Origin of the sequence: Aquibaculum arenosum, from assembly GCF_029222965.1 — a bacterium.
GTDB lineage: Bacteria > Pseudomonadota > Alphaproteobacteria > Kiloniellales > DSM-21159 > Aquibaculum > Aquibaculum arenosum.
In genome coordinates, this window is the sequence record NZ_JARHUD010000008.1 from 1 (window position 1) to 111,835 (window position 111,835).

Below are 111,835 nucleotides of genomic sequence, written 5' to 3' on the forward strand. Positions count from 1 at the left end.
GCTCTTACGTTCAATTCTGGTCATGGCATGCACCCCTCCTGAGGGTCCGGTGAGTTTCACATCACCAGCGTGCCATGACCGCTGAAACCGTCACCGCTTTTGCTGAAAATTCAGTACACGATCTGCGCCAGGCTATCGTAGACTTCGCGATACAGCCGGCGCTTGCCAGAGAGCGGGGTGAAGACCCCTTTCCTCAGCAGTGATTTGCGATGGCGCCGTAAGAAGTGCTGGAGCGTAGTGCTGCCGGCCTTCGGCATGCCCACGTGAATGATGCAGCGGCGCATGAACTCCCGAAATCCCGATGATCCACAGCACCTGTTGCCTGCCGACAGAGGTGACTCTTGTGGCGAAGAACAGACCGCTTGCTAGCGCTTCAAACGGGCGCTTGTCACAGGCGCTTTCGGGGCACCCCCCAAGGTTCCGCCGCGACCTCGAACAAATCCCCCCAGCACTCAGATGGCGATGGCCATTTCCTGGGCCCGCTGCAGATTGCGGAGGTATTGCGCGCGGCCGGTCTCATACTGCGGCGGCCACTGCTGCCCCTCGTGGCCAAGTTGGGCGGCGGCGTGCAGTGTCCAGAAGGGATCGGCCAGATGCGGCCGCGCCAGGGCGCAGAGATCGGCCCGCCCCGCGGCCAGAATCGAGTTGACGTGGTCGGTCTCGTAGATGTTGCCCACCGCCATGGTGGCGATGTCCACCTCGTTGCGGATGCGGTCGGAGAAGGGGGTCTGGAACATGCGGCCATAGATGGGCTTCGCCTCAGTCGAGGTCTGGCCGGCGGAAACGTCGATCAGGTCGGCACCGGCTGCCTTGAAGGCCCGGGCGATCTCCACGGCCTCATCGGCCCCGATTCCCCCCTCGACCCAGTCGCTGGCGGAAACGCGCACCGCCATCGGCCGCTCCTGCGGCCAGACGGCCCGGATCGCCTCGAAGACCTCGATGGGAAAACGCAGCCGTGCGTTCAGGTCGCCGCCATAGGCATCCTGCCGCCGGTTCTTCAGCGGCGTGATGAAGCTCGACAGCAGGTAGCCATGCGCGGCGTGGAGCTCCAGCATGTCGAATCCGGCCTCCAGCCCTCGTTCCGCGGCCACCACGAAGTCGGCGATCACCTGGTCCATGTCGGCGCGCGTCATCTCCCGCGGCGTCTGGTTGGCCGGGCTCCAGGGAATGGGAGACGGCGCCAACAGCGGCCAGTTGCCCTCGTCGAGCGGGAGGTCAGCCCCCTCCCAGGGCACTTTGGTCGAGCCCTTCGGCCCGGCGTGGCCGAGCTGCAGGCAGACCTTGGCTGGCGAATGACCGTGGATGAAATCGACGAGGCGCTTATAGGCGCGGCTGTGTTCCGGGTCATAGAGGCCGCAGCAGCCCGGCGTGATGCGCCCCTCGGCCGAGACGCAGGTCATCTCGGTGTAGATCAGCCCGGCCCCGCCCAAAGCGCGTGAACCTAGGTGCACCAGGTGGAAGTCATTGGGTGTCCCCTCCTTGGCCGAGTACATCGCCATGGGGGACAGCACCACGCGATTGGGCAGCGCCATGTTGCGCAGGCGGAAGGGCGTGAACATGGGTGGAATGGCGGCAGGCGTTTCCTTTTCGGGCGCTGCCTGCCTACTCACGCGCTTGTCCTCGACCTGCGCGGCGGCGCGGCCGGCGAACCAACGCTCGACACCCTCGAGATAACCTCGGTCGCGCAGTCGCAGGTTCTCGTGGCTTACGCGCTGGGAGCGGGTGAGCAGGGCATAGGCAAACTGCTCGGGCTCCAGGCTGGCATAGCGCGCCACGTTCTCGAACCATTCGGTGGAGTTGCGCGCGGCCGATTGCAGCCGCAGCACCTCGACCCGCCGTTCCGCCTCGTAGGCCGCCAGCCTGTCCGTGAGCGAACCCTCGCCAGTGTCGAGATGACGCGCCAGGGCGATGGCATCCTCCAGCGCCAGCTTGGTGCCGGAGCCGATGGAAAAATGCGCCGAATGGGCCGCATCGCCCATCAGCACGATGTTGTCCTTCACCCAGGTATTGTTTGAAATGCGCGGGAAGGAGATCCAGTCGGAGCCGCGCAGGTGTCGGCTGTTGGCCATCAGGCCATGGCCGTCGAGGTAGGGGGCGAAGAGCCGCTCGCAGAAGTCGATGGTCGCCGCCGTGTCTGCCTGGTCCAGCCCGGCGGCACGCCAGGTCTCCTCGCGGGTCTCGACGATGAAGGTCGAATGCTCGCGGTCGAAGCGGTAGGCATGGGCCTGGAACCAGCCCCACTGGGTTTGCTCGAAGATGAAGGTGAAGGCCTCGAAGAGCTTGCGGGTGCCCAGCCAGACAAACTTGCACTTGCGCAATTCGATGTCCGGCCGAAAGTGCTGCTCATGGGCCTGACGTACCCGGCTGTTGATGCCGTCGGCCGCCACGATCAGGTCGGCGTCCGGGAAGGCCGCCTGCACCTCGCCTTCGATCTCGGTTTCGAAGCGGAGTTCCACGCCCAGTTCCTCGGCCCGCGCCTGCAGGATCGCCAGCAGGCGCTGCCGGGCGATGCCGCAGAAGCCGTGCCCGCCTGAGGTGATCAGCCGGCCCTTGAAGTGGATGTCAATGTCGTCCCAGTGGGCGAAGGCGTCGAGTATGCGGCGCTGGCTGGGCTCGTCCGCGCCCTCCAGGTTCTCCAGCGTCTTGTCGGAGAAGACCACGCCCCAGCCGAAGGTGTCGCCGGCGCGATTGCGCTCATGGACCGTCACCTCATAGGCCGGATGGCGCTTCTTCATCAGAATGGCGAAATAGAGTCCGGCCGGCCCGCCGCCGACGATGGCAATACGCATGGCGCTCTCCGCTGTTCGCTGCCCCAATGTGAGAGACAGAGCGGAGATAGTTTAAGCTTAAACTATGTCGCACGTCGACCGGAAGTCCTGCAGACTCACGCAACCCTACCCTTGGGGTGGGTTGTCCAACCGGACAGGTTTCACGGTCTAATGCGCGGCATCGCCATCGTGCCAGTTGGCTGCAACCCGTGGCAAACAGCCCGCAATGCGACAGCGGGATTCATGCTCATGGTTCTCCACCACGAGCAGGTGGCTAATCCGTTCCCCCGACGCATCGCTGAGCGGCAGGATAAGGCGCAGGTACCGGCCGAGCTGGCTGTGGGAACTAACGAAAAGGCTGTGCGCCAGCGGCTGCCAGCTTTCACTGCACGCGCGATAATGCTGCTGAATCAGTTCGCCAAATGCCCGCGGCCTGAGATCCGTGGGGGCAAGGCCCTTGAGGCTGTGCCCATGAACGTAGCGCACCCCTTCGCCGACGATGGCATAGCGAAAAGTTTCCGCCCTGTCCTCTTCGATCTTGCCCTCACCAACCTCGCCCCGTTCGACCTCCACCAGGAGCGTAAAAGCCAGGGCCCAAGAGAAATCCGCCGGGTCCATCTCGATCTTGGTGGGCGCCCGACGCGCGCCGCGGCGCAATTGCCAGTAATCGAGAAGTTTGCGCAAGCGCGGCGGCAATTCGCCGCGAAGATCGAGCGCGGCCGCTTTGACGTCATTTGCCATGGGTTCCGCCCCTTCCCCAAGACGCAGAGTGCGTGAGAGCTCAGGAGCAAGGCATGAAACCTTTTGATACTTTGCAATTTCAATGGGTATTGTGCGGGCGTTCAAGATCGAGGTCATGCCTCCACCTCCGTGGCTACCCCTGCCCCCAATGTATGGAGTGTCCGCGCGTCCTACCTATTCCGTCTGCGCCCCCTGTCTACTTTGGGACCAGAAACGCGTGCCTTATCACAGATCGCTCGCGAGCAGCAGGAAGCCGAGCACCGCGACCAGAAGGAACAAGGTCTCGCTCACCACCAGGATGAAGGGCTTCCAGCCGAGCTGCGTCATCTCCTTCAGGCTGGTCTTCATGCCGAGTGCGGCTACGGCCAGCACGAGGCACCAGCGCGAGGTATCGATCATCGGCTGCGCCAGGCTGGCCGGCAGGAAGCCCAGTGAGTTGATCCCCACCAAGACCACGAATGCGACCAGGAAGAGTGGCAGGCCGATCAGACGCCCCTGCGCCGCCTCCCCCAGGGCCAAACGCCGCGGCTTGAAATAGAGCGAGAGCAGGAAGACGACGGGAACCAGCATGGCGACGCGCATCATCTTGGTGAAGGTCGCGGTGTCGCCGGCCGTATCGGAGATCGTGTAGCCGGCCGCCACCACCTGGGCCACGTCATGAATCGTCGCGCCGATCAGAACGCCCCCGGTGGTCTCGTCGAAGCCGACGAGCGCCACCAATGCCGGATAGAGCACCATGGCGCAGGTCGAGAGCGTGGTCACCGCCACCACGGCATAGACGGTGTTGCGCTCCAGCTCAGCGCGTTTGGGCATGACCGAGGAGATGGCGAGCGCCGCCGAAGCGCCGCAGATCGCCGTCGCCCCGCCGGTCAGGATCCCCTGCTCCTCCCCCAGCCCCAGCCGACGGGCGAGAAAGCGCCCGAACAACAGGGTGCCCACAACCGCCAGCACCACGGCAAGACTGGGCACGACGCCGAGCGACAGGATCTGCTCGAGCGTGATCCGCGCCCCCAGCAGGGCCACGCCCAGGCGCAGCACCGTGCGCGATGTGAAGGCGATGCCCGCGCGAAAGCGCGCATCGTCTGAGAGAAAGTTGAACGCCATGCCAATCAGCAGGGCGAAAAGCAGCACCGGCCCGCCGTGATGATCCCCGATCCAGGCAGCCGCAAGCCCGACGACCAGCGCCAGCCCGAAACCGGGACCAAGCTGACGCCCCCGCTGCGCGATCGTGGGGGGAAGTGCGGCAAGCGAGCCGCCGCCTGGTAACGGGAACATGATGCAGACTACCCTGGTAGAAGCGGAAAACGTGATCGGGGAAGGACGCCCTCGGATGCGGCCGGAGCCGGAACTCAGGCGGGGCCCGAGCCACCAGCCGGCCGCGCACCCGGCTTGAGCCGCGGCGGCAGCAGCCTGGAGAGCAGCGGCCAGAGCAGAAGTAGCAGGGCGATTCCCATGAGAAAAGCCGGCAGCGGCTGCGTGACCAGCGGCGAGGGATCGCCGGCCGTGATCATCAGCCCGGTGCGCAGCTTGGCCTCGGCCAGCGGCCCCAGGATGAAGCCGATCACCAGCGGCGCCAGGGGAACCCGCGCCTTTTCCAGCAAGAAGCCGAGCACCCCAAAGGCCAGCATGACCCAGACGTCGAAGAAGCGATTGGTGGCGGCATAGCTGCCGACGATGCAGAAGACCAGGATGCCGGGCAGCAGCAGGCTGCGATCGACCCTAGCCAGCTTGGGCAGGTGACGGACCAGGCCGGTCATCAGCACGAACATCATCAAGGTGGCCACCAGGCAGGAAATCATGATGGCGTAGACCACATCGGGGTTCGTGCTGAACAGCATGGGTCCGGGGACGATGCCGTGCAGGTAGAGGCCCCCGATCAGGATGGCATCGATCACACTGCCCGGAATGCCGATCGCCACCAGCGGCACCAGCGCGCCCCCGACGGTCGCGCTGTTTCCTGCCTCCGACGCGATCACGGCCTCTTCCGAGCCGGTGCCGAAGCGCTCCGGCTCCTTCGAGAAGCTGCGCGCCGTGGAGTAAGCCACCACCGAGCCAACATTGGCGCCGACACCGGGCAGAATGCCGATCAGCGTGCCCAGGGTGGAGGAGCGCAGCATGTTGCCGCCGTGGCGCCGCCAATCGGCGAGGCTCAGCGTCACCCGCTCTCGCCGGATCTCGATCCGCTCGGCCACGCCGAGATGCTCGGTCAGCCCGCGCATGATCTGGCTGACGGCGAAAAGACCGATCAGCACCGGCAGGACGTCAAAGCCGTTCTCCATGGCCCGATTGCCGAAAGCCAGCCGGGGCATGCCGGTGGAGGGGTCCGACCCCGGCATGGCGATGAGGATGCCCAGAAAGCCGGAGAGCAAACCCTTGACCATCGCCCCGCGACTGAGGCTGGCGATCAGCACCATGGCCACCATAATGAAGGCGAAGTAGTCCCAGGGGGTGAAGCGCAGTGCGAAATCGGCCAGCGGCCGGGACACCAGGATCAGTGCCACCCAGGAGACGAGCCCACCGACGAAGGAGGCCGTGATGCCGAGCGCCAAAGCGCGGCCGGGCCGCCCCGCCCGCGCCATGGGGTAACCGTCCAGGGTGGTGAGCACCGAGGCCGGGGTCCCGGGCATGCGCAGCAGCGTGGCACTGATCAAGCCGCCGGCAACGGATCCCACATACATGCCCACCAGCATCATCAGCGCGAGCGCCGGCGACATGGTGAAGGTGAGCGGCAGGCTGAGCGCGATCAGCATTGTCCCGCTCAGCCCCGGAATGGAGCCGACCAGGATACCCAGCGTGGTGCCGATCAAGGTGAAGAGCAGACCTTCGAGGGACAGCGCGAGTGGCAGAGCTTGGAGAAGTCCGTCCATTGGGCCTCAGGGCAGGTCCACGATAAAGATCTGGGTGAAGAGGTAGTCGCAGCCGAAGCCGAGAATGACGCCGGCGGCCAAGGCCTTGGGCAGAGCGGCGATGCGCCTGTTTGATAGCAGCCAGACCGTGATGGTGACGAACACCAGGGTCGCGCCCCAATAGGGCAGACGCAGGAAGGCCAAGGCTGCTACGTAGAGCAGCGTCACGAGAGAAACCAGCAGCAGGGGGAGCGGCGATGGTGGCTGGCGCGCCGCGCTGCCGTCTGCGGTTTCCGCGAAGGAGCCCGATGGCTCGAAACGCTTGCGCCTCAGAGCCTGACCAATCATAGCCAGGCTAAGCAGAATGACGATCAGTGCCGCCGCCATGGGCAGTGCGCCCGGCCCCAGCGGGTCGAGGCCGGGCTGCGGCGCGGCCATTGCCGCCGCGACGCAGGCGCCCCCGATGACTGCCAGGATCAGGCCGGCGGCGATCTCTGCCCGCTCTTCAGACACAGTCTCGGCCCTTTCCCGCACCCACGTTTCGGCTCCCTACTGAGCCTGCGTGGCCCGCACGGCGACCGGCGCGATACGCTCGAACTCCTGCGCGATGAAGTCCTTGAACGCCTCGCCACGGCGGAAAACGTTGGTGTAGGCTCGCTCGCGGAAGGATTCCTGCACACGCTCGCTCTCCATGGCCGCTTCCAGAGCGTCTGCCATGGTGTCCACCGCGTCACTGGGCGTGCCTGCCGGTGCCAACCACCAGTAGTCATAGCAGAACTGCGCATTCACGTCCTGCTCCATCGCCGTGGGAACATCCGGCATTTCCGGATGACGCTCCTCGGCAAGCAGACCCAGAGCCTTGATGCCGCGTCCGCCCGAGGCCTTGTACTGCCCGGTGGAGATCACCGAAGCGTGGGTCGTGCCGCCCGCCACCGCGGTGTAGTTGTCAGCGTCCCCGCCGATCTGGACGAAACGGAAGCTGGCGCCCCCCTGCGCGTCCTGCAGCAGCAGACCGCCAAGATGGTTCATGGCACCGAGGTTGGCTCCGAACACGATCTCGCCCGGCCGCTCGGCAGCATCGTCGAGCAGATCCGCCAGAGTTTCATAGGGAGCCGATTCCGGCACGATCGCGACAAAGCAGACACCGCCCGTGGACGCCACCGGTTCGTAGTCTTCATGACCGAAATCGGCCAAGCCGGAAGCCTCGCTCGACAGCAGGGTGATATGGTTGCTGAGAATGGTGTAGCCGTCCGGCTCCGCTTCGACCACCCGGCGCGAGCCGGTGCGGCCGCCCGCGCCCGGGATGTTGATCACGGCCAAGGGCTGCGGCAGCAGTTTTTCTTCCTCGATCACGCGCTGGAACAGGCGCACCGTGGCGTCACTGCCGCCTCCGGCGCCATAGGGCACGACGATCTGGATCGGCCGCTCTGGCCATTCGGCGAATGCCGCGGTCGCGCCGCTCGCCAGAAGTGTTGCTGCAAGGGCGCAACCTAGCAATCTCTGCATGAACGTATCCTTCCCAGCTTTCAGGTTTGTGGGTCAGGTTTCCTGCTGCATAGCCGGCCCTGGCACCAATTTATCGTGTGGGCGATTGTTCATAGCAGCCATGTGAGTGTCAACCACTCAATGGACATTAGAATTGTTGACAATCGCTCTGTTGACTTGATGCTGCCGTTCTTGCTAGGCGTGAACCACAGCCGGTCGCTTCATCGAACCGGCGTTAACGGAGGAGACACTCAATGAACGCGACTCAGGAATGGAAAGAGGCCGGACTGAACTTTCGGCAGATCACCCCCGCCATTGGTGTGGAGGTAGGCGGCGCCGATTTATCCAAGCCCGTCGGCGAGGAGCAGTTACAGGCCATCCGCAAGGCACTGTGCGAACACTCGCTGCTGCTGTTCCGGGGCCAGGAGCTCCCGCCGGAGCCGCACATTGAGTTCAGCCGCCGCTTCGGCCCGCTGGAGAACCATGTGCTCAAGCAGTTCTGCCTGCCCGAGCATCCCGAGATCTTCATTGTTTCCAATATTGTCGAGAACGGCCGTCATATCGGCGCACATGGCGGCGCCAAGCTGTGGCACTCCGACCTCTCCTACATGGAGGAGCCCAGCCTCGGCTCCGCCTTCTACTGCCTCGAATGCCCGTCGGAGGGCGGCGAGACCGAGTTTGCCAGCATGTACGCGGCCTACGACGCCCTTCCTGAGGAACGCAGGCGCTGGCTGGACGGTCGCCGGGCCGTGCATGACTACAACTATCATTATGAGACCTTCCTGACCCATCGGCCACCGCTGACCGAGGAGCAGAAGGCCAAGGTGCCGCCGGTCTCCCAGCCCTGCGTGCGCACGCATCCCGAAACCGGGCGCCAGGCGCTCTATCTCTGTTACGCCCTGGTTTCGCACTTCGAAGGCATGAGCCCGGAGGAGAGCCGGCCGATTCTCAAGGAGCTCACCGAGTTCGCCACACAACCGGCCTTCACCTACCGCCATGCCTGGAAGCCGGGCGACCTGGTCTTCTGGGACAACCGCAGTGCCATGCATCGCGCCTGCCCCTTCGACGAGAAGGGCAGCCGCCGGCTGATGTACCGCACGACGATCAAGGGCGATCGCCCCTTCCATCGCCCGGCTGCCGCCGCGGCCTGAGGCACACCACAGAATACAAAGAGGCCGGGAGCAACGCTCCCGGCCTCTTTGTGTGTGAAGCTGCCCGCAGCACCCGGTGCGCTGCCGCTACTCGTCCGGTGACTGCAGGGCCAGCATGCGCATGGCATGCTCCTGAGAGTTGGTCACCATCTGCGCGGCGGTGCGTTCCGCCTTCTGTCCGTTGCGCACCGCAATGGCTTCGACCATGGTCTGCCAGGAACTCAAGGACTGACGGCGCCGCGTTTCGCTGGCCAGGCCCAACCGCGTGTAACGCAGGATCTGGCGCGCAAGCTGAGTGACCATGTCGCGCAGGCGGCGGTTGCCGCAGTGTTCCAGAATCAGGTCGGCCATGTCCCGCGAAAGCTGCACGTGGGTGCCGAGATCGCCACCGGCCTCCACCTCCCGCTTCATCTCGGCGAGAAGCCGTTCCAGCCTGTCCAGCGTCTCCGGCTTGTGGAACTGGGCGAAGAGCCGTGCCGCCAGCCCGAAGAGCGTGGCGCGGATCACGAAGACCTCGCTCACTTCGTCGACGGAAAGCTTGGTGACCTGCGCCCCGCGCCGGGGGTTGATGGTCACCACCCCTTCCTTCTCCAGAATCCGAAGCGCTTCCCGTACGGGGCCGCGGCTCACCTGGAAGTAGCTCGCCAGCCGAACCTCCGGGATGTTCTCCCCCGGTCGATACTCTTCCTTGAGCACCATCTCGGCCACATGATTGGCAATCTGCTCCGCCAAGGATAGCGGCCGGCGCATGTCGGAAGCATAGAGTGGCGAGTCGGTCATAATGGAACCGTTTATACCAGGGATTGTTGACAAGTCAAAATTCAACAACACATCCTGGCAGAACGGAAGGCCGCAGCGCGTAACAGTCCCACGGATTCGGGGCCGATCGGCGGGGACTGCACGCGCCCCGTCGGACGGCGCAACCCCTGCCCTATCGGCCTGTCAGGCCTACTTCATGGTCGGCATGACGAACTCGGCGCCGGCGCGGATGCCGGTGGGCCAGCGCGAGGTCACGGTCTTGAGGCGGGTGTAGAAGCGCACGCCTTCGGGACCGTGCATGTGGTGGTCGCCGAAGAGCGAGCGCTTCCAGCCGCCGAAGGAGTGGAAGGCCATCGGCACCGGGATCGGCACGTTGATGCCCACCATGCCGACGTTCACGCGGCTGGCGAAGGTGCGGGCAGCATCGCCGTCGCGGGTGAAGATCGCCGTGCCGTTGCCGTACTCGTGGGCGTTCACCAGCGCGGCGGCCTCGTCATAGCTCTCGGCCCGCACCACGGAGAGGACCGGACCAAAGATCTCCTCCTTGTAGATGCGCATGTCGGGCTTCACCTCGTCGAAGAGGCAGCCACCGATGAAGTAGCCGTTCTCGTAGCCCTGCATCTTGAAGTCGCGGCCGTCGACCACGAGCTTGGCGCCTTCCTCGACGCCGATGTCGACGTAGCCCTTCACCTTCTCGTAGTGCTGCTTGGTCACCAGCGGGCCCATCTCCGCCTCGGAATCGGAATAGGGGCCGATGCGCAGGTTCTGCACCTTCGGCGTCAGGCGTTCCATGAGGGCATCGCCGGCGGAACCGACGGCAACCGCCACGGAAACCGCCATGCAACGCTCCCCGGCCGAGCCATAGCCGGCGCCCATGAGCGCATCGGTGGCCTGATCCATGTCGGCGTCGGGCATGACGATCATGTGGTTCTTGGCGCCGCCCAGGGCCTGGACGCGCTTATTGTTTGCCGTGCCGCGGTGATAGACGTATTCGGCGATGGGGGTGGAGCCGACGAAGCTGACCGCCTGGATCTCCGGGTGATCCAGGATGGCGTCGACCGCTTCCTTGTCGCCATGCACCACGTTGAAGACACCAGCCGGCAGTCCGGCTTCCGCCAGCAGTTCGGCCAGGATCAGCGGGGCGCTGGGGTCGCGCTCGGAGGGCTTGAGGACGAAGGTGTTGCCGCAGGCGATCGCCACCGGGAACATCCACATCGGCACCATGGCCGGGAAGTTGAAGGGGGTGATGCCGGCGACCACGCCCAGCGGCTGGCGCACGGAATAGCTGTCGACGTTGGTGCCGACATTCTCGTTGAACTCGCCCTTGAGCAGATGCGGAATGCCGCAGGCAAACTCCACGACCTCCATGCCGCGGGTCACCTCGCCGGCGGCGTCGCTCAGCACCTTGCCGTGCTCACGGCTGATGGCTTCGGCTATGCGATCGCGGTTGCTCTCGATCAGCTCCTTGAACTTGAACATGACCCGGGCGCGGGTGAGCGGCGGGGTGGCGGCCCACTTGGGCAGGGCCTCGGCGGCGGCGCGCACCGCGGCATCGACCTCGGCGGTGCTGGCCAAGGGAACCTGTGCCGCCACCTCACCGGTCGCCGGATTGAAGACATCGGAGCGGCGGCCGCTCTTGCCCTCCTGTGGCTGTCCGGCAATGTAATGATTGAGCTGGGCCGTCATGGGTCATCCTCTCGTCTTGTTGTTCTGGAGCCCGCGCAGCACAGAAGGCGGCAGCGCAGGCGACTGCGGGTACCATAGAGCAAGCGCCCGGTCGGGTGAAAGTGTGGGAAGTGGTGAATTCGAACCCGATGCATCCTCTGACGAATGATGATCCGGAGCTGTGTCAGACTCTTCGCGCCATCGCCAAGGACCGCGGCCGCATCACCTATGCGGAACTGGCCGCAGCGCTTTCGCAGCCCGGTCCACAGCGCATCCGCCGGCTGGCGGAGCGCCTGGAGGCAAGCGTACGCGCAGACCACGCAGTCGGAAGGCCTCTCTTGGCTTCGGTGGTGGTGAGCCGGAGCAGCGCGCTTCCGCAGCGCGGCTTCTTCGACCTGCTGCAGGAGCTGGGGCGCTACGAGGGACCCACCACGGGCCCGCAGGCCGAGGCCGCTCATGCAGCGGAGCTGACCGCTGTCTACGACTGGTGGGATCAGAACAGGGACGACGCCTAGCTGACTGCTCAGCCGGCCACGATCTCCTCGCGCCGGTAGCCCTGGAGGAAGAGCAGGCCGGTCAGGTCGGCGTGATCCAGGCGGAAGCGAGCGCGCTCACGCACCAGCGGCTTGCCGCGGTAGGCAACGCCCAGCCCCGCGGCCTCCAGCATCGCCAGGTCGTTGGCGCCGTCTCCCACGGCAGCGGCCTCGGCCAGGGTGATGTCGCCTTCGCGGCAGAGCTCCTGCAGTGTTTCGAGCTTGGCTTCGCGGCCCAAAATGGGCTGCACCACGCGCCCGCTCAGCCGCCCATTCGACACTTCAAGGCAATTGGCGCGCACCACTTCGAAACCGAGCCGCTCCGCAATGGGCTCGGCAAAGCAGGTGAAGCCGCCCGAGACCAGGGCGCAGCGCACGCCCTGGCGGCGCAGCGTGGCCACCAGGCTCGCCGCGCCAGGATTGACGCTCATGCGCGCGGCCGTGTCCGAAAGCACCCGTTCCGGCAGGTCAGCCAGCAGTGCCACGCGCGCGTTCAAAGCCTCCTCGAAACCCAACTCGCCGCGCATGGAGCGCGCGGTCACCTCGGCGATCTCAGCGCGCTTGCCCACCAGTTCGCCCAGTTCATCCAACATTTCCTGGGCGATGATGGTGGACTCCAGATCAGCCACCAGCAGCGCCTTGCGCCGTCCGGCCGCCGGCTGAATGGCAAGGTCCAGCGGCGCATCGCCCAGCACGGCGCGCAGCTGTGCCTCCAGGCCGACGTGATCGGGGGCGGGCGTGAAAGGCAGGTCGCAGGCCACCCCCTCCCAGAGCCAATCGGCTTCACCGGGTATGGCCCCGGCCATGGCCAGTGCAGCGCGCAGGCTTTCCATGTGCGCCGCGTTCAGTTCCGCCCGTTGCGGGTCGTCGATGACGGTGAGAACCTGTGTCATGGCCTTGAGCTAAAGGGCTGCCGGCGGCAGATCAAGCACCCTGCTCAGCATGGGGCAGCTAAAACAGGACGGGCGAGTGACGAACGGAACAGAAGACTTGCCTTTGGCACTGGTGATCGCCGGCCCCACGGCCAGCGGCAAGTCGGCCCTGGCGGTGCGCCTGGCCGAAGCCCGCAAAGGCACCATCATCAACGCCGACGCCCTGCAGCTCTATCGCGAGCTGTCGATTATCAGCGCGCGCCCGGACACCGCCGACCTGGAGCGGGCGCCGCACCGGCTCTACGGCACCTTGCCGGCGGCGGAGGGCTGCTCTGCCGGGCGCTGGCGCGAACTGGCCCTGGCCGAGATGGAGGCGGCCCGGAACGCTGGGCGCCTGCCGATCCTCGTGGGTGGGACGGGGCTCTATCTCAAGGCGCTGGAGGAGGGCATTGCGGCGGTTCCGCCGGTGCCCCCCGAGGTGCGGGCGCGCGGCGAAGCGCGCCTGGCGGCAGGTGAGCGCGACGCATTGCGCCGGGAACTGGCCGCCGGCGACCCGGAGATGCACGACCGCCTGCATCCCAATGACAGTCAGCGTCTGCTGCGGGCCTGGGCCGTGCTGGAAGCCACCGGCCGACCCCTGTCGGCCTGGCAGGCCAGCACCGCTGCCCCTCCCGCGCCTTGGCGCTTTGCCTGGATCGTGCTGCTGCCGCCGCGCGAGGCCTTGAATCAGGCCATCGAGCAGCGCTTCCAGTCGATGATCGATGCAGGGGCGTTGGACGAGGTGAAGGCGCTGCTGGCCTTGGACCTTCCCGCCACCTCCACCGCCATGAAAGCCGTCGGTGTGCCGGAACTCGCGGCCTATCTTGCGGGCGACTGCAGCCGCGAGGACGCCATCGCAGCAGCACAGGCTGCAACCCGACGCTATGCCAAGCGACAGACCACCTGGCTGCGCGGGCAGGTGATCGGACGGAAACGATCACTTCTCCCGCTTAAGCAGCAATTTTCTGAAAGGAATAGCGATGATACCTTTAATAAAATTCTTCAATTTCTGTTGACCCTCCCCCCCTGAGTGGCTAGGGTGCGCTTGCCGCCGGGGGCCAGAGAGTGGCCGCCCCGGCGCTTTTCCTGTGAAACGGATCGCAGTTTTGCGGCCATAGATATTGGGACCTGATGGAGATGACGCGCGAACAGAGTACGGAGACCGAGCAACTGACCGGTGCACAGATGGTGATCAAGGCCCTCGTGGAGCAGGGCGTAGAGGTCATCTTCGGCTATCCCGGCGGCGCGGTACTTCCGATTTACGACGCGCTCTTCCAGCAGAACTCCATTCGCCACATCCTCGTGCGGCACGAGCAGGCAGCGGTCCACGCCGCCGAAGGCTATGCGCGCTCCACCGGCAAGGTGGGTGTGGTGCTGGTGACTTCGGGCCCCGGGGCCACCAATGCGGTGACCGGCCTGACCGACGCGCTGATGGATTCCATCCCGGTGGTCTGCCTGACCGGCCAGGTGCCCACACACCTGATCGGCAACGACGCCTTCCAGGAGGCCGACACCACCGGGATCACGCGCCCCTGCACCAAGCACAACTATCTGGTCAAGAGCGCCGACGACCTCAGCCGCACCCTGCATGAAGCCTTCTACGTGGCCCAGGCCGGGCGTCCGGGTCCGGTCGTGGTCGACCTGCCGAAGGATACGGTGCAGAACCGCGGCAACTACACGCCGAAGGAAGCCGTCACCCATCGCAGCTACCGTCCGCGGCGTGACGCAGAGAGCAACGAGGTGCGCGAGGCCATTGTCCTGCTCCGCCAAGCCAAGCGGCCGATCTTCTATACCGGCGGCGGGGTGATCAACTCCGGCCCCAAAGCCACCGCGGCCCTGCGCGAGCTGGTGCGGGCCAGCGGCGCGCCCATTACCTCGACCCTGATGGGTCTGGGCGCTTATCCCGCTTCCGACCGGCAGTTCCTGGGCATGCTGGGCATGCACGGCACCTACGAAGCCAACCTGGCCATGTACGAGTGCGACGTGATGATCTGCGTTGGCGCGCGCTTCGACGACCGCGTGACCGGCCGGCTCGACGCCTTCTCGCCCAATTCCCGCAAGGTGCACATCGACATCGACCCCAGCTCCATCAACAAGAACGTGCTGGTGGAGCTGCCCATCGTCGGCGATTGCGGCAACGTGCTGGAGGCCATGCTGGCAGAGTGGAAGACTCAGAAGGCCACGCTCGACCAGAAGGCCCTGTCATCCTGGTGGGAGCGCATCGAGGGCTGGCGCGACCGCAAGTGCCTTGCCTTCGAGCAGAAGGGCACGGCGATCAAGCCGCAGTATGCCATTCAGCGCCTCTACGAACTGACCCGCGAGCGCGACCACTACATCACCACGGAGGTGGGTCAGCACCAGATGTGGGCGGCCCAATACTATAAGTTCGAGGACCCCAATCGCTGGATGACGTCGGGCGGCCTGGGCACCATGGGCTACGGCCTGCCGGCGGCGCTTGGCGTGCAGGTGGCCCATCCCGACGCGCTGGTCATCGACATTGCTGGCGAAGCCTCGATCCTGATGAACATTCAGGAGATGTCGACCCTGGCACAGTACGGGCTGCCGGTGAAGATCTTCATCGTCAACAATCAGTGGATGGGCATGGTGCGCCAGTGGCAGGAGCTGCTGCACGGCGGCCGCTACTCGGAAAGCTACAGCGCCAGTCTGCCGGACTTCGTGAAGCTGGCGGACTCCTTCGGCGCCGTGGGCATTGTCTGCGACAAGGCTGAGGAACTGGACGACAAGATCCGCGAGATGATCGACACGCCGCGGCCGGTGATTTTCGACTGCCGGGTGGCGCAGGAGGAAAACTGCTTCCCCATGATCCCCTCCGGTGCCGCCCACTACGAGATGCTGCTGGGCCCCGACGATCAGGCCGCCAAGCCCATATCCGAGCAGGGTATGGTTCTGGTTTGAGCTCCAAGCACGGCAAGCGGCCCCCTTTCATTCGCGGCGGCTTCGGCCGTCGCTCCACGAGATGGCATACATGATCGACAACGACAGCAAGCCGCCGATCGAACGGCGCACCATCGCGGTCCTGGTGGACAATGAGCCCGGCGTGCTCGCCCGGGTGATCGGGCTTTTCTCCGGTCGAGGCTACAACATCGAATCGCTGACCGTGACCGAGGTGGACCCGGCGGTTCACCTCAGCCGCATCACCATCGTCACCAGCGGCACGCCCCAGGTGCTCGAGCAGATCAAGGCCCAGCTCGATCGTCTGGTGCCGGTGCACCGCGTGTCCGACCTCACCCGACAGGGCCCGCATGTACCGCGCGAGCTCGCCCTGGTGAAGGTGGTGGGAAGCGGCGAAAAGCGGGTGGAAGCGCTGCGGATCGCCGACATCTTTCGCGCCCGCGCCGTGGACAGCAGCCATGAGCACTTCACCTTCGAGATCGCCGGCGACAGCGGCAAGCTCAACGCCTTCGTTGAGCTGATGCGCCCGCTCGGCATGGTGGATGTCAGCCGCACCGGCGTTGTCGCCATCGCCCGCGGGCCGAAGGGACTTTGAGCAAGATTTGGAGATGAGCGGCCCTTCATGACTGCCATGCCGCGCTGTATCGTTGCGCGGCGGGGAAACTGGGGCTAGAAGGCCCGCGCAATAACTGCATCCGCCCGCGCCAGGGCTCGCACGATCGTTTCAGGAAAGAGGACCAAACCATGCGCGTTTATTACGACCGCGATGCCGACGTGAACCTGATCAAGGGGAAGAAGGTTGTCATCGTTGGCTACGGCAGCCAGGGCCATGCCCATGCCATGAACCTGCGTGACAGCGGCGTCGCCGACGTGCGCATCGCCCTGCGGGCCGGCTCGGCCACCGCCGCCAAGGCGGAAGGCGCCGGTTTCACCGTCATGACCCCGGCCGAAGCGGCCAAGTGGGCCGACGTGGTGATGGTGCTGACTCCCGACGAGCTGCAGGCCGACCTCTACAAGGACGACCTGGGCCCGAACATGAAGGAAGGCGCGGCCATTGCCTTCGCGCACGGCCTCAACATCCACTTCAACCTGATCGAGCCGCGCAAGGACCTGGACGTCTTCATGGTTGCGCCGAAGGGCCCGGGCCACACGGTGCGCAGCGAATACGTGCGCGGCGGCGGCGTGCCCTGCCTGCTCGCAGTCGAGCAGAACGCGTCCGGCAATGCCCATGAGATCGGCCTCTCCTATGCCGCAGCCATCGGCGGCGGGCGCGCCGGCGTTATCGAGACCAGCTTCCGCGAAGAGTGCGAGACCGACCTCTTCGGCGAGCAGGTGGTGCTCTGCGGCGGCCTCTGCGAGCTGATCACCGCCGGCTATGAGACCCTGACCGAGGCCGGTTATGCCCCGGAAATGGCCTACTTCGAGTGCCTGCACGAGGTGAAGCTGATCGTCGACCTCATGTACGAGGGCGGCCTCGCCAACATGCGCTACTCCATCTCCAACACCGCGGAGTTCGGCGACTACAAGACCGGCCCGCGCATCATCACCGAAGAGACCCGCGCCGAAATGAAGCGCGTGCTGGACGACATCCAGGCCGGCCGCTTCACCCGCGACTGGGTGCAGGAGTGCAAGGCGGGCCAGCCTTCCTTCAAGGCCATGCGCCGCCGCGCTGCCGAGAACAACATCGAGGAAGTCGGCGAGAAGCTGCGCGCCATGATGCCCTGGATCTCCGAGAACAAGCTGGTGGACAAGTCCAAGAACTGAGCGAGCTCTCCACCTGCTCGATGAGAAACGCCCCGGACCACCCCCGGGGCGTTTTTTTTCTGAGATCGAATAGGGAATCAGACACAAAGGTCGCAAAGAATAGCACGAAGTGCACAAAGATTATTTCCTCAACCACCTACCAACTGGATGAGACTTCGTGAACTTCGTGAAACCCTTGGTGTCCTTCGTGTCGAAACGCCCCGTCTCAACCGTTCACGTCAGTGCGACATAAGCAGGGGGACGGTCATGTTGCGGAGCAGGGTGTGGGTGACGCCGCCCATGATCAGTTCGCGCATACGCGAGTGGCCGTAGGCGCCCAACACCATCAGGTCGGTACCCTGATCCGCCGCGCGAGAGAGCATCAGATCGGCCACTTCGACCTCGCGGCTCACCACATGCTGAGCCTCGGCCTTGACGCCGTGGCGCGCGAGCGAGAGCGCAATGTCCGCACCCGGTTCTTCGCCGTGTCCGCCGATCCCCCGCTTGGGGTTGACGCAGAGCACCCGCACCGCATCGGCGCGCTTCAGGAAGGGCAGCGCGTCACTGGCGGCGCGCGCGGCTTCACGGCTGCCGTCCCAGCCCAGGGTGATCTGCCGGCCGAAGCCCTCCGGCGCGCCGATGTAGGGCACCATGAGCACCGGACGCCCCACGCTGAGCAACGTTTCCTCGGTGAGTGACGAGGGCAAGGACTCCTCATCATCCTCATCCTGCTGCCCCAGGATCACCAGGTCCGAGTAGCGCCCGTGCAGTGCAATGACATCGGGGATCTCATCCAGGAAGGCGGCCTGGCGGCGGCTTTCCACCGTCACGCCGGCCTTGCGCGCGGCCTCCTCGAAGGACCCGATGGCCTCCTCGGCGCGCTCGCGTCGCAGGTTAAGCTGCATGGTGCGCACCTCCTCGCCGAGCTGCGCCTCGATGAAACTGGGCACACTGAGCTCCGGGCTGACATAGAGGCCTACGAGATGGGCATCGAAGCGCTGTGCCAGCTCCAGGGCCGCAGCCACACGCTTTTGGCAGGCCCTGGTGGTGTCGAGTTGCACCAGCAGATTCTTGTAACCCATTGTTGCGCTCCTTGCGGTGAGATGCCCGACGCTTTCCGCGTCGCTGTCGATGATCACTGATCCTAGCTACTGCAGTTGCAGACTGCACCCCTTGACTCAAATCAAGGCGCGGACGCGCCGCGGCCCAGCGCCTGACGCACGGCTGCTTCGGTCAGCCGCCCCTCCTCCACGGCATGACAGCGCACCTCGCCGCCATGAGGCAAGGTGATCGAAAGCGGCACCTCCGCCCGGCAACGCTCGTTGGCGAAGGGACAGCGGGGATAAAAATGACAGCCGCTGGGCGGGTTCATGGGGCTCGGCACCTCCCCACGCACCGGGATGCGCCGCCGGCCGGTCATCTCCAGGTCGGGAATGGCGTCCAGCAACATGCGGGTGTAGGGGTGCTGCGGCTTGCGGAAGAGACTGCGCGCCTCACCCCATTCCACGAGACGGCCGAGGTACATCACGCCGACGTAGTCGGAGATGTGATAGACCACGGCGAGGTCGTGGCTGATGAAGAGATAGGTGAGTCCGAGCTCACGCTGCAGATCCTTCATCAGGTTGAGGATCTGTGCCTGAACGGAAACGTCGAGCGCCGAGGTCGGTTCGTCGCAGACCAGGAACTCGGGGTTGCTGGCCAGGGCACGGGCGATGGAAATGCGCTGGCGCTGCCCGCCCGAAAACTCATGCGGGTATTTCTGTCCATCCGCTGCGGTCAGGCGCACCAGCTCCAGCAATTCGCCCACCCGCCGATCGATCGCCCGGGTCTCGCTCAAGAGGCCATGGGCGCGGATCGGCTCAGCGACGATGTCACGCACGCGCCAGCGCGGATTGAGGCTGGCAAAGGGGTCCTGGAAGATCATCTGCAGCCGGCGGCGCACGGGCGCCATGGCGGCTCGGCTGTTCAGGCCGGCCAGGTCGGTGCCATCGAAGACCAAGCGGCCAGCGGTGGGAGTGTAGAGACCGACGGCCAGGCGGGCCACGGTCGATTTGCCGCAACCCGATTCTCCCACCAGACTGAAGGTCCTGCCCCGCGGAACTGCGAAGCTGACCCCGTCGACGGCCTTCAGCAGCGTGCGCGGCTGACGCTCCAGCACCCGAGTCAGCCAGGGCGGCGAAACGTCGAAATGCTTGGCAAGGTCGACCGCCTCCACCAGCGGACTGTCAGCGGAGGGCAAGGGGCGCACCTCAACCATGGCCACCTCCACCGCTGCGCTTGTCGTCATAGAGCCAGCAGGCCACCTCGGAGTTCTCGACGGGAATCGGGTCCGGTCGCTCCTGGTCGCAGGGTTCGAAGACGCGCGGACAGCGTGGATGGAAGGGGCAGCCCGGGGGAATTTCGCTCAGGCGTGGCATGGAGCCATCGATCTGGGTCAGACGGTCAAGGTCCTGCCCGACGATGGGAATGGAGCCCATCAGGCCGTGGGTGTAGGGGTGGCGGGCGTGCTTGACCACGTCCTTCACCGGACCGATCTCCGCCAGCCGGCCGGCATACATCACTGCCACCCGGTCCGCTGTCTCGGCAATCACGCCCATGTCGTGAGTGATCAGCATCACCGCGGCACCATGCTCGCTGCACAGGCGCTTGAGCAGGGAGATGATCTGCGCCTGGATCGAAACGTCCAGCGCCGTGGTCGGCTCATCGGCGATCACCAGGCGCGGATTGGCACAAAGCGCCAGAGCGATGACGACACGCTGGCGCATCCCGCCGGAGAATTGATGCGGATACTGGTTCACCCGTCGTTCAGGGGCCGGAATGCCGACCTCGGCCAGCAACTCGACGGCCCGGGCCTTGGCACGGCCCTCGCTGAGGTCGCTGTGGGTGCGGATCGTCTCCACAAGCTGGCGCCCCACGGTGTAGAGCGGATTCAGGCTGGTGAGAGGGTCCTGGAAGATCATGCCGATCTCCTTGCCCCGGATCCGGCGCAACTCCTCGTAAGGCAGATTGTCGATGCGCCGGCCGCGCAGCAGGACCTCACCCCCGGCAATACGTCCAGGCGGCTCCAGCAGGCCGATGACCGCCGTGCCGGTCATGGACTTGCCCGCCCCGGACTCGCCCACGACACCCAATACCTCGCCCTCATGGATATCGAAGGAGAGGTCGTCCACCGCGGTCAGGACGCCGCGGCGTGTCGGGAACTCGACCCGCAGGTTGCGCACCTGCAGCAGAGGGGTTTTCACTGCACTGCTCATCAGCGCAGCTTTGGATTCAGAGCATCACGCAGCCAGTCGCCCAGCAGGTTGACGGACAGCGCGAGCAGGATGAGGGCCAGACCGGGGAAGAGCGTGATCCACCACTCCCCGGAGAAGAGATAGTCATTGCCGATGCGGATCAGCGTGCCCAGCGAGGGCGTCGTCGGTGGTACGCCTACGCCCAGGAAGGACAAGGTCGCTTCGGCAATGATCGCCAGCGCCAGGCCGATGGTGGCGATCACCAGCACCGGGCCCATGACGTTGGGCAGCACGTGACGCAGCATGATCAGCATCGGATGCACGCCGATCACGCGGGCGGCCTGAACATACTCCTTGTTTTTCTCCACCATGGTGGTGCCGCGCACCGTGCGCGCATACTGCACCCAGTCGGACAGCCCGATGGCCACGATCAGGACATAGATCACCATGTCCTCCTGGAAGCTGCGCGGCAGAGTGGCGCGGGCCACGCCGAAGATCAGCAGCGCGACCAGGATCGCCGGAAAGGAAAGCTGCACATCGGCGATGCGCATGATGAGGCTGTCGATCCAACCGCCCTTGTAGCCGGCCAAGAGGCCAAGGCTGATACCAAGCACCATGGCAAAAAGCACCGCACAGAAGCCGACGAAGAGGCTGATGCGCGCGCCATAGAGAATGGCTGAAAGCACATCGCGACCCTGATCGTCAGTGCCGAGCAGGTAGCTGTTGCCGGAAAAGGCCTCGCCCATCGGCGGCGTGAAACCGTCCATGAGATTGAGCGAGGCGGGATCGAAGGGGTTATAGGGTGCGATCCAGGGGGCAAAGAGCGCCCCCAGGAAGAACAGCAGAACGATGAGAGCCGAAATCACTGTGATCGGCGAGCGGGTGAAGGAATACCAGAGGTCGCTGTCACGCAGGCGCGCCAGGGCCGAGGGCGGGCGACCGGCTCGCTCCGCAGGGTGGCGGGCGACGGAGGTGGGGCTATTGCGTCCGGGAACAGACATGCGTCAACCTCCTCAGTGCGCCCTGGCCGAACCGGCCTCGACGCGCAGACGTGGGTCCACGGCGTAATAAAGTAGGTCGACGATCAGGTTGATCACCACGAAGAAGAGCGCGATCAGCATCAGGTAGGCCGCCATGACCGGAATGTCGACGAACTGGATGGCGATGATGAAGAGCAGTCCCACACCGGGCCACTGAAACACGGTTTCGGTGATGATCGCAAAGGCGATGATCGAGCCCAGCTGCAGGCCGGTGATGGTGATGACCGGCACCAGGGTGTTCTTGAGCGCATGCCCGAAGTTAATTGCCCGGTTGGACAGGCCGCGGGCGCGGGCAAACTTGATGTAGTCGGTGCGCAGCACCTCCAGCATCTCGGCACGCACCAGTCGCATGATGAGCGTGAGCTGGAACAGGCCCAGGGTGATCGCCGGCAGAATGAGCGCGCGCAGGCCGCTTTCGGTCAGGAAGCCGGTGCGCCAGGCGCCAACCTGGACCACGTCGCCACGCCCGAACGACGGCAGCCACTGCAGCTGCACCGCAAAGATCCAGATCAGCAGGATGCCGATGAGAAAGGTCGGCAGAGATACGCCGATCAGCGAGATGGTCATCACCAGCCGGCTGGTCCAGCCGTAGCGGTTGAGCGCGGCGTAAACGCCGGCACTGACGCCGAGAAACAGGGCGAAGAAAGCGGAGACGAAAGCCAGCTCCAAAGTGGCCGGCAGGCGTTCGGCAATCACCACGTCGACCGGACGGGCCATGCGATAGGAGATGCCGAACTCCCCTTGCGCCGCATTGGCCACGAAGCGCGCGAACTGCAACGGGAAGGGATCGTTCAGTCCCAGTTGCTCACGCAGTTCCTCGCGCTGCTCGGTCGTCGCCTCCTGCCCCACCATGTTGTGGATGGGGTCGCCGACGAAGTTGAACAGGCTGAAGGCGACCAGCCCGACCACCAGCATCACCACGATCGACTGCAGCAGGCGTCGGACCAGAAAGGCGAACATCACAGACCGCTCCGCAGGGGGGACCGGATGACAAGGATGGGGGCGGCTCGGTCCGTTTCGACCGGCACCGCCCCCTCTGTCGGCCCTTGCCTACTTGAAGGTGACCGAGGCAAAGCGCGGCGAGTTGTCGGCGCGTATCGGGATGTCGACGTTGGACCGCATGGCCCAGTTCAGCACCTCGTGGTGCAGCGGGACATAGGTGAGATCGTCGAGCGCGATCTCCCAGGCCGCGTCGAGCAGCGCATTGCGCGCATCCAGGTCGGTCTCGCCGGCCATCCCCTCCACCAGTTCATCCATGCGCTCGCTGGAGAAGCCGGTGAAGTTCCAGGACCCGCGGTTACCGTCGCGCGTATGGTAAAGGAAGTTGAAGATGTACTCGCTGTCGAAGGTCGGCACGCCCCAGCCCAGCATGTAGAAATCCAGCTCGCCATTCTGGAGCTGCTGGAAATGCAAGGAGCGGGTCTGGGCATTCAGGTTGGCGTCGATGCCCACCTGACCCAGCATGCCGACGATGGCCTGACAGATCGCCTCATCGTTATTGTACCGATCATTGGGGCAGGCGAAGTCGATCTCGAAACCTTCCTCGTAGCCGGCCTCGGCAAGCAGCTCTTTCGCCCGCTCCTGGTCATGCGGCGGCCGCTCGTCGAAGGACTCTTTGTAGCCGGTGATGTAGGTGGGGGAGATCGAGCCCGCCGGCACGGACTGTCCGCGCATCACCACGCGCTGGATCGCATCCACGTCGATGGCCAGGTTGATTGCCTCGCGCACCCGCTTGTCGGCCAAGGGGTTCTCCCCCTCCACCGAGTCGCTCTCGAGGTCATCCGCGCCCTGGTTCAGGCCCAGGAAGATGGTGCGGTTCTCCGGGGTGTTCTTGACCGCAATGTCGGAGCTCTGCTCCAGCCGCCGCAAGTCCTGCACCGGGGGATAGAGAATGAGGTCCAGTTCGCCGGACAGAAGCGCCGCCACGCGGGTCGCCGAGGAGGAGACCGGTGTCGAAACCACGCGCTCGACTTCCATGGGAAGGTTTTCGCGATCCCAATAGTCGTCGTTACGCACCAGCACGGTGCGGACGTCGGGCTCGCGGGACTCCAGCCTGAAGGCACCGGTGCCATTGGCATTGCGGACAGCGTGGTTCTCCTCGCCTTCCGCATAGTTCTGGGTCTGCTCGACCCCGTGCTCCTCGGCCCAGGCCTTGGACATGATCACGATGTTGGTCAGCTGCTGCGGCAGGATCGGATTGGGCGCCTGGGTCGTGATACGCAGCGTATGCTCGTCGACCACGCTCACCTCCTCTATGGAGGAGACGTAGTTGCGATAATCGGACGGGGGAACGCGTGCACGGTCGAGGGAGAAGGCCGCATCCTCTGCAGTAAAGGCGCTGCCATCATGAAAGCTCACGCCCTCGCGCAGCTTGAACTCCCACACCGTGGGCTCCATCGCCTCCCAGGACACCGCCAGCCCGGGACGCACGGTCATATCGTCGGCGCGGATCACCAGCGGATCGTAGATCTGCTGCGCCATGGTGATGGTCGGCCCCTCGTTTTGCGCATGGGGATCGAGAGTCAGTGCGTCGCTCTGGCTTGCGAAGCGCAGCGTCTCCGCCGAAGCATCGAATTGCATGCCGGTCAGCGCGGTGCCGACGAGCAGGCCGAACATTACTGCTTTGACTTTCATGTGCTACCTCACCTGTGCGCGAAACGGTTGAGGCCCGATTCCGCTTGGTTGAACCCAGGGATCACTGTAACGCGAGTCCCACACGTCATGGAAGAATGCGATGCTCTCCTTCGTTCGGCATCAGCCTAGAGCAGCTTTGCAGCCGACGAAAGCCCGACCCGACACGCCGCGAAAGCAGACCCGGTGACCAGCGCGCCTCCTGACCGGCCTGTCCCACCCTGTCCCACGGTTGCTGCGCAGCCGCAGCGCCTGCTCATCATCCACAACCCCATCGCCGGTCAGCGCCGACGCCGACGCTACGCCGGGTTCCTCGCAGCCCTCCGCCGGCAGGGCGTGGAAATCGAGGATCAGCCCACTACGCGGCGCGGCGATGCGGAGCGTCTGGTCGCCAGCCTGCAGCCGTCGCCCGGCACGATTGTGGCGGCGGCCGGCGGCGATGGCACCATCAATGAGGTGATCAACGGCCTCATGGCCAACCCCTCGGCCCGGGAGCTGCCGCTGGCAATCCTGCCGCTGGGCACGGCGAACGTCCTGGCGGCGGAAATCGGCCTGCGCTGCGATGCGGAGAGTGTCGGGCGCTACATTTGCGGCGGGCATGCCCGGCCCATCACCCTCGGTCGGGTGAACGGCCGCTACTTCGTGATGATGGCGGGTGTCGGCTTCGATGCCCAGGTAGTCGCCGATGTAAACCTGCCCCTCAAGCGCCGTCTGGGCAAGCTGGCCTATGTGCTGAAGACGCTGCAGCTGCTGGGGCACTATTCTTTCCCCCGCTATGACCTGCGGTGCGACGGCCGACGCATCGCGGCGGCCTCTGCTGTGGTCGCCAATGGCCGCTATTACGGCGGCCGGCTGTTGATGGCGCCGGCTGCCGATTTGACGCAGCCCGATCTCGAAGTCGTGGTTTTGACGCGCAGTGGCCGCCTGCAGGTGCTGCGCTACGGTGCGGCGCTGCTGTTCGGTCTGCTACCGAAACTGCGCGACGTTCAGACCCTGACCGCCCGAGAGATCCACATTGACGGTCCAGCTGGCGAGCCACTGCAGGCAGACGGCGACATCGTTGCCCGCTTGCCGGCCAAGATTGAAACGGTGCCGCAGGCCCTGAGACTGTGGGTGCCCGGACCCGTGAGTCACTCCAGCGACGCCTCGTCGATATAGGCACCGTAGAAACCATCGCGCGGCAACCACCCTTGCAACCCGGCGAAGTCCAGGCGGCACCAGGTCCGCTCGCATCCGCGCAGCTGGCCGATCGCGCCCACCTCCAAGCGTGCCACCGGCGGCGCATCGTCGCCCGCGTCCCGGCGCAGCAGCAGGCCTTCCCTGGTCACCCGGGCGGTGCGCGTACCCTGCAGCATCGACTGGTGAACCCAGCCCTCGGTGCCTTCCCAGTCGCGAATCCGCCGCCAGGTCTCGTACTCGTCGATCACCTCGACCGGCTGACCACTGCGGCGGTAGACCCATTCGACGGGATAGCGGAAGCCCGGTCCCGCCCGCAGATTGACCTCGCTGGCGCGCAGCGAGACGAAACGTGGCAAAGGCAGGCCGGTGCGCCCCGGTCGCACGACCTCCTGGGGTTCACTGACAGCCGGCGGATCGCCGTCAGCCGCTTGGGCGAAGAGCGGCGCGGGCAGGAGAAGTGAGAAAAGGCACAAGGACAACAGCAGGCGCATGTGGGCTAGCTAGGCGCGCCGCCGCGTTCCGGTCAAGGGTCGAGAATGGACAAAAGCCGGCGGTGACTGCTACACGCCCGGCGAAGCCTCGGTTAGGATAGCTGTCCCGGTGCCGATTGCGGCGCTCGCCGGCACAGCCAAGGAACGCGGATCCTCCCTATGAACAAACCCCTCGTTATCGTCACTCGCCGCCTGCCGGACGTCATCGAGACTCGGATGATGGAGCTCTTTAACTGCCGGCTGAATCTCGACGATACACCGATGAGCCAGGCGGAGTTGATCGATGCGGTCAAGGTAGCCGACGTGCTGGTGCCAACGGTCACCGACCGGATCGATGCCGCTGTGCTGAGCCACGCCGGGCCGCAGCTGCGCCTGATCGCCTCCTTCGGCACCGGTGTCGATCACATCGACCTGAAGACCGCGCGCCAACGCGGCATCACCGTCACCAACACGCCGGGCGTCCTGACCGAGGACACCGCGGACATGACCATGGCCCTGATCCTGGCCGTCTCCCGCCGCCTGAGCGAGGGCGAGCGGCTGGTGCGCTCCGGCAAGTGGCACGGTTGGAGCCCGACTTCGATGCTGGGCCACCGCATCTGGGGCAAGCGCCTGGGCATCATCGGCATGGGCCGGATCGGCCAGGCCGTCGCCCGGCGCGCGCGCGGTTTTGGTTTGTCGGTACACTATCACAACCGGCGGCGGGTCCATGAAGCACTCGAGACCGAGTTGGAGGCCACCTACTGGGAAAGCCTCGACCAGATGCTGGCGCGCATGGACATCATCTCGGTCAACTGTCCACACACTCCCGCGACCTATCATCTTCTCTCGGCGCGGCGCTTGAAGCTGCTGCGGCCTGACGCCAGCATCGTCAACACCAGCCGCGGTGAGGTGATCGACGAGAACGCTTTGGCCCGCATGCTGGGCGCCGGTGATCTGGCCGGTGCCGGCCTCGACGTCTTCGAGCACGAGCCTGCGGTCAATCCCAAACTGATGAAGCTGCAGAATGTTGTCTTGCTGCCGCACATGGGATCGGCCACCATCGAGGGGCGCATTGCCATGGGCGAAAAGGTCCTGATCAACATCAAGACCTTCGTCGACGGTCACGCGCCGCCGGACCGGGTTCTGGAGGCGATGTACTAACAAAAAATCAATCGCGCAAAAATTAACCGGGGGGAACGGGCGATGGGCGAAGCGATGCAGTTCAAGTTCACACGACGCGGACTGCTGGCGACGGCCGGGGCGGCCGCGCTCTTGCCCGGCCTGCCGCACGCGCTCATGGCGGCCAGTGGCGTTCCCCCCACCAGCCTGAGCGCCGATGCGGCTCTGGAACGCCTGATGGAAGGCAATTCCCGTTATGCCGCGAACCTGCACCTGCACGGTCCGGCAGCCGACCGCGAAGCACTGGCCACGGGCCAGGCGCCCTTCGCCGTGGTCCTGGCCTGCGCCGATTCCCGGGTGGCGCCGGAACTGGTCTTCGACCAGGGACCCGGCGGGCTGTTCACCATCCGCCTGGCCGGCAACTTCGTCACTGACTACGGCTTGGCCAGCATCGAGTACGCAGTCGAATACCTCCAGGTTCCCTTGGTCATGGTCATGGGCCACAGCGGCTGCGGCGCCGTCAGCGCGGCGGTGGATGCGGTTGAAAGTGACGCTCGCTTTCCCGGAGAGCTCGACAAGCTGGTGGGCCGCATCACGCCGGTGGTCCGCGATCTGAACGGGCAACAGGATGAAGGCGCGAACGGCGAAAAACTGCTCGATCAAGCCATACGCGAGAACGCGCGGCGCAACGCCCGTCTCCTAGAAAGCGAGGGCGCGATCCTGCCGCAGCGCGTGCGCGAGGGTCGGCTTCGCGTGGTCGCCGCGCTGCACGATCTCGCCGGCGGCCACGTGTATTTGGTCTGACGCGCCTGTGATCTAAACAAAAGCTGGGGAAAGAGAGTGTTCGATCTCACGGAGTTGGAAGCAGCACGCGACCTGGTCCATGCGGCCATGAGTCCCACGCCCCAGATCGCCTGGCCACTGCTGGCCGAGCGCGCTGGCTGCAAGGTCTGGGTCAAGCACGAGAATCACAGCCCCATCGGCGCCTTCAAGGTGCGTGGCGGCCTCACCTGGATGGACTGGCGCATGCGCCAGGATCCGCCGCCGGCCGGAATCGTCAGCGCCACCCGAGGCAATCATGGACAGTCGCTGGCCTTCGCCGCGCGCCGGGTCGGCGTGCCGCTGGTCATCTGTGTGCCGGAAGGCAACTCCGTGGAGAAGAACGCAGCCATGCGTGCCTTCGGTGCCGAACTCGTGGAGGCTGGTCGCGATTTCGAGGCAGCCCGCCAGAAAGCCCAGGAAATTGCCACCGAACGCGGCTTGGAGATGGTGCCTTCCTTCCACCCCCAGCTGGTTCGCGGCGTCGCCACCTATGCCCTGGAGCTGTTTCGTGGCGCCGGCGAGCTCGACGCTGTCTACTGCCCCATTGGGCTGGGCTCGGGACTCTGCGGCATCATCCGCACGCGCGATCTGCTTGGCCTGAAGACGGAGGTCATCGGCGTGGTTGCGGAAGGTGCGCCGGCCTATGCGCTGTCCTATGGCGCCGGCGAAGTGGTGCCGACCGAGTCATCGAACACCCTTGCCGATGGCATGGCGACGCGCATCCCCGACCCGGATGCCTTTGCCATGATCCGTGACGGCGTGGCGCGCATCGTGACCGTGAGCGACACCGAGATCGTCGCCGCGATGCAGGCCTACTACAGCGACACCCACAACCTGGCCGAAGGCGCCGGCGCCGCCGCCCTCGCGGCTCTGTTGCAAGAGGGGGAGCAGCAAGCCGGGCGCAAGGTTGGCGTCATCCTCTCCGGCGGCAACATCGACCGCAGCCTCTATCTGAAGCTAATGGCTGCTTAGACCGGATTGCATTGGTAAAGACGTAGAGCGGACCACGCCCTCAGGAGGCGTGGTCCGTAACACTCAGTCCTCGGCTTCAGCCACGGCCTGGTCCACCAGGCCGCGCAGGGAAACCCTCTCCTGCGCTGGGCGTGCCAGATAGCAGTGAGCATAGAGCCGACCGTCGCGCTGCTCAGCACGCGCGTCGATGTCGTTCTCCTTCAAGCGCTGCAAGGTGCGCTCACGCTCGTTGTCGTCGGCAAAGCGACGCTGGGGAATCGGATTGTCCCAGGCCTCGGTTTCCAGCCCAAAGTCAGCAAAGGCTCGGTCGAATCGGGCAAGGTCCAGGCCGCGCAGCGGGAAGGACAGGATCCAGGGCCGCGCTTTTTCCGGCGTCACCTCAAGCAGTTTGCGGAAGGTCACGTCGGTGACGTAGCCCATGCCGCCGGTCACCGTGATGATGTCGACCTCGGCCAGTTCCTGCGCCAGGCGCTGCGGCAGGTCTTCGCGCTCCAGGTTGATGGCCGCGCCACGGTCGATCAGACCCGTTTCTTCGGCATAGCGCACCGCCTTGTCAGCAACATCGAGCCCGACGATGTCACCCACCAGCTCTGCGGAGCCGTTGCGACGGTTGCGGGCGAAGAAGCGGCGATCAGCCTCTGCCAACTCTTCACTGGGCAGACCATCCAGCTTCGGATCGCTGTAGTGATCGTAAAGGTCGGCCATGGTCACGCTGTGGCGCAGTACGCTGCCATTGATGCCATAGCCGCAGCAGAGATCGAGGATGGTCAGGCGCTGCTTGCCGCGTATCTGCGACAGCGCACGCAGGCAGCCCTCGACAATGGGGCGGGCATAGTCCGCCACCCGATAATCCAACGGCCCCAGTGTGCGGTAGTAGGAGCGTGGATCATCCTGATTGTAGATGTTGTTGAAGTTCTGCTTTCCGCCAACTTTCGACGAAGACTGATCTGAATCCGAACGTGACTTGAGGGTCTGCATGTCGCCTCCCCTAGTTTGCATGCACGCAATCGGCCCGGCGTGGATTTGGTGTCCGTGGGACCACCGGCGTCACGCAGGCCTTTCCGGCTCTCCCCTCGGAGAGGCCGCCTCCGCGCTACCACGCTGTGCGGTTTCGCCACTCGACCATCATTCACGGAGAAAAAAGGACGCTGCGCTCAACCACCAATCGCGGTGCATCGGCTGTGCGCAAGAGCCCCCTGACGGTCGTGGGCCGTTACGACGGCTGGATTGCCGTATGGCGCGACGCTAGGGATTCCTGTCGAACCTGTCAACATAGCGACCGAAACTTTCCTAAATGCGACCAGCCGGTGGGCCGCAAACACGCGCATTTCCCCACGCCGCAGCGCCCCAGCGGAAGCGGCCTGTCGCCTCTGCGACTGGAATGTCGCCGGCATCAGGATAGTAGAGAGGTGAGAATGTGCTGGCTTGCCGTTTGCGGTCAGGAGCCGGCCCGGGGTGTTCCCGACTCGTCGGAATCGAGAAAATCCAGGTCGATGGTGACCGCGTCCGGGGTATCTTCCGCTTGGGTGTGGAACAACACGCTGTCGCCGGCAGCCAAGCGCGAACGCTCCGCCTCGAAGGTCCAACTGCGGACCCGGTTGCCAGAGCGATCGAGGAGATGTGCACGCAGCGGCGGCAGCGCCACGTCACGATCGCCGTCATTGGACACGGTCCCCTCGACCACCACCATGTCACGCCCCTCCAGGCTGCGCCGCAGAAGGTTGATGTTCTGCAGGGAGAGCCCATCCAGCGGAGAGGCTACCTCCACACCCAAGGCGGCGTAGAGGCCGCTGGTGCCGGGAACGCTTCTAACGATTTGCTCGCGCCCAAGCCACGCCAGCAGGGGAATGAACAATAGCAACAGCAGGAAGAAGAGCTTGCGCCGCCGCGGTCGCTTGTGCTGCTCCCGCTCGGCCTGCTCTGCAACCTGCCATTCCGTCATGCCTTGGCCTTGAGGCGGCTCAGCCCCGGCAAGGCGCACACGGGCTTCGCTGCGCGATTGGCCGCGCTCGAAGTGGGGGCCTGGATAGTGAGGTGCGGACTGCCAATCCTGCGACTCGGACACCGGTTCGGCAGGACGCGGCGAAACCGGGACCGGCAGGCGTGTCGCCAACCAAACATGACCGCAGGCGCTGCAACGCACCTTGCGCCCCTTCGAGGTAACGGCGCTCTCGCGCACCTTGAAGGCGGTGTCGCAGGCGGGACAGGTCAGGATCATCGCTTGTGTCACGGCCACCCGGTTCGCGGTTTGCATTAGTTACAATGCCATATAATCGCGCCGCTCGCAGCGACGCAAGCCGAGTGGCACCGAGCCGCCCACGCTCTCGCAAACGACACGCCTCCTGTCTTGATCATTCATCCCTTTCACGCCTCGCGGAGATCGCGCTTGCCAAGAGGGTGACACGCGCCCGCATGGCGCGCCTTTACCTCTTTTCGGCCCCGTGCCATCTTGCGGCTTTCCGTCAACCAGCTGAGGATTCCGGCCCTTGGTTCGCTTCGAGGACGTCACCCTGCGCTATGGCCAGGGGCCTGAGATCCTCACGGGCCTGTCCCTGCATCTGGAGCCGGGATCATTCCACTGCCTCGTGGGACCCAGCGGCGCCGGGAAGTCTTCGCTGCTCAAGCTGCTCTACCTGGGCCAGAAACCCAGCGCCGGGCGCATCTCCCTCTTCGGCCGCGACGTTTCGCGTCTCTCGCGCGACGGACGGGCGCGGCTGCGCCGGCAGATCGGCGTGGTGTTCCAGGAGTTCCGCCTCATCAGCCACCTTTCCGTCTTTGACAATGTGGCCCTGCCGCTGCGTCTGGCCGGTGAGCGCGAATCAAGCCTGCGCACCAAAGTGGAGGAGCTGCTGTCCTGGGTCGGCCTGGCCGATCACCTGAGGGCCGCGCCGGAAACGCTGTCCGGCGGTCAACAGCAGCGCGTGGCCATCGCCCGCGCCTTGGTCGGCCGGCCCAATCTGCTGGTCGCCGACGAGCCCACCGGCAGCGTGGACGACCGCATCGGCCAGCGGCTGATGCACCTCTTTCAGGAGCTCCACCGCAACGGCACCACCATCGTGCTCGCCACCCACAACCTGGCCATGGTGGAGCGGCTGGGCCATCCGGTGCTGCGCCTAGAGGATGGCCAGATTGCCGGTCAGCCGGGCGAAGAACGCGAAGGGCTTGGGCCGCTTTCCCCTGGATCACGGGGCCATTGGCCGGCATGAGCGACACGGAACTGACCCAGCTCAGCCGGCGCGATCTGCCGCTTGCCGGCGACGCCTCCGCCCGCTTTCTGCCTTGGCTAATCGCCTTCATGGTCTTCCTCGCTGCCCTGGCTCTCGTCGGGGCCGACGCCTTGCGGCAGACGGCGGCGCGCTGGAACGGCGGGCTTTCGGGGCAGATCACCGTACAGCTTCCGCCGCTGGTGCGTGAGGATGCCCCGACAGCGGCAAGCCGGGCCGAGCAGGCCGCGGCGCTCCTGCGTGATCTGCCGGCCGTGCGCAGCGTGGAGACGCTGGAGCGCGCAGAGGCGGCCGCGCTGCTGGAACCCTGGTTGGGCGCAGCGGCAAATGATGCCGCCCTGCCGCTGCCGACCCTCATCACCGTTCGGCACAGCGGCGATCCCGCCCCGCTCGCAGCCGAAATGCGCCAACGGCTGCAGAACGAGTTTCCCGATGCCGAGGTGGACGATCATCAGGCCTGGATCGGCGGCCTGCTCAACCTGACACGCGGCCTCGAGATCCTGGCGCTTTTTCTGCTGTTGCTGGTGGGCGCCGCGGCGGTGGTGACCGTGGTCTTCGTCACCCGAACCGGCCTGGCGGTCCACCGGCCGGTCATCGAACTCTTGCACCTGATGGGCGCACGCGACGTGCAGATCGCCGGGCGTTTCCAGACCCACGCCCTCTGGCTCGGCCTCAAGGGCGGGCTGCTCGGGCTGGCGGTGGCGGCGCTCTGCTATGGGGCACTGCAGTGGGCGGTTTCGCCCACCACTCTGGCGCTGCTGCCCGCCTTCGAAATCGGCCCCGTACTCCTAGTGCTGCTCGCCTTGCTGCCGCTGCTGGCCGCCGGCATCGCCTGGCTGACCGCGCGCGTGACCGTCTTGCGTACCCTCGGCCGGATGCCCTGATGCCGGCACGCCGTATCACACGCCTGCTCTTCGTCCTTGCCTGGCTGGTGCCCTTGCTGGTGCTGCTTGGCGTGCTGGCCGGCCTGTTTCACTTCGCCGCACAGTTGCCCCGAACCGCTCAGGCGCCCGAGCACGTCACCGACGCGATCGTGGTGCTCACCGGTGGGGCGGGACGGATCGACCGCGGCTTCGAGCTGCTCGCCGATGATCGGGCGGAACGCTTGCTGATTTCCGGGGTCTATCGTGGCGTGGAAGTAGAAGAACTGCTGGCACTGGCCCAGCGCTCGCCGGAGGAAATGCGCTGCTGCATCGAGCTCGGCTACGAGGCCGACAACACCATCGGCAATGCACAAGAAACCGCGGTGTGGGTGGCCACACACCAGATCCGCAGCCTGCGCTTGGTCACGGCAGCCTATCACATGCCCCGCGCGCGGCTCGAGTTGTCGCGCTACCTGCCGGGCGTGGAGATCCTGGAGGAGCCGGTGCTGGCGGAAACCACGCGGCTGGATCGTTGGTGGCAACACAGGCCGACAGCCACCTTGATCACCATGGAGTACCTCAAGTACCTGGCGGCGAGCTTGCGCAGGTTGCCGGAAGAATTCAGCCCTAATCTCTGGGGAGGGTCCTCCACGTGACTCCCCTGCGATCTTTGCTATTCAACCTATACTTCATGCTGCTCAGCCTGACCCTGGCGATCGTCTACCTGCCGCTGCTCGCCCTGCCGCCGCGCTACCTCTGGGCCGGCGGACGGCTGTGGGTGCGGCTGCTCTATGGCGGCCTGCGAGTCATCTGCAGCCTCGATTATCGCATCGAGGGGGGCCACCGGCTGCCGCAGGGCGCGGCCGTCATCGCCTCCAAGCATCAGTCGGCCTGGGACACGCTGATCTTCATGCTGCTGCTGCCCGCACCGGCCATGGTGCTGAAGCGCGAACTGCTGCGCATCCCGCTTTTCGGCTGGTATCTGCGCCACCTGGACATGATCGCCGTTGACCGCACGGGCGGTGCTGCGGCGCTGCAGGGGCTGCTGCGCCAGGCCAGGGAGTGCCTGGACGCCGGTCGGCAAGTGGTGATCTTTCCGGAGGGAACCCGCACCGCCCCCGGCCAGCGCCGCCGCTACCAGCCGGGGATCGCGGCACTCTATCGGGCGCTGGGCGAGCCGGTGATTCCGATCGCGCTCAACTCCGGACACTACTGGGGCCGACGCGCCTTCAACAAGCGCGCCGGCACCATTCGCTTGAAGGTGCTGCCGCCCATCCCCCCCGGCCTGAACCGGGCGGTCTTCATGCGCCAGTTGCAGGACGCGATCGATGGCGAAAGCGACGCCCTCGATCGCGATTGAGGACTTCCCGGTCAGCCCAGGTGGGCGCGGAGCATCCAGGCTGCCTTCTCGTGCGCGCTCAGGCGCTGGGTAAGAAGGTCGAGGGAGGCCTCGTCATTGGCCGCTTCCGCCGTCGGGAAGACAGAACGGATGCTGCGCGCCGTGGTCTCGTTGTCGGCCAGTAGGGCTTCGACCATTTCCTTCCAGCTCGGCACGCCCTCGGCCTCCTGCAGGGAAGTCAGTTCGGCGAAGGCCTTGTAGCTGCCCGGTGCCGGCTGGCCCAAGGTGCGGATGCGCTCGGCGATCTCATCCACGGCCGCGGCCAGTTCAGTGTACTGCGTCTCAAAAAGGTTGTGCAGCGACTGGAAGTTGGGGCCGGTCACGTTCCAGTGGAAGTTGTGGGTCTTGAGATAGAGCGTGTAACTGTCGGCCAGCACGCGGGACAGCCCCGCCGCCACGGCCTTACGATCTTCCTCTGACATACCGGTGTTCAAAGCCATGATTACCCTCCTTCACTTCAGTGAAGCACCAGCGAAACAGGAACCTCGCCGGCGCGCCTTGTTCTGAATCAGATATGGGGTCTGGCGAAGCCGACACAAGCTGTTTTTAGAACAGTTCTAAAATAAGGCCGCATTTGCTCCCTTGCCGCGTCGATGGCTTGTTTGAGCGACGCTTGCGTATGGCACATCACCCCTTATAGTAATTATAGGGAGATTATATGCTGTTTTGAATTGCGGAGAAGATGATGGCGCCACGCCTCCAGCGCTCAATGCTTGTCCGGCGGCACGACGGGGACGCCGCTGCCCTGTTCCGCGCTGCCCAGCGCATCGGCCAGACGGGCGGCGGCGCTGCCGGGCCGCAGGGGCTTAGGCTGTTCGGCGTGGGGCGCCCACCCCACGGCCCAAAGAAACTCGAACGTGACCGGCAGCCGCCCCTCGCTCGTGCCGAAACGCTCCGCATAGATCTCGAAGGTCCGCGCCAGTACATCCCGCCGCAAACCGCCTCGCGGCCGCTCGATCAGCGCATTGGCCGCTGCCATGCCGCGCAGTTCGCGCAGCAGCTTGATGGGGTCGGCATAGGTGACGGCAAGGCTTTCCCGATCGGCCACCGGCATGGCAAAGCCGGCGCGCTGCAACAGCCCCGCCAGGTCACGCAGTTCGGCAAAGGCGGAGACACGCGGCGCTGCTCCGCCCCGCAGTTCGCTCTCCGCCAGGATCAGCGAAGCGCGCAGCTCATGGAGACTGTCGCCCCCCAGCATCACGCCCAGAAAAAGACCGTCAGGCTTCAAGGCGCGGCGCAGTTGCAGCAGGGCGCCGGGCAGGTCGTTCACCCAGTGCAGAGACAGCAGGCTGACCGCCAGATCGAAGCTCTCCGGCGCGAAGGGCAGAAACTCCTCATCCGCTGCCAGCGCCGGCTGGCCGTTGGTCGCAGCCTGCCGCGCCATGGCCGGCGAGAGGTCGCACTGCACCACCCGCTCGACACCTGTCTGTCCCAGCAGGCGCGGCGCCAGGGTGCCGCCGTGGCATCCCAGGTCGAGCGCAAGGGGAAAGCTGCGGCGCACCTCTTCCAGCCGCTCGAGCAGGCGCTCGGCCGCCTCGGCCACCAGAAAATCGTGGTTCGGCCAGTCGGGCGCGGCCCTATCCCGGTTGCGGCGAACAGCCGCCCGATCGAAAACCAACATCTCGCTCATACCCCCAGATATGAAGCAGCGACCGGCCGGGGAAAAGCCCGGATGTGCCCGGCATGAGCGGGGCATGAACACGGCCAAGTCCCGGGAGGCGCTGCGGCTGCTGCGTCTTGCGGGGCGTGGCCTGCTCGATGCCGTGCTGCCGCCACGCTGTCTCAATTGCGGCCTCGTGGTCACCGAGGTGCGCACGCTCTGCCCCGCGTGCTGGCAGGGACTGACCCTGCTTGCCGACCCGCAGTGCGATGCCTGCGGCCTGCCCTTCCCGCACAGCCAGCCGGACGGCAGCCTCTGCGGCGCCTGCCTGCGCCGGCCGCCGCCCTGGGAGAAGGCCCGAGCGGCGCTGGCCTATGATGATGCCAGCAAAGGCATGATCCTGCGCTTCAAGCACGCGGACTACACCGAAGCGGCAGATACCCTGGCCGTTTGGATGGCTCGAGCCGGAGACCCTTTGCTGCGCCGCGCCGAGCTGTTGGCGCCGGTACCACTGCACCCGCGCCGGCTCTTCGCCCGGCGCTACAACCAATCGGCACTGTTGGCGCAGGCGCTGGGCCGGCGCAGCAATTGCGCCGTGGTGCCCGACCTGCTGCTGCGCCGGCGCAACACGCCCTCCCAAGGGCATCTCTCTCTGGCACAGCGCAGGCGCAACGTGGCCGGCGCCTTTGCGGTTCATCCCCGGCACCGGGCGCAGTTGGACGGCCGGCACGTGCTGTTGATCGATGATGTCTACACCACCGGCGCCACCCTGAGCGCCTGTACCCGGGCGCTCTATCGTGCCGATGCCCGGGCGGTCGACGTGCTCACGTTGGCCCGCGTGGTGCGCCCTGCGCGGGACTGAACTGCTCCCCATACACACCGCCGCCGGTTTCGCTGCGGCGCGGGCTTCCTATATGGTGACGGTATCTTTTTGAACGGAATCGACAGGACACCATGCCAAAGATCGAGATTTACACCACCTTCCTCTGCCCCTTCTGCAGCCGCGCCAAGAAGCTGCTCGACCGCAAGGGCGTCGCCTACGAAGAGATCGACGCCGGCAGCGCCAAGGTACGCGCGGCCATGCGCGAGCGGGCCGGCGGGCGCAACTCCGTGCCGCAGATTTTCATCGGCGAGCACCACGTCGGCGGCTGCGATGAGCTCTATGCCCTGGAGCAGAAGGGTGATCTCGATCCCCTGTTGCAGGGAAGCGCGGCATGAGCGAGGCCTTCACCGTCGGCCTGGTCCAGACCAACAGCAGCGACGTCCTCGCGGACAACATCGCCGCCGCTTCGCAGATGATCCGCGAGGCGGCCGGACAGGGCGCGGACTTCGTGCTCACGCCGGAGAACACAACGCTGATGTCGCCCAGCCGCGAGGCCACCTTGGCCGCGGCACTGCCGGAGGAAAGCCATCCCGCGATCCCGGCCTTCTCCGCACTGGCGCAAGAACTGGGCATCTGGCTGCTGATCGGCTCGCTGTCGGTGCGCCTCGGCCCGGACAAGGCCGCCAACCGCAGCATGCTCTTCGACCCCCGGGGGCAGGTCGCCGCGCGCTACGACAAGATTCACATGTTCGACGTCAACATCCCCGACGGACAGAGCTACCGGGAGTCCGACACCTTCCGGCCCGGCGAGCAGGCCGTGGTTGCCGACCTGCCCTGGGGCCGCCTGGGCCTGACGATCTGCTACGATGTGCGCTTCGCCGCGCTCTACCGCAATCTCGCCAAGGCAAGGGCCTCCTTCATCTCGGTGCCGGCAGCCTTCACCGCCTTCACCGGACAGGCGCACTGGCATGTGCTGCAGCGCGCCCGGGCCATCGAGACCGGCTGCTTCGTTTTCGCTCCGGCGCAGTGCGGCACCCATGTCGCCGACCGCCAGACCTACGGCCATTCCCTGGTCGTAGCGCCCTGGGGCGAGGTCCTGGCCGACGCCGGCTCGGAACCCGGCGTGGTAACGGCCCGCATCGACCCGGCGCTGGTCGCCGAAGCCCGGCGCATGGTGCCGGCGCTCACCCACGACCGCGCCTTCGAAGCGGTGCCGGAGGGCGCTTGAGGGCGGCTCAGCGCGCGCAGTCCAGCAGCGGCCCCAACTGCTGCACCCGGGTCTGCAGCGTGCCGCCGCGGCGCGAGATGTAGTCGCTCGGCCGCCCGGCCGCCCACCGCCGGGGGTTGGGCAGCACGGCAGCCATCAGGGCACCCTCCCGGCTGGAGAGATGGGCCGCCGCCTTGCCGAAGTGTGCCTGCGCGCCCGCCTCGGCACCATAGACGCCCGGGCCCCATTCAGCGACGTTGAGATAGAGCTCCAGGATCCTCTGCTTCGAGAGCAGGGTTTCCAGATAGAGCGTGAAGTAGGCCTCGACGCCCTTGCGCAGGAAGCCGCCGCCGGGCCAGAGAAAGAGATTCTTTGCCAGTTGCTGCGAGAGTGTGCTGGCGCCGCGCGAGCGCCCGCCCGACTGGCGCTCGGACCAGGCCTCACGCAAGGACGCGAAGTCGAACCCGCCGTGGCTGCAGAAATGGTTGTCCTCGCCGGCGATCACGGCAAAGCGCAGGTTGGGAGAGATCTCTTCCAGTGAGCGCCAGCGCTTTGCCAGCCCCTCCCCCTCGAAGAGCCTAAGGATCATCAAGGGCGTGCCCGGCGGCGGGACAAGGGAATAGGTCAGCGTCAGCAGCAGCGGCAGGCCCAGCACCAGCACAACCAGAATGAGGGCGGCCTTGCGGATGCGCCGGCCTTGCCGCTGGTAGAAGCGGCGCACTCGCCCCCTGATGCCCTTCACCCGTCCTGCCTCACGCCCACGCCGCCCCTTCTCATGCTTGCACCTTGGCGCCTTGCACCCTGCGCGCCGCGGTGCGATAACCGCCCCTCGATGACAGCGGCACAGACCTCAGTCGGAAGCTCCGGCTTTCCGCACCGCCACCTGCTCGGCATCGAAGGCCTGAGCCGGAGCGAAATCGCCTTTCTTCTCGACCTCGCCGATCACTATGCCGCAGAGGACCCGCGCGCGCATCGGCCTTCCGCCTTACTGGCGGGACACACGGTCATCAACCTTTTCTTCGAGAATTCGACGCGCACCCGCACCTCCTTCGAGCTGGCGGCGAAGCGCCTGGGCGCCGAGGTGATCAACATGTCGGTGGCCTCCTCCTCGATCAAGAAGGGGGAGACGCTGATCGACACCGCCATGACGCTCACCGCAATGCGCCCAGACCTGCTGGTGGTGCGTCACCCGGACTCCGGTGCGGTGTCGCTGCTCAGTGAGAAGGTGGACTGCGCCGTCATCAACGCCGGCGACGGGAGCCACGAACATCCGACCCAGGCACTGCTGGACGCGCTTTCCATCCGCCAGCGCCGCGGCCGTCTCGCCGGCCTGACCGTGGCGATCTGCGGCGACCTGCTGCACAGCCGGGTGGCGCGCTCCAACATCCACCTGCTCACCACCATGGGCGCGCGCGTGCGGGTAATCGGGCCGCCGACGCTGTTGCCCTCGGGCATCGAACGCTTCGGCGTCACCGCCTATCACGACATGCGCACCGGGCTCGCCGATGTGGACATCGTCATGATGCTGCGCCTGCAGAACGAGCGCATGCAGGGCTCCTACGTGCCTTCCGTGCGGGAGTACTTCCGCTTCTACGGCCTGGACCGGGAGAAGCTGGCCCTGGCCAAGCCCGATGCGCTGATCATGCACCCGGGACCGATGAACCGCGGTGTGGAGATCGACAGCGAGCTGGCCGACGACATCGACCGCTCCCTGATCCGCACCCAGGTGGCCATGGGCGTGGCGGTGCGGATGGCCTGCCTGCACGCTTTATTGCGCGGCACGGCCCCGCCGGAAGAAGGACGCGCCTGATGGTCCAGGAGTCAGCGACTGCACCAGCGCGAAGCGCGCGCGTTGCTTACCTGAACGCCCGCCTGCTCTGCCCGGAGAGTGGCCTGGATGCCCCGGGCGCGCTGCTGACCGAAGGCGGCCGCATTGCCGACTTGGGCCCGCAGCTCTTCAACGAGGGGGTGCCCGAGGGCATTGCCACTGTCGACTGCGCCGGCGCCTGCCTGGCGCCGGGCCTTGTGGACATGCGCGTGCAGCTGCGCGAGCCCGGCCAGGAGCACAAGGAGACCATCGCCAGCGCCAGCCGCGCGGCGGCGGCCGGCGGCATCACCTCAATGGTGGCCCTGCCCAACACCGACCCGCCGGTGGACGACGTGGCCGGCGTGGAGTTCGTCGCCCGGCGTGCGCGCGAAGAAAAGCTGGTCAAGGTCTACACCTACGCCGCCCTCACCCGCCGGCTGGAGGGGCAGGAGATCACCGAAATCGGCCTGCTGCACGAGTATGGCGCCCGCGGCTTCACCGACGGCGTGAAGCCCCTGGCCGACGCGCAGGTGCTGCGCCGCGCGCTCTCCTATGCCACCGCCTTCGACACGGTGATCCTGCAACTGCCGCAGGAACCGGCATTGAGCGGCGGAATGATGAACGGCGGCGAGCTCGCCACCCGGCTCGGGCTTTCCGGCATCCCACCCCTGGCCGAGGTCATGCTGCTGGAGCGCGACCTGCGTCTGGTCGAGATGACCGGCGGGCGCTACCACGCATCCCTGATCTCCACCGCAGAGGCCGTGGAAGCCATCCGCCGCGCCAAGGCCAAGGGCTTGGCGGTCACCTGCGATACGGCGCCGCACTACTTCACGCTGAACGAGAACGCGGTGGGCGACTATCGCAGCTTCGCCAAGGTCATGCCGCCGCTGCGCAGCGAATCCGATCGGGAAGCGGTTGCCGCCGCGGTGGCCGACGGCACCATCGACGCCATCTGCTCCGACCACGCACCTCAAGACCAGGACGCCAAGCGCCTGCCCTTCGCCCATGCGGAGTGGGGGATGGCCGGTCTGGAGACGCTGCTGCCGCTGTCCCTAGCGCTGGTGCATCAGGGGCGGCTGTCGCTGCTGGACCTGCTGCGCCGGCTCACGGCCACCCCGGCCGGCATCCTGCAAGGCCACGCCGCGCTCACCCCTGGCGCGCCGGCGGACCTGGTGCTCTTCGATCCGGAGCGCCCCTGGGTGATCGATCCCGACCGCTTCCTCTCGAAATCCAAGAACGCCCCCTACGACCGCCATCCGGTGCAGGGGCAGGTGCTGCGCAGCGTGGTCGACGGGCGCAGCATCTTTACGGCCTGAGGTCTGCCCCTACAGCTTCGCAAGCACCGCATCGGTCATTTCGCGGGTCGAAGCCGTGCCGCCGAGATCGCGGGTCAGCGTCTTGCCCTCGGCGCAGACCGCCTCGATGGCGCCCATCAACGCGGCGGCCGCCCTCGCCTCTCCCAGGAAGTCGAGCATCATCTGCGCGGTCCAGAGCGTGGCGATGGGGTTGGCAATGCCTTGCCCTGCGATATCGGGAGCGGAGCCGTGCACCGGCTCGAACATCGAGGGGAAGCGCTTTTCCGGGTTGAGGTTGGCCGAGGGCGCGATGCCGATGCCGCCGGCACAGGCCGGGCCCAGGTCGGAGAGGATATCGCCGAAGAGGTTGGAGCCCACCACCACGTCGAACCAGTCGGGATGCTGCACGAAGTGGGCGGTCAGGATGTCGATGTGGAACTGGCTGACCTCGACTTGCGGATAGTGCTTTGCCATGGCCGCCACCCGCTCGTCCCAGTAGGGCATGGTGTGGATGATGCCGTTGGACTTGGTGGCCGAGGCCAGCTTGCCGCGCCGCGCCTTGGCCGCCTCGAAGGCATAGCGCAGGATGCGGTCAACGCCGTGGCGGGTGAAGACGGACTGCTGCAGCACGGCCTCGCGCTCCGTGCCCTCGAAGACGCGCCCGCCGATGGTGGAGTACTCGCCCTCGGTGTTCTCACGCACCACGAGGAAGTCGATCTCCTCCGGCTTGCGGTCGGCCAGCGGCGAACGAACGCCGGGCAGCAGCTTGACCGGGCGCAGGTTGACGTACTGGTCGAACTCGCGCCGGATCGGCACCAGCAGGCCCCAGAGCGAGACGTGATCGGCCACGCCAGGCGCGCCCACGGCACCCAGGAAAATGGCGTCGAAGCGGCTGAGCTGCTCGATCCCGTCGGGCGGCATCATCGCGCCGTGGTCCAGGTAGTGCTGGCAGGAGTAGGGGAACTCGGCGAACTCCAGCGCAAAGCCGAAATCGCCGGCCAAGGCCTGCAGCACCCGCACACCCTCGGGGATCACCTCCTGGCCGATCCCGTCCCCCGGGATCAGCGCGATGCGATAACTCATCTTTGTCTCCGCCTGGATCAGAACAGCAGCCCGCGCGGGGGCCGCACATAGAGCAGCTTGTTGAACACGATATAGAAGAAGGCAACCTCCGCCACCACCACACAGGCCCAGATGCCGGCAAGCTTCCAGGTCACCTGCCGCTGCGCCGCGGCCAGGTAGCAGACCAAAAGGAAGAACGCGATCAGGCTCGCGGCGACGAAGCCCAGGAAGCCGATGCCCCACCACCAGGCGAAGAGGATCAGGGTGACGACGACCAGGCGCAGGCGGTTGCCCTCCTCGAAGAGCACCCGCATGTCGGGATTGAGGAGACCCTTGACCAGCAGCGCCACCGAGATCACGGCGGTGAGCAGCAGGATGGTCTCGGGAAAGACGGCGCTGAGGTTCGACAGGCGGCCCATGGAGAACCAGAAGCCCGCCGCAAAGACGAGCCCGAGGAAGCCGGCCCAGAGATCGCTGTTGACCCGCAGGTTCATGTCTCGCCCCCCGCGTCCCGCTCTTTGCCGACCCGCCGCCGGCGCCAGGCGCCCACCATGGGGGCGCCCACGGCGAGCACCACGAGCAGCACCAGGATCTGCGACAGGGGGTTTTCCACCAGGCGCAGCTGCGGCACGCTGTAGGCCATGCCGCCCAGCACCGACTGCACATAGCCCATCTCGGCAATCCCGCCCAGGATGAGGCCGAGGACGATGGGGGCCGATCCGATGCCGATGTTGCGCAGCAGGTAACCGACCACGCCCAGGCCCAGCATGATCAGCACGTCGACCATGGAGTTGCGCAGGGCATAGGTGCCAAGGATCGTCACCAGGGCGATGCTGGGCACGAGGAAGAAGTAGGGCGTGCCCACCACGATGCGATAGATCACCCGCCCGCCCAGCAGGCCGACGGGCAGCATCAGCAGCGCTGCCACGCCCATGGAGAGGATGAAGCCGTTGGTCAGCACGCCACTGGTGCTGAAGAGCTCGAAGCCGGGGCGCAGACCGTGCAGCATCATCACGCCGAGGATGATCGCATCCGGCGGAGCGCCGGGAATGCCCAGGGTGAGCAGCGGCACCATGCTGCCGGCGACCATGACGTTGTTGCTTGTTTCCGAGGCCACCAGCCCGTCGACATTGCCGCGCCCGAAGGTTTCCGGCCGCTTGGAGCTGCGCCGCGCGGCATCGTAGGAGACCAGCGAAGCGATCGAGCCGCCGGCGCCGGGAATGATGGCGATCACCTGTCCGATCACGGCAGAGCGGATGAGGTTCACGGGCTTGGCGAGCACGGCGCGCGCGGTGCGCAGGAAGATCGCCATGCCTTCGCGCGCCCCGGTCTTCATGCCGGCGGCATCGATGGCGGCGCGGCCGCGGGTTGCCATCAAGAGCAGTTCGGGCACCACAAAGAGCCCGATCAGCGCCACGATCAGTTCCACCCCGCCCTGCATGGCCGGGATGCCGAAGGTGAAGCGGCTCTCCCCGCCCACGGGCGAGACGCCGATGGTGCCGAGGATCATGCCGATGCAGCCGCCCAACAGGCCCTTGAGCAGGGAGCCTTCGGAGAGGGCCGCTATCAAGGTGAGGCCGAGGATGGCGACCCAAAACATCTCCGCCGGCCCGAAGAAAAGCGCCATGCGCGCCAGCGGCGGCGCCAGCAGCAGCAGGGCCAAGACCCCGAGCACCCCCCCGATCACCGAGGCCACAGTGGCGGCGCAAATCGCCTCATAGGCCCGGCCCTGCTTGGCCATGGGATAGCCATCGAAAGTGGTGGCGATGGACGAGGGCGTTCCCGGCGTGTTGACCAGGATGGCGGCGAAGGAGCCGCCATAGATCGTGCCCATATAGACGGCGCCCAGGGCCACGAGACCTTGGAGAGCGTCCATGGTGAAGGTGAAGGGCAGCAGGACCGCCAGCGCCATGGTGGCGGTCAGGCCGGGCAACGCGCCGACGAAAAGCCCCGCGGTGACGCCGATGAAGATGACCAGCAGCATGTGCGGCTGCAGGATCGATACCAGCGCCTCGAGAAACAGCTCCATCGTGCCTGCCCGGCCCCGTGTCTGGTCGTGATCCGGGCTAGTTACCCATTTCCGCCTCGATCACGTCACCGTAAGCCTGGCGCATGGTTTCCACCAGGTCGACCGCATCTTCCCCGGTTTCATGGGTCATGACGAAGCCAAGCGGTTCCTGCTTTTCCCGAATCGCCTCATTGGTCTCGCCGAAGGCCTCGGCAAGGGTTTCGAGGATCTCGGGCGGGGTGCCCTTGGGCGCGGCAACGCCGCGATAGGCGCCACCGACGATGTCGTAACCCAGTTCACGGAAAGTCGGCACATCCGGCAAGGTCGAAACCCGCTCCTCGGCCGCGACGGCCAGCACGCGCACCTCATCGGGCATCTGCAGGCCAAGCACCGTGTAGCTCATCAAGGCGGAGACATGGTTGCCCAGCAGCGCCGAGGGCAGCGGGCCGGTGCCGGTGAAGGGGATATAGGTCAGATCGATCTCGGCCTCATTCTCCAGACGCAGGGTTTCCAAGTGATTGGCGCTGAAGGTGCCGCTGCCGCCCAAGGTCACCACCTGGGGGTTCTCCTGCGCATAACTCACCAGGTCCTCCAGCGTTTCGAAAGGGCTGCTCTTGGAGACGACCAAAGCGCTGGGCGTGAAGTGGAACCAGGTCACAATATCCCAATCGAAGGTGTCGTAGCCCGCATCGTCGCGCAGGATCGGCTGGGCCACGATATGCGGCAGGTTGACGCCGATGAGCGTATAGCCGTCCGGCTCGGCGCTGCGCTGGAAGTCGCTCCAGGCCACGGCCCCGCCGCCGCCGGGCCGATGGGTCACGACGACATCGACGCCGAGGCTCTCTTCGAGATGCGGCTCCTGGAAACGGGCCGTGACGTCGGATTCTCCGCCAGGGTTGAAGGAAATCACATAGGTGATGGGCTCTTCCGGATACTCTGCCTGCGCCATCGCACTGCTCGTCGCCAGTGCAAGAGCGAACGCACAGCTACCCACAGCCAAAGCCGTCGCGGTGGTCTTCATCTTTCGTTCCTCCCGGTTGAGTGCAGCCGCTTGCTGCGACCTTGTGCGATTTGTCTTCGGCGCGCGGGCGCCTTCGCCGATCATGTGTCGGAGCCTGAAACCCTTGTACAGGAGCTTGCACGCTGTCAACGGGTTATGGGTACTGCACGATCCTGCGGCCCGACAAGCGGAAGCTGATCTCACGTGGCGGCCGCGTGCTGCGCCAAGTCACGTGGCCGGCACCCTCCTGCTGCCAGCGACGCCCATGAAATGCGCAAGGGATCATCGCTTCTGCTATAGTCCCAAGTGGTTCGAGCCGGGGGATTTACCTTCCCCCGTCGCTGCGCGCCATACTATAAGAGGAATAGGTAAAGGGGAGTTCGCGTTGAGCAAAGAGTCAGGGGTGCGGACACGAAAGGACACTCACCGGGCCGCCAAACCGCCGCCAAGCAAGTCGACACCGGTCAAACCGGCGCCGCGCAACGGCGAGGAGCCGGATCTGACCACGGGCTCCAATGCGCCCCGCGCGCGCGACGGCGGCCTGCAGGAAGCCATCGGCGTGCAGGTGCGCAGTCTGCGCAAGCAGCAGGAAATGACCGTGGTGGAACTGGCCGGGCAGGCCGGGCTGTCCGCCGGCATGCTCTCCAAGATCGAGAACGGCGGCATCTGCCCCTCCCTCAACACCCTGCAGGCCCTGGCGCACGCCTTGAACGTGCCCATCACCGCCTTCTTCGAGAAATTCGAGGAACGTCGAGACGCCTCCTATGTGCCGGCCGGCGCGGGCGTCACCATCGAGCGGCGCGGCAGCAAGGCCGGCCACCGCTATCAACTCCTCGGCCACTCTCTGGGCGGCGACATTGCGGTGGAGCCCTATCTGGTGACCCTGAGCGAGGGCGCCCAGCCGTACGGCAGCTTCCGGCACGAAGGTGTAGAGTTCATCCATCTGCTCGAAGGCCGCGTGCGCTATCGCCACGGCGACCGCGTGATCGACATGGGCCCCGGCGACTCCCTCTTTTTCGATGCGGCCGCACCGCACGGGCCGGAAACCCTCGAGGAATTGCCGCTGCGCCTGCTGTCGATCATCATCTATCCGCGAAGTTGATCCCCCGGACATATCCGGCCGCTCTGCTCCGCGTTTCCTGACAGGAAAACAACTTTCTTATTATTGACAGGGCGGCCCGAGCCGCTAGGCTCGCAGGCCTCATGCTGGAGGACTGCGCCATGTGCGGTATTGTTGGACTTTATCTTAAGGATCAGCGCCTGGCGCCAGAGCTGGGTGCCCATTTGGAAACCATGCTCGTCAAGATGACGGATCGCGGCCCGGACAGCGCCGGTTTTGCGGTCTATGGCGAGCCCATCGACGGCATGGTCCGGCTCACGATTCGCAGCGATGCGGCCGAACCGGATTTTGAAAGCCTCAGCGCGCGTCTGGGCAGCGATGTGCGTATCACCGGGCACGGCAATCATGTCCTGGCCCTGGTGCCGGCAAGCTCCCTGGAGCAGGTGAAAACCGTCATTGCCGCCGAACCGGATCTGGTGATCTCCAGCCGGGGCGAGCGTGTGGAGATGTACCGCGATGTGGGCCTGCCGGCCAACGTGGCCAAGCGCTTCGGGCTCAGCCGGATGCAGGGGACGCACGGGATCGGCCACACCCGCATGGCCACGGAGTCCGCGGTCACCGTCGACGGTGCGCACCCCTTCTCTACCGGCAACGACCAGTGCCTGGTGCACAATGGCTCGCTCTCCAATCACAATGACCTGCGCCGCCGCCTGCGCCGCGAGGGCATGGAGTTCCGCACGGAGAACGACTCGGAAGTGGCTGCGGCTTATCTGTCCTGGCGCATGAACCAGGGAGACAGCTTCGGTGACGCCTTGACGCACGCGCTGGATGACCTGGACGGCTTCTACACCTTCGTCGTCGGGACCGGCCGCGGATTTGGCGTGCTGCGCGACCCGATTTCCTGCAAACCCGCCGTTCTGGCGGAGACCGATGCCTGGGTGGCTTTCGGCTCGGAGTATCAGGTGCTGACCGACCTGCCGGGCATTGATAAGGCCCGTGTGTGGGAGCCCAAGCCCTCCACCCCCTATTTCTGGGAGCGCTGAATGCCAACTGTGGACCTCTCCGTTACCTCCCTGCGGGAATTGAACCAGGCGCTGCATGAGCAAAGCGACCCGGGCAACGACCGTCACTGGATCGTCAAGAATCCCAAGGGTCAGCACGCCCTGGCGGCGGGCGTCGATGCCGAGCTCGACATCGATATCGAGGGCCATGTCGGCTACTACTGCGCCGGCATGAACAAGCAGGCCAAGATCACCGTTCACGGCAATGCCGGCGTCGGCGTGGCCGAGAACATGATGTCGGGCGTGGTGCACGTGAAGGGCGACGCCAGCCAGTCCGCCGGCGCGACCGGGCGCGGCGGCCTGCTGATCATCGACGGCAACGCCAGCGCGCGCTGCGGCATCTCCATGAAGGGCATCGACATCGTCGTGAAAGGCGACATCGGCCACATGAGCGCCTTCATGGGCCAGGCCGGCCGCCTTGTCGTTTTCGGCGATGCAGGCGAGGCGCTGGGTGACTCCCTCTACGAGGCACGGATCTACGTCCGCGGTGCGGTCACCAGCCTGGGCGCTGACTGCGTCGAGAAGCCGATGGAGGACAAGCACCGCGAGGAACTGGCCGCCTTGATCGACGCGGCCGGCGCGACCGGAGAGGTCGATATCGGCGAATTCCGCCGCTACGGCTCCGCGCGCAGCCTCTACAACTTCAAGGTCGACAATGTGAGCGCCTACTGATGACCACGGCCAAGATTCCAACCACCGTTCCGCGGCAGTCGGCGACCTTCGACGACTACACGCTTTCCGAAATCCGTCGCGCGGCCGCCACCGGCCTCTATGACATTCGCGGCGCCGGCAGCAAGCGCAAGCTGCCCAATTTCGACGACCTGCTCTTCCTGGGCGCAAGCATCTCGCGCTACCCCCTGGAAGGCTATCGCGAGAAGTGCGGCACCGACGTGGTGTTGGGCACGCGCTTCGCCAAAAAGCCGATCGAACTGAAGACGCCGGTGACCATCGCCGGCATGAGTTTCGGGTCGCTTTCTGCCCAGGCGAAGGAAGCCCTTGGCCGCGGCGCCTCGGCGATGGGCACCAGCACCACCACCGGCGATGGCGGCATGACGCCTGAGGAGCGCGGTCATTCCGACAAGCTGGTCTACCAGCTGCTGCCCTCGCGCTATGGCATGAACCCCGACGACCTGCGCATGGCCGACGCCATCGAGGTGGTGGTGGGCCAGGGCGCCAAGCCGGGCGGCGGCGGCATGCTGCTGGGCCAGAAGATCTCCGAGCGCGTGGCGGAAATGCGGACCCTGCCTCAGGGCATCGATCAGCGCTCCGCCTGCCGCCATCCTGACTGGACCGGCCCGGACGATCTCGAGGTCAAGATCTTGGAACTGCGCGAGATCACCGACTGGGAAAAGCCGATCTACGTGAAGATCGGCGCCACCCGGCCCTACTACGACACCTCACTTGCCGTGAAGTCCGGCGCCGACGTGGTGGTGTTGGACGGCATGCAGGGCGGCACCGCCGCGACCCAGGAAGTCTTCATCGAGCATGTGGGCATTCCCCTGCTCGCCGCTATCCGCCCCGCGGTCCAGGCGTTGCAGGATCTGGGCATGCACCGTAAGGTCCAGCTCATCGTTTCTGGCGGCATCCGCAACGGTGCGGATGTGGCCAAGGCGCTGGCGCTGGGTGCCGATGCGGTTGCCATCGGCACAGCCGCGCTGGTGGCTCTGGGCGACAACGACCCGCAATGGGCCGAAGAATATGCCGCTCTGGGCAGCGAGGCCGGTGCCTATGACGACTGGCACGAGGGCCGCGATCCCGCCGGTATCACCACCCAGGATCCGGAACTGGCCAAGCGTCTTGACCCGGTGGCGGCAGGCCGTCGCCTGCGCAACTATCTCGCGGTCTTGACGCTGGAAGCACAGACCATCGCGCGGGCCTGCGGCAAGTCGCACCTGCACAACCTGGAGCCGGAAGACCTGGTGGCCACCACCATCGAGTCCGCCGCCATGGCTCGGGTGCCTCTGGCCGGGACCGGGTGGATCCCGGGCCAGGGCGGCTTTTAAGGCATAGGGCTCTCGTGGGCGTATCGTGCCATTCAGCCCTCGGCGCCCTCCGCTATTGCCGGGTTCCTGCCCGGCCTTTCACCGCCCTCTCCGGCACTGTGAGCGCCGGAGAGGGCGTTTCGCAATCGTAAGAACGTCGTTCAGAACAGGGACACGACAATGGCAAGTAAGTTGGAACAGGCTGCCAAAGACCGAGGTATCAAATATTTTCTTGTATCGTTCGCGGACCTCAAGGGTTCGATGCGGGCCAAGTTGGTTCCAGCCGTCGCGATCGCTGGAATGGAAGAGGATGGCGCCGGCTTCGCCGGCTTCGCGACATGGCTTGATATGTCGCCGGCTGACGGCGACATCCTGGCCGTGCCCGATCCCGACAGCCTGATCCAACTGCCCTGGCAACCGGAAGTCGGATGGGTTGCCGGCGACCTCTGGATGAACGGTGAACCGGTGGAGCAGGCGCCACGCAACGTTCTCAAGCGCGTCATCGAAGCCGGCGGCAAGCACAACGCCTATATGCGCAGCGGCGTGGAACTGGAGTTCTCGCTGATCACCCCCGACGGCTCGGCGCTTGCCGATACGGCGGATTGCGCCATCAAGCCCTGCTATGATCCCCAGGCCCTGATGCGGCGCTTCGATCTCATCCGCGAGATGTGCGACGCCATGCAGGAACTGGGCTGGGAGCCCTACCAGAACGACCACGAGGACGCGAACGGCCAGTTCGAGATGAACTGGGGCTACGCCGATGCCCTGATCACCGCCGACCGCACCATGTTCTTCAAGTACATGGCCAAGACTCTGGCAGAGAAGTACGGCCTGCGCGCCACCTTTATGCCCAAGCCCTTCATCGACCTGACGGGCAACGGCTGCCACGCGCACATGTCGCTGTGGGACCAGCGTGAAGGCGGAACCAATCTCTTCATGGGCGATGGTGAACTGGGCCTGTCCCAGACCGCCTATCACTTCCTCGGCGGCCTGCTGCATTCAGCCCCGGCGCTCTGCGCGCTGACCAACCCAACGGTCAACTCCTACAAGCGCATCAATGCCCCCACCACCGCATCGGGCTCCACCTGGGCGCCCAATGCGGTGACCTACACCGGGAATAACCGCACCCACATGGTGCGCATCCCGGACTCAAACCGGCTGGAGTTGCGCCTGCCCGATTGCGCCGCGAACCCCTACCTGATGCAGGCAGGCATGCTTGCATCCGGGCTGGATGGCCTGGAGAACAAGCGCGATCCGGGGGAGCGCCTGGACGTGAACATGTACACGGACGGCCACCTCTACAACAACGTGCCGAAGCTGCCGCTCAACCTGCTCGACGCGCTGCGCGAACTGGAAGCCAACGATGTCTTCCGCAAACACATGGGCAACGACGTGATCGACGGCTTCATCAAGCTGAAGATGGCCGAATGGAATGACTACGCGCGTCATCTCACCGAGTGGGAGCGGCGCACGACCCTCGACTGCTGATTGCGGTTCTTATCACGACCTGCCGAGCGGCTCCTTCCGGTGTGGAAGGAGCCGTTCTGCGTTTCGCAGGCATTCAGTCGAGGCCCTCCAGCAGGTCGGAAAGGATCCTGGCATGGTTGCGCTCGCGATCACGCGCCGCATAGAGCAACGTGATCGGCCGCTGGTCGGCGCGGCGTTGTAGGGCGCGCAGATCGTCGTCGCGCCCGCTCAGTTCAGCGCGGTAAGCCGCGAAAAAGGCGTCCCATGCCTCGGGATTGCGATGAAACCAGCGCCGCAGTTCGCTCGACGGCGCCAGGTCCTTGGCCCAGTGGTCCACCGCCGCCCGCTCCTTGCTTACGCCACGCGGCCAGAGGCGATCCACGAGCACGCGCAGACCATCGTCATGGGCCGCGGGATCATAGACGCGCTTGAGGTGAATCCGCGACATTCCCGCCTCCTCCTGGCGGCCAGGCACAATCAATCAAGGGCGTCTTGTCCAACTCGCGCAAGAAGACTTCGCGCGCCGCGCTCAATCGCCCGCGCAACAAGCATCCGGGGGTCAGGGTGCAGCTGCCGCCGTCGTCCCGGAAGCACTCCACCAGCGGCGCATCACCCTCAAGGCGGCGGATGACCGCCCCCAGGCTCACCCTGTCTGCCCCCTCGGCCAGCCGGATGCCGCCGCCCGCACCCTTGCGGCTTTCTACCAGCCCGGCCTGCACCAGTTCTCCCACCACCTTGACCAGATGGTTGCGTGAGACGGCAAACTCGCGGGCCAGGGCCTCGGTGGTAAAGCGCGTTCCCGGCGCTCCAGCCAGGCGCATCAGCACGCGTAGCCCGTAGTCGGTGAAAGAAGTCAAGCGCATGGCTGCATCCGTAATCTCTTGGCAGCTGTCAGTATGGCATGATAAATAGGTATCTCAAATACCGATTTAACGACGCCTGAGGACGCCATGGCCGCCAGTCGCGAAACCAATCCCGGTACAGCCAGTCAGCGCCGCATCCAGCTGACGGAAGAAATCATCGAGCGTACCGGCATCGATGATGCGATGATCGAGACGCTCGTGCGCCGCTTCTACGAGCAGGTGCGCAGCGACCCCTTGCTCGGCCCGGTGTTCGAAGCGCGGATCGTGGACTGGGAGCATCATCTGCAACGGATGTTTGCCTTCTGGTCATCGGTGGCGCTGATGACCGGGCGCTATCACGGCCAGCCAATGCAAAAGCACGCCCCCCTGCCGGTGGACAGCCGACACTTCAATCGCTGGCTCGCTCTCTTTGAGCAGACGGCGGCGGATGTCTGCCCTCCGGTGGCGGCAGCCCATTTCGTGGAGCGTGCGCACCGCATCGCCGACAGCCTGGAGCTGGGTGTTGCGGTGCAGAGCGGCCACCTGCTGAGCAAGGGCGAGCGCCTTCACCGCCCGGACCATGAAGTCGAACTCCCGCCCGCATCCTAGCGCGGCACCCCTTTCACCCGCACCCGAGAGCAGCAGCATGAGTGACCCGAATGACGAGACTCCGGCCGGCTATGCCTCCCCGCCCTGCCTGATGCATGAAGTGGACCCGGCCTACAGCGGCCTCGCCAACACGGCCGACCCCAGCCAAAAGGCCGACGTGCAGCGCTGGCGCAAGGCGGAGCGGGATCGGCTGGTAAAGGCTCGCCTGGCTGCGCCCCTGGAGCAACGCAAGGCCTGGGGTGCGACGATCGCCGAGCGACTGGCCGATGCCATCGGCGACCCAGCCGGCCTGACGGTCAGCGCCTACTGGCCCTTCCGCGGCGAACCGGACCTGCGCGGCCTGCTGAAGCAGGTGATTGCCGGGGGCGGACGCGCTGCACTGCCGGTCGTGGTGGCCAAGGCCACGCCCTTGATCTTCCGCACCTGGGAACCGAGAGCGCCCCTGGAGCGGGGCGTCTGGAACATCCCCATTCCGGCCGAAGGTGCCGAGGAGGTCACGCCAGACGTGGTGATCTCGCCGGTGATCGGCTTTGACCCCGACTGCTATCGCCTGGGTTACGGCGGGGGCTTCTTCGACCGTACCCTTGCCGCCCTGCCCCAGCGCCCGCGTGTCTTCGGTGTCGGCTTCACCCTGGCGGCCATCCCCACCATCTATCCGCAGGCCCACGACATCCCGATGGACTGCGTGGTGACGGAAGAGGCCGTGGTGCATCCCCGAGAGACTTGAACGCAGCCTTCCTCGCGCCCACAACAGGTCCCTGAAGCAAGACAAGCGTGGGACTGAAGCGATGAAGGTGGACGGACGCCACTACCGCACGATCTGGAGCGAGCGCGACGACCGGGTGCAGGTCATCGACCAGACCCGCCTGCCGCATGCCTTCGAGGTACTCACGCTCGAGGATCTGGAGGCCGCCGCCCAGGCCATCGAGCGCATGGTGGTGCGCGGCGCTCCCCTGATCGGCGCCACCGCCGCCTACGGCCTGGCGCTGGGACTGCGCCGGGACGCCAGCGACGACGGCCTTGAAGGGGGCTACGCCCGGCTGCTACGCACCCGCCCCACGGCCGTCAATCTCCGCTGGGCGCTGGACGCGCTGCGCAGCACGGTCGCGCCTCTCCCGGTGGATGAGCGCGCAGAGGCTGCCTGGCAGCATGCCGCCCGGCTCTGCGACGAGGATGTGGAACTCTGCCGGCGCATCGGCGAAGCCGGCCTGCCGCTGTTCCGTGCCGCCGCCGAAGCCAAGTCCAGCGGCGAGCCCTTGCGGGTACTGACCCACTGCAACGCCGGCTGGCTGGCGACGGTGGACTGGGGCACGGCCCTGGCGCCCATTTACATGGCCCATGACGCCGGCATTCCAGTGGAGGTCTGGGTCGACGAGACCCGGCCGCGCAACCAGGGCGCCGCGCTGACCGCCTGGGAACTGGGCCGCCACGGCGTGCCGCACAAGGTGATCGCCGACAATGCGGGCGGCCACCTGATGCAGCAGGGGTTGGTGGACCTCTGCATCGTCGGCACCGACCGGACCACCGCCAATGGCGATGTCTGCAACAAGATCGGCACCTACCTGAAGGCGCTGGCCGCCAAGGCCAACGGCGTGCCTTTCTATGTCGCCCTGCCCTACCCGACCATCGACTGGCAGGTGGAACGCGGCCGCGACATCCCCATTGAGGAGCGCAGCAGCCGCGAGGTCACTCACATCTGGGGTCGGGACGAGGAGGGGCGGATCCGCGAGGTGCAGGTTACGCCCGACGGCAGCGCCGCCGCCAACCCCGCCTTCGACGTGACGCCGGCGGAGCTCGTCACCGCCTTCATCACGGACCGGGGCGTCTGCCCGGCCAACCGCGCCGGACTCGCTGGGCTGTACCGGCAGGCCGAGGCCGGGCAATAGGCGCCCTTCAGTTTAGTTTTTGATCAGCGCGCGCTGACGGCGCTCCAGCCACCAGCCGGCCTGCTGCGGCCAACGCTGGAAGCCTTCGGGGACGTCACCTTCCAGCTCCCCGATGGCCGTAAGCGCCCAGTTCGGGTGCGCCAGGGCTTGGCGGCCGATGGCGATGATATCCGCCTTGCCCTCGGCCAGAGCCGCCTCGGCCTGTCTCGCCTCCAGGATCAGGCCGACGGCCATGGTGGCAATGTCCGCCTCACGCCGCACCGTTTCGGCGAAGGGAAGCTGGAAGCCGGGACCGCGCTTCACCCGCGCCGCGGTAGCGGAGCCGGCCAGACCGCCGGACGAGCAGTCGATCACATCGACACCGATCTCTTTCAGGCGCCCGGCGAGCCAGACCGTGTCCTCGAGCTGCCAGCCCCCTTCGATCCCATCGACGGAGGAAAGCCGCACGAAAAGCGACTTGCCAGCCGGCCAGGCCTTGCGCACCGCCTCGGCCACCTCGAGCGGAAAGCGCGCCCGGCCTTCCCGATCGCCGCCATAGGCATCCTCGCGGCGATTGCTGATCGGCGAGAGGAAGGAGTGCAGCAGATAGCCGTGGGCCGCGTGCAGCTCGATGACCTCGAAGCCCGCCTCTTCGGCCCGCCCCACCGCGGCGACCCAGGCCGCGATCAGGCGCTCCATATCGGCGCGCTCCATCTCGCGCGGCACCAGCCAGCCCTCGTCCATGGGTATGGCGGTGGGTGCCATGGTTTCCCAGGTGCGCTCGCCCTGGGCAAAGTTGGACTCGTCCAGGGGGCCATTGCCTTCCCAGGGCCGCTGCATGCTGGCCTTGCGACCGGCGTGGCCCAGCTGGATCCCCGGAACCGTGCCGTGGGCTTTCAGGAACTGGGTGATCCGGTGCAGGCCGGGAATCTGCTCGTCCTGCCAGAGCCCGAGGCAGCCGTGGGTGATCCGCCCTTCGGGCACCACCGCCGTCGCTTCCGTAAAGACCAGACCGGCGCCGCCAAGTCCGAAGCGTCCGAGATGAACGAAGTGATAGTCACCGGCGAAGCCGTCGCGCGCCGAATACTGGCACATGGGCGAAACGGCGACGCGGTTGGACAGCGTGACATCGCGCAGGCGAAGCGGGGAACCGAGCAGACAGGACATAGAGCCTCCGGGCCGTGGATAACTGAGTGTGGCAGCGGGCAGCCGCGCGGCGAGTTTAGCCCCGGCGCCGGACCCTTTACCAGTGCAGGCCCGAAACGACGCCGTCGCTCATCACCTTTATGAGCATCAGGCCGGCGCCCCCGGCTATGACGCCCAGGAAGAGGTTCTTGCGCGTGAGCAGGAAGACGGCCAGAGCCAGCGCGCTGGCCAGCAGGCGCTGCCAGAGCGCCGTTTCCTCCAGGATGCCGGCGGGCATGAAGACGATGCGGGCAATCAGCGCCGCCAGGGTCGCGTAAGCAACACAGGCAAGCCAGCGGAACACCGGCCGATCGGTGTCGAGCCGGCCCGAGACGAACACACCAGTGCCGCGCCAGAAGTAGGTCGCAAGAGCACAGGCCAACACCAAACCCCAGAGCGACCAATCGCTACTCACGAGCGGCGCTGCCCGGTTTCGAGGAGGAGAAAGGCGAGTGTCCCGCCCAGTACACCGGCCAGGATCAGGCTCCACTCCGGCACCAGAAGATGCAGCAGCGGCCCGGCGATGGCGCCGCACAGCAGGGCGGTCACGCCCAGGCGACTGCGGGTCTCGCCGCATAGCACCAGGAAGAAATACATGGGGTTGAGGAAGACCAGCCCCAGAGTCACCAGGTCGGTGAAGAGGTAAGAGAGTTGATAGCCGATGATCGTTCCAGCGGCGCAGGCCAGCCAGAGCAGCACGGTGAAACCGAGAAAATAGGGCAACCGCTCGACCCGGCGCATCTGCGGAAAGCGCCGCATGGCCACGGCCCAGCCGGTCATGGCGACCAGGTGACCGGCCAGATAATAGTGCGGCGCCCGCCAACGGGGGTGGCGCAGACTGGGCAGCAGTGAAGCGGTCATGGGGAAGAAGCGCGCCGCGGTGAGCATCACCGCCAGGATCAGAGCCGGTGCCGCCGTGCCGAGATTGTAAAGTTCGATCAGGGCGATCTGCCCGGGAAGCGCCCAGATCGCAAAGGTCGAGACCAGACTCAGCAGCAGTGAGAAATCGGCATCGCGGGCCAGGGCGCCGAAACCGATGTAGCCGGCCCCGAGCACCGCCGCAGGCGTGCCGCCGGCTTCGCGCATCCCCTGCAGCCAGGCGCGGCGCAGCGCCGAAGCCGTCCCCTCTCCTAATTCACTCATGAACTTGCTGTGGCACAGCCGCGCCGAATGGTCCAGCGGTCAGCCGGCAACAGGCTCAGGCCCCGGGCCGCACCACCATGCAGTCGCGGCCGCGCCCCTTGAGGCTGCTGCAGGCCTGCCGTGCCTGCGCTTCCGCCAGGCTGGCCAGGCGGGCGCGGTAAAGGGTCTGGCCGTTCACCCGCACCTGCGGCACCGAGACATGCCCACCTGGCAGGGACAGCGAAGAAGCAGCGGATGTGGCCGCGTCGCGGGCCATGGCTTCGCGGCTATAGGCACCGACCTGCACCGACCAGCCGCCACCTGCTCCGGAAGACGCCGTGCGGGGTGCCGGCGGACGCGCGGGGACTTGCTGGCGTTGCGACCGGGCCGCAGCGGTCGAGCCGGGCCCCGGCAAGGGAAAAGCCCCGGCACCCGTTTGGGATACCGAGGCCGTGGCTTGTGGGCGAGGTTGAGGCTCAGGCGCCCGGCTGCTGCTCTGTTGCGGCAGGGGGAAGGCACCGCTGCGGGCATCGGGCGCTTTTTGCAGGGGCCGGCTCTGTTCGTGGATCCAGGGAGAGAGCTGGCGTGGCCCGCTGGGCACCGTCGGCGCGACACTTCTGCTCTGGGCCGGCGGCGAGGCGGAGGCCGGAGGCGGCGGCTCTCGCGGCGCCACAGATCTGGGCAAAGGCATCACGCCCTGGCGCGGCGCCGGCTGTTGGACTCTGGGTGCAGGCGCCGAACGAACCGGCGGTGTGCTGGCTCTGGGCGCCGATTGAGCCGGCGGCCGCCAGGCGGGAGTCGCGGCTGGCGCTGCGACGCGAGGTGCTGTCCGGGGCGCAATCTGCGGCGCCTCGACGCTGGGGACCGGGACCGGCGCATAGGATGTACCTAGGTCGCTGTAGTAAGAGGAGGTTCCCGAGTTGGGCACCGCTCCTCCCCACAGAGGCAGAACCCCGGTGTCCATGCGCACGGCCCCATTCTCGAAGCCGTAGAGCAGCGCTTCGGGTGGCACGTCCGAGCCACCGCAGCGCCGATACTCCATCTCCAGCGCGCTCATATAGGTCGGCAGGGTCCTGGTCGGGTGATCAAGCGTCTGCCAGGCGAAGACGCAGCTCTGATCGCCATGACGGGCTGTGGCATAGACATAACTGCCATAGCGGTTGTTGCGGGGTGCCGCCTGGATCTCCGCCCGAATGCCGGGAAACTCCTCCTGCAGCCGGCGCTGGATCCGTGCCTGGGAATAGCGAGTTCGCGAGAGGCTGTGCCGTTTCAAGGCGAACCAGTCTGCCGCATCGGTACCCTTGGTGAAGAAGCGCAGCGACATGTAGTTATCACCGGGCAGGTAGCTGTCACTGGCCAGCCCCAGGCGCTGTTCCATTCCGTTGTCCCAGAGCCGCTGGGACACGCCGATCAGCGATCCGGCATCTTCCGGCGGAAAGAGAAACAGCGACTTGGAAACCTCCAACCCGTCCCACTGATAGGGCGACAGGCGCTGCTCCAGCGTTTGTGGAGGACCGGACTGGCAGGCCGCGAGCAGGAGCGCCACCAAAAATGTGGCGATGAATGAATGAGTACGGGTCATTTCAGCTCACGTTCCTTGAGGAGCCGCAAGCCCAACTGCGTATCACGGGTGCTCATCTGTTGGTCCAGGCGCTTGAAGGTCGTGCGCGCCCTCTCGAACTGGTTGGAATTCAGATAGGCCCAGCCCTGGAGCTCCGCGAGATAGCGCGGCAGCGGCGCAACACGCTGATGCGCCTCCATCAGTCGCAAGGACTGCTGATAGTCGCCGTTGTCGAAGGCCGCTGACGCCATGTTGGCCATGGCTTGGGAAAAAACCTCCTGCTTCTGCTCTGCGGTCATGGGCAGGGCGTGCATCTGCTGCATGGCCTCGTCCACCTGACCACGCTGCAGCAGTGTGAGGAGATAGCCATAGCTGGCCTGGGCATAGGCCTCCTCGTCGCGCGCCTCGGCCATCACCTGTTGGAAGGTGGCCATGGCTTCGGCGCTTCGATCCGCTTCCAAAAGACACCAGGCCCGAACGCTACGGTCACCGCCGGAGAGCGACGGCCCGCTAGTCAGCTGCAGGCAACTTGCGATCTGGCCGCGCTGCAGGGCCGTGGCTGCGGCACTTGGTGCGCCCCCGCCGCCGTCGCCCAGCATCTCGGCAATGCGCGAGGATCGGCCGGCCCATTCCGCTGCCAGCGCATCGAACCCAGCCTGATCACCCAGCTGCTGCAGGGCCACTGCCAGGCCCACAGCCGCATCCTCACTTTCACGCCAGTTGAGAGACTGCCGGAACCAGGCCTCCGCCGCATAGGGTTCCTCCAGTTCCATGGCAGCCCACCCCAAGGCCAAAGCCGTCGAGGCATCGCGATTGCGCTCCGCGTACTCGGCAAGCTTTGCAGCCACCTCCAGGTTCACCGGCTTGCCGTCACCCCCAAGCCTTCCAGTCAACAGGCCGATGTAGCTGCGGTAGATCGCCGGGGAAGAACTGGCATGCCGGGAAGCCAGCGCCTCGGCATCGCCGGTTCGTCCCAAGCGCATCAGGGCCAGCACCCGTCCTTCCACGGCATCGATGCCAGCACCCCAATCCTGCGCCGCCTGAAACCAGGAGTTGGCATCGGCCCAGGAACGGCGTTCGGCAAAGTACCAACCAAGGGTCAGGGCCAGTTCGGCGTCCTGCCCCTCACGGGCTTCGCCCTGCAGGCCCTGCAGCAGTTCCGGCGCCAGATCCTCGCCGCCGGAAAGCCGCTCGGCGAGGCGGCCGCGACGTAGGTCCTCGCGCACGCGCGCGGCCTCCTCGGTTTGCCCCAGACGACGTTCCACCAGGGCGTCGAGGGCAATCAGCCGCTCATCGTCCAGCAGTTCACTGGCCTTCTGCAGAGTGGCAAGCAGAACGCTCTCGTCGTTGCAGGTGGAAAGGATGCCGCGATAGACCTCAGCGCCCTGGTTCGGGCGCTCCATGCGCACAAAGGCCTCAGCCACTGTCCAGGCGTTATCGACGCGCTCGCAACTGATCAATGCCGGTTCTTCGCGCGACAGTTCGATAACCCGGCCCCACTGCTCCGCCTGCGCGGCCGCACGCAGACGCTCCTGCGCTTCAGCCAGATCGAGTTGTTCCAACAGTTCTTCCGAGGGGGAATAGCCCGGGGAGGTCTGCTGCAACTCCGCAATGCTCTCGCGCACCTCGGCATAGCGACCCTCGGCAAAGAGATTCCAAAGCGGCGACTCGTCGAAGCCGCCGCCCGCATCGGGATTGAAGAGGTCGTCCGGAGGCTGCCAGGTGGGATCGATGGAGCGCAGCCGGCGGATCTCGGCTTCCAGCCGCTCCAGATCGCGCATCCGCGCGTAGTAGCGCAGCGCCGTTTCATCCAGCGCGTCGTCCTCTTCGGCCTGCGCCGCGGCGCTCTCACCCGAGCCGTCGGATGCCCCGCTATCCTCCTCCGATTCGGCTTCCTCCTGGACCTGCGGCGCCACCGTTTCCTCGGTCGATTCCGGTTCTTCGTTCTGGGCATGCAACTGGTTCGGCTGCCCAAGCATAAGGGGCAGCGCCAGCATGCCCATCGCGATCAACCATCGGCACCAGCGTCTCAGCATTCCGGAAACCCGCGGTCTCTGTACAGATTCGACAACAACAGGAGAGTCGCGGGGTAGTAAAAGCTTTCTGGTGAAAGACTCCGCTGTCCCACTCCCTGCTCTTGCCTTGCGCAGGCAAGCAACTGCCGCAATGCATCGTAGGCGGGATCGTCGTTGAATTCTACCTCTGCCTCGCCATCCAGCGGCTGAATGACCGGGAAAGGCGTACCTTCATCGCCCCAGGAGCGCGCAAAGGCGCCCGGGACTTCAGCTTCTTCCACCCCGCCACCCGCCAAATAGAGCGGCACGCGCAGCGCGTTATAGCCGGACTCCCAGGGCAGGTCCTCGGTGGGAGCGAAGCTGCCATCGGCTTGCACGACGACCCAGTCGGGGATCAAGGGATAAGTGGCGATCAGATCGCGCAAGAGCTCACGCCCACTGTCGATCAGGGCCTGCCAGGTCGGATCGGGATCGAGTTCCTGCATCTCCTCCAGGCTAGCAAAAATCCAGTAGGAGGGGTTCACCACCAGACCGTCGTCCTGATCGAAACCTTCACTCCCGGGAATCAGCAGCGTATAGGGCCCCACCTCGCGCACCAGGTTGTTGCGGATCGCCAGCGCAAGGTCCTCCGCTGCCTCGCGGTAGTCCTGTCGTTGCCAGCGTTTTGCAGCAAGCGAGAGGGCGTGCGCGATCAGCAGATCCCCGTCGGACGCATTGTTCACGTCGGTGATCGGCGGCTGGGACTCGGGATCGTAGCGCCAGGCCACCAGCCCGTCGTCGCGGATCAGGAGGTTGTTGCGCGTCCAGGTCCAGACCCGGGCAAAGACGCCGGGACTGTCCAGTTCGGCCGCAAGCAGCAAAGTGTAACCCTGGCTTTCGGAATGGGAGATGCCCGCATTGCCGTCATCGACCACGCGCCCATCCGCCGCCACGTGAACCTCCTGGAACACCTCCCAGGAGCGTTGCAGCGAATCCCTCGCATGGCTCATAGCGGACAGCCCCACCACCATCACCATGGCACCCAAAAAAGCCTTAACCCAGATCACGACGGCGGCGATCCATCCGCAGCAGCATGTAGGTCACCGCGCTGAGCAGGAAGACAATCATGCCCGTGCTCACCAGCAGGGCCAGCACGTTGCGCGACAGCCAGTTGCTCAGAATGAGACGCAGATTGCCCAGTGATGTGGTGGGCGGCATCACCGTGTAGGGTTCTCCCACTGCGCCCGTGCCCAGCGTTTGCGGCTGCGGCCCCCATACTGCCAAGTCTCCCTTCAAGCTCACCCAGTAGTCAGGCTGCACCAGTCGCTTGACGCCGGCAAGCAGAAGTCGGCTGTCGAGCGCGGTGACCAGCGTCACGGTCCGCCCGGGAGAGCTGTAGGCCTCGTACTGCATCATGACTGCGGTCACATCGCCGCTGCTTCCACTCAGAAACCGCTGGGCGGCCTGCTCTGCCTGCATGCTCTGGGCCAGCGCGGGGAGCAGGCTGACCAGACGATGATACCAGCTCCGCTCCGAGTCCTCCTGCTCGCGCGAACCGCGACGCCAGCTTTCGCGCGGCGTGCTTTCATCCGCTTCGTCGCTCTCGTCAAAACTCTGAGCGACAATGCGCTCCTGCGGCACGCCACTGCGCATCGCCTCGATCCGCTGCAGCAGCGACTCGGTGGCGGTGGTGGCCGCGATCTCGCGTTCATCCGACACCAGAGGATCGATCGGACGATGGTAGTTCCAGGCAGTCACGATGTCCTGCTGGCGCAAAGGCGCGTTGGCGAAGACTGTCGGCCGCAGGTTGTTGGTCGGCCCCACGACCAGAAGGTTGCGCGAAGACATGTCCGGATAGCTGAAGGTCGGACGCAAGCGCAGCCGGTCGTCCGCCTGCCGCGCCACCGCTGCCGCAACCACCAAGGCTGAGTTGATCGTCTGCAGATCCCGCACCGCGATATAGAGATCGCTCAGCACCGGCTGTCCGTTGTTCACGTAGGGAAAGCCCCGCTTCACGAAGAGATCCAGGTCCGGCAAATGCCCCAGTCGGGCATAGCCGGGGAATGTCAGCTCCGTGTCGGGATGCAAGACGAAGCGCGGCGGTTGGTCGATGTTGATGGTGCCGGGCGGACAGAAGCCCTGATTGTCGGCATTGAGAGCCGGAAGGCTCACCTCGAACTCAATCTCGTTCACACCCGGCTTGAAGTTGCGCAGCGGCAAGCTGATGAGCCTGTCGTTCATCACCTCGCCCTGGGGGTCGTTCAAGCCGAGCAGGGCCGAACCGGTGCCGTTGACGAAGATGTTCAGCGCGCTGTTCCGGTCCAGCCCAGGCGCATAGGAGGCGTTGAGTTTCAAGGTGACGGCATCATCGTTGGCCGCGAAGAAGTCATCCGGAAGCAGAAGTTCCGTTTTGATCGAGCGGCGCAGTCCGCCCACTTCGGTTTCCGGGGTCCCGAGCTGGGCCAGAGTGACACTCTCGCCACCTTGGATGGGCTTGCGCGGCGGCCGGGGGCGTTGCAGAGCCGGTGAGAGATCAGAGATCACGGCGTTGGAGCGGGCCGGCATCTCGAGCTCCTGCGAGGCCCAGGCGGCAATCGCATCACTCACCTCTTCCCGGTTCTGTCCGGAAAAGATGAGCACCGCGCTGCCGTCGCCACGTCCCAGATTATGTACGCCCACGTACGGACCCGAGACGAAGCTCATGATCTCACGCGGGACCATTCCGCTCAATTCGTTGGCGGTGCCGAAAAGCGCCAGCATGCCGCCGGGTAAGGCATCGCGATCAAAGACCGGCAGCGCCGTTGCAGGGCGGCCAGCGCGCTCCAGACTCTCAAGCGACACAAGTTGAAAGTCCGGCAGGTCTCCTGGTGCGCGCCGGGCTGCGCCCTGGACCAGCTCAAGAGCGTCGGCAACCCAGTCTTCAGCCGGGCTGTTGGAGGGCGCCAGCAGAGTAAGCCGCCGCGGCCCGTTTATGCCCGAGGCCAGGGCATAGTCAAAGCTCGCCAGGGAGGGGGGAGCCAGAGGCTGGGCCAGGCGCACCTCGATCCCGCTGGCCAGAGCGTCCACCGCGCTCCAGAGTTCGTAGATGCCATTGATCGAACAGAGAACGCGGTGGTTCTGTCGCGCGCGAACCACAACCTCGTTGGGCCCTGGCCGGAGCAGCCCCTCGGGCAGATCTGCCCGTATGTCCTGCGCTCCGGAAACGGCACGCGGCGCGAAGCTGGCAACCAAGCGACCGTTGACGGCGACGTCAAGACGAGAGGCGGCGGGCAGAACCTCGACCGAGTTCAGATAGCGAATGAAAATGCGGGAGTCGGCGACCACTGATTCCGCCGGCAGGGTGACCGTAAAGCGGCGCTCGGCCTCCTGCTGCTCCAGGAGAACTTCTCGATTGTCGTCCGGCAGATTCCCTTCGAGCGGCAGAAAGCGCCAAGCTGCGCCGCGCTGCGCCTCCATACGAGGATCGCTTTGCAGGACATAGGGATCGCGCACGCTCGGTGCTTCACGCTCCACGTTTGTCTGCACCTGCGATTCCTGGCCGGAACCTCCCTGCCGCTGCTGTTGCGGCAGAACGCGAAGGTCCGCATCAGGATCGCCGAGCGCCCCAGTAGCGCCAGATTGCCCATTTTCCATCTCGTTCGCATCGAGTGGTGGCAAGGGAATCAGGGTCTGCGCTTGCGCGTTTGCGCTGCCAAGAGCAAACGCGATGCCACAAAGGGCTGTCAGTGCAACACCCAGAAACGCCGAACGCAGCCGGGTCATGTGCCATCCCCCAAATCCGGTCATCCCGCAGCCTCCATTGGATGGTGGGAGAAGCGGCTGTGACCGACATCCTTTTTGCTGACCTCGAGCACCGGATCGAAACCGCGCGGAGAAGGCGCGTCCTGTAGCTTTAGGAGGAAGCGAGCGACGTAGTAGATCGAGAGCGCAGATCCCAGAAGGAAGCGCAGTACACCCATAACAACACCCGGCGATCGGGCTCTCCGCCCCTCCAGGAAGGCAACCCACCGGTTACTGCTGATGAAGATCAGCTCGGCGATCATCCCGAATTCCGCACCGGTGGGCTCGACGAACTCGGCCCCGATGGCGATACCTTCTTCTTCCACCCGAACGTTTCGCAGTTGAATGCGCAGGCGTCCCGACGCCTCCTCACCCGGTTTGACGAAGGACACCGCCAGCGGATACGATTCCAGTTCCTCCTGGGACGCCGCTCCGCGTGGTAGCAGCACCTTCACGCCCATGATGGACGCGTCGACGATATAGGCCGGGAGGCGCCGTTCTTCACCGATCATCAGCGCGACCGGCTCCTCGATCTGGACCCGCGGCGCCCGCCTGACCTGCTTGCGCTCGCAGACGACGCGCAAGCCCTGGACGGCCAACAGGAAGCCGAAGAGATTCCAGCCGCCGACCACCAGCACGATGTCTTGCGTGTCGGGATAAGCAAAGTAGCGCCAGACCGTCGCAATCAGGCCAAGCGTGAGGAAGCCCGTGATGATGAAGAGCGGCCTGGCCTGCTGCGACAGCTTGTTCTTGTCGACGGTCTCACCCTTCGCCGTGACGTTGAAGGAGGGCGCGGTCGGCTTGAGCATCACTGAGATCAGCGCCCGGGCCATGAAGGTTGCCTGAATGAACTCGTAAAGCTCTGACAGAAGCGGCCAGCGCGTTCGGCCGAAGAGGTAGCTCGATGTCAGGAGCGTCACGCCGATGTAGAAGGTGGTGTAGGCTAGGAACTCCGCCGCGGTGGCACTGTAAACCGCCAGGCCGAAGAAGAGATAGAACAGCGGCATCAGGAAGAAAGTCAGCCGCGCGAAGCCGAAGAACCAGAAGAGGTTGCTGGAGAGGTAGCCCAGACGCTGCCCAAGATCGAGGCCGCGCCGAAACAGCGGATTTTTGAGCAGGAAGATCTGCACCATCCCCTGACCCCAGCGAATGCGCTGGCTCATGAAGGAGCTGAAGGTCTCCGGCTGCAGCCCCGCGATCATGGGCTTGTCGATGTATAACGATTCCCAGCCCAGTGCGTGCAAATCCACAGACGTCTCGCAGTCCTCCACGATGGTGCGACCGGAGAAGCCTCCCACCTGCTCCAGAGCCTGGCGCCGCAACACGGCCGCCGAACCGCAGAAGAAGCTCGCGCCCCAGCGATCGAGACCACGCTGAATCACGCCGTAGAACATCTCGTTCTCACCCGGCATGTAATCGAAGGTGTTGAGGTTGCGCTCCAGCGGGTCCGGGTTGATGAAGAAGTGAGGGGTCTGGACCAAGAACAACTTAGGCTTGTCAGCAAAGTGCCCGACCGTGTTTTCCAGGAAGTCTTCCGTCGGTGCGTGGTCGGCATCGAGCACCGCGATCAACTCGCCGCGGGTCTTGGGCAAGGCTGCGTTGAGATTTCCGGCCTTGGCATGCTCGTTGCGCTCGCGCGTCAGATAAACGACGCCCAGTTCCCGGCACATCTCCTCGAGCAGCTTCCCGCGCTTGACCGCATCTGCCGAGGCGCGGCGTTTTTGATCGGTACCGCCGTCATCCAGCAAATAAACCGTCATTCGGCCCTGGGGATAGCGCATCCGTGACGCGGCCGAGAGCGTTGCGGCAAGAATGTGAGGGTCTTCATCGTAGGTGGGGACGAAGACATCGACACTGGGCGCCTTCGAGGGGTCATCGTCGAGCTTGGCCACCGGCCGGCGCATTGGGTCGATGACGATGAACAGGCTGATGAAGAACATCAGCATCGCGTAGACCTCCGCCCCATAAAGCACCACGCCGGGCACGAAGGCATAGATATCCTCCACAGGAGGAATGGTGTTCTGAGTGCGCCAGATTAGGTAGCGCAGCACCATGAAGCTGGCGACGCCGCAAAACAGCACGCGGAAGAAGCTGGTGCGCGGAAGGCGGCCAATCACGATCAGGGCGACGAACAACGTCATGCTGAGCGCGATCTGGGCATCGGCGCTCAAGGGCTGGCCGGCAAGGACCAGATGTATGAGGAGGATCAAGACCCAAAGGGCCAACATGACGAGCATCATTTCGGCTACTGAAGCTGCCCCACTGTTCACATCCGCAGAGAGCGAATCTCCCTTGCCAAACCATAAGGCAATGCGGTGACAAAAATAAAGATAAAATTGTACCTATATATCGTCCAAACACTTATCCCTTCCAGCGCCTACTGAGACGGCTTTCCGACCAGCGCTCTCAGACCGGCTCACAGTGACCAATGCTCAGAGTTAACCATCAGCCAGCTTATAAAATTTATGAGAGATTTACCCGCACCCTGACATATCTTAAAACAATTTGCGTTACAGTGAGTAGCTGGGGAAAGGGCGCGTCGCCCCTTTCTAGGCGCCTCCAATGAAATTCGACTAAAAGCTGTGGCGTCTCGCTCTACAATGACTAACATATCCAGTAGCGAGATAGCTGATTTTGGGAATCCTGTTTTTGTGCCATCCAGGCTGGCGGAGCGGCCGGCCGGAACATTGACACAAGGAACATTCAATGGCTGAGCTTTTAGATGGGGTCGAAGAAGCCTGTGCGCGAGAGCTGATGCTTCGCCCCAGCGCAATACAGCCATACGGTTTACTAACGGTGGTCGATCGGGAAAGTGATCAGATCACGATGGCCGCAGGGGATTTCGGCGGATTTCTCGGCAAAGAAATTGCCGCCAAAGGGGGCGCTCTGGCCGACCTTGCCGGTGATTCTCTGGAAAGCCTGATCGCACGCAGCGGCGAACCCCTCTCCCACATACCTATTTACCTGACCACCCTGAATGGCTCTCCTCGTGGCCCGCTGGTTCTGCTTGCGCACATCCTCAACAGTGACGGCCCCGTGGTGGTCGAGTTCATTCCCGCCAAGGACCCGGAGGCGTTTCCAGCAGATTACCAAAACAGCACCCCCCGACTGCTGTCCCGTCTGCGCGGGACCATCGAGCGCATCTCCTCCGCCGAGAGCCTCGATGACGCCTTCAATAGGACGACCCGGGCGATCAGTCAGATCACCGGCTATGACCGCGTTTTGCTCTATCGCTTCCTCGAGGATGGCACGGGAACGGTGGTGGCCGAATCCAAGACAGCCGAGCTGAGCAGCTATCTGGACCATCGCTTCCCAGCCTCGGACCTGCCCACACAGGCACGCGAACTTTACAGAACCAGCAGGTTCCGCCTCATTCCCGACGTCAATTACAAGCCTGCGCCGCTGCGCGCCCTGAATGGGAGTGACGAGCCGTCGCTCGACATGAGCCATTCCCTGCTGCGCAGCGTTGCGCCGGTGCATCTGCAGTATCTGCGCAACCTGGGCGTCAGCGGATATATGTCGCTGTCGCTCTTGGTGGAAGGCGAACTCTGGGGCTTGATCGCCTGCCACAACAGCACGTCGCGGGTCATCCCCTACGAGACACAGGAGGAGTGCTGCCACATCGCGGAACTGCTTAGCCGGCAGATCGAGTCTCGGCAACGCGAAGCGGCATTTTCTAAGAAGGCGCAGATGGATGCCGCCAGCACCGCTCTGCTGCGCAGCATCGTTGCCATGGACCAAGACGAGTACGCACTGTTGGGTCGCGGCTCCGAACTGCTGGACGTCGTCCCCGCCCACGGCGTGGCGGTGACCTACCAGGACAAGGTTGCGGCCTACGGAACGAATCCAGGTGATGCCGCCATCCTGCATCTGCGCGACGCCCTGGCCGCCAAAATGGGAGAAGAGGGCTTCTACGCCACCCACTGCCTGGCACGGGATGTACCTGCGGCACGCGCCTTTACGCCCCGGGCTGGCGGCGTGCTGGCCATTCGCCTCTCCGTCAATACCCGAGCCCTGGTTCTCTGGTTTCTGGCGGAGCAGATCGAGGAAATCAAATGGGTCGGCAATCCCCACGAGTCGACATTCCTGGACGAGGAGACAGGCAAGCTGAACCCGCGCGCTTCATCCGCCGTTTGGCGGGAAACGGTGCGCGGACGTTCCCGCCCATGGCTGGCCGCGGAACTCGCCGCCGCCCGCTTCTTTCAGGAGCGCGCGGCCTTCGTTTTCCAGTCACGCTACGTTGCCGACCTGAACGAATCCCTGCGCCTGGCCAACCAGGAGCTTGCCAACTTGGCCTCGACGGACGGCCTCACCGGCCTCGCGAACCGGCGAATCTTTCAGGAGCGCTTGCGTTCGGAGTGGGCACGGGCCCTGCGGGAGGAAGCGCCGCTCTCCCTGGTCATGCTCGATATCGACTACTTCAAGCGCTACAACGATCACTATGGCCACCCAGCCGGCGACCAGTGCCTGGCGGCCGTGGCCAAGGCGATCGATGGCATCGCCAAGCGACCGGGGGACCTCGCTGCGCGCACCGGCGGCGAGGAGTTTGCAGTGCTTCTGCCCGCCACTGACCTCCAGGGGGCCGAAGCAATGGCAGAGCAATTGCGCCAGCGGATCACTGGCCTGCAACTGCCCCACAGCCTGAACCCGGAAGGCATCGTAACCGTCAGCTTGGGAGTTGCCGCGACGCGGCCGCACCGCAGCGATGCAGAAACCCGGCATCGCCTGGTGCTGGCAGCGGACGTCGCGCTTTATGACGCAAAGAACTCCGGCCGCAACCGCGTTTGCGTCAGCGAAATTTAGCAGCGTGCCGGTAGAAGCCCGCGCCGCGTCACGCGGGCGGCGTGAGGTCGAAGGCGGCCTCGGCATCGGCGTGAGTGTCTTCCTTACACGCCCTGAGAGCCTTACGCGCCCTGAGAGCGGCATGCACACGCAAGGCGCTTGCCATCACCTGCCCAAATCCTATCTCACCTCTTCACTCGGAACGGCACGCAGCACGATCACGGGATCGACGCCGGGGATCTCTTCCATCATTTGCTGACTCATGCTTTCCGCCAACGCGGAGGCCTCGGCCAAGGGGCGCTTGCCATCAAGGAAGAGTTCCATCTCCACATGTAGCGTTTCACCGGCCCGTCGCGTTCGAATGCGACCGAGCTGCTCGAAGGCCTCGATGTTGCGAGCTAAGACTCGGTTAACGGCATGCTGGGCCGTCTCCGGCAGGGAGCGATCGAGCAGATCCGGCAGGGCGGCACGCAGCATGGCCACAGCCGTTCCCACCATGATGACGATCACGCAGAGCGTCCCGATCTGCTCCGCCAACCGTGCCACCTGCGGGTCCGAAGTGATCATCGCCACCGCCACGGCGATCACCACGAAGATCGAGGCGGCAGTCTTCACCCAGCGGGCATGGTACTGCGCGCGCACGATGATCGAGCCGCCATCGCGACTGGCCCGATAGAGGGAGAAGAGCTGTATCCCGTTCAGCACCACATTGAGGCAAACCAGCATCACCGCCGACGTCGCGAGAAAGGGACTCGGTCGATGCTGGGGCGCGAGGCCGGAAATGCGCCAGAGCAGCAATCCCGCCGCCAGCAACAACAGGCAGGCGATCAGGATGGTGATGGCCTGCTCGAGCTTTCCGGAACCGTATTCGTACCGCCCAAGCTTGCCGCGGTGAATCCGGCGCAGGGTGATCAGTGAGACGATGCCCACGACCGTCAAGAGACTGCCGCGCAGGCTTTCGGCGATGATCGGCCAGGACATGGCCATGAAGCCGACGATGAAATAGGGAATAAGAATAAGGAAATCGAGGCCGACGGCCAAAGCCACCGCCCACTCCCGTCTCCGCTCCACCCGCCCTGTCATTGGCGCCATCGCCTTCTTGCTGGCTTGTTCTTCTCTCACCCGGGAAGTTGCACCTCATTCGAAAACTGCCCAGACAGATCATCTACACCCAATTGGCGTGTGCAACCAGATGCATGTTTAGATTTCGATAGCACTGGAACTATTGAATTTCACCGGACAAACCTCATCTGCTAGGCATGCCCCGCCAGCACATGCCCCCTTCCCCAGCCGATCGCAGTCACTGGCAGACCCTGAAGGATCTGCTACCGGAACTCTGGCCCGACGATGAGCGCGCCTTGCGCGGCCGCGTGGTCGCAGCAATCGTCTGCCTCGTCCTGGCCAAGGTCGCGATCGTGCTGGTGCCGCTGCTGTACAAGCAAGCGGTCGACGCGCTGACCGCCTATGCCGAAGCAGATGTCGATCTGCGCTCCGAACTGCTGCTGCCCGTCTGGATCATCCTGGCCTACGGGGCGGGGCGGGTTCTCTCGCTCACCTTTCAGGAATTGCGCGACTTCTTCTTTGCCCGCGTCGGCCAACGGGCGGTGCGTCGCGCGGGCCTGCGCACCTTCCAGCATCTGCACGCCCTGTCGCTGCGCTTCCATCTCGAACGCCAGACCGGCGGCCTCTCGCGGGTGATCGAGCGCGGCACCAAGGCCATCGAGACGCTGCTGAACTTCGCGCTCTTCTCGATTCTGCCGACCTTCGTCGAACTGGGACTGACCAGCGCCATCCTCTGGTGGCTCTATGGCTGGGAGGTGGCAGCAATCACCTTCGCCACCGTCGGCATCTATATCGTCTATACCTATCGGGTGACCGAGTGGCGGCTGCGGCTGCGCCGGGCCATGAACGAGAGCGACCAGCAGGCCAATACGCGCGCCATCGACGCCCTGCTGAACTACGAAACAGTCAAGTACTTCACCGCCGAGAGCCGGGAATCCGCCCGACTGGAGGAGGGTTTGCGCGCCTATGAGCGGGCCGCCACTGCTTCCAAAACCAGTCTCTCGCTGCTGAACATCGGTCAGGCAATCATCATCGGCTTCGGCGTCACCGGCCTAATGCTGCTGGCCGCGGTGCGCGTGCAGGCCGGCACCATGACGGTGGGCGACTTCGTCGCGGTCAACGCCTACATGATGCAACTGGCGCAGCCGCTCAACTTCATCGGCTTCGTCTATCGCGAGATCAAGCAGGCGCTGGTGGACATGGAAACCATGTACTCCCTGCTGCGTGTGGAGCAGGAGGTCACCGACCCGCCCGGTGCACCGGCCCTCAAAGTCAGCGGCGGGCGGGTGGCCTTCGAGTGCGTGGGCTTCGGCTACAGCCCCGACCGCCCGATCCTGAAGGACGTCACCTTCGCTATCGAGCCGGGGCAGACCGTGGCGGTTGTGGGCTCAAGCGGCGCGGGCAAGTCAACCCTCTCGCGGCTGCTGTTCCGCTTCTATGATGTGGACGAAGGCGCGGTGCGCCTCGACGGGCAAGACATCCGCGATGTTTCCCAGACCTCGCTGAGAGCCGCCATCGGAATCGTTCCTCAGGACACAGTGCTCTTCAACGACACCCTTGCCTACAATATCGCCTACGGTCGCCCAGAGGCCACCAGGGCGGAGATCGAGGAGGCGGCGCGTATCGCCAGCCTAGATGCCTTCGTTGAGAGCCTGCCCCAGCGCTACGAGACCACCGTGGGCGAGCGTGGCCTCAAACTGTCCGGCGGTGAGAAACAGCGGGTCGCCATCGCGCGCATGGTGCTGAAACGCCCGGCGATCATCGTCTTCGACGAGGCCACCTCGGCGCTCGACAGCAAGACCGAGCAGGAGATCCTCGCCGCCCTGCGCGCGGTGAGCCAGGGACGCACGACGCTGGTCATCGCCCATCGCTTATCCACCATCGTGGATGCCGACGAGATCGTTGTGCTCGACGCTGGCCGCATCGCCGAGCGTGGCACCCACAACGAACTCCTGGCTCGCGACCGCCTCTACGCCGCCATGTGGCGCCGCCAGGCCGAGGGGGCAGAGCTAAATGGACAGAGGGTAGTGGCGGAGGAGGCGTCGGTGACCCCGGAGCCTTGAGCGCGCTACAGCAGCAGCCACGCTGCGATCAAGCCAATGGCGGCAAGAACCATGCTGATGCGCAGGACCCAGCGCATGTGGCCGAGTGTGGCCCCCTGACGTGCCTCCGCAGGGGGAGGATGCTCGGGATCCTCTTCGCGATGAGGTTGGTCGCGGTATTCGGGCGGTGTGCCCTTCATCTGCTCCTCCTTGCTCGTCGCTTGAGACGATACTGCTGACAATTAAACAGGCTCGGCCGCAGCCTTGTTCCAAATCTCCGGCCCGCCTTCAGCCGAAACGGGAACCGGGAGCGCCTCCGAACCATTGGGGATGATGGCGGCAGGATCGCGGTCGTCGCGCATGGGGAGCGTATCTTGGCCTGGCTCAAGGGCTTGCACATGGTCACGCTGTTGGTTTGGTGTGCCGGGCTGTTCTACCTGCCCGCGCTCTTTGCCGCCCATGCCGACACGGCGGGTGGACAGTCCTTTCGCCGCCTGAGGGTCATGACCCGCGTTACCTTCGTCGCCGTGACCTCGCCGGCTGCGGTGCTGGCCATCCTGTCCGGCAGTGCACTGGTCTATGCGACGGGGGTTTCGGGTGCCTGGATGGCCCTGAAGCTGGTTGCGGTCAGCCTGATGGTGCTCTTTCACCTCTACTGCGGCCGGGTCTTGGCGGTGCTGGGCGACACGCCCGGCCTGCGCTCCAGCGCGGCGCATTTTTCGCTGCTGCTGGCGCCGACACTGTTGATCCCGACGGTGCTCTGGCTGGTTCTGGGCAAGCCGCTGTGATGCGCGCCGAACCGCTAATCCCCCTCCTCGTCGATAACGCCTACCTGGTGTTCGAAGACCAATTTGCCGCCCAGCCAGCCGGCGATGGAAACCAGCAACGCGCCCAGCGCCGACAGCCCGATACCCAAGGGCAGCACGGCGGCGGCCGGATCCTCGATGCGCCAGACCCAGTTGGTGAAGCCGACCGACAGCAGCATTACGGCAGCAACGAAGTGATTCCAGCCCGCCGCGCGGCGCCGGATACCGGACACGGCCAGCAGTTCCACCGTGCCGCTGAGCCCGGCCAGCGCCCCCATGCCGGTGCCGACGCCCAGCAGCCAGATCGACATGCGTGCCCAGAAATCATCATCCGTCCACCAGAAGGCCAGGTCGCTGCCCAAGGCCGAGAGCAGCAGCGCGATGGGAAAGGTGATCAGCATGGGATGCAGCGGGTGGCCGGCCACCGCCACCATCGTGCCGGTTCCCTCCTCCGGCGGCGGTGTGGCCACCCGCTCCAGCCCATGCTCGGACGTCTCGCGCCTTTCCGCCATGTCGTTGCACTCCCATTCGTGCTTACCAGCTGCACCGACGGACCGATGTCGGCCCTCGATCCCGCCGGGCCTGCAGCCGACGCCCTCGCCGGGGTCTGGTGGGTAATGCTGGGCGGCAGCTTTTTGATCCTCGGCGCGGTGGTCGCGCTCGCACTCTACGCCATCTATGGCCGCGGCGCGCGGCGCAGCGGGATCACCCCGCGACTGCTGATCGTCGGCGGCGGCCTGGTCTTCACCCCTGCGGTGCTCGCCGCACTGCTCATCTGGGGCATCGGTGCCGGTCACGCCCTCCTGCCCCTGCCGGGCGAGCGCGAGGTTTATCGCATCGAGGTGCGCGCACACCAGTGGTGGTGGGAGGTGACCTATCCCGACGCCGAGGACGGACCGCTGCACGCCGCTAATGAGATCCACATCCCTGCCGGCCGGCCGGTGGACATCACCGTTAGAGCTGAGGACGTGATCCACAGCTTCTGGGTACCGCGGCTCGGCGGTAAGATCGACGCTTTGCCCGGCCACACCAACGTGATCCGCCTCGAGGCGCCGGCAGCCGGCGTCTATAGGGGACAGTGCGCAGAGTTCTGCGGCGCCCAGCACAGCCGCATGGCGCTGCTGATCGAGGCACACGAGACAGAGGCCCTGGAGGAGCGGTTAGCGTTACTGTCCCCAACCCGAGAGTCGGACAGCGCCGAAGCGCCAGGGGCTGCCGCCTTCCAGGAGCACTGCGCGGTCTGCCACAGCCTCGACCCACGCACGCGCGGGGCAACGCCGGCACCCAATCTGGCCGACCTTCCGCACAGAGCCACGCTCGGCGCCGGCACCCTGCCCAATGCGGAGGGGGCGCTGCTGCGCTGGCTCCGTGATCATCAAGACCTGAAGCCGGGCAATCGTATGCCGCGCCACGACCACCTGGACCCGGAGACGCTCGAAGCCATTGCTAACCACTTGGAGGGGCCAAGGTGAGCAGGTCGCACATCAGCCCCATCGAGCGCCACCGGCGGCTTGACGTCGATTTCCGCACGCCAGGCGGGTTTGGTCGCCTGACCTCGGTGAACCATTCGATCGTTGGCCTGCGCTTCATCTACACCGGCCTCTTTTTCTTCCTGGTGGGCGGCCTGCTGGCGATGCTGATTCGTGCCCAGCTGGCCACCGCCGAAAGCGCCTTCCTGGGACACGCGGCCTATAACCAGATCTTCACCATGCACGGCACGGTGATGATGTTCCTCTTCGCCATCCCCGTGCTGGAGGGCCTTGCCCTCTATCTCCTCCCCAAGATGCTGGGCGGGCGCGACCTCGCCTTCCCGGCGCTGAGCGCATTTGGCTATTGGTGCTATTTTTTCGGCGGCATGATCTTGCTGGCAGCACTGCTCCTGGGCCTGGCGCCGGACAGCGGCTGGTTCATGTACACGCCGCTGTCCGGCAGCACCTACACGCCCGGCATCAATTCGGACGTCTGGCTGATCGGCGTCACCTTCGTCGAGGTCTCTGCGCTCGCTGCCGGGGTCGAAATCACCGTGACGGTGCTGCGCATCCGCACCGCCGGCATGAGCCTGGACCGCATGCCGCTGTTTGCCTGGTATATTCTGGTAACGGCAATGATGATCGTCGTTGGCTTTCCGCCACTGATCCTGGGCAGCATCCTGCTGGAACTGGAGCGGGCCTTCGATTGGCCCTTCTTCGAGGTGGCGCGCGGCGGTGACTCGCTGCTGTGGCAGCACCTCTTCTGGCTCTTCGGCCATCCCGAGGTCTACATCATCTTCCTGCCAGCCGCCGGCATCGTCTCGACGCTTATTCCGGTCTTCGCCCGCCATCCCATGATCGGCTATGGCTGGATTGTCGCCAGCATCGTCGCCACCGGCTTCATCAGCTTCGGGCTCTGGGTGCACCACATGTTCACGGTCGGCATCCCGCACCTGGCGCTCGTCTTCTTCTCCGCCGCCTCCATGCTGGTTGCGATCCCCACCGGCATCCAGTTCTTCGCCTGGATCGCCACGCTGATGGCGGGAAGACCCTATGTGCGCTTGCCGATGCTTTACCTCTTCGGCTTCCTGGTGGTTTTCGTCATGGGAGGGCTGACAGGCGTTATGCTGGCGCTGGTGCCCTTCAACTGGCAGGTCCACGACACCCATTTTGTCGTCGCCCACATGCACTACGTGCTGGTCGGCGGCATGGTTTTCCCGCTGCTCGCCGGGCTCACCTACTGGCTGCCAGTGGCCTCGGGACGCATGCCCTCCGAGCGCCTGGGGGTGGTGGCCTTCTGGCTGATATTCATCGGCTTCAACCTGACCTTCTTCATGATGCACCTGACCGGGCTCAAAGGCATGCCGCGGCGGGTCTACACCTATGACAGCGGGCTGGGCTGGGAGACGCTCAACCTGCTGTCGTCGGTGGGCGGGTTCATCATGTCGATCGGCGTGGCACTGGTCCTGCTGGACCTCTTCCTGCACTTTCGCATCGGCCAGCGCGCGCCGCGCAATCCGTGGGGCGCCGGCACGCTTGAGTGGACACTGCCCAAGCCGCCGCCCAGCTACAACTTCGGCTCTCTGCCTCGGGTCGAGAGCCGGGAGCCCCTGCACGACACTCCGGACCTGCCGCGGGCGCTGGCCGCCGGAGAAGGCCTGCTCGCCATACCGCGGCCGGACGGGCGCGAAACCCTGGCCGTCGAGGTGGTCAGCGGCCGCCCGGCGCACATCGTCAAACTGCCGGCCCCCAACTGGATGCCCTTCCTCGGCGCGGTCTTCACTGGGGTCTTCTTTCTCTCCTTTCTGCTCAAGCTCTACCCGCTGGCGGCGGTCGGCGCGCTGCTCGCGCTGGGCGTCTTCCTGCGCTGGGCCTGGTCGCACGGGCGGCGGCAGGACCCGGAGCCGCTGCGAGCCGGCGAAGGCATAAAGCTGCTGCCACAGGCCGCGGTGCCCGCAGCGCCCGGCTGGTGGGGCCTGCTCTTCACCCTGGTGGCCGACGGCACCGTCCTGGCCGCGTTGCTGTTCGGCTACCTCTTCCTCTGGACAGTGGCGCCGAACTGGCCGCCGCCGGCCTTTATCGAACTGCAGCCGCTGATCCCGCTGCTCGGCGCGCTTGCCCTGCTGGTTGGGCTCCTCGCCGCACGGGGCGCCTTGGCCGCGAACAGACGGGCAGCAGCGGGAATGCGCGGCATCTGGTTGCTGGTGCTCCTGCTGGCTGGCCTGCTGGCCGCGGGCGCCCTGCTGGCGATCCCGCTGGGCGCACCACCGCCGCAGACCCACGCCTACTTCGCCGTGACCGCGGTGCTGGCCGGCTATGGCGCCTTCCACTGCCTGCTGGGTGTGGTGATGGCAGGCTTCGTGCTGCTGCGCTGCCGCGCCGGCTTCGTCTCCGCTTTGCGCCAGCTCGATCTGCGCGTGCTGCAGCTCTGGTGGGACTACACGAGCGGGGCGGGCCTACTGATCCTCGCGGCGATCATGCTGCTGCCCTGGGTCCTGGCGCCATGAGCGCGGCCGCCTTCCTGCGCCCGCGCGCGCTGCTGGGGTTGATCGCCGGCTACCTGATCTGGGCAAGCTGTTTCGTCAGCCTCTATACGCTGCAGTCTGTAGGCTGTGCCCTGGCGCTCGATCTGCCGGCCGGGCCCTTCGGGCTGAACGCCACAACGCTGGTTCTGGTGATCATCTGGTTGCTGCACTTGGCAGGTCTGGCGCTGCTGATCCACCGCACCCACCGCAGCCACCCCGAGAACGAACATGCCAGTTTCATGCGGCGGGTGAGCCTGATCCTGCATTTCTCGGCCCTGGCCGCCACTCTGTGGGTCGGCTTTCCAGTGCTGTTCCTGCCGCCCTGCGCCTGAGGGGCACGCGGATTTTCAGTGGAGAGTTTGGTGGCGCAGGCCCCTGGCGGCGATCCAAAACCCGGCGAGCAACAGCAGCAGCGCCATGGGCACCCACATGATCAGGCCGGCGAGCTGCTGGTCTGCCAGAGGTGTGAGACCCCAGGCCAGCGGGCCGCTGCCGAAGACGGGATACCAAAGCCGCGGCGAGAAGGTGAGCAGCGCCCCCAGCAGACCGCTGTGCAGCATGGTGGCAAAGACCATGCCCATCCCTCTGAGGGGTTCGGCGGCCAGTGCGGTGCACCAGAAGAGCAGCGCCAGGCCGAGGCTGGCGGCCAGCAGCAGCAAATGAAGCGTCGGGGAGAGCAGCGCCGCCTGATAGATTGGCGGCGCGTGCGCCAACCAGATCAGGCCGCCAAAAAGGAGCGTCGTCAGCGCTGGGCGGGGCAGCGGCAGGCGCATGCGCAGCAGCAGGGGCGCCATGGCAGCCGGGGCCAGCAGGATCACCAACAGGTGCTGCACCATGTGCATCGAGGCCAGCGTCGCCGACAGGCGGCAGAGCGGCGAGACCAGCGAGACGGCGAGCAGCAGGCATCCCAGAAGCCAGGACCAACGCTCGCCACCCCCCACCCGCGCGCGCAGGCCGGGCAGCCAGGGCAGAGCGAGCAGGGCCAGCAGCGGCACCAGCGTCTCCGGCGCCAGCACCCAGGCACGCCAAAGCGTTCCTGGCACCACAGGTGGCAGGCTGGCAAGACAGAGTTCGAAAAGCTCGGACGGACCCAAGCCGGACGCTCCCGTCCGCACGCGACGGACTGCGGGTGAGAGGGCTTCCTCGCAAGGCAACGCGAGCGACGGCGCCTCGGTTCCAGCACAAGGCTGGCCGACACGCTGTTGCCCTGCCCTCAGCCGGCTGAATATTCAACCGACCACCCGGAGAGCGGCGAGGTCAGGCCGCTTTGGCGGGCGCCTCGCTAATCCGGCCCGCAAGCTCAAGCAATTGCTCCATGTAGGCGCCGAGGAAGGCGCGGGTGCTTTCGTTCCCAAAGCGCCCCTCGGCGTCGAGCAGGTCCGGCTTGAAAGAGATGTAGGCTTCGCCGCCGATGACCAGGCTGCCGAGGATGCCCAGAATCTGACGCAGGTGCTGCTGACCAACCGCGGTGCCGATGGCGCCCGGAGAGGTGCCGGTGATGGCGGCAACCTTGCCCTTCCAGACATTGTTCTCGGCCGGCTTGGAGCCCCAGTCAATGGCGTTCTTGAGGACAGCGGGGACGGAGCGGTTGTGCTCAGGGGTAACAACGAGGATGGCATCGGCCGCGGCAACTTCCCGCGTAAAGCGCTGCACCGCCTCGGGGCGCGCGCCTTCAAGGTCGGGGTTGTACATCGGCAGGTCGTCGATCTGTATGAGCCGCGCATCCACGCGATCCTCGACCAGCCCGATCAGGGCGTTTGCGAGCTTGGCGTTGATCGACTCGCTGCGATTGCTGCCCACGATGACGGCCAGTTTCAGTTTGTTCATTGGCTCAGCTTTCCCTTGCGTTTCAAGAGGCACGACCTCGGCCAATCCGGGCTGCAGCTCGGACAGGCTCAAGGCACTTGGGCTTGAAAGTGGGATGGACACGGCGAAAGAGAACTGCGTGAAACGCAGGGCAGATCAGAACAATCTTAGCTTGATCAGTAGAAAAATTTTCGCGCTCCGATGGCGGCGGCGATGCAGGGCGGGAAATCGGCGCTGCCAAGGCGCGCTCAGGCGCTTGCCGTCGACTCCGGCGCCGGGATCTCGGGGGTCTGGCCGGCGTCCCCCAGCTGCTCATCAGGCCAGGGTGGCAGCTCCGCACTCCGGTGGCAGCGCACAAGGCGCTGATCCGGTGCAGCCGTAAGCGACTGCGGCTCACCGCATCCCGCGGCGGCGTAGCGACAGCGCTCCCGGAAGAAGCAGGAGGAAGGCAAGCGCGTGTTGTTCGGCAGCTCTCCGTGCAGATCTGCGGGCGCCAGTTCTCGTCGCCGCGACAGCTCGGGAACCGAACGCAAGAGGGTGCGCGTATAGGGGTGCTGCGGTGCCTCTATCACTTTCTGCGCAGGCCCGAGTTCAACCACCTGCCCCAGGTACATCACGGCCACCCGATCGGCCACGTGACGGACGACCGAAACATCGTGGGTGATGAAGAGGTAGGTCAGGCCAAATTCCTGCTTTAGCCTAAGGAGAAGATTCAGGATTTGGGCCTGAACGGACACGTCCAACGCGCTCGTCGGTTCGTCGAGCACGAGCAGGTCCGGTTGCAGGGCCAGGGCCCGCGCGATGGCAATGCGCTGGCGCTGGCCGCCGGAAAATTCGTGAGGATAGCGCTCCAGATGGTCCGGGTTCAGTCCAACCTGACGCGCGAGCTCAGCGGCACGATCGCGGCGCGCCCTTGCCGACAGACCCTCCGCCACGAGCAGAGGCTCCGTAATCGCCTTCCACACGGGCATGCGTGGATTGAGCGATGACTGAGGATCCTGAAAGACGACCTGGAAACGCCGCCGAAGCTCCCGCATCTGCTGTGGCGGCAGATTGTGGAGGTCCTTCCCGGCGAAGACCACGCGCCCCGCAGTCGGGGCGAGCAGTCCCATGATGGACTGCCCCAGGGTTGACTTGCCGCAGCCCGACTCCCCGACCACGGCGAGCGTCTCGCCGCGACGCAGGACAAGGTCGACGCCATTCAGTGCGTGCACGAAGGCGCGTGGCCGACCGCGCCAGTCCGCCCCGACCGGAAAGCGAACCTTCAGGTCCTGCACTTCCAGCAGCGAGTCGCCATCCTGGGCAGCCGCCGGCGGCAGCGGCGCTGGCACTTGTGCCTGGCGCCCCTTCTCCAGCGCGTCCTCGCGTTCCGGATTGTCGGGATCGAGCAGCCAGCAACGCGCAGAGCGCCCCGTTCCAGACGCCTGGAGCATATCTGGCATCTCGTGGCACCGCTGATGGGAAAAATGGCAACGCTCGCGAAAGCGACAGCCCGCTGGCGGGTCTATGAGGTTCGGCACCATTCCTTGAATGGTGGGCAAGGGTTGCTGCGGCTCCGCCAGCTCGGGCAGGGAGCGCAGGAGCGCCTGTGTGTAGGGGTGCTGCGGCGTGTAGAGTACTTCCTCTGTCGTGCCCTGCTCGACCACCTGGCCCGCGTACATGACGTGAACCCGGTCACAGAGCTGTGCCACCACGGCCATGTCGTGGGTGATGAAGAGCACGGACGAGCCGGTTTCCCGCGCCTTCTGCTGCATCAGGGCGAGCACCTGGGCCTGGATCGTGACATCCAGCGCCGTCGTCGGTTCGTCGGCGATCAACACGTCGGGACGGCAGGAGAAGGCCATGGCGAGGAGGATACGCTGGCGCATGCCGCCGGAAAGCTCGAAGGGATAGTTTCGAAGCACCCGATTCGGGTCGCCGATGCGCATGTCGCGCAACAGTTCCAGCGCCCGTGCGGTCGCTTCGGCTTCCGTGGCCTTCTGATGCCGGCGAATGACTTGGCGAAGCTGGTCCCCGATGCGCATGGTCGGATTGAGCGCGTTCATCGGCTCCTGGAAGACCATGGCAACGTCGTCACCACGGACCGACTGTAACTCGCCCTCGCTGAGCTTCAGCATGTCGCGACCGAGGACCGAGATGCGCCCGCCCACGACACGCTGACTGTCCGGCGGAAGAAGTCGGATGATCGACATGGCGGTCACCGACTTGCCGCTGCCGGATTCTCCGACAAGGCCGACCACCTCTCCCTTGCCCACCGTGATGGACACGCCGTCGATCGCCCTGACGGCCCCGCCGTAGGTGGGAAACTCCAGCTTGAGGTCGCGAAGGTCGATGGGGGCGTCGGCCGTGTGCGTGCTCGTCATTCCCAGGCTCCCTTCATCGTGCCCTGGTTTTTGGGTCGAGAAGATCGCGCAGGCCGTCACCCAGCAGATTGAAACCGCCGGCGGTAAGCAGAATGGCGAGACCTGGGAAGGTTGGGTACCACCACTGGTCCAACAGAAACTGGCGACCGGTCGAGACCATGGCACCCCATTCCGCCGTCGGCTGCTGCGCGCCCAGTCCTATGAAACTGAGCGCCGAGGCGGTGAGAATGGCCAGCCCGATATCCAGCGTTGACTGGACGATGATGGGCGCGAGCGCGTTCGGCAAGATGTGGCGCTGCACGATGCCCAGCGGCCGGGCGCCGAAGGTCACCGCGGCGCGCACATAGGGCCGCTCGCGAAGCCCAAGGGCCTGTCCTCGCGCAAGGCGGACGTAAAAGGGTATTCGCACCACGGCGATCGCCAGCATCGCATTGAACAGGCTGGGCCCCAAGGCCGCCGCCAGCGCCATGGCCATGACCAGCGGCGGGAAGGAGAGCAGCACGTCCATCACGCGCATGATGACCGTATCGGTCCGACCGCCGGCGAGACCGGAGAAAGCGCCAATCGCCGAGCCGATGGTCATGGAGATCGCGACGATGGCGAGCCCGATGCCGACTGAAGCGCGTGACCCATAGATGACGCGGGAGAAGAGATCCCGCCCGACCTCGTCGGTCCCGAATGGATGCTCAAAGGAGGGCGGCGCCAGGCGATTAACAAGATTGATGGCGTTCGGGTCGTGTGGCGCGATCCAGGGGGCGAAGGCCGTGCAAATCAGCACGGTCAGGATGAGGAGGGTACCGACGGCCATCAGCGGGCTGCGCCGGACCTGGTACCAGAGATAGCCCCCGTCGAGCAGGCCGCCCTTGCGTACACTGATCATCAGCCGACACTCCGGATCTGAGGGTCGAGCAGCATGTAGGTCAGGTCGACGAGCAGATTGATCAGCACGTAGGCTATGGACGCCACGACGGTGAATCCCATGATCGCCGGGAAGTCCAGGGCGTGGATGGACTGCACGACGTAGTTGCCCATGCCCGGCCATGCGAAGACCGTCTCGGTCAGCACCGCACCATAGAGCAGGTCGCCAAACGCCAGGCCCAGCATCGTGACCGAGGGAATGAGGGCATTGCGCAGAGCGTGGCCGAAGATGATCTGGCGGCGGGAGAGCCCGCCCGCCTTGGCCGTGCGCACATAGTCTTCCTGCAGAACCTCGAGCATAGACGAGCGGATCTGTCGCGTGACGACGCCGAGGTGAACGAAGCCCAGGGTAAAGGCGGGCAGCAGAATGTGGGATAGCGCGCTGCGGAAGGCCGCGAGATCCCCGGCGAGGAGCGTGTCGATCAAGAGCATGCCTGTCACGAAGGGTGGCGCTGTGACATCACCACCCAGCCGGCCGGAACTGGGCAGCCAGTCGAGGCGCCCGTAGAACAGCATGATCAAAAGCAGTCCCAGCCAGAAGGCGGGTGTGGATATGCCGGTTACCGAAATCGTTCGGCTGACCTGATCGATCCAGCGGTTCCGATAGACGGCCGAGGCAACGCCAAGCGGCACGCCGGCCAACACCGAAAAGAACAGCGCAACGGCGGCCAGTTCGATGGTTGCCGGGAAGAAGCGCACGAGGTCATCCGCGACGGGCCGGCCGGTGCGTATCGAGGTGCCGAGATCACCCTGAAGCAGACTGCCGACGTAGTTCAGGTACTGAAGATGCAGCGGCTGATCGAGACCGAGCCGCGTGCGCATGCTCTGAACGATCTCCGGCGTTGCACGATCGCCCGCCATAAGACGCGCGGGATCGCCCGGGATCATGTGCGAGATGGCAAAGGTGATGATCGTCACGCCGATGACGACCAGGAGGAGCAAGATGAGTCGTCGGCGAATGACGTAGAGAAAGGACATGTGGGCGCCGGATCACTTCAGGCACAGAAAAAGAACCGAGCGGCGGAGGGAGAACTGACCCTCCGCCGCACGCAGGTGCTAGTTCTTGCTCATGGTCGCGATGTTGTAGATGTCGAGCAGCATTGGATTGTAGACGTAGCCTTCGACATTGTCGCGCATGGGCAGCATATAGTTGCGCTGGAAGAGGTAGACGTAGGCATCCTCCTCCACAACGATCTTCTGGGCCTCCCGGTAGTTCGCTTCGCGCTCTTCCTGATCGGAGATGCGCGCAGCGTCCCGGATCAGATCATCCACCTTTTCGTTGGTATAGAAGGACCGGTTGCCCGACAGGCCGTGCCGGGAGCTGTCGAACCAGTAATTCATGAACATGTAGGGATCGGAGAAGTCGGGGGTCCAGTTTCCGACCGCAATGTCGAACTCGCCCCGATCCAGGCGATCACGCATCGTGGCATAGGCGTACTGCTGCATCTCCACGTTCAGCCCGATCTGCGCCAGATTGGCCTGCACGGTGAGGCCGATCGGCTCCCAGTTCGGATCGTTCGACGCATAGAGATAGCTGATCGTCTCACCACCGACATCGGCTTCCTCGAGACGCTCCTTGGCCTGCTCCGGATCGTAGCTGTACTGCATCAGCTCTTCGTCGTGACCCCACATTCCCTGCGGAATGGGACCGCGCATCTGGGTCGCGTTGCCGAGCAGGATCCCATCGATGATGCCGTTGTAGTCGAGTGCGTAGGAAACGGCTTCGCGCACCGCCTCATTCGCGAGAGGCCCACGCTCGTTGTTCAGATAGAGATAGGTAACGCTGAAGCTCGGCCACTCACCGACCTCGACGCCCTCGGCTTCCTGCAGCGCGCTGATCTGGTCGACCGGCAGGTGCTCGGCAATATCGAGGTCGCCATTCTCGAGCTGAAGCCGTCGCGCGGAGGCTTCCTTGACAATGCGGATCTCGACCTTCTTGAAGGCAGGCTCCTCGGCAAAATGAGGATTGGGCGTCATGACGATCAGCTGGCCTTTTTCCCAGGACTCCACCTGGAAGGCTCCCGATCCCATGGTGTGTTCGGAGAGGTAGGCCTGGGCGTAGTCGCCGTCCTTCTCATGATCCATCACGGTCGGGTTGATGATCGCCGCGCCGTTGTTGGCGAGCGTGTAGAGGAAAGGGGCGAAGGGTTCGCTGAGAGTGAAGCGAACGGTGTCTTCATCCACGGCCTCAATCATCTCGATCGACGGATAGGCGCTCGAAGGACCCTGCTCCATCTCGAGCAGCCGTTCGAAGGAGAAAACCACCGCGTCTGCGTCCACGGGGCTGCCGTCAGCGAAGTGGTGCCCTTCGCCGAGTTCGAAGGTCCAGGTCAGGTTGTCCTCGCTGACCTCCCAGGAGTCCGCGAGCTCGCCCTGGACTTCCGTAGAACCCTGGCCATTTTCGACCTTATAGGTGACCAGGCGCTGGTAAGCCGGATAGGTGACGCTCCAAGCGTTGTTGCTCATGGTCACCGCCGGATCCAGGGTGCGCGGATCCTCGGCCTTGCCGATGACGAGCACGTCCTGGGGTGTCGCTGCCAGCGCGCTGTAGCTCAGCATTCCGGCTGCGAGCACGGCTAGGCCCGCCGAGGCGGACAGCTTCTGCACTCTCGTTTTCATTTGATTACCTCCCGTTAACAGATGGCTTCTTCAAGGCATTGAAGACGCTTGAAGTCGCGAGCGGATCGACCGCAACCTTGGATGAGTTAAGCCAATCCGGTATTTGCCTCGGCGTCGCTCAGCAAGGGATAGCTTCGCGCGTCGGGGAGCTGGTAATGCCACCACTCGTTTGGATTGTGACGCCATCCCGCTGCGGTCATGATCCCCAGCAGGGTGAAGCGGTTGCGCTGCGCCTGCTGAGAAATATCGGTCGAGCCATGGTAGGACGACTGCTCGAAGGCGTCGAAAGCCGTGCCCATGTCGAGTGGCCGTCCATCCTGATCGATCAAGGTTAAGTCGATTGCCACGCCGCGCGAATGATCGGAGCCCTGCGCGGGATCTGCCACGAACTCAGGATCGGGGCGCACGGCCCAAAGCTGATCATGCGCTTCCCGGGGCCGAAAGGCGTCATAGATGCGTATGCGGTAGCCGAGAGCGGCGGCAAGCTCGCAAGCACGCGCCAAGCAGCGGGCTGCATCGGGATGCAGGAAGGCAGCGGCGCGCGCATAGACCGGCCGTCCGGCCAGGTTGTCAAAGGTGGCGTAGGCCAGCGCCACGTCCACACCAAAGGTTTCTTGATCAATCTCGACAAGCGAAGTCATGCAGTACGATCCGGAACGTGATCAACGGTGCTCATGGGCGGGAGGGCACGGCGGACCACTCTCGCAGGCGCATCTGACCGTTTCAGTGAGTGAACGCGGTATGCGGGAATTGCCGAATTGGCACCCGATTGCGGATTCTAGTCGGGCCGCTGGCCCTTGGCCAAGTCTTTTTGCAGCGCCTCACCGAGGCTCCCTCTCGCAACACCGCCTCTGCCGACCATCGGTTCTGCGGCCAGCAGCGAATTGAGCACCGCTTCCTGCGTTGCCTCTGCGGCGGCGCGAAAGAGCAGATCGAGGCAATCCTCGCGCAGATAGCGCGCTGACAAGAGCACCTCTGTCTCGTCGTGATGCACAATGGCCGCGGTCGAGAAGCCAATCGCAATGTCGCCGCTGCCATGGCCCCAGAAGGAGCCGAGACGCCCCAAGCCGGCGCCCGCCCTCTTTATCACGCGCTGCAGCTGCCGATGTTCCAGAGGGGCGTCGGTTGCCACGACGATTATGATGGAGCCCTTTTCCTCCGCTTCTTGCACGGGAGGCGGTGGGGCGCGGCGCCCGTCCGGCAGTACCAGATCACCGGGGGCGCCGAAGTTCGACAGCACCAGGATGCCCATGTGAAAAGCTTCCTCGCCGAACCCCAGTCGTCGGGAAGCACTACCGACCCCGCCTTTGTAGCCGAAGCAGGTCATGCCGGTTCCAGCGCCCACGGAGCCCTGGACGACCGGACTTCCTGCTGCACGCTCAATGGCTTGCAACGCGTGATCTTCGCTGATCGCCAGCGCCTGGATGTCGTTCAGCGGCCCGTCGTTGCACTCGCCCACCACCGGATTCACCGTCGACGTCGTGCGCCCGATGTCGGGGTTGCGGGCCACTGCATGGCGCACCAGAGCCGTGGCGCAGGTGCCAACGGAAAGGGTATTCGTCAAAAGGATCGGGGTTTCCAGCGTGCCGAGTTCATCCAGTTGGACGAGGCCGACACTCTTGCCGAAGCCGTTGATGACGTGGCTCGCGGCGACCACTTTCTCCCGAAAGAGATTACCGGCATGGGGCAGGATCGCCGTGACACCGGTGTTGATGTCTCCCTCACGCAAGGTGCAGTGCCCGACGCCTACACCGGGGATGTCACAGATATCGTTGTTGGGGCCTGGGGGTAGCTTCCCGCAGATGAGGCCGAGTTCACGGCTGGTGGGCACGCTTTTCTCCAAAAGGCATTGGTGTGGAAGGCCTGTCCACCGGTCCAACTCTAGAGCAGATCGACTCAAATCGGGTTCGCGAAGCGACCCGGTTTGAGTCGATCTGCTCTGCACGTTTGATTCAGAGCGGATTCACGCGTTTGATCTGAACGCTGCGCGTTACAGATCAAACGCGGTCCGCTCTAGACCTTCCTTGTTATCAGGCTGCACCGCCGGGGTCAGGCGCACTTTCAGTGAGCGCCGCAAGTCGCCAAAGAAGCGTTAGGATGTGGTCGGCTTTTTGTCGGACGTCTGAAACCTCCCACTGGCTCGAGGGTTTACCAGGAGAGCAGATCGCCTCGCAGCGATTCGTTCTGGAGCAGCCACAGGAGGATCCCCATGAAAGTCATGCCCCTTGCCGCCGTTTTCGCGCTCGCCCTGGCGCCGCACGCCGTAGCGCAAGAGGCAGCCAGCGCGACTGCGGAGTTTGTGGACGCCGAGGGCGAAGGAAACGGTAGCGCAAGCCTGACAGAGACGTCGAACGGCGTCTTGATCGAAGTCGAGGTTTCGAACCTGCCCGAGGCTCAGTGGGTAGCCTTCCATGTGCATGAGGAAGGCGCTTGCGATCATGAGACGGGCCACGAGTCGGCTGGCGGCCATTACAACCCGACCGACGCAGAACATGGCTATCTTGTCGAAGGTGGCAGCCATGCCGGCGACATGCCGAACCAGTATGTTGGCGAAGACGGTGTGCTCAGGGCGCAGGTCTTCAATTCGATGGTGACCTTGGACGGCGATAGCGCGATCCGCGGCCGTGCTCTCATGGTGCACGCGGGCGAGGATGACTACACGAGCCAGCCAAGCGGCGACGCGGGTGATCGGCTTGCGTGCGGCGTGATTGAATAGCGATATCGGCCTTACCTGGTCTCCTCCGCTCCCGGCAGGAGAAAGGAAATGGCCGTCGCCACTCCGGTTCCCCGTCTGGAGGGCTTTGACCACACGCTGCCCTTCCTACGGGAGGGTTATGATTTCATCTCACGCCGTTGCGATCGGCTGCAAAGCGATCGCTTCCTGACTCGCCTGATGCTGCGCCCCGTGCTGTGTACGCGAGGCGCCGAAGCGGCGGAGATGGTCTATGAGGGAGGGCGCTTCACGCGGCAGGGCGCTCTCCCACCCACCACTTTACGGTTGCTCCAGGATAAGGGCTCGGACTGGAAGTAAGCGTGGCCAGCCTGCGAATTGCTGCCATGCCATCGCAAATGGCCTGAGGTAAGTCAGTGAGCACCCGAATAGCCGCTGCTAGGGCGCGGCCTGTACTTCTCGGGCGCGCCTGCCGAAGTGGCCCGCGGCCGTGCTGCGGGCCACTTTTGCTGTCTGAAGAGGACCTTCACGCGCGCGGGCGATGGTGGCGGTGCCGACACTGTTACTCCAGGTACCCCGAAACAGAAACGGCGCCTCTGCTGAGACGCCGCTTTCTGTAAGTGCCTGATATTCTGAAGTTGTGGTGGGCGCACAAGGACTCGAACCTTGGACCCGCTGATTAAGAGTCAGCTGCTCTACCAACTGAGCTATGCGCCCACGGGTCGTCTTGGCTGCGGCGCGGTAGATAGCAACTGGTCGGCGGCTTGTCGAGGGCTTTTCTGCCGGGAAATGTGCCCAAATCTCAAGGCGCGTTGCGCAGGCCGCGGCGGGGAATGTGGTAGTCGCGGTGGATGCGCACGTTCAGAATCAGGCCCAGGCTGAGCATGGTGGTGAGGATCACCGTGCCACCATAGGAGACCAGGGGCAGCGGCACGCCCACCACCGGCAACAGGCCCATGACCATCGCCATATTGATGAAGACGTAAAAGAACAGGTTGGCGGTGAGCCCCATGGCCAGCAGGCGGCCGAACTGACTGCCGGCCGACAGCGCGATGGCGACGCCGTAGATGAAGACCAGCAGATAGAGCCCGAGCAGCACCAGGGCACCCACGAGACCGAATTCCTCGGCCAGCATGGTGAAGATGAAATCGGTTTGGCGCTCCGGCAGGAAGTTGAGGTGGCCCTGCGTGCCCTCGAGGAAGCCCTTGCCGAAGAGCCCGCCAGAGCCCAGCGCGATTTTCGACTGGGTGATGTGGTAGCCGGCGCCAAGCGGATCGGTGGAGGGGTCGAGGAAAACCAGCACCCGCCGCTTCTGGTAGTCGTGCAAGAAGCTCCAGGCGATGGGCACCAGGGCGCCGATGCCCGCCGCCACCAGCGCGAACTTCCACAGCCGGACGCCGGCCAGGAAGAAAAGCGTGCCCGCGCCCATCAGCAGCATGGCGGCGGTACCGAGATCCGGCTGGCGCAGCACCAGCGCCGCCGGCGTGAGCGCCAGGGCCAGAGGCACCAGCAAGTAGAGCGGATGACGCAGGTCCCGATGTGCAATGCCATGGAAGTAGCGCGCCAAAGCCAACAGAAGCGCCACCTTCATCAACTCCGATGGCTGCAACTGCATGAAGCCGAGGTTGATCCAGCGCTGCGCCCCCATACCCACCATACCCTTCACTTCGACGATGATGAGCAACAGCAGGCACAGTGCGTAGAAGGGGTAGGCGGCGCGGAACCAGAGGCGGATGTCGGTCAGAGCCACGGCCAGCAGCAGCAGCAAACCGCCGGCCACGCGCGCCATGTGTGCCCAGGCCCAGGGCTCGAAGCTTCCGTTGGCGGCGGAATAGAGCATCGCCGTGCCCACGGCGGCCAGCGCCAGGACCAACAGAACCAGCCCCCAGTTCAGATAGAGCAGCTTGCGGGCCAGCGGGGTTTCCGGGTTGCGCCGCAGGCGCATGTCGTCGAGAGCTGACACCGAGGCGGCCTCCTACCCCTGACCGCCGAGCGCCGCGATCGGGCCGGAGGGGCCCTCACGGCTCGCCGGATCTCGGCGCTGGGTCTCGATCAGCAGATCACGGGCAATAGGCGCGGCCACCGCCGAGCCGCCGCCGCCGTGCGCCACCACCACGGCACAGGCGTAGCGCGGCCGGCCGACCGGCGCGAAGCCGACGAAAAGCGCATGATCGCGGCGGTGCCAGGGCAGATCCTCGTTGCGGAACACACCGGCGGCCCGCTCGGCGGCACTGATGCGTCGCACCTGGCTGGTGCCGGTCTTGCCCCCCATCTCCAGCCCCGGCAGGTCGATGCGCGCGCCGCGGGCCGTGCCGCGTCGGCCCAGCACCACCTCCTCCATGGCTTCGACCACGATGTCGAGATGACGCTCGGGTATGCCCAGGCTCGGCGGCGGCGCCTTGACTGTGGGCTCGATGCCGCCCGGACGATGAATGGCCCGGGTGACATGGGGCACCACGGCCCTGCCGCCATTGACCAGGCGTGCCGTCATCACCGCCAGCTGCAAGGGCGTCGACAGCATGAAACCCTGGCCGATGGCGGAGATGAGTGTCTCGCCGCCCTGCCAGCGCTCACCGATGGTCGCCAGCTTCCAGTCTTCGGTGGGCACCAGCCCCTCGCGCTCGCCTGGGAGATCGATGCCGACCGGCACCCCCATCCCCAAGCGGCGCGCCATAGCGGCGATTCTTTCGATCCCAAGACGCCGGGCAACGTCATAGTAGTAGACGTCGCAGGACTGGATCAGAGAATCCTGCAGGTTCATGTGGCCGTGTCCGCCGCGGCTCCAGCAGTGGAAGCGGTGGTTGCCCAGTTCGTAGTAGCCGGGACAGAAAACGCGTTCCCCGGGATCGATACCCTGTTCCATGGCCGCCAGCGCCACCACCATCTTGAAGGTGGAGCCGGGCGCATAGGCCCCTGCGATGCACTTGTTGCTGAGCGGATTGAGCGGGTCCTCAGTCAAGGCGCGCCACTGGGCCGCGGTGAGGCCGCGCCCGAAGGGTTCCGGATCGTAGCTCGGCACCGAGGCCATGGCCAAGACGTCGCCATTGGTGACGTCCAGCACCACGGCCGAGGCGCTGCGCTCGCCCATCAGGCGCTGTTGGGCGTAGTTCTGCAGCATGGTGTCGACGGTGAGTTCCACCATGTGCCCCGGCTGGCCCTCCTCGCGCGTCAGTTCCTGCATCACCCGGCCAACGGCATTGACTTCGACCTGGCTGGTGCCGGCCGCGCCGCGCAGAGTCTCGTCGTGGGTGCGCTCGATCCCGCTCTTCCCGATGCGCAGGCCAGGGAGTTGCAGCAGGGGATCATTCTGCTCGATTAGGTCGCGCTCGGAGACCGCTGCCACATACCCCAGGATGTGGGAGAGCACGGCGCCGAAGGGATAATGGCGGGTTTCACCCACCTCGATACTGATACCCGGCAGCTCCGGGGCATTCACCGCGATGCGACTGACCTGGTCCCAGCTGAGATTGTCGCGTACGCGTACGGGCACGAAGGAGCGCACGCGACTGACATCACGGTCGATGCGCTCGCGATCGGCTTCGGTGATCTCGACAATGCCGCCCAGCCGGTCCAGCACCTGTCGATAGTTGCGCGCCTGCTCGGCCACCAGCAGGACCTGATAGTTCTGCCGGTTGATGGCGACGGGAATGCCCTGACGATCGATGATCTCGCCGCGCGGCGGCGCCAGCAGCCGCATCGAAATGCGGTTGTTCTCGGCCAGCAGACGATAGCGCTCGGCTTCGACAACCTGGAGCTGATACAAGCGGCCCACCAGCGTGCCCAGACCCAACAGCATGCCACCGCCCAGCAGCAAACTGCGGCGGCTGAAACTGCTGTAGCGGGTCTGTTCCTCGTTTCGGGACCTCTCCACGGCCGCTTGGTCCTCCTATGCCTGGTCTGACGCTATGGGTTCACGCGACTGATCGATCACGCCGGGAGCGCTCACAGCAGCAGCTGCTGCGTTCTGCCGAACAGCCATGCCAGACAGGGGTAGACACCCACGGTCAAGGCATACTGCAGCAACAGCAAGCGCGCATCCCCCCAACTTCCCACGAGCAGCGATCCGGCCAGCCAAGCCAAGGTAAGCGCCAGGGCTGCAAAGAGCGCGAAAACAACCCAGAGCAGCAGGAAGCTGGCATTGACGAAGATCCGCCGCTGGCTGGCCACCAGAAAATAGATCGCCACCAGGGCCAGCAAGCCCGTTCCGAGCGGGGCGGCCGTCAGCAGGTCCTGGAACAGGCCGAGCAAAAAGATCAGCCAAGCCGGCATCAGATCAGGCCGGAAGACGGACCAGTAATAAACCGCGACCACGCCCAGCGCCGGCACCAGCGGCGCCACCTCCGGCGCACGCAGCGGCACCACCACAAAGACCACCAGAAAGGCGGTCAGCAGCGCCGGAATCAGCGCCTTGGCCAGAGTGTTGAGCCGCTGCACCAAGTCTGGTGCCATGGCAGTGTCCACCCTACTCGTCTGCTGCCGCCTGACCGTCGGTCAAGGGAGCGATCAGGCCCGGCAGGTCGTAGTCCACCAGTCGCAGGTAATCCAGGCGCGTCCAGTCCACATAGGGACGCAGCCGGACAGATTGCTCACTCACCGCCGCAACCACGCCCACGGGTATGTCCGGTGGGAAGACCCCGCCATGGCCCGAGGTCACCACCCGGTCGCCTGGAGCGACCTGATGCCCCGGCGGCAGGTAGAGCACTCGCGGCTGGGCGCTGTTGTCTCCGGCCATGACCGCCCGCTCGCCGGTCAGCCCGACACTGACGGGAATGCGGCTGCTGATGTCGGTGATCAACATCACCCGCGCGGCCCGCTCGCCAGCCTCGACCACACGCCCGGCCAGTCCCTCGCCGGAGAGCGCCACGTGCCCCTCCGCCGTGCCATCCTCGGTGCCCGCCGCCACCAGGACCGAGCGGGCAAACGCGCCGCTGTTGTCGCCGATCACGCGGGCGGAAACATAGCGCGCACCGGGGTCCGGCGGCAGGTTGAGCAGCTGGCGTAACCGCGTATTCTCCGCTTCGAGCTGTCGGGCCTTGTGGTGCCAAGCCATGAGGCGCTCGTTCTCGGCGCGCAGGCTTTCGTTGATCTGTCGCACTTCGGCCAGTTCACGCAGTCCGGTCATGGCCTGCTCGACCCCTTGCACCGGCTCGGAAAGCAGCGCCACCACCGGCGCCATGCTGTCCACCACCATGATGCGAGCGCGTTCGACAAGCAGCGTGTCAGCCTTGCCCAAGGCCAGGGTGGCGATGGTGGCGGCGATCAAGAGCAGAAACCCGAAGCGCTGGACCAGAGCCCTAACGGGCGAGGTCAGGCGTGCTACGGTGCCACTGCGCTTGGGCAAAACGTCCTCCGGAAACTGGATCATCCGATCAAGGCGGTTGAGGACCCGAATCGGTGTAGAAGGCTAAGCAATCACTGCGCCGAGGGGAAGCCCCTGGCCTGTTCGTTTTTGACGAAGCGTCACCGCGCCGGCGCGATTCTGGCGGCGCGCCGTCCAGTAGACGATCGGTCAGTAAACGGTGGTTAGAACGTTCTTCAGCGCCACCGATTCTTCCAGGCAGCGTCCGGTTCCAATAGCGACACAAGACAAGGGATCGTCGGCGATGGAGACCGGCAGGCCGGTCGCCGCGCGCAGCACGAAATCCAGATTGCCCAGCATGGAGCCGCCGCCGGTGAGCACGATCCCCTTGTCGACGATGTCCGCCGCCAGTTCCGGCGCGGTATGCTCCAGGGCCACCTTCACCGCCTCGATGATGGCGCTGACCGGTTCGGCCAGGGCTTCCGCAACCTGGCGCTCGGAGATCACCAGTTCCTTGGGCACGCCGTTCATCAGGTCGCGGCCCTTGATTTCCAGGGTGCCGCCCTCGCCGTCTTCCGGCGGACAGGCGGAGCCGATCTGCTTCTTGATGCGCTCGGCCGAGCTTTCGCCCACCAGCAGATTATGATTGCGCCGGATGTAGGCGATTATGGACTCGTCCATCTTGTCGCCGCCCACGCGCACCGAGCGCGAATAGACGATCCCGCCAAGCGACAGCACGGCAACTTCGGTGGTGCCGCCGCCGATATCAACCACCATGGAGCCGGTGGGCTCGGTCACCGGCAGTCCGGCACCGATGGCCGCAGCCATGGGTTCCTCGATCAGGAAGACCCGGCGCGCACCGGCGGCCTCGGCCGATTCCTGGATGGCGCGGCGCTCCACCGCCGTGGAGCCCGAAGGCACGCAGATGATGATCTGCGGGCTGGTGAAGGTCCGGCGGTTGTGCACCTTGCGGATGAAATGCTTGATCATCTCCTCCGCCACTTCGAAGTCGGCGATGACGCCGTCACGCAAGGGGCGGATGGCCTGGATGTTGCCCGGGGTACGGCCAAGCATCAGCTTGGCCTCGTCGCCGACGGCCAGGACCTGCTTCTTGCCCCGCACGTCGGCGATGGCCACGACCGAGGGTTCGTTCAGAACGATGCCGCGCCCCTTCACGTAGACCAGCGTGTTGGCCGTGCCGAGGTCGATCGCCATGTCGGCGGAGAGGAAGCCAAGGATGCGGGAGAGCATAAGGAGTCAGGAAGTCCCTGCGCGCGGGGGATGGAAAACTTGGCCGTAGCGAATAGCGCCCCCACCGCCCTAATGCAAGGGAGGCTTTGTCCGACGAGGCCACGCCGGAGAAAAGCCCATCCAGATGCATTCGGAGAAAATCTCGTTCAAATACAATGGGCTACACCTGACCACCTGACGCCCTCCTGGTCGGGCAGACCGGCTTGGCGCCTGTGGCCATTCCTGGGCAAGGGCGGGCGGGACAAAGGGCTACCCACCGCCTCGAGTCGACATAATCACGAGCCCGTTCGGCCCCGATCACGCAGCGAACTCGTCACTCGCCAATGTCGTCGCGCGCCCGAGCCTTGTGCCGGAGCAGCGCCATGAGGTGGCGGTCGCGCCAGCGCTGGCGCTCCTGCAGTTCGGTCTCTGAAAGGCGGGCGCGGCGTTCGCCCTCGATGGTCTCCATCACCGGTCCGGCCCAGTCGACGCGGCGCTGCATCGAGGGGAAGATACCTTCATAGAGGCCCTGATAGCGCTCAGCGTAATCGCGCACGCCGCCCGGTGCATTGAGGTCGATGGTCTCGAAGGGTCCCATGAAGGCCCAGCGCAGGGCCAGGCCCTCGCGGATACCAACGTCCACATCTTCCGCGCCGCACACCCCGTCGGCCACCAGGCGGAAGGCCTCCTCAAGCAGCGCGCCCTGCATGCGGTTCATCACGAAGCCGTCGATCTCTTTGCGCATGACGATGGGCGCCTGGCCGATGGCGCGCATCACGCTTTCGGCCTTCTCCATGGTCTCGGCACTGGTCCAAGGCGCGGGCACCAGTTCCGTCGCCGGCACCAGATAGGGCGGGTTGATTGGGTGTGCTGTGAGGCAGCGGTGACGGCCGGCCAGCCCTTCGGTGAAGAGCGAGGGAACGATGGCCGAGGTGGAACTGGCGAGAATGGTGTCAGCCCCAGCCAGGGGTTCCATCTCGGCCCAGAGCGCGCGCTTGATCTCGAGCTTCTCGGGCGCGTTCTCCTGCACCCAGTCAGCGCCTTCCAGCGCGGCGGCGAGGTTGGGCGCTGGCGCAATTCGGCCAAGCACCCTGCTGGCGTCCTGGCCGCGCAGCATGTCATTCGCCGCCAGATCGGACAGCAGGCCGGCGATGGTGTCGACTGCCTCAGCCGGCGCCGTTTCCACCGGGTCCCAGAGCCGCACCGTCCAGCCGGCGCGTGCGAAGGCGATGGCCCAGGCCCGGCCGATCAGGCCGCTGCCGACGATTGCTGTGCTTCCGCTCATAGCCTTGCTGCTCCCTGCTTCTCGAATGCCGCCCCTGTCTAGCACAGCCGGGGCACCGCCGGGGAGCCTGCTCGACAGCTTCGCCACGCCAAGCGACCGGAGAAGGCGGGTGTTCCCTTGGGCCTGGGGCGCTATGGTTGCCGGCAATAGAGAAAGCACAGCAGGCGGAGCGAGCGATGCATTTCGAGCCACGGCTTTGGGCCTTCACCAAGGGCTTGCGACTGCGCCTGCTCTGGGCAGTGCTGATCGGTCTGCTGGCCGTGGGTTTCGGCGTCGCGCGGCTGGGGCTGCTGGGCTGGCTGATCGGCGAGGTCTTCGCCGGCAGCGAGCTGGCCGCCCTGGCGCTGCCCATTGCCCTCATCGCTTTGGTGATGCTGCTGCGTGGCGCCTTCGAGCACTGGCGCGTCATGCTGGCGCATGAGACCGCCGCCCGGGTGCAAAAGCGCCTGCGCCGGGCGATCTACGACCGCATCGCGGCCCTGGGACCGGGCGCCGTCGGCCGGCAGCGCTCGGGCGCGCTGACCGCCTCGCTCATCGACGGCGTGGAACAGCTGGAAACCTATTTTGGCCAGTACCTGCCCCAGTTCCTGATCGCCCTGCTCACGCCGCTGCTCATCTTCGTGGGCATTGCCTTCATTGACCTGGCGGTGGCCAGCGTCATGCTGCTCTTCGCGCTGATCGCGCTCTTTGCCCCAGCGCTCTGGCACAAGCGCGATGCCGAGAGTTCACGCGAACTGCAGAAGGCCTATTCTGCCTTTGCCGCCGAGTTCCTCGACTCCATACAGGGCCTGGCGACGCTGAAGGCCTTCGGACAAAGCGGCGCCCGCGCGCAGCATCTGGCGGTCCAGGCCCGGGAGCTGTTTCAGCGCACCATGTGGGTGCTGGGCGGCAATGTGTTGGGCCGCGGCATCACCGACACCGCGATTGCCTGCGGCGCGGCTGCCGCCCTGGCCCTGGGGGCCTGGCGCGTGCAGAGCGGAGCGCTGGAACTGACCGGGCTCCTGATCATCCTCATGCTGGGGGTGGAGATCTTCCGGCCCATGCGCGAGCTGCGTTCGGTGCTGCACCAGGGCATGGTGGGCATGGCGGCGGCCCAGGGCATCTATCGCATCTTCGACGAAGAGCCGGAGGTAGAGGACGCGCCGGCGCGGCCGCATGCGCCCCTGGAGCCCTCGATCACCTTCGAGACGGTGCGCTTTCGCTATCCCGGCACCCGCCGCATCATCCACGAGGGCCTGGATTTCGCCGTGCGGCCAGGCGAGCGGGTGGGCCTGGTCGGCCCCTCGGGCGGCGGCAAGTCCTCCATCGTCCGCCTGCTGCTGCGCTTCTACGACCCAGAAGCCGGACGGGTGCTGCTCGGCGGGCAGGATCTGAAGGACCTGCCCTTCCACGAGATCCGCTCGCTCATCTCCGTGGTCAGCCAGGATGCCTTCCTCTTCCACGGCACGGTGGAGGAGAACCTGCGCATGGGCGCCCCGGAGGCAACCCAGGACGAACTGGAGGCCGCGGCGCGCGCCGCCAACATCCGCGACTTCATCGCCGGTCTGCCCCAGGGCTACCAGACTCTGGTGGGAGAGAAAGGCATCAAGCTCTCGGGCGGGCAGCGCCAGCGGCTTGCCATTGCCCGGGCGCTGCTGCGCGACACGCCAATCCTAGTGCTGGACGAAGCACTGTCCGCCGTGGACGCGGAGAACGAGGCGGTGATTCAGGAAGCGCTCGACCGCCTGATGCGCGGGCGCACCACGCTGATCCTCGCTCACCGCCTGTCCAGTGTGATCGACTGCGACCGCATCCTGGTGCTGGACGGCGGCCGGGTGGCGGAAAGCGGCCCGCACGACGGCTTGATGCAGGCCGGCGGCGTCTATGCCCGCCTGATGGCCGAACAGGCGCGAGAAGCGGAGAGCGGCCTCACCTTCGAAACCGGCGCAAGCGAAGCAGAGCCTGCACCCGGGGCCGGTGAAGCCCTGGCCCAAGGCGGCGGGCCATCGAGCGCCCCCACCGAAGGCATCATCAAGGCCGAGGGCCTGACCTGGTATCAGCTGGTGGGGCGGCTGATGCAGCTCATCCTGCCCTGGAAGGGTCGCTTGGCCGCCACCTTCTTCTTCGGCGTCACCCGAGTCTTCGCCTTTATCGGCGTCGGCGTGCTGAGCGCGCTGGTCGTGCTCAACCTCAAGAACGGCGAGCCCTTCGGGCACCTGCTGCTGGCGTTGGCGCTGGTGGCGCCGCTGGCGGGGATTCTGCACTGGCTCGAGTCCTGGATCGCGCACGACATGGCCTTCCGCCTGCTGGCGGAGATGCGGGTGGCCGTGTTCCGCAAACTCGACGCCCTGGCACCGGCTTATTTGGTGCGCAGGCGCACGGGCGACCTCACAGCGCTGGCCACCCACGACATCGAGTTGGTGGAGTATTTCTTCGCCCACACCGTGGCGCCTGCCTTCGTTGCCATACTCGTGCCCGCCCTGGTGCTGGTGATCCTGGCCAGCGCCAGCCCCTGGGTGGCGCTGGCGCTGCTCCCCTTCCTGCTGGCGGCCGCCCTCAGTCCCTTCCTGCTGCGCAAGCGGGTGGACCGGCTGGGCTCCGAGGCACGGGAAGCGGCCGGCGAACTCGGGGCCTTTGCCGTGGATTCCGTGCAGGGGCTGGGCGAAATCGTCACTTTTCAGCAGGAGCGGGCGCGAGGCGACGCCCTGGACAGTCTCTCAGAAAACTACATCCGCCTGCGGCTGCCTTTCTTCGGGGAGCTGACGCTGCAGCAGTCGCTGCTCGAGGTCTTCACCGGTCTGGGCGGCCTGGCAGTGGTGGTGACCGGCGCGGCGCTGTCGACGCAAGGGACCCTGGATCCCGGCCTGCTGCCGCTGCTCGCCATCCTGGCTATGGCCGCCTTCCTACCGGTGTCGGAGATCGCGCAGATCGGCCGGCAGCTTGCCGATACCCTGGGAGCCACCCGGCGCCTCCATGCGCTGATGGAAGAGCCGGTGCCGGTTACCGACGGGCCAGGGGTATCGGCCCAGCCCGGTCCAGCAGCTCTCAGCCTGGACGCGGTCACCTTCGCCTATCCCGGCAGCCACACGCCGGCGCTTTCGGCCGTGGACATCGACATTCCGGCGGGGGCGACCGTGGCCCTGGTCGGGCCTTCCGGGGCCGGCAAGACCACCACCGCGCAACTGCTCATGCGCTTCTGGGACCCGGACAGCGGCAGCATCCGGCTCAACGGCCATGCCCTGCCGGAATATCGCCTGGACGAGCTTCGCCGCAACATCGCCCTGGTGGCGCAGGACACCTATCTCTTCAATGACAGCCTGCGAAACAACATCCTGATCGCCCGGCCGGAGGCCGACGAGGCGGCGCTGCTGCAGGTGGTCGAGCAGGCGGCGCTGCAGGACCTGCTGGACTCCCTGCCCGAGGGTCTCGATTCCTCGGTTGGAGAAAGGGGCACCAGCCTCTCCGGCGGACAGCGCCAGCGGGTCGCGATCGCCCGCGCCTTCCTGAAGGATGCGCCGGTGCTGATCCTCGACGAGGCGACCTCGCATCTGGATGCCGTGAATGAGCAGGCAATCCGCCGGGCTCTGACCCGCCTGCAGGCCACACGCACCACCATCGTCATCGCCCACCGCCTGTCGACGGTGCGCGATGCCGACCGCATCCTGGTGCTGGACCAGGGACGGGTCGTGGAAAGCGGCTCGCATGAGGCCCTGCTGGACCGTGGCGGGCTCTACGCACGCCTGGTCTCGCGCCAACTCGCGGGCGCCCAGGGTGTGGCCGCGCAGTAGGGAAAACCTTACCCAGAAGGACGAATGGAAACAAAAAAGGGGCGGGCCGGGTTTGCCAAGTACCCGTGGTCTCGAACCTCCCGAGCCACGGGCCCTCTCCCTGAACTCGGCGAGGCCGGTACCACCGGCCTCGCCGCCTTTCCCTAAAGCCCCCGATCCGCTCGCGGGAGGGATGAGCCCGCCCTACCCGGCTGGTGCTTGCGCCAGTTTGCGACGCCGACGCAGCCAGCCGATGAGGGAAAAGGCCCAGATGCTGAGCACCACAACGCCCAGCCCAGCCGCGATGGGGCGCTCGAAGAAGAAGAGCAGCGAGCCGTCACCGCGGATCATGGCCGAGATGAAGCGATCCTCCAGAAGCGGACCCAGCACGATGCCCAGGATGCAGGGCGCGATGGGGATGTCGTTCTCTTCCATGAAGAAGCCCAGCACCCCAAAGACCAGCATCACCACGATGCCGTAGACCGAGTTGTTGGAGGCGTAGGCCCCCACCATGCAGAAGGCCAGGATCAGCGGCATGAGAATGCGGCGCGGCGCCTGCAACAGGCGCTTGGTCAGCTTGATGACCAGCCAGCCCAGCGGGATCATGACCAGGTTGGCCAGGATGAAGATGAGGAAGACGGCATAGATCGTCTGCGGATTGAACAGGAAGAGCGTCGGCCCCGGATTGAGGCCTTTGACGTAGAGCACGCCGATCACGATCGCCGTGATGGTGTCGCCAGGGATGCCGAAGACGAAAGCCGGGATCCAGGCACTGGATACGGCGGCGTTGTTGGCCGAGGTCGCCTCGACGATGCCTTCCACATGGCCGGTGCCGTACTTCTCCGGTTGGCGCGAGAAACGTCGGCTGATCGCATAGGCCACCCAGGCAGCAATGTCCGCGCCCGCGCCAGGCAGGGCACCGATGGTCGTGCCCAGGACGTTGCCGCGCAACTGCTGACGCCAGTAGGTGCGCAACAAGGTGCCCCACGAGCGGAAGATGTTGCCCATGCCCTTCTGCGCCACCTCCCAGGCCGGCGCGCCGGCGGCCACGGTGCTGAGCACGGTGGAGACGGCAAACAGCCCGATCATTGCCGGGATGAAGTCAATGCCCGCCAGCAGGTCGGAGGAGCCGAAGGTGAAGCGCGGCACGCCGGCTGGGTTGTTGAGGCCGATGGTGGCCACGAACAGACCGATGAACAGGCTGATCAACCCCTTCAGCGGCGAGGAGGCACCGATGAAGACGGCGCAGGTCAGCCCGAGCAGGGCCATCCAGAAGTATTCCACCGACGAGAAATTGAGGGCAATTTCCGCCAGGGTGGGTGCAGCGAAAATCAGCACCGCAGTGCCGAAGAGGCCGCCCAGCGCCGAGTAGAGCAGGTTGGCGCCCAGTGCCAGTTCGGCCTGACCCCGTAGGGTCATGGCGTAACCTTCGCCGGCATAGGCGGCCGAAGCCGGCGTGCCGGGGATGCGCAACAGCGTACCGGGTATGTCGCCGGCAAAGATCGCCATGGCGGCGCAGGTCACCATCATGCCCACGGCCGGAACCGGGTCCATGAAGAAGGCGAAGGGCACAAGCAGCGCCGTCGCCATTGTCGCCGTAAGGCCGGGAATGGCGCCGACCAGCAGGCCGAAAATGGCTGCGGCGACGACGGCACCAACGACCTGCCACTGCAGGACGAGGTCGAAAGCTTGGCTAATCGGGTCCATCGTGACTACCAGGGCAGATAGGGGATGATGCCGTAAGGCAGGGGAACCATCAGCAGACTGCGGAAGATCAGGTCCAACACAAAGGTGCCGCCGACGGCAAAGAGCAAGGCCTGCCACCAGGGCACCTGGAGCAGGCGAAAGAGGATCAACGTCATCAAGGCCATGATCGGCAGGAAGCCGATGGGCCGCGACAGCAGGATGTAGCCGATCATCACAGCGATGGTGATCAGCACCGCCAGGATCGCGCCCGGCTTCTGCGTCCACTCCGTGCGCATCACCAGGGGTTCGCGGCCTGCATGAGGACTGCGCAGGTGCTGGAGCACCAGCGCGATGCCACAGGCGGCAAAGCCCAGCGCGATCAGCAGCGGAAAGAGGCCCGCCCCAAAGCGCTGCCCGGGAATGGCAGGAAAGGTCATAGCAAACCCGGCGAGGACCACGGCAAACGCCAGCAGCACCGCGCCGAGCATCATATCGTTAAAGCGCATCTGCGGGTATCCGATCGAACCACCGCCGCCGAAGCGGCGGTGGTCCTTGTCTCGATCAGTCCTGTCGGAGGCCGACGGCTTCCATGATATCGCCCATGCTCTGGTTGCTTTGATCCATGAACGCAGCGAAATCGTCGCCCGCGGCCCAGCGGATGCCGTAACCCTGCGAGGCCATGAACTCCTGGTAGTCGTCGCTGTTATAGACGGCTTCCAGAGCGGGGATCAGGGTATCGACCACCTCTTGCGGCAGGCCCTTCGGCCCGACGATGCCTCGCCAGGCACCCATGGTCCAGTCGCTGTCGGTCTCTTCCTTCAGCGTCGGGAGGTCCGGATAGAGGTCCGCACGCTCTTCCGACATCAGGCCGAGGGACTTCACGCGCCCGGCGTCGATCAGAGAACGGGCTTCCGGCAGGGAGCAGGGAACCAGGTCCACGCCGCCCGCGACCATGTCCTGCAGACCGGAAGCTGCGCCGTCGCTCGGAACCCAGCCCACGGCGTCGGGCTCATAGCCCAGATCATAGAGCATGCCGGCGAGCGCCAGATGCCAGATGCCGCCCTGGCCGGTGCCGGAGGCCTGGAAGCCGCCCGGGTTCTCTTCGATGACATCCAGGAGGTCCTGGAGGGTCTCATAGGGAGAATCAACCGGAACGTTCACGGAAGCCGGGTCCTCGTTCATCAACGTGAGGGGGGTGTAGCCCTCCCAGGTCAGGTCGGTCAGACCCTGCCAGTGCATCATGTTGATCTCGACCGTGGCGAGACCAAGGGTGTAGCCGTCCGGGTCCGCTTCGGCGATGGCGGTGTGACCCACCACGCCGGAACCGCCGGTGCGGTTCACCACGTTGACCGAGGTGTCGAGTTCACCCTCAAGCACCGAGGCGATGATGCGCGCCGTGGCGTCGGTGCCACCGCCGGCACCCCAGGGCACGATGATGGTGATCGGACGATCGGGATAGGCCTGGGCTGGCTGCGCCATCGTCACCGTAGCAGCGACGCCGAGCGCCAGCGTACCAGCCAAACCGAGCATTGTTCTCCGGAGCATTCCATACCTCCCGTGTGTTGGTCATTTGTAGGCGCGCATGCTTCCACGAAAAACCAGTGGCATGCAAGAAACTCTGGTACCAGCCGGTAAGAATAACACCAGAGCCAAGCTTCCCTGATCGAAATCACAGAGCTATCGGAGCAGCGACGCAAACTGGTTTTATCACATTGATGTTTAACGGTTTTCGATTTCAACCTGAACCCGGAGGTGGCGCGGATGAAATACGATCTGGGCTATCGCGCGCTCCGCCGCGCCGGGCTGGGTGCAGCACTGACAGGCATGGGCAGGACAAACGCCCGCTTGCGCCGCTGCCGCGCCGCCAGCGGCCGCACGGCATAGAGTTGCTTCTTCGCTTCCAGCAGATTGACCCCGGCGACTTGGGGGAACCAGCGCTGTCCGAGCCGCTCCCAGGCCGGCGCCGTACCCAAGAGCCAGCGCCAGGAGGTCGGGGGCACATAGAGCGCCTCGCGCGCCTCCAGGGGCGTGAAGAGGTGCTCGCGCAACAGGCGCGATAGCTGAGACGGGCTGTAGGGCCGTCCATGACCGAAGGGCGTGCGATCGAAGCGCGCCCAGAGCCCGCGCCGGTTGGGGGCCACCACCAGCAACCGTCCTTCGCCATCGAGAACCCGCCAGGCCTCGCGCAGCAGCGCGTCGAGCGACTCGCTGTGCTCCACCGCGTGCACCAGCAAAAGCCGATCCACCGAGCAGTCGGCCAGGGGCAGCATCCCTTCCTCCACCAGCGTGCTGGCGAAAGGGCCTTCGACCGGCCAGTGCATCACACCCTGGCGCGTCGGCATGAAGGCGAGAACCCGATCCGCCTCGTCGCGGAACTGCCGCATGTAGGGCGTGGCAAAACCGAGGCCAAGCACCACGCAACCCGAGACATCGGGCCAGCGCTGCCGCACCTGGCGACGGATAAGATGCCGCGCCACCTGCCCGGTGTGCGTCCGGTAGAACTCGGAAAGGCCAAGGACATCGCTGGACATGGCGCAAGGCTAGCACGAGCACGGCGCGGGTTGGAGCAGCGCGGTGGCTTTGCTATCTATGAAGCATGACCCAGCTTCAGATCCACCAAATCCCCGTCCTAAACGACAACTACATCTACCTGGCCCATTGCCCGGCCAGCGGCGCCACCGCCGTGGTCGACCCGGCCGTGGCCGAGCCGGTGCTGGCGGAAGCCGAGCGCCTCGGCTGGCAGATCACGCATATCCTCAACACCCACCATCACGGCGACCACGTGGGCGGCAACCTCGAGATCAAGGACGCCACGGGCTGCACCATCATCGGCCCGGCCTACGATGCAGAGCGGATTCCCGGCATCGACGTCGAGGTGCGCGAAGGCGACCAGGTCACAGTGGGCGAGGCGGAAGCAGAGGTGTACTTCGTTCCCGGCCACACCCGCGGGCACATTGCCTTCTGGTTTGCCGACTCCGATGCGCTCTTCTGCGGCGACACCCTCTTTGCCCTGGGCTGCGGGCGTCTTTTCGAAGGCACGCCGCCGCAGATGTGGCAATCGCTCAAAAAGCTGCGGGCCTTGCCTCGGACCGCGAAGGTCTACTGCGCCCACGAGTACACCCAGGCCAACGCCCGCTTTGCCCTGTCGGTGGAAGGCAACAACAGTGCCCTCAAGGCGCGGGCGGCAGAAGTCGACGCGGCGCGCGCCCGCGGCGAACCCACCGTGCCCTCGACCCTGGGCGAGGAACTGGACACCAACCCTTTCCTGCGAGCCGATGATCCTGACCTGGCGCAGGCCCTGTCCATTTCCGACGGCGATCCGGTGCAGGTTTTCACCGAGGTACGAGCGCGCAAGGACGTCTTCCGCGGATGAGCAGCAGCACGATTGACCACGCCAATCTGCCGGAGACTGCGCGCGATCTGGTGCTCAGGCTCAACATGCAGCGCCATCCCGAGGGCGGCTGGTTCAGCGAAACCTGGCGCGACCAACCGGCCGAAGGCGGGCGCGGGGCCGGCACCGCGATCTACTACCTGCTCGCAGCCGGCGAAGCCAGCCACTGGCACCGCGTCGATGCCACCGAGATCTGGCATCATTACGCTGGGGCCCCGCTGGAGCTTGGGCTGTCCCAGGACGGGGCCAGCAGCCACCGGCTGGTTCTGGGGACGGATCTCGCTGCCGGTGAGCGGCCGCAGGTCGTGATCCCCAAGGACGCCTGGCAGAGCGCGCGCAGCCTGGGCGATTGGACCCTGGTCGGTTGCACCGTCTCCCCGGCCTTCGAATTTTCCGGCTTCGAGCTGGCACCCCCGGGCTGGTCGCCGCAGGATTGGGCGCAGCAAGGCTGAGCCCGCGCTGGGGCGCGGAGACTCAATGGACCCGGCACGCCCAGTGCTGACCACAGCTTCATGCTGCTCGCCGCGCCGATCTGTGCTACACTCCCACGAATGGGAGGTCCGTCATGTGGATCAAGCGCCGTCCCGACTGGGACATTCCGGAATCTCAGGTCACCCCCGAATCGATCTATCGCCAGCGCCGCCGCTTTCTCACGCAGGCAGGAGCCGGAACGGCACTGGCCCTGACCGCCGGTCTGATGGGCCCCGGCGCCCGGGCCCTGGCGCAGGAAGGCAGCCAGGAGCCCTCGGCCGGCCTCTATCCCGTGCGCCGCAACGAAGCCTATGCGGTTGAACGCGAGCTGACCGAGGAAAAGCTGGCTACCACCTACAACAACTTTTATGAGTTCGGCTCCTCGAAGAACATTTGGCGCCAGGCGCAGGAAATGCAGCTGCGCCCCTGGACCGTCGCTGTGAGCGGCTTGGTCGAGCAGGAACGCAGCTTCGACATTGACGAACTGCTCGCACACATGCCGCTGGAGGAGCGGGTCTACCGCTTCCGCTGCGTCGAGGCCTGGGCCATGGTGGTGCCCTGGTCGGGCTTCGAGTTGTCGCATCTGGTGGCACTCGCCCGGCCCAAAGCGGAAGCGCGCTATCTGCGCTTCACCACGGCCGAACAGCCAGAAGCCATGCGCGGCCTGCGCGCGAGCTGGTATCCCTGGCCCTATCAGGAAGGCCTGACCCTGGCCGAGGCACGCCACCCGCTCGCGTTTATGGCCAGCGGCATCTACGGCAAGCCAATGCCGGCACAAAATGGCGCGCCGCTGCGGCTCGTGCTGCCCTGGAAGTACGGCTTCAAGTCGATCAAGTCGATCGTTGCCATCGAGTTCCTGGCAGAGCGGCCGACCACCTTCTGGGAGACCATTGCGGCCAACGAGTACGGCTTCTGGGCCAACGTTAATCCGGAGGTGCCTCACCCCCGCTGGTCACAGGCCGAGGAGGAGATCCTGGGCACCGACGAGAAGGTGCCGACCCGGCTTTATAACGGCTATGAAGAGCAGGTGGCCGGCCTCTATGCCGACATGGACGGCGAGGCCGAGAAACTGTTCATGTAGGCCGCGCCGTGCTTTACTGCGGCCATGACTGGATTTCTGTCACGACTGTTCGGCGGCGGCCCGGCGCGCGAGCCCGCAGCTGCCGCCTCGGAAGAGGCTGAACCTCTCGACTACAAGGGCCTGACCATCGAACCGGCCCCGGTGCAGCAGGACGGGCAATGGCGGGTGGCCGGCACGATCCGCAAGGATGCCGGCACCGACCGCGAGATGGAGCGCGTCTTTCAGCGCGCCGACTGCTTTGCCTCACGGGAGGACGCGGTGTCCTTCACCGTGATCAAGGGCAAGCAAATCATCGACCAGCGCACCGATCTCTTCGCCGACGGGGAGCCGACGGGCCGCGCCTGACCCCCGGCACCCCATGGAGTGGTGCCGAGGATCAATTCGGGCCTACTCGATCTCGGCGACCGCATCCACTTCGACGGTCACGTCCAGCGGCAAGCAGGGCGCCGCCACTGCTGTGCGGCAGTGGCGACCGGCATCGCCGAACACCTCGACCATCAGGTCGCTGGCACCGTTGACCACCTTCGGCTGGTCCACGAAGTCGGGTGTCGAGGCAACGAAGCCACCCAACCGCACCACGCGCTTGACCCGGTCGAGGTCGCCGTCACAGGCGGCCCTGAGCTGGGCGATGATATTGATGGCGCAGTTGCGCGCCGCTGCCTGAGCTTCCTCAGCGCTCTGCTCCGCCCCGGCCTTGCCGGTATGGCTGGGCTTGCCGCCAACCAACGGCAGCTGTCCGGAGAGGAAGACGAGGTTCCCGCTCTTCACAAAGGCAACATAGTTCGCCACCGGGGCCGCGGGCGTCGACAGTTCGATTCCCAGTTCGGCGAGGCGTGCGTCGATCTTTCCGGCCATGGGCTGTTGTCTCCTCCTGAAGAAGCCGTTTGTGAACAAGGCCCTGCTATAGCGGCCCTGCGCTTGCGAGACCAGCACCGCCGCCGACACGGGCTTGTGTGAGCGCGACCTTTCGGGGCTGGAGGATCACCACCATCTGCGCTCTCAGCCCGCTGCAAAGCAGCCCATCAAGGGCATCGCACGCGTGACGCCCCGCATGTCCCAACAAGGTCATAGAAATGCACACCGGGGCCACGCCATCTCCTGTAGCGGGCGGAGTACACCGTTCCGTCCAGGGGTCGGAGCCAAACCGTCCGCTTCCGTGTTTCATCACGCAAATACTCTGCACAGCAACAACCCATGGGATTCAACGCAACTGCATGAAACCACCCATTCCCTATTCACGCGCCAACGCACCCTTGCGCGAGCGACTGACCCTTCTTGGCGTGGAGGCGGCGGTTGATCAGGCCGCACTCCAGGCGCGGATCGAGCGGCACCGCCTGGCCGGGGAAAGCTTGAAGGCTGCCTACGAACGCCAGCTCCTGGAATGGTTCGACGCCCAGGCCATGCGCATCGAGGCGCCGAGCACGGCCGGCACCGCGCGCAGCGTGGCAGCCGCTGAGGCTGCCGTTGCCTTGAGCGGGGTCGCCGCACGCTGGCCGGAACGCTTCTTGGCGACACGGCCGCTACCGGTCGAAGATCTGCGCCGGCTCTACGCTGCCTTGCCCGATCCGGCGCCGCCGGTGCGCCCACGTGCCATGCCGGAACAGCCGTTGCAGGCTTGGAGCCTGCGCGACCTGCTGCCGGCACCCTCTCTCCCGCGCCTCCCGCAACGCGCCCGGGTGCGGCTGAGCTGAAGTCATGGAAACGCGCGGTTTGGCGATCACCGCCGCCCTGCGTCGCCTGGCGGTCCTGGGCGGCAGCCTGGCAACCACGGCTCTGGCGGCCGTGGCCTTCCAGGAGGCGCTGGGCTTGACCCAGCCGGGTCCGGCCGAGTGGCTCTACACCGCTCTCTTTGCCTTTCTGACTTTCTGGCTGGCGCTGTCCTTCTGGAATGTGCTGGTGGGATTCTTTGCCGCGCTCACGCGCTGGCCACAGCCGGGCTTGAACCCAGACACGCCGGATGGCCCGCTTCCGGAGCGGGTGGCGGTGCTGATGCCCGTCTACAACGAGGATCCCAACCAGGTTTTCGCCAACATCGCAGCCATGTACGAGGGGTTGGCCCGACGCCCTGAAGGCCAGCGTTTCGACTTCTTCGTCCTCAGCGACACCACCGACCCGCGGGTCTGGGTGGCGGAAGAGGCCGCCTGGTTCGCGGCGCGCCGGCTGCTCAAGGGCGCCGGCACGCTGCACTATCGGCGGCGCAGCCAGAACCTGGGCAAGAAGGCCGGCAACATCGCCGATTTCTGCCGGCGCTGGGGCGCGCACTACGAGGCCATGGTGGTGCTGGATGCCGACTCCCTCATGGCGCCCGACACACTCATCGCCATGGCACGCCGGCTGGAAGCTAACCCACGGCTGGGTCTGCTGCAGGTGCCGCCGACCCTCGTCAACCGCTCCAGTCTCTTTGCCCGCCTGCAGCAGTGGGCGAGCCTGGTCGCCACCCCGGTTCTGGCCGAAGGTATGGCCTTCTGGGGTTTGGGACAGGGCAACTTCTGGGGCCACAACGCGATCATACGCACCCGCGCCTTCACTGAAAGCTGCGGCCTGCCGGAGCTGCCGGGGCGCAAGCCCTTCGGCGGCCACGTGATGAGCCACGACTTCGTTGAGGCCGCCTTGCTGGTACGGGCCGGCTGGGAGGTGCGCATGGCGCCCGACCTCGGCGGCAGTTGGGAGGAGCCACCGCCCACGGCGCTGGACCATGCGATGCGCGACCGCCGCTGGTGCCAGGGCAATTTACAGCATGCCAAGGTGCTGCCGGCACGCGGACTGCACTGGGTGAGTCGCCTGCATCTGGCCCAGGGAATCATGGCCTATCTCGCCTCGCCGCTCTGGCTGGCCTTCCTGCTGCTGGGCCTTGGCATCGCCGCCGGCCTGTCGCTGAGTGGGGGGGCCGCCGCGACCGCCGATGCCGCGCCGAGGCTGGCGAGTGCCCTGCCGCTGGTCAGCGTGATTGCGGTTCTGCTCTTTGCGCCGCGGGTTTTGGGTCTCCTGCTGCTCCTGCTGTCGCCGCAGCGGCGCCTCGTCGGCGGTTCGGTGCGCGCGCTGTTCTCCACACTGCTGGAAATGTTCTCCTCGATCCTGCTGGCGCCGGTGATGCTGGTCTGGCATGTGCGCTTCGTTTTCGAGGTGCTGAGCGGACGCGACGGCGGCTGGAGCAGCCAGCACCGTGAGGATGGGGCGATGCTGCCCTTCGGCCTGGCCTTCGCCGCCACGCGGGCGCAGTTCCTGGCCGGCCTGGTCGCGGCACTGCTTTTGCTGATGATGCCGCTCGGCCTGGCTCTCTGGTTCTCGCCCATTGTCCTCGGCCTGCTACTGGCGCCGGTGACGCTCTGGCTCGGCTCGAGCCCGGGATTGGGGCGGGCGGCACGGGCTCTGGGCCTCTTCCTCATTCCCGAGGAAAGCGCACCGCCTCGGGTGCTCCAGCGGGCGCGGGAACTCGATGCGCACCCGTTGGTCGACTTGCCGGATGGCGGACTGCAGGCATTGCTGCGCGACCGGCGTTTGCTGCTGTTGCACCGCGCGCTGGTCGCCGCCGCCGACGATCCGCCGGCGCCCGACCTGCTGCGCCGCGCTCTGGTCAAGCAGGCAACGGGCCAAGCCCTGGAGCGGCAGGAAGAGGCGGCCCTGCTGGCCGATCCGGTGTCGCTAAGCCGGCTGCTCCGGCGACCGGAGCACTCGCCTCAGGGCTGAACTTCAAGCGGCCGGCGCGCCACATCGCGGACGAGCAGCCGCGCCAGGTCTTGCGCATCCTCGGCAATCCAGCCCGCCCCCGCGGCGCGCAAGCGCTCGCCCTGCCCCGGCAGGCTGTGACTGGCACCCAAGAAACCGATCACCGGAATGCCGGCCGTCCGCGCCGCTTGCACCCCGGTCACGCTGTCCTCGATCACCAGTGCCTCCCCCGGCGCAAATCCCATGCGCTGGGCGGCGTGGGCGTGCAGATCGGGGGCCGGCTTGGGTCGGGGCACTTCCTCAGCGCTGAAAACGGCCTCTGCCGCAAAGCTCTCCGACAAGCCCGCCAGGCGCAGGGTTTCGCGCAGCCGCGCCCGGCTGGAGTTGGAGGCAACGCAGCGCGCCCCCGCCAGATCGCCCAGCAGTTCGGTGATGCCGGCAATCGGCCGCAGCTCGCGCGCGAAGAGGCCGAGGCTGTGGTCCAGCACGCGCGCCAGGATGTCGTCAGGCAGGGTTACCCCCCGCTCCCGCCCCACGGCCTCTGCCAGCATGGCATCGGTGTAGCCGGTGTAGCGCGCCGCCATCTCGGCCTCGTCGTAAGCCACGCCACAGTCGCTCAGCACCTCACACCAAGCCCGCGCTGACAGCGCCTCGCTGTCGATCAGCACACCATCGCAGTCGAAGATCAGCAGGGACGTGGTCATGGCAGGGGTCAGACCGTCGCCCGCGTGCGCAGGATGGCGCGCTGAAGCGCTTCCGCCAGGGATATGCGCTCCGCCGGCGCCAGGAAGCGCCCGATGATCAGGCGGCGGCCGTGGCTGGTCAGCGCAAGCTGCGGGTCCGGGCCGTGCGGCGGCAGCAACTCGACGCGCAGCCAATAGGGCTGAAAGCTCCAGGACTGCGCCCGGCCGCGATGGTCGATCCGGCGCACCTCGAGGCGCTGGCGCGTCAACGCCAGGGTCTCACAGCTGCTGCCCCGGCGATAGTTAACCCGGAAGGCCAGGAAGAGCAGCAGGAACTCCAGCCCCATGAAGCCGATCACCGGCCAGGCCCCGATCAGAAAGAAGCCCAACCCCAGGCTGAAGCCGAGGAGGGCCACGGCGGCCATGAGAAGATAGAACCCCCGCGGCGAGAGGGAGCGGTGCGGTGTCAGCACGGCGTCGAAGATCAGCTCTTCCGCAGCCGCGCCGTCTGGCGATTGCTGGCTCATGTCGCCTAACATAGGCCCGGCTCGCCCAAACGGCAAAGCCGCGTTATCGTGCGCAGCCGTGCGTTTTCATCTCGCCTCGATTCACCTCGCAAAGATCGTCACCAACACCGGAAGTCCCCATGCGCAAGGCCGATATCGTCGCCTTCTTCGACCGCCTCGCCGCCGCCCTGCCCGAGCCCAAGGGCGAGTTGGAGTACAGCAATCCCTACACCCTGCTGGTGGCCGTCGTGCTGTCGGCTCAAGCCACCGACGTGGGGGTCAATAAGGCAACCCGCGGCCTCTTCGCCGTGGCGGACACGCCGGAGAAGATGCTGGCCCTGGGCGAGGAGGGGGTGCGCCAACACATCCGCACCATCGGCCTTTTCAACACCAAGGCCAAGAACGTCATCAAGCTCTCGCGCATCCTGGTGGAGGAGCATGGCAGCGTCGTGCCGCAGGAGCGCGCGGTGCTGGAGAAGCTGCCGGGCGTGGGGCGCAAAACCGCCAACGTCGTGCTCAACATCGCCTTCGGGCAGCCGACGATCGCCGTGGACACCCACATCTTCCGCGTCGGCAACCGCACCGGCCTGGCACCGGGCAAGACGCCGCTGGAGGTGGAACGCAAACTGGAGAAGGTGGTGCCGCCCAACCGCCGCCTGCACGCCCACCATTGGCTGATTTTGCACGGCCGCTACATCTGCAAGGCGCGCAAGCCCGACTGCCCCGCCTGCATCGTGAACGACCTCTGCGCCTACAAGGCGAAGACGGTGGCGTGAGCTCCGCTCAGGCTGCCGTGACGTTCTGCCCGGCGAAGGGGCTGCGGGCGAAGATGCGGCGCACCATCGGCTCGAAATGCTCCAGTGGCAGGTGGTCGTAGTCGGGGTCGAAGCAGTTCTGGTCATAGAGCGCGCAGAACTCAACCGTGCGCTCATAGCAGGGGTGGTCGCGGTAGCGCTCGCGCTCGTTGCGGTCGCCGCCCAGGTGGTGGAAGTAGTAATAGCCCTGGAAGATGCCGTGGTGCTTCACCATCCACCAGTTCTCCTCAGAGACGTAGGGACGGAGCACGGAGGCGGCGAAGTCGCTGTGGTTCCAGGGCGCCAGCATGTCGCCGATGTCGTGCAGCAAGGCGCAGACCACATACTCCTCATCCCGCCCGTCGCGCGCGGCCCGGGTGGCACTCTGCAGCGAGTGGGTCAGGCGGTCGACGGGATAGCCGTCGAAGGAGCCGGCGAGACCGCGCAGCGACTCGAGCACCCGGTCCGGGAGGGCCGCCGTCTGTTCCTCGGCCAGGCGGTCGAGCAGTTCGTAGTCCTCCCGCGTCCCCTCTTCCATGCGGGTGAAGCTGACTGTGCGCGCGGTTGTCATGGGTGGCTCTCCGATGGCGGTGTCTCAGATACCCGATTTGTAGCAGCCCCGGCGCCCGCGGTCATGACCGGGAGGGGCGGCGCCTTGTCGTCGACAGCCATGCGCCACACCGGGCCTGCGCACCGCCTCCATCCTGCTATACTGCGCCCATGCGCATCGCCACCGCCGAAAGCTGGTACGAGACCCGCAGGCTGCCCGACGGCCTGACCTGGATCTACGAACCGCACATCAAGCCCTTCTACCGCTGCAACATCTGGCATCTGCGCGGGCGTGAGCGCGACCTGCTGATCGACAGCGGCAGCGGCAGCGGCCTGGTGTCCTTGCGCCGGCAGGTGGCACTGCTGGCGGAACGGCCGTTGCTGGCGGTCGCCACCCACACGCACTTCGACCACATCGGCAGCCATCACGAGTTCGCCGAGCGCGCCGTCCACGCGGCCGAAGCCGAATTGCTGGCCCGGCCGGAGCGCAAGGCCACCCTGGCCGATCCCTATGCCACAAAGGAGATGTTCGAGGCGCTGCCGCCCGGCGACTGGGACGAGGGGGCCTACCAGATCGCCCCGGCCCCC

The 111,835-nt window shown here is 65.6% G+C and carries 104 protein-coding genes and 1 tRNA gene (1 of these 105 cut by a window edge); 44 read left to right on the forward strand and 61 right to left on the reverse strand.

Going from position 1 to position 111,835, the window contains the following annotated elements; genetic code table 11:
- Positions 1–452: 452 nt before the first annotated feature.
- The 6 genes from P2G67_RS12875 to P2G67_RS12900 all read right to left on the reverse strand — a co-directional run bounded on the left by P2G67_RS12875 (position 453) and on the right by P2G67_RS12900 (position 7,861).
- Complete coding sequence (locus P2G67_RS12875; protein WP_275823633.1) at positions 453–2,789, reverse strand: bifunctional salicylyl-CoA 5-hydroxylase/oxidoreductase; 2,337 nt, start codon at positions 2,787–2,789, stop codon at positions 453–455.
- A gap of 147 nt (positions 2,790–2,936) precedes the next feature.
- Positions 2,937–3,626, reverse strand: a complete 690-nt coding sequence (locus tag P2G67_RS12880; protein WP_275823634.1) for a PAS domain-containing protein — start codon at positions 3,624–3,626, stop codon at positions 2,937–2,939.
- Between the two features lie 108 nt (positions 3,627–3,734).
- Positions 3,735–4,784, reverse strand: coding sequence for a YeiH family protein (locus P2G67_RS12885; protein WP_275823636.1), 1,050 nt, complete (start codon positions 4,782–4,784; stop codon positions 3,735–3,737).
- Between the two features lie 74 nt (positions 4,785–4,858).
- Positions 4,859–6,376: a tripartite tricarboxylate transporter permease gene (locus tag P2G67_RS12890; protein ID WP_275823637.1), complete on the reverse strand. Its 1,518-nt coding sequence runs from the start codon at positions 6,374–6,376 to the stop codon at positions 4,859–4,861.
- Between the two features lie 6 nt (positions 6,377–6,382).
- Positions 6,383–6,868, reverse strand: a complete 486-nt coding sequence (locus P2G67_RS12895; RefSeq protein WP_275823639.1) for a tripartite tricarboxylate transporter TctB family protein — start codon at positions 6,866–6,868, stop codon at positions 6,383–6,385.
- Positions 6,869–6,904: 36 nt separating this feature from the next.
- Positions 6,905–7,861, reverse strand: a complete 957-nt coding sequence (locus P2G67_RS12900; protein WP_275823640.1) for a tripartite tricarboxylate transporter substrate binding protein — start codon at positions 7,859–7,861, stop codon at positions 6,905–6,907.
- 233 nt (positions 7,862–8,094) lie between these two features.
- Between P2G67_RS12900 and P2G67_RS12905 the strand changes: the two genes are divergently transcribed.
- Positions 8,095–8,991: a TauD/TfdA dioxygenase family protein gene (locus P2G67_RS12905; RefSeq protein WP_275823641.1), complete on the forward strand. Its 897-nt coding sequence runs from the start codon at positions 8,095–8,097 to the stop codon at positions 8,989–8,991.
- A gap of 87 nt (positions 8,992–9,078) precedes the next feature.
- On the opposite strand, the gene P2G67_RS12910 is transcribed toward P2G67_RS12905, so the two are convergent.
- Together P2G67_RS12910 and P2G67_RS12915 are read right to left on the reverse strand one after the other, a co-directional pair.
- Complete coding sequence (locus P2G67_RS12910) at positions 9,079–9,771, reverse strand: GntR family transcriptional regulator (protein WP_275823642.1); 693 nt, start codon at positions 9,769–9,771, stop codon at positions 9,079–9,081.
- A gap of 168 nt (positions 9,772–9,939) precedes the next feature.
- Complete coding sequence (locus P2G67_RS12915; RefSeq protein ID WP_275823643.1) at positions 9,940–11,436, reverse strand: CoA-acylating methylmalonate-semialdehyde dehydrogenase; 1,497 nt, start codon at positions 11,434–11,436, stop codon at positions 9,940–9,942.
- Positions 11,437–11,564: 128 nt separating this feature from the next.
- On the opposite strand from P2G67_RS12915, the gene P2G67_RS12920 reads away from it, so the two are divergent.
- Positions 11,565–11,930: a hypothetical protein gene (locus P2G67_RS12920; RefSeq protein ID WP_275823644.1), complete on the forward strand. Its 366-nt coding sequence runs from the start codon at positions 11,565–11,567 to the stop codon at positions 11,928–11,930.
- An 8-nt stretch (positions 11,931–11,938) separates the two neighbouring features.
- On the opposite strand, the gene serB is transcribed toward P2G67_RS12920, so the two are convergent.
- Positions 11,939–12,841 carry a phosphoserine phosphatase SerB gene (serB, locus tag P2G67_RS12925; protein ID WP_275823645.1) on the reverse strand — a complete coding sequence of 301 codons (903 nt, stop codon included), beginning with the start codon at positions 12,839–12,841 and terminating at the stop codon, positions 11,939–11,941.
- A gap of 76 nt (positions 12,842–12,917) precedes the next feature.
- Here serB and miaA point away from each other — a divergent pair, with 76 nt between their 5' ends.
- The 4 genes from miaA to ilvC all read left to right on the forward strand — a co-directional run bounded on the left by miaA (position 12,918) and on the right by ilvC (position 17,536).
- The gene (gene miaA, locus P2G67_RS12930) at positions 12,918–13,889 is read left to right on the forward strand and encodes a tRNA (adenosine(37)-N6)-dimethylallyltransferase MiaA (protein ID WP_275823646.1); all 972 of its coding nucleotides are present in this window, start codon (positions 12,918–12,920) and stop codon (positions 13,887–13,889) included.
- 107 nt (positions 13,890–13,996) lie between these two features.
- Positions 13,997–15,775 (forward strand): acetolactate synthase 3 large subunit, encoded by a 1,779-nt coding sequence (locus tag P2G67_RS12935; RefSeq protein WP_275823647.1) that lies wholly within the window; start codon positions 13,997–13,999, stop codon positions 15,773–15,775.
- A 70-nt stretch (positions 15,776–15,845) separates the two neighbouring features.
- Positions 15,846–16,367, forward strand: a complete 522-nt coding sequence (gene ilvN, locus P2G67_RS12940; RefSeq protein ID WP_322099706.1) for an acetolactate synthase small subunit — start codon at positions 15,846–15,848, stop codon at positions 16,365–16,367.
- Positions 16,368–16,516: 149 nt separating this feature from the next.
- Positions 16,517–17,536, forward strand: coding sequence for a ketol-acid reductoisomerase (gene ilvC, locus P2G67_RS12945; protein WP_275823650.1), 1,020 nt, complete (start codon positions 16,517–16,519; stop codon positions 17,534–17,536).
- 218 nt (positions 17,537–17,754) lie between these two features.
- Here the strand turns inward: ilvC and P2G67_RS12950 are convergent, their stop codons facing one another.
- The 6 genes from P2G67_RS12950 to P2G67_RS12975 all read right to left on the reverse strand — a co-directional run bounded on the left by P2G67_RS12950 (position 17,755) and on the right by P2G67_RS12975 (position 24,422).
- Positions 17,755–18,597: a universal stress protein gene (locus P2G67_RS12950; RefSeq protein WP_275823651.1), complete on the reverse strand. Its 843-nt coding sequence runs from the start codon at positions 18,595–18,597 to the stop codon at positions 17,755–17,757.
- A gap of 101 nt (positions 18,598–18,698) precedes the next feature.
- Positions 18,699–19,802, reverse strand: coding sequence for an ABC transporter ATP-binding protein (locus P2G67_RS12955; protein WP_322099707.1), 1,104 nt, complete (start codon positions 19,800–19,802; stop codon positions 18,699–18,701).
- Positions 19,765–20,757 carry an ABC transporter ATP-binding protein gene (locus P2G67_RS12960; RefSeq protein WP_275823653.1) on the reverse strand — a complete coding sequence of 331 codons (993 nt, stop codon included), beginning with the start codon at positions 20,755–20,757 and terminating at the stop codon, positions 19,765–19,767. Before P2G67_RS12960 ends, P2G67_RS12955 begins: the two co-directional genes overlap by 38 nt.
- Positions 20,758–20,768: 11 nt before the next feature.
- Positions 20,769–21,749 carry an ABC transporter permease gene (locus tag P2G67_RS12965; protein WP_275823654.1) on the reverse strand — a complete coding sequence of 327 codons (981 nt, stop codon included), beginning with the start codon at positions 21,747–21,749 and terminating at the stop codon, positions 20,769–20,771.
- 12 nt (positions 21,750–21,761) lie between these two features.
- Positions 21,762–22,748 (reverse strand): ABC transporter permease, encoded by a 987-nt coding sequence (locus P2G67_RS12970; protein ID WP_275823655.1) that lies wholly within the window; start codon positions 22,746–22,748, stop codon positions 21,762–21,764.
- A 90-nt stretch (positions 22,749–22,838) separates the two neighbouring features.
- Positions 22,839–24,422 carry an ABC transporter substrate-binding protein gene (locus tag P2G67_RS12975; RefSeq protein WP_275823656.1) on the reverse strand — a complete coding sequence of 528 codons (1,584 nt, stop codon included), beginning with the start codon at positions 24,420–24,422 and terminating at the stop codon, positions 22,839–22,841.
- Positions 24,423–24,605: 183 nt separating this feature from the next.
- On the opposite strand from P2G67_RS12975, the gene P2G67_RS12980 reads away from it, so the two are divergent.
- Complete coding sequence (locus P2G67_RS12980; RefSeq protein WP_275823657.1) at positions 24,606–25,577, forward strand: diacylglycerol/lipid kinase family protein; 972 nt, start codon at positions 24,606–24,608, stop codon at positions 25,575–25,577.
- On the opposite strand, the gene P2G67_RS12985 is transcribed toward P2G67_RS12980, so the two are convergent.
- Positions 25,550–26,089: an SH3 domain-containing protein gene (locus tag P2G67_RS12985; RefSeq protein WP_275823658.1), complete on the reverse strand. Its 540-nt coding sequence runs from the start codon at positions 26,087–26,089 to the stop codon at positions 25,550–25,552. The genes P2G67_RS12980 and P2G67_RS12985 overlap by 28 nt on opposite strands.
- Positions 26,090–26,248: 159 nt before the next feature.
- On the opposite strand from P2G67_RS12985, the gene P2G67_RS12990 reads away from it, so the two are divergent.
- Genes P2G67_RS12990 through P2G67_RS13000 form a run of 3 tightly spaced genes read left to right on the forward strand, consistent with a single transcriptional unit; the run spans position 26,249 to position 28,981 of the window.
- Entirely contained in the window at positions 26,249–27,229 is a 981-nt protein-coding gene (locus P2G67_RS12990) for a 2-hydroxyacid dehydrogenase (RefSeq protein WP_275823659.1), read from the forward strand.
- A 42-nt stretch (positions 27,230–27,271) separates the two neighbouring features.
- On the forward strand, positions 27,272–27,991 hold the full coding sequence (locus P2G67_RS12995; protein WP_275823660.1) for a carbonic anhydrase: 720 nt from the start codon (positions 27,272–27,274) through the stop codon (positions 27,989–27,991).
- Positions 27,992–28,027: 36 nt separating this feature from the next.
- Positions 28,028–28,981 carry a threonine dehydratase gene (locus tag P2G67_RS13000; protein ID WP_275823661.1) on the forward strand — a complete coding sequence of 318 codons (954 nt, stop codon included), beginning with the start codon at positions 28,028–28,030 and terminating at the stop codon, positions 28,979–28,981.
- A gap of 63 nt (positions 28,982–29,044) precedes the next feature.
- On the opposite strand, the gene P2G67_RS13005 is transcribed toward P2G67_RS13000, so the two are convergent.
- A complete protein-coding gene (locus P2G67_RS13005; protein WP_275823662.1) occupies positions 29,045–29,959 on the reverse strand; it encodes a class I SAM-dependent methyltransferase in 915 nt (304 codons plus the stop codon).
- A gap of 460 nt (positions 29,960–30,419) precedes the next feature.
- Positions 30,420–31,235, reverse strand: a complete 816-nt coding sequence (locus P2G67_RS13010; RefSeq protein WP_275823663.1) for a zinc-ribbon domain-containing protein — start codon at positions 31,233–31,235, stop codon at positions 30,420–30,422.
- A gap of 232 nt (positions 31,236–31,467) precedes the next feature.
- On the opposite strand from P2G67_RS13010, the gene ftsE reads away from it, so the two are divergent.
- Genes ftsE through P2G67_RS13030 form a run of 4 tightly spaced genes read left to right on the forward strand, consistent with a single transcriptional unit; the run spans position 31,468 to position 34,428 of the window.
- Complete coding sequence (gene ftsE, locus P2G67_RS13015; protein WP_275823664.1) at positions 31,468–32,187, forward strand: cell division ATP-binding protein FtsE; 720 nt, start codon at positions 31,468–31,470, stop codon at positions 32,185–32,187.
- Positions 32,184–33,089, forward strand: a complete 906-nt coding sequence (locus P2G67_RS13020; RefSeq protein WP_275823665.1) for a cell division protein FtsX — start codon at positions 32,184–32,186, stop codon at positions 33,087–33,089. Before ftsE ends, P2G67_RS13020 begins: the two co-directional genes overlap by 4 nt.
- Positions 33,089–33,724: a YdcF family protein gene (locus P2G67_RS13025; protein WP_275823666.1), complete on the forward strand. Its 636-nt coding sequence runs from the start codon at positions 33,089–33,091 to the stop codon at positions 33,722–33,724. The genes P2G67_RS13020 and P2G67_RS13025 overlap by 1 nt, the downstream gene beginning before the upstream one ends.
- A complete protein-coding gene (locus P2G67_RS13030) occupies positions 33,721–34,428 on the forward strand; it encodes a lysophospholipid acyltransferase family protein (protein ID WP_275823667.1) in 708 nt (235 codons plus the stop codon). Before P2G67_RS13025 ends, P2G67_RS13030 begins: the two co-directional genes overlap by 4 nt.
- A gap of 11 nt (positions 34,429–34,439) precedes the next feature.
- Here P2G67_RS13030 and P2G67_RS13035 read toward each other — a convergent pair whose 3' ends face one another.
- The gene (locus tag P2G67_RS13035; RefSeq protein WP_275823668.1) at positions 34,440–34,907 is read right to left on the reverse strand and encodes a Dps family protein; all 468 of its coding nucleotides are present in this window, start codon (positions 34,905–34,907) and stop codon (positions 34,440–34,442) included.
- A 266-nt stretch (positions 34,908–35,173) separates the two neighbouring features.
- Positions 35,174–36,097 carry a methyltransferase domain-containing protein gene (locus P2G67_RS13040; RefSeq protein ID WP_275823669.1) on the reverse strand — a complete coding sequence of 308 codons (924 nt, stop codon included), beginning with the start codon at positions 36,095–36,097 and terminating at the stop codon, positions 35,174–35,176.
- Positions 36,098–36,161: 64 nt separating this feature from the next.
- On the opposite strand from P2G67_RS13040, the gene P2G67_RS13045 reads away from it, so the two are divergent.
- The 3 genes from P2G67_RS13045 to P2G67_RS13055 all read left to right on the forward strand — a co-directional run bounded on the left by P2G67_RS13045 (position 36,162) and on the right by P2G67_RS13055 (position 38,118).
- The gene (locus P2G67_RS13045) at positions 36,162–36,929 is read left to right on the forward strand and encodes a ComF family protein (RefSeq protein WP_275823670.1); all 768 of its coding nucleotides are present in this window, start codon (positions 36,162–36,164) and stop codon (positions 36,927–36,929) included.
- Between the two features lie 92 nt (positions 36,930–37,021).
- Entirely contained in the window at positions 37,022–37,285 is a 264-nt protein-coding gene (gene grxC, locus P2G67_RS13050) for a glutaredoxin 3 (RefSeq protein WP_275823671.1), read from the forward strand.
- A complete protein-coding gene (locus tag P2G67_RS13055) occupies positions 37,282–38,118 on the forward strand; it encodes a carbon-nitrogen hydrolase family protein (RefSeq protein WP_275823672.1) in 837 nt (278 codons plus the stop codon). Before grxC ends, P2G67_RS13055 begins: the two co-directional genes overlap by 4 nt.
- Before the next feature lie 7 nt (positions 38,119–38,125).
- Here the strand turns inward: P2G67_RS13055 and mtgA are convergent, their stop codons facing one another.
- Entirely contained in the window at positions 38,126–38,839 is a 714-nt protein-coding gene (gene mtgA, locus P2G67_RS13060; protein ID WP_275823673.1) for a monofunctional biosynthetic peptidoglycan transglycosylase, read from the reverse strand.
- Positions 38,840–38,929: 90 nt separating this feature from the next.
- On the opposite strand from mtgA, the gene P2G67_RS13065 reads away from it, so the two are divergent.
- A complete protein-coding gene (locus P2G67_RS13065) occupies positions 38,930–39,907 on the forward strand; it encodes an aspartate carbamoyltransferase catalytic subunit (protein ID WP_275823674.1) in 978 nt (325 codons plus the stop codon).
- Positions 39,907–41,220: a dihydroorotase gene (gene pyrC / locus P2G67_RS13070; protein ID WP_275823675.1), complete on the forward strand. Its 1,314-nt coding sequence runs from the start codon at positions 39,907–39,909 to the stop codon at positions 41,218–41,220. Before P2G67_RS13065 ends, pyrC begins: the two co-directional genes overlap by 1 nt.
- A 9-nt stretch (positions 41,221–41,229) precedes the next feature.
- On the opposite strand, the gene P2G67_RS13075 is transcribed toward pyrC, so the two are convergent.
- The 4 genes from P2G67_RS13075 to P2G67_RS13090 are packed head-to-tail and all read right to left on the reverse strand — an operon-like array spanning position 41,230 to position 45,218.
- Positions 41,230–42,282, reverse strand: a complete 1,053-nt coding sequence (locus tag P2G67_RS13075; protein WP_275823676.1) for a tartrate dehydrogenase — start codon at positions 42,280–42,282, stop codon at positions 41,230–41,232.
- Between the two features lie 17 nt (positions 42,283–42,299).
- Positions 42,300–42,755 carry a tripartite tricarboxylate transporter TctB family protein gene (locus P2G67_RS13080; RefSeq protein ID WP_275823677.1) on the reverse strand — a complete coding sequence of 152 codons (456 nt, stop codon included), beginning with the start codon at positions 42,753–42,755 and terminating at the stop codon, positions 42,300–42,302.
- Positions 42,752–44,290 (reverse strand): tripartite tricarboxylate transporter permease, encoded by a 1,539-nt coding sequence (locus P2G67_RS13085; protein ID WP_275823678.1) that lies wholly within the window; start codon positions 44,288–44,290, stop codon positions 42,752–42,754. The genes P2G67_RS13080 and P2G67_RS13085 overlap by 4 nt, the downstream gene beginning before the upstream one ends.
- A gap of 37 nt (positions 44,291–44,327) precedes the next feature.
- Positions 44,328–45,218 (reverse strand): Bug family tripartite tricarboxylate transporter substrate binding protein, encoded by an 891-nt coding sequence (locus P2G67_RS13090; protein ID WP_275823679.1) that lies wholly within the window; start codon positions 45,216–45,218, stop codon positions 44,328–44,330.
- Between the two features lie 454 nt (positions 45,219–45,672).
- Between P2G67_RS13090 and P2G67_RS13095 the strand changes: the two genes are divergently transcribed.
- The 5 genes from P2G67_RS13095 to glnT all read left to right on the forward strand — a co-directional run bounded on the left by P2G67_RS13095 (position 45,673) and on the right by glnT (position 50,860).
- Positions 45,673–46,371, forward strand: coding sequence for a helix-turn-helix domain-containing protein (locus tag P2G67_RS13095; protein ID WP_322099708.1), 699 nt, complete (start codon positions 45,673–45,675; stop codon positions 46,369–46,371).
- 119 nt (positions 46,372–46,490) lie between these two features.
- Positions 46,491–47,372, forward strand: coding sequence for a class II glutamine amidotransferase (locus P2G67_RS13100; protein ID WP_275823680.1), 882 nt, complete (start codon positions 46,491–46,493; stop codon positions 47,370–47,372).
- A complete protein-coding gene (locus P2G67_RS13105) occupies positions 47,373–48,062 on the forward strand; it encodes a GltB/FmdC/FwdC-like GXGXG domain-containing protein (protein WP_275823681.1) in 690 nt (229 codons plus the stop codon).
- Positions 48,062–49,393 (forward strand): FMN-binding glutamate synthase family protein, encoded by a 1,332-nt coding sequence (locus P2G67_RS13110; RefSeq protein WP_275823682.1) that lies wholly within the window; start codon positions 48,062–48,064, stop codon positions 49,391–49,393. Before P2G67_RS13105 ends, P2G67_RS13110 begins: the two co-directional genes overlap by 1 nt.
- Positions 49,394–49,552: 159 nt before the next feature.
- Positions 49,553–50,860, forward strand: a complete 1,308-nt coding sequence (gene glnT / locus P2G67_RS13115; protein WP_275823683.1) for a type III glutamate--ammonia ligase — start codon at positions 49,553–49,555, stop codon at positions 50,858–50,860.
- A gap of 73 nt (positions 50,861–50,933) precedes the next feature.
- Here the strand turns inward: glnT and P2G67_RS13120 are convergent, their stop codons facing one another.
- A complete protein-coding gene (locus tag P2G67_RS13120) occupies positions 50,934–51,287 on the reverse strand; it encodes a DUF488 domain-containing protein (protein ID WP_275823684.1) in 354 nt (117 codons plus the stop codon).
- Positions 51,256–51,702, reverse strand: coding sequence for an RrF2 family transcriptional regulator (locus P2G67_RS13125; RefSeq protein WP_275823685.1), 447 nt, complete (start codon positions 51,700–51,702; stop codon positions 51,256–51,258). Before P2G67_RS13125 ends, P2G67_RS13120 begins: the two co-directional genes overlap by 32 nt.
- Positions 51,703–51,789: 87 nt before the next feature.
- Between P2G67_RS13125 and P2G67_RS13130 the strand changes: the two genes are divergently transcribed.
- The 3 genes from P2G67_RS13130 to mtnA all read left to right on the forward strand — a co-directional run bounded on the left by P2G67_RS13130 (position 51,790) and on the right by mtnA (position 54,176).
- Complete coding sequence (locus P2G67_RS13130) at positions 51,790–52,290, forward strand: group III truncated hemoglobin (protein ID WP_275823686.1); 501 nt, start codon at positions 51,790–51,792, stop codon at positions 52,288–52,290.
- A 37-nt stretch (positions 52,291–52,327) separates the two neighbouring features.
- Positions 52,328–53,017 carry a 5-formyltetrahydrofolate cyclo-ligase gene (locus tag P2G67_RS13135; protein WP_275823687.1) on the forward strand — a complete coding sequence of 230 codons (690 nt, stop codon included), beginning with the start codon at positions 52,328–52,330 and terminating at the stop codon, positions 53,015–53,017.
- Between the two features lie 61 nt (positions 53,018–53,078).
- Positions 53,079–54,176: an S-methyl-5-thioribose-1-phosphate isomerase gene (gene mtnA / locus P2G67_RS13140; RefSeq protein WP_275823688.1), complete on the forward strand. Its 1,098-nt coding sequence runs from the start codon at positions 53,079–53,081 to the stop codon at positions 54,174–54,176.
- A gap of 12 nt (positions 54,177–54,188) precedes the next feature.
- On the opposite strand, the gene P2G67_RS13145 is transcribed toward mtnA, so the two are convergent.
- The 8 genes from P2G67_RS13145 to bcsA form a co-directional block, all read right to left on the reverse strand.
- Positions 54,189–55,322, reverse strand: a complete 1,134-nt coding sequence (locus P2G67_RS13145) for an NADH:flavin oxidoreductase/NADH oxidase (protein ID WP_275823689.1) — start codon at positions 55,320–55,322, stop codon at positions 54,189–54,191.
- A 76-nt stretch (positions 55,323–55,398) separates the two neighbouring features.
- Complete coding sequence (locus P2G67_RS13150; protein WP_275823690.1) at positions 55,399–55,755, reverse strand: AzlD domain-containing protein; 357 nt, start codon at positions 55,753–55,755, stop codon at positions 55,399–55,401.
- Positions 55,752–56,483, reverse strand: coding sequence for an AzlC family ABC transporter permease (locus tag P2G67_RS13155; protein WP_275823691.1), 732 nt, complete (start codon positions 56,481–56,483; stop codon positions 55,752–55,754). Before P2G67_RS13155 ends, P2G67_RS13150 begins: the two co-directional genes overlap by 4 nt.
- A 55-nt stretch (positions 56,484–56,538) precedes the next feature.
- Complete coding sequence (gene bcsN, locus P2G67_RS13160) at positions 56,539–58,044, reverse strand: cellulose biosynthesis protein BcsN (RefSeq protein ID WP_275823692.1); 1,506 nt, start codon at positions 58,042–58,044, stop codon at positions 56,539–56,541.
- Positions 58,041–60,059, reverse strand: coding sequence for a coiled-coil domain-containing protein (locus P2G67_RS13165; RefSeq protein ID WP_275823693.1), 2,019 nt, complete (start codon positions 60,057–60,059; stop codon positions 58,041–58,043). Before P2G67_RS13165 ends, bcsN begins: the two co-directional genes overlap by 4 nt.
- Positions 60,053–61,084, reverse strand: coding sequence for a family 8 glycosyl hydrolase (locus P2G67_RS13170; RefSeq protein ID WP_275823694.1), 1,032 nt, complete (start codon positions 61,082–61,084; stop codon positions 60,053–60,055). The genes P2G67_RS13165 and P2G67_RS13170 overlap by 7 nt, the downstream gene beginning before the upstream one ends.
- On the reverse strand, positions 61,071–63,542 hold the full coding sequence (locus tag P2G67_RS13175; protein ID WP_275823695.1) for a cellulose biosynthesis cyclic di-GMP-binding regulatory protein BcsB: 2,472 nt from the start codon (positions 63,540–63,542) through the stop codon (positions 61,071–61,073). Before P2G67_RS13175 ends, P2G67_RS13170 begins: the two co-directional genes overlap by 14 nt.
- A 257-nt stretch (positions 63,543–63,799) precedes the next feature.
- Entirely contained in the window at positions 63,800–66,025 is a 2,226-nt protein-coding gene (gene bcsA / locus P2G67_RS13180; RefSeq protein ID WP_275823696.1) for a UDP-forming cellulose synthase catalytic subunit, read from the reverse strand.
- Between the two features lie 478 nt (positions 66,026–66,503).
- Here bcsA and P2G67_RS13185 point away from each other — a divergent pair, with 478 nt between their 5' ends.
- Positions 66,504–68,600 carry a diguanylate cyclase domain-containing protein gene (locus P2G67_RS13185; protein ID WP_367575377.1) on the forward strand — a complete coding sequence of 699 codons (2,097 nt, stop codon included), beginning with the start codon at positions 66,504–66,506 and terminating at the stop codon, positions 68,598–68,600.
- Positions 68,601–68,759: 159 nt separating this feature from the next.
- On the opposite strand, the gene P2G67_RS13190 is transcribed toward P2G67_RS13185, so the two are convergent.
- Complete coding sequence (locus P2G67_RS13190; RefSeq protein WP_275823698.1) at positions 68,760–69,671, reverse strand: cation diffusion facilitator family transporter; 912 nt, start codon at positions 69,669–69,671, stop codon at positions 68,760–68,762.
- A 182-nt stretch (positions 69,672–69,853) separates the two neighbouring features.
- Here P2G67_RS13190 and P2G67_RS13195 point away from each other — a divergent pair, with 182 nt between their 5' ends.
- A complete protein-coding gene (locus P2G67_RS13195; RefSeq protein ID WP_275823699.1) occupies positions 69,854–71,704 on the forward strand; it encodes an ABCB family ABC transporter ATP-binding protein/permease in 1,851 nt (616 codons plus the stop codon).
- A gap of 5 nt (positions 71,705–71,709) precedes the next feature.
- Here P2G67_RS13195 and P2G67_RS13200 read toward each other — a convergent pair whose 3' ends face one another.
- Positions 71,710–71,883 carry a hypothetical protein gene (locus P2G67_RS13200; protein ID WP_275823700.1) on the reverse strand — a complete coding sequence of 58 codons (174 nt, stop codon included), beginning with the start codon at positions 71,881–71,883 and terminating at the stop codon, positions 71,710–71,712.
- 174 nt (positions 71,884–72,057) lie between these two features.
- Between P2G67_RS13200 and P2G67_RS13205 the strand changes: the two genes are divergently transcribed.
- Positions 72,058–72,471 (forward strand): CopD family protein, encoded by a 414-nt coding sequence (locus P2G67_RS13205; RefSeq protein WP_275823701.1) that lies wholly within the window; start codon positions 72,058–72,060, stop codon positions 72,469–72,471.
- Positions 72,472–72,485: 14 nt separating this feature from the next.
- On the opposite strand, the gene P2G67_RS13210 is transcribed toward P2G67_RS13205, so the two are convergent.
- The gene (locus P2G67_RS13210; RefSeq protein ID WP_275823702.1) at positions 72,486–73,001 is read right to left on the reverse strand and encodes a DUF2231 domain-containing protein; all 516 of its coding nucleotides are present in this window, start codon (positions 72,999–73,001) and stop codon (positions 72,486–72,488) included.
- A gap of 45 nt (positions 73,002–73,046) precedes the next feature.
- On the opposite strand from P2G67_RS13210, the gene coxB reads away from it, so the two are divergent.
- From coxB to P2G67_RS13225, 3 genes are read left to right on the forward strand one after another with little or no spacing between them, the layout of a single operon-like run.
- The gene (gene coxB, locus P2G67_RS13215) at positions 73,047–73,961 is read left to right on the forward strand and encodes a cytochrome c oxidase subunit II (protein WP_275823703.1); all 915 of its coding nucleotides are present in this window, start codon (positions 73,047–73,049) and stop codon (positions 73,959–73,961) included.
- Positions 73,958–76,465, forward strand: coding sequence for a cytochrome c oxidase subunit I (gene ctaD / locus P2G67_RS13220; protein ID WP_275823704.1), 2,508 nt, complete (start codon positions 73,958–73,960; stop codon positions 76,463–76,465). The genes coxB and ctaD overlap by 4 nt, the downstream gene beginning before the upstream one ends.
- Positions 76,462–76,815: a hypothetical protein gene (locus P2G67_RS13225; protein ID WP_275823705.1), complete on the forward strand. Its 354-nt coding sequence runs from the start codon at positions 76,462–76,464 to the stop codon at positions 76,813–76,815. The genes ctaD and P2G67_RS13225 overlap by 4 nt, the downstream gene beginning before the upstream one ends.
- Before the next feature lie 15 nt (positions 76,816–76,830).
- On the opposite strand, the gene P2G67_RS13230 is transcribed toward P2G67_RS13225, so the two are convergent.
- The 8 genes from P2G67_RS13230 to P2G67_RS13265 form a co-directional block, all read right to left on the reverse strand.
- Entirely contained in the window at positions 76,831–77,577 is a 747-nt protein-coding gene (locus P2G67_RS13230; protein WP_275823706.1) for a cytochrome c oxidase assembly protein, read from the reverse strand.
- A gap of 163 nt (positions 77,578–77,740) precedes the next feature.
- Entirely contained in the window at positions 77,741–78,310 is a 570-nt protein-coding gene (locus P2G67_RS13235; RefSeq protein WP_275823707.1) for an NADPH-dependent FMN reductase, read from the reverse strand.
- 227 nt (positions 78,311–78,537) lie between these two features.
- The gene (locus P2G67_RS13240; RefSeq protein ID WP_275823708.1) at positions 78,538–80,652 is read right to left on the reverse strand and encodes an ABC transporter ATP-binding protein; all 2,115 of its coding nucleotides are present in this window, start codon (positions 80,650–80,652) and stop codon (positions 78,538–78,540) included.
- 13 nt (positions 80,653–80,665) lie between these two features.
- Positions 80,666–81,532 carry a D,D-dipeptide ABC transporter permease gene (ddpC, locus tag P2G67_RS13245; protein WP_275823709.1) on the reverse strand — a complete coding sequence of 289 codons (867 nt, stop codon included), beginning with the start codon at positions 81,530–81,532 and terminating at the stop codon, positions 80,666–80,668.
- Entirely contained in the window at positions 81,532–82,548 is a 1,017-nt protein-coding gene (locus P2G67_RS13250; protein WP_275823710.1) for an ABC transporter permease, read from the reverse strand. Before P2G67_RS13250 ends, ddpC begins: the two co-directional genes overlap by 1 nt.
- A gap of 78 nt (positions 82,549–82,626) precedes the next feature.
- Complete coding sequence (locus tag P2G67_RS13255) at positions 82,627–84,189, reverse strand: ABC transporter substrate-binding protein (protein WP_275823711.1); 1,563 nt, start codon at positions 84,187–84,189, stop codon at positions 82,627–82,629.
- An 86-nt stretch (positions 84,190–84,275) separates the two neighbouring features.
- On the reverse strand, positions 84,276–84,830 hold the full coding sequence (gene ddpX, locus P2G67_RS13260) for a D-alanyl-D-alanine dipeptidase (protein ID WP_275823712.1): 555 nt from the start codon (positions 84,828–84,830) through the stop codon (positions 84,276–84,278).
- A gap of 137 nt (positions 84,831–84,967) precedes the next feature.
- Positions 84,968–86,020 carry a DmpA family aminopeptidase gene (locus tag P2G67_RS13265; RefSeq protein ID WP_275823713.1) on the reverse strand — a complete coding sequence of 351 codons (1,053 nt, stop codon included), beginning with the start codon at positions 86,018–86,020 and terminating at the stop codon, positions 84,968–84,970.
- Positions 86,021–86,398: 378 nt separating this feature from the next.
- Here P2G67_RS13265 and P2G67_RS13270 point away from each other — a divergent pair, with 378 nt between their 5' ends.
- The gene (locus P2G67_RS13270; RefSeq protein ID WP_275823714.1) at positions 86,399–86,905 is read left to right on the forward strand and encodes a superoxide dismutase family protein; all 507 of its coding nucleotides are present in this window, start codon (positions 86,399–86,401) and stop codon (positions 86,903–86,905) included.
- A 48-nt stretch (positions 86,906–86,953) separates the two neighbouring features.
- On the forward strand, positions 86,954–87,220 hold the full coding sequence (locus P2G67_RS13275; RefSeq protein WP_275823715.1) for a hypothetical protein: 267 nt from the start codon (positions 86,954–86,956) through the stop codon (positions 87,218–87,220).
- Positions 87,221–87,501: 281 nt separating this feature from the next.
- Here P2G67_RS13275 and P2G67_RS13280 read toward each other — a convergent pair.
- The 7 genes from P2G67_RS13280 to P2G67_RS13310 all read right to left on the reverse strand — a co-directional run bounded on the left by P2G67_RS13280 (position 87,502) and on the right by P2G67_RS13310 (position 94,674).
- Positions 87,502–87,577, reverse strand: a tRNA-Lys gene (locus P2G67_RS13280).
- Between the two features lie 85 nt (positions 87,578–87,662).
- Positions 87,663–88,805 carry a rod shape-determining protein RodA gene (gene rodA / locus P2G67_RS13285; protein ID WP_322099712.1) on the reverse strand — a complete coding sequence of 381 codons (1,143 nt, stop codon included), beginning with the start codon at positions 88,803–88,805 and terminating at the stop codon, positions 87,663–87,665.
- A 30-nt stretch (positions 88,806–88,835) separates the two neighbouring features.
- A complete protein-coding gene (mrdA, locus tag P2G67_RS13290; protein ID WP_275823717.1) occupies positions 88,836–90,731 on the reverse strand; it encodes a penicillin-binding protein 2 in 1,896 nt (631 codons plus the stop codon).
- A 71-nt stretch (positions 90,732–90,802) separates the two neighbouring features.
- On the reverse strand, positions 90,803–91,309 hold the full coding sequence (gene mreD, locus P2G67_RS13295; protein ID WP_275823718.1) for a rod shape-determining protein MreD: 507 nt from the start codon (positions 91,307–91,309) through the stop codon (positions 90,803–90,805).
- 13 nt (positions 91,310–91,322) lie between these two features.
- A complete protein-coding gene (gene mreC, locus P2G67_RS13300; RefSeq protein ID WP_275823719.1) occupies positions 91,323–92,201 on the reverse strand; it encodes a rod shape-determining protein MreC in 879 nt (292 codons plus the stop codon).
- 168 nt (positions 92,202–92,369) lie between these two features.
- The gene (locus tag P2G67_RS13305) at positions 92,370–93,410 is read right to left on the reverse strand and encodes a rod shape-determining protein (protein WP_275823720.1); all 1,041 of its coding nucleotides are present in this window, start codon (positions 93,408–93,410) and stop codon (positions 92,370–92,372) included.
- A gap of 313 nt (positions 93,411–93,723) precedes the next feature.
- Complete coding sequence (locus P2G67_RS13310; RefSeq protein WP_275823722.1) at positions 93,724–94,674, reverse strand: 3-hydroxyacyl-CoA dehydrogenase; 951 nt, start codon at positions 94,672–94,674, stop codon at positions 93,724–93,726.
- A 176-nt stretch (positions 94,675–94,850) separates the two neighbouring features.
- On the opposite strand from P2G67_RS13310, the gene P2G67_RS13315 reads away from it, so the two are divergent.
- Positions 94,851–98,441 (forward strand): ABC transporter ATP-binding protein, encoded by a 3,591-nt coding sequence (locus P2G67_RS13315; protein ID WP_275823723.1) that lies wholly within the window; start codon positions 94,851–94,853, stop codon positions 98,439–98,441.
- Positions 98,442–98,624: 183 nt separating this feature from the next.
- On the opposite strand, the gene P2G67_RS13320 is transcribed toward P2G67_RS13315, so the two are convergent.
- The 4 genes from P2G67_RS13320 to P2G67_RS13335 all read right to left on the reverse strand — a co-directional run bounded on the left by P2G67_RS13320 (position 98,625) and on the right by P2G67_RS13335 (position 102,637).
- Complete coding sequence (locus tag P2G67_RS13320) at positions 98,625–100,127, reverse strand: tripartite tricarboxylate transporter permease (RefSeq protein WP_275823725.1); 1,503 nt, start codon at positions 100,125–100,127, stop codon at positions 98,625–98,627.
- Positions 100,128–100,132: 5 nt separating this feature from the next.
- On the reverse strand, positions 100,133–100,612 hold the full coding sequence (locus tag P2G67_RS13325; RefSeq protein WP_275823726.1) for a tripartite tricarboxylate transporter TctB family protein: 480 nt from the start codon (positions 100,610–100,612) through the stop codon (positions 100,133–100,135).
- Positions 100,613–100,667: 55 nt separating this feature from the next.
- On the reverse strand, positions 100,668–101,651 hold the full coding sequence (locus P2G67_RS13330; RefSeq protein WP_275823727.1) for a Bug family tripartite tricarboxylate transporter substrate binding protein: 984 nt from the start codon (positions 101,649–101,651) through the stop codon (positions 100,668–100,670).
- A 233-nt stretch (positions 101,652–101,884) separates the two neighbouring features.
- A complete protein-coding gene (locus tag P2G67_RS13335) occupies positions 101,885–102,637 on the reverse strand; it encodes a class I SAM-dependent methyltransferase (protein ID WP_275823728.1) in 753 nt (250 codons plus the stop codon).
- A gap of 65 nt (positions 102,638–102,702) precedes the next feature.
- Between P2G67_RS13335 and gloB the strand changes: the two genes are divergently transcribed.
- The 4 genes from gloB (at position 102,703) to P2G67_RS13355 (ending at position 105,394) form a co-directional block, all read left to right on the forward strand.
- Entirely contained in the window at positions 102,703–103,479 is a 777-nt protein-coding gene (gene gloB / locus P2G67_RS13340; RefSeq protein ID WP_275823730.1) for a hydroxyacylglutathione hydrolase, read from the forward strand.
- Complete coding sequence (locus P2G67_RS13345; protein ID WP_275823731.1) at positions 103,476–103,949, forward strand: cupin domain-containing protein; 474 nt, start codon at positions 103,476–103,478, stop codon at positions 103,947–103,949. Before gloB ends, P2G67_RS13345 begins: the two co-directional genes overlap by 4 nt.
- A 113-nt stretch (positions 103,950–104,062) precedes the next feature.
- Complete coding sequence (msrP, locus tag P2G67_RS13350) at positions 104,063–105,049, forward strand: protein-methionine-sulfoxide reductase catalytic subunit MsrP (protein ID WP_275823733.1); 987 nt, start codon at positions 104,063–104,065, stop codon at positions 105,047–105,049.
- Positions 105,050–105,073: 24 nt separating this feature from the next.
- On the forward strand, positions 105,074–105,394 hold the full coding sequence (locus tag P2G67_RS13355) for an HlyU family transcriptional regulator (RefSeq protein ID WP_275823734.1): 321 nt from the start codon (positions 105,074–105,076) through the stop codon (positions 105,392–105,394).
- 42 nt (positions 105,395–105,436) lie between these two features.
- On the opposite strand, the gene P2G67_RS13360 is transcribed toward P2G67_RS13355, so the two are convergent.
- A complete protein-coding gene (locus P2G67_RS13360) occupies positions 105,437–105,904 on the reverse strand; it encodes a RidA family protein (RefSeq protein ID WP_275823735.1) in 468 nt (155 codons plus the stop codon).
- Positions 105,905–106,263: 359 nt separating this feature from the next.
- Between P2G67_RS13360 and P2G67_RS13365 the strand changes: the two genes are divergently transcribed.
- Both P2G67_RS13365 and mdoH read left to right on the forward strand, forming a co-directional pair.
- Positions 106,264–106,740 (forward strand): hypothetical protein, encoded by a 477-nt coding sequence (locus tag P2G67_RS13365; protein WP_275823736.1) that lies wholly within the window; start codon positions 106,264–106,266, stop codon positions 106,738–106,740.
- Between the two features lie 4 nt (positions 106,741–106,744).
- Positions 106,745–108,736 (forward strand): glucans biosynthesis glucosyltransferase MdoH, encoded by a 1,992-nt coding sequence (gene mdoH, locus P2G67_RS13370; protein ID WP_275823737.1) that lies wholly within the window; start codon positions 106,745–106,747, stop codon positions 108,734–108,736.
- Here the strand turns inward: mdoH and P2G67_RS13375 are convergent.
- Both P2G67_RS13375 and P2G67_RS13380 read right to left on the reverse strand, forming a co-directional pair.
- A complete protein-coding gene (locus P2G67_RS13375) occupies positions 108,727–109,419 on the reverse strand; it encodes an HAD family hydrolase (protein ID WP_275823738.1) in 693 nt (230 codons plus the stop codon). The two genes, mdoH and P2G67_RS13375, sit on opposite strands and share 10 nt — an antisense overlap.
- 8 nt (positions 109,420–109,427) lie before the next feature.
- Positions 109,428–109,925, reverse strand: a complete 498-nt coding sequence (locus P2G67_RS13380) for a DUF2244 domain-containing protein (protein WP_275823739.1) — start codon at positions 109,923–109,925, stop codon at positions 109,428–109,430.
- A gap of 119 nt (positions 109,926–110,044) precedes the next feature.
- Here P2G67_RS13380 and nth point away from each other — a divergent pair, with 119 nt between their 5' ends.
- Positions 110,045–110,680, forward strand: a complete 636-nt coding sequence (gene nth / locus P2G67_RS13385) for an endonuclease III (RefSeq protein ID WP_322099709.1) — start codon at positions 110,045–110,047, stop codon at positions 110,678–110,680.
- 7 nt (positions 110,681–110,687) lie between these two features.
- Here nth and P2G67_RS13390 read toward each other — a convergent pair whose 3' ends face one another.
- Positions 110,688–111,269, reverse strand: a complete 582-nt coding sequence (locus tag P2G67_RS13390) for an HD domain-containing protein (RefSeq protein ID WP_275823740.1) — start codon at positions 111,267–111,269, stop codon at positions 110,688–110,690.
- Positions 111,270–111,418: 149 nt separating this feature from the next.
- On the opposite strand from P2G67_RS13390, the gene P2G67_RS13395 reads away from it, so the two are divergent.
- Positions 111,419–111,835, forward strand: the 5' portion of a protein-coding gene (locus tag P2G67_RS13395; RefSeq protein ID WP_275823742.1) for an MBL fold metallo-hydrolase. Its footprint extends 339 nt past the window's final position; only the first 417 of its 756 coding nucleotides appear in the window; it begins with the start codon at positions 111,419–111,421; its stop codon lies beyond the right edge, outside the window.

What these genes read in the sequence shown, in the direction of transcription:
- P2G67_RS13165 (WP_275823693.1), bottom strand. Translation starts at nt 60,059, where the DNA reads ATGCTGAGACGCTGGTGCCGATGGTTGATCGCGATGGGCATGCTGGCG.
- nth (WP_322099709.1), top strand. Translation starts at nt 110,045, where the DNA reads ATGCGCAAGGCCGATATCGTCGCCTTCTTCGACCGCCTCGCCGCCGCC.
- P2G67_RS13055 (WP_275823672.1), top strand. Translation starts at nt 37,282, where the DNA reads ATGAGCGAGGCCTTCACCGTCGGCCTGGTCCAGACCAACAGCAGCGAC.
- rodA (WP_322099712.1), bottom strand. Translation starts at nt 88,805, where the DNA reads ATGCGCCTGCGGCGCAACCCGGAAACCCCGCTGGCCCGCAAGCTGCTC.
- P2G67_RS13210 (WP_275823702.1), bottom strand. Translation starts at nt 73,001, where the DNA reads ATGGCGGAAAGGCGCGAGACGTCCGAGCATGGGCTGGAGCGGGTGGCC.
- mtnA (WP_275823688.1), top strand. Translation starts at nt 53,079, where the DNA reads ATGAAGGTGGACGGACGCCACTACCGCACGATCTGGAGCGAGCGCGAC.
- P2G67_RS13065 (WP_275823674.1), top strand. Translation starts at nt 38,930, where the DNA reads ATGACAGCGGCACAGACCTCAGTCGGAAGCTCCGGCTTTCCGCACCGC.
- P2G67_RS12935 (WP_275823647.1), top strand. Translation starts at nt 13,997, where the DNA reads ATGACGCGCGAACAGAGTACGGAGACCGAGCAACTGACCGGTGCACAG.
- P2G67_RS12915 (WP_275823643.1), bottom strand. Translation starts at nt 11,436, where the DNA reads ATGACGGCCCAGCTCAATCATTACATTGCCGGACAGCCACAGGAGGGC.
- P2G67_RS13270 (WP_275823714.1), top strand. Translation starts at nt 86,399, where the DNA reads ATGAAAGTCATGCCCCTTGCCGCCGTTTTCGCGCTCGCCCTGGCGCCG.
- P2G67_RS13375 (WP_275823738.1), bottom strand. Translation starts at nt 109,419, where the DNA reads ATGACCACGTCCCTGCTGATCTTCGACTGCGATGGTGTGCTGATCGAC.
- P2G67_RS13235 (WP_275823707.1), bottom strand. Translation starts at nt 78,310, where the DNA reads ATGAACAAACTGAAACTGGCCGTCATCGTGGGCAGCAATCGCAGCGAG.
- P2G67_RS13255 (WP_275823711.1), bottom strand. Translation starts at nt 84,189, where the DNA reads ATGAAAACGAGAGTGCAGAAGCTGTCCGCCTCGGCGGGCCTAGCCGTG.
- P2G67_RS13335 (WP_275823728.1), bottom strand. Translation starts at nt 102,637, where the DNA reads ATGTCCAGCGATGTCCTTGGCCTTTCCGAGTTCTACCGGACGCACACC.
- P2G67_RS13320 (WP_275823725.1), bottom strand. Translation starts at nt 100,127, where the DNA reads ATGGACCCGATTAGCCAAGCTTTCGACCTCGTCCTGCAGTGGCAGGTC.
- P2G67_RS13310 (WP_275823722.1), bottom strand. Translation starts at nt 94,674, where the DNA reads ATGAGCGGAAGCACAGCAATCGTCGGCAGCGGCCTGATCGGCCGGGCC.
- serB (WP_275823645.1), bottom strand. Translation starts at nt 12,841, where the DNA reads ATGACACAGGTTCTCACCGTCATCGACGACCCGCAACGGGCGGAACTG.
- P2G67_RS13360 (WP_275823735.1), bottom strand. Translation starts at nt 105,904, where the DNA reads ATGGCCGGAAAGATCGACGCACGCCTCGCCGAACTGGGAATCGAACTG.
- ilvN (WP_322099706.1), top strand. Translation starts at nt 15,846, where the DNA reads ATGATCGACAACGACAGCAAGCCGCCGATCGAACGGCGCACCATCGCG.
- P2G67_RS13305 (WP_275823720.1), bottom strand. Translation starts at nt 93,410, where the DNA reads ATGCTCTCCCGCATCCTTGGCTTCCTCTCCGCCGACATGGCGATCGAC.
- ddpX (WP_275823712.1), bottom strand. Translation starts at nt 84,830, where the DNA reads ATGACTTCGCTTGTCGAGATTGATCAAGAAACCTTTGGTGTGGACGTG.
- msrP (WP_275823733.1), top strand. Translation starts at nt 104,063, where the DNA reads ATGTGGATCAAGCGCCGTCCCGACTGGGACATTCCGGAATCTCAGGTC.
- P2G67_RS12990 (WP_275823659.1), top strand. Translation starts at nt 26,249, where the DNA reads ATGAACAAACCCCTCGTTATCGTCACTCGCCGCCTGCCGGACGTCATC.
- P2G67_RS13100 (WP_275823680.1), top strand. Translation starts at nt 46,491, where the DNA reads ATGTGCGGTATTGTTGGACTTTATCTTAAGGATCAGCGCCTGGCGCCA.
- mdoH (WP_275823737.1), top strand. Translation starts at nt 106,745, where the DNA reads ATGGAAACGCGCGGTTTGGCGATCACCGCCGCCCTGCGTCGCCTGGCG.
- P2G67_RS13040 (WP_275823669.1), bottom strand. Translation starts at nt 36,097, where the DNA reads ATGAGCGAGATGTTGGTTTTCGATCGGGCGGCTGTTCGCCGCAACCGG.
- P2G67_RS13185 (WP_367575377.1), top strand. Translation starts at nt 66,504, where the DNA reads ATGGCTGAGCTTTTAGATGGGGTCGAAGAAGCCTGTGCGCGAGAGCTG.
- P2G67_RS13200 (WP_275823700.1), bottom strand. Translation starts at nt 71,883, where the DNA reads ATGAAGGGCACACCGCCCGAATACCGCGACCAACCTCATCGCGAAGAG.
- gloB (WP_275823730.1), top strand. Translation starts at nt 102,703, where the DNA reads ATGACCCAGCTTCAGATCCACCAAATCCCCGTCCTAAACGACAACTAC.
- P2G67_RS13105 (WP_275823681.1), top strand. Translation starts at nt 47,373, where the DNA reads ATGCCAACTGTGGACCTCTCCGTTACCTCCCTGCGGGAATTGAACCAG.
- pyrC (WP_275823675.1), top strand. Translation starts at nt 39,907, where the DNA reads ATGGTCCAGGAGTCAGCGACTGCACCAGCGCGAAGCGCGCGCGTTGCT.
- P2G67_RS13125 (WP_275823685.1), bottom strand. Translation starts at nt 51,702, where the DNA reads ATGCGCTTGACTTCTTTCACCGACTACGGGCTACGCGTGCTGATGCGC.
- P2G67_RS12955 (WP_322099707.1), bottom strand. Translation starts at nt 19,802, where the DNA reads ATGACGACAAGCGCAGCGGTGGAGGTGGCCATGGTTGAGGTGCGCCCC.
- P2G67_RS13080 (WP_275823677.1), bottom strand. Translation starts at nt 42,755, where the DNA reads ATGAACCTGCGGGTCAACAGCGATCTCTGGGCCGGCTTCCTCGGGCTC.
- P2G67_RS13025 (WP_275823666.1), top strand. Translation starts at nt 33,089, where the DNA reads ATGCCGGCACGCCGTATCACACGCCTGCTCTTCGTCCTTGCCTGGCTG.
- P2G67_RS12985 (WP_275823658.1), bottom strand. Translation starts at nt 26,089, where the DNA reads ATGCGCCTGCTGTTGTCCTTGTGCCTTTTCTCACTTCTCCTGCCCGCG.
- P2G67_RS12965 (WP_275823654.1), bottom strand. Translation starts at nt 21,749, where the DNA reads ATGTCTGTTCCCGGACGCAATAGCCCCACCTCCGTCGCCCGCCACCCT.
- glnT (WP_275823683.1), top strand. Translation starts at nt 49,553, where the DNA reads ATGGCAAGTAAGTTGGAACAGGCTGCCAAAGACCGAGGTATCAAATAT.
- P2G67_RS13345 (WP_275823731.1), top strand. Translation starts at nt 103,476, where the DNA reads ATGAGCAGCAGCACGATTGACCACGCCAATCTGCCGGAGACTGCGCGC.
- P2G67_RS13020 (WP_275823665.1), top strand. Translation starts at nt 32,184, where the DNA reads ATGAGCGACACGGAACTGACCCAGCTCAGCCGGCGCGATCTGCCGCTT.
- P2G67_RS13275 (WP_275823715.1), top strand. Translation starts at nt 86,954, where the DNA reads ATGGCCGTCGCCACTCCGGTTCCCCGTCTGGAGGGCTTTGACCACACG.
- P2G67_RS13110 (WP_275823682.1), top strand. Translation starts at nt 48,062, where the DNA reads ATGACCACGGCCAAGATTCCAACCACCGTTCCGCGGCAGTCGGCGACC.
- P2G67_RS12905 (WP_275823641.1), top strand. Translation starts at nt 8,095, where the DNA reads ATGAACGCGACTCAGGAATGGAAAGAGGCCGGACTGAACTTTCGGCAG.
- P2G67_RS13135 (WP_275823687.1), top strand. Translation starts at nt 52,328, where the DNA reads ATGAGTGACCCGAATGACGAGACTCCGGCCGGCTATGCCTCCCCGCCC.
- P2G67_RS13250 (WP_275823710.1), bottom strand. Translation starts at nt 82,548, where the DNA reads ATGTCCTTTCTCTACGTCATTCGCCGACGACTCATCTTGCTCCTCCTG.
- coxB (WP_275823703.1), top strand. Translation starts at nt 73,047, where the DNA reads ATGTCGGCCCTCGATCCCGCCGGGCCTGCAGCCGACGCCCTCGCCGGG.
- grxC (WP_275823671.1), top strand. Translation starts at nt 37,022, where the DNA reads ATGCCAAAGATCGAGATTTACACCACCTTCCTCTGCCCCTTCTGCAGC.
- bcsA (WP_275823696.1), bottom strand. Translation starts at nt 66,025, where the DNA reads ATGTTGGCCCTTTGGGTCTTGATCCTCCTCATACATCTGGTCCTTGCC.
- P2G67_RS13390 (WP_275823740.1), bottom strand. Translation starts at nt 111,269, where the DNA reads ATGACAACCGCGCGCACAGTCAGCTTCACCCGCATGGAAGAGGGGACG.
- P2G67_RS13365 (WP_275823736.1), top strand. Translation starts at nt 106,264, where the DNA reads ATGAAACCACCCATTCCCTATTCACGCGCCAACGCACCCTTGCGCGAG.
- P2G67_RS12885 (WP_275823636.1), bottom strand. Translation starts at nt 4,784, where the DNA reads ATGTTCCCGTTACCAGGCGGCGGCTCGCTTGCCGCACTTCCCCCCACG.
- P2G67_RS12900 (WP_275823640.1), bottom strand. Translation starts at nt 7,861, where the DNA reads ATGCAGAGATTGCTAGGTTGCGCCCTTGCAGCAACACTTCTGGCGAGC.
- P2G67_RS13225 (WP_275823705.1), top strand. Translation starts at nt 76,462, where the DNA reads ATGAGCGCGGCCGCCTTCCTGCGCCCGCGCGCGCTGCTGGGGTTGATC.
- ilvC (WP_275823650.1), top strand. Translation starts at nt 16,517, where the DNA reads ATGCGCGTTTATTACGACCGCGATGCCGACGTGAACCTGATCAAGGGG.
- P2G67_RS13195 (WP_275823699.1), top strand. Translation starts at nt 69,854, where the DNA reads ATGCCCCCTTCCCCAGCCGATCGCAGTCACTGGCAGACCCTGAAGGAT.
- P2G67_RS12975 (WP_275823656.1), bottom strand. Translation starts at nt 24,422, where the DNA reads ATGAAAGTCAAAGCAGTAATGTTCGGCCTGCTCGTCGGCACCGCGCTG.
- P2G67_RS13075 (WP_275823676.1), bottom strand. Translation starts at nt 42,282, where the DNA reads ATGAGTTATCGCATCGCGCTGATCCCGGGGGACGGGATCGGCCAGGAG.
- P2G67_RS12970 (WP_275823655.1), bottom strand. Translation starts at nt 22,748, where the DNA reads ATGTTCGCCTTTCTGGTCCGACGCCTGCTGCAGTCGATCGTGGTGATG.
- bcsN (WP_275823692.1), bottom strand. Translation starts at nt 58,044, where the DNA reads ATGACCCGTACTCATTCATTCATCGCCACATTTTTGGTGGCGCTCCTG.
- P2G67_RS13155 (WP_275823691.1), bottom strand. Translation starts at nt 56,483, where the DNA reads ATGAGTGAATTAGGAGAGGGGACGGCTTCGGCGCTGCGCCGCGCCTGG.
- P2G67_RS13145 (WP_275823689.1), bottom strand. Translation starts at nt 55,322, where the DNA reads ATGTCCTGTCTGCTCGGTTCCCCGCTTCGCCTGCGCGATGTCACGCTG.
- P2G67_RS13130 (WP_275823686.1), top strand. Translation starts at nt 51,790, where the DNA reads ATGGCCGCCAGTCGCGAAACCAATCCCGGTACAGCCAGTCAGCGCCGC.
- P2G67_RS13045 (WP_275823670.1), top strand. Translation starts at nt 36,162, where the DNA reads ATGAACACGGCCAAGTCCCGGGAGGCGCTGCGGCTGCTGCGTCTTGCG.
- P2G67_RS13010 (WP_275823663.1), bottom strand. Translation starts at nt 31,235, where the DNA reads ATGCAAACCGCGAACCGGGTGGCCGTGACACAAGCGATGATCCTGACC.
- P2G67_RS13120 (WP_275823684.1), bottom strand. Translation starts at nt 51,287, where the DNA reads ATGTCGCGGATTCACCTCAAGCGCGTCTATGATCCCGCGGCCCATGAC.
- P2G67_RS13090 (WP_275823679.1), bottom strand. Translation starts at nt 45,218, where the DNA reads ATGGCGCAGGCAGAGTATCCGGAAGAGCCCATCACCTATGTGATTTCC.
- P2G67_RS12920 (WP_275823644.1), top strand. Translation starts at nt 11,565, where the DNA reads ATGCATCCTCTGACGAATGATGATCCGGAGCTGTGTCAGACTCTTCGC.
- P2G67_RS12890 (WP_275823637.1), bottom strand. Translation starts at nt 6,376, where the DNA reads ATGGACGGACTTCTCCAAGCTCTGCCACTCGCGCTGTCCCTCGAAGGT.
- P2G67_RS12880 (WP_275823634.1), bottom strand. Translation starts at nt 3,626, where the DNA reads ATGACCTCGATCTTGAACGCCCGCACAATACCCATTGAAATTGCAAAG.
- P2G67_RS13380 (WP_275823739.1), bottom strand. Translation starts at nt 109,925, where the DNA reads ATGAGCCAGCAATCGCCAGACGGCGCGGCTGCGGAAGAGCTGATCTTC.
- ddpC (WP_275823709.1), bottom strand. Translation starts at nt 81,532, where the DNA reads ATGATCAGTGTACGCAAGGGCGGCCTGCTCGACGGGGGCTATCTCTGG.
- P2G67_RS13315 (WP_275823723.1), top strand. Translation starts at nt 94,851, where the DNA reads ATGCATTTCGAGCCACGGCTTTGGGCCTTCACCAAGGGCTTGCGACTG.
- P2G67_RS12875 (WP_275823633.1), bottom strand. Translation starts at nt 2,789, where the DNA reads ATGCGTATTGCCATCGTCGGCGGCGGGCCGGCCGGACTCTATTTCGCC.
- P2G67_RS12910 (WP_275823642.1), bottom strand. Translation starts at nt 9,771, where the DNA reads ATGACCGACTCGCCACTCTATGCTTCCGACATGCGCCGGCCGCTATCC.
- P2G67_RS12950 (WP_275823651.1), bottom strand. Translation starts at nt 18,597, where the DNA reads ATGGGTTACAAGAATCTGCTGGTGCAACTCGACACCACCAGGGCCTGC.
- P2G67_RS13085 (WP_275823678.1), bottom strand. Translation starts at nt 44,290, where the DNA reads ATGGAGCTGTTTCTCGAGGCGCTGGTATCGATCCTGCAGCCGCACATG.
- P2G67_RS13240 (WP_275823708.1), bottom strand. Translation starts at nt 80,652, where the DNA reads ATGACGAGCACGCACACGGCCGACGCCCCCATCGACCTTCGCGACCTC.
- P2G67_RS13005 (WP_275823662.1), bottom strand. Translation starts at nt 29,959, where the DNA reads ATGCAGACCCTCAAGTCACGTTCGGATTCAGATCAGTCTTCGTCGAAA.
- P2G67_RS13035 (WP_275823668.1), bottom strand. Translation starts at nt 34,907, where the DNA reads ATGGCTTTGAACACCGGTATGTCAGAGGAAGATCGTAAGGCCGTGGCG.
- P2G67_RS13190 (WP_275823698.1), bottom strand. Translation starts at nt 69,671, where the DNA reads ATGGCGCCAATGACAGGGCGGGTGGAGCGGAGACGGGAGTGGGCGGTG.
- mreD (WP_275823718.1), bottom strand. Translation starts at nt 91,309, where the DNA reads ATGGCACCAGACTTGGTGCAGCGGCTCAACACTCTGGCCAAGGCGCTG.
- P2G67_RS13330 (WP_275823727.1), bottom strand. Translation starts at nt 101,651, where the DNA reads ATGCTCCGGAGAACAATGCTCGGTTTGGCTGGTACGCTGGCGCTCGGC.
- P2G67_RS13325 (WP_275823726.1), bottom strand. Translation starts at nt 100,612, where the DNA reads ATGCGCTTTAACGATATGATGCTCGGCGCGGTGCTGCTGGCGTTTGCC.
- P2G67_RS12995 (WP_275823660.1), top strand. Translation starts at nt 27,272, where the DNA reads ATGGGCGAAGCGATGCAGTTCAAGTTCACACGACGCGGACTGCTGGCG.
- P2G67_RS13355 (WP_275823734.1), top strand. Translation starts at nt 105,074, where the DNA reads ATGACTGGATTTCTGTCACGACTGTTCGGCGGCGGCCCGGCGCGCGAG.